Source organism: Sutcliffiella cohnii (assembly GCF_002250055.1).
Taxonomy (GTDB): Bacteria; Bacillota; Bacilli; order Bacillales; family Bacillaceae_I; genus Sutcliffiella; species Sutcliffiella cohnii.
On sequence record NZ_CP018866.1, the window covers coordinates 1,131,545 to 1,246,887 of the forward strand.

94 protein-coding genes and 2 riboswitches (1 of these 96 cut by a window edge) are annotated in these 115,343 nt (G+C 36.3%); of the genes, 73 read left to right on the forward strand and 21 right to left on the reverse strand.

All coding sequences use genetic code 11. The features are described from left to right. Nucleotides 1–25 precede the first annotated feature (25 nt). The gene (locus tag BC6307_RS05520) at nucleotides 26–400 is read left to right on the forward strand and encodes a VOC family protein (RefSeq protein WP_066411964.1); all 375 of its coding nucleotides are present in this window, start codon (nucleotides 26–28) and stop codon (nucleotides 398–400) included. Between the two features lie 93 nt (nucleotides 401–493). Here the strand turns inward: BC6307_RS05520 and BC6307_RS05525 are convergent, their stop codons facing one another. Beyond that, a complete protein-coding gene (locus BC6307_RS05525) occupies nucleotides 494–2,218 on the reverse strand; it encodes an ABC transporter ATP-binding protein (RefSeq protein ID WP_066412228.1) in 1,725 nt (574 codons plus the stop codon). A 164-nt stretch (nucleotides 2,219–2,382) separates the two neighbouring features. Between BC6307_RS05525 and BC6307_RS05530 the strand changes: the two genes are divergently transcribed. The 4 genes from BC6307_RS05530 to BC6307_RS05545 all read left to right on the forward strand — a co-directional run bounded on the left by BC6307_RS05530 (nucleotide 2,383) and on the right by BC6307_RS05545 (nucleotide 7,390). Next, on the forward strand, nucleotides 2,383–3,816 hold the full coding sequence (locus tag BC6307_RS05530) for a DDE-type integrase/transposase/recombinase (RefSeq protein ID WP_094366076.1): 1,434 nt from the start codon (nucleotides 2,383–2,385) through the stop codon (nucleotides 3,814–3,816). 399 nt (nucleotides 3,817–4,215) lie between these two features. Next, nucleotides 4,216–4,767, forward strand: a complete 552-nt coding sequence (locus BC6307_RS05535) for a DUF4358 domain-containing protein (RefSeq protein WP_066419759.1) — start codon at nucleotides 4,216–4,218, stop codon at nucleotides 4,765–4,767. A gap of 79 nt (nucleotides 4,768–4,846) precedes the next feature. Then, nucleotides 4,847–6,250 (forward strand): MBOAT family O-acyltransferase, encoded by a 1,404-nt coding sequence (locus BC6307_RS05540; protein WP_066419758.1) that lies wholly within the window; start codon nucleotides 4,847–4,849, stop codon nucleotides 6,248–6,250. Between the two features lie 15 nt (nucleotides 6,251–6,265). Continuing rightward, nucleotides 6,266–7,390, forward strand: coding sequence for a DHHW family protein (locus tag BC6307_RS05545; RefSeq protein ID WP_066419756.1), 1,125 nt, complete (start codon nucleotides 6,266–6,268; stop codon nucleotides 7,388–7,390). A gap of 32 nt (nucleotides 7,391–7,422) precedes the next feature. Here the strand turns inward: BC6307_RS05545 and map are convergent, their stop codons facing one another. After that, nucleotides 7,423–8,166, reverse strand: a complete 744-nt coding sequence (gene map / locus BC6307_RS05550) for a type I methionyl aminopeptidase (protein ID WP_066419755.1) — start codon at nucleotides 8,164–8,166, stop codon at nucleotides 7,423–7,425. A gap of 227 nt (nucleotides 8,167–8,393) precedes the next feature. Here map and BC6307_RS05555 point away from each other — a divergent pair, with 227 nt between their 5' ends. The 5 genes from BC6307_RS05555 (at nucleotide 8,394) to BC6307_RS05570 (ending at nucleotide 13,433) form a co-directional block, all read left to right on the forward strand. Then, on the forward strand, nucleotides 8,394–9,299 hold the full coding sequence (locus BC6307_RS05555) for a DMT family transporter (RefSeq protein ID WP_066419753.1): 906 nt from the start codon (nucleotides 8,394–8,396) through the stop codon (nucleotides 9,297–9,299). A gap of 162 nt (nucleotides 9,300–9,461) precedes the next feature. Continuing rightward, the gene (locus BC6307_RS05560; RefSeq protein ID WP_066419751.1) at nucleotides 9,462–10,556 is read left to right on the forward strand and encodes an AI-2E family transporter; all 1,095 of its coding nucleotides are present in this window, start codon (nucleotides 9,462–9,464) and stop codon (nucleotides 10,554–10,556) included. A gap of 217 nt (nucleotides 10,557–10,773) precedes the next feature. Beyond that, nucleotides 10,774–11,844 (forward strand): PQQ-dependent sugar dehydrogenase, encoded by a 1,071-nt coding sequence (locus tag BC6307_RS05565; protein ID WP_066419750.1) that lies wholly within the window; start codon nucleotides 10,774–10,776, stop codon nucleotides 11,842–11,844. Between the two features lie 143 nt (nucleotides 11,845–11,987). Next, nucleotides 11,988–12,155: a hypothetical protein gene (locus tag BC6307_RS24725; protein WP_157076696.1), complete on the forward strand. Its 168-nt coding sequence runs from the start codon at nucleotides 11,988–11,990 to the stop codon at nucleotides 12,153–12,155. A gap of 96 nt (nucleotides 12,156–12,251) precedes the next feature. Beyond that, nucleotides 12,252–13,433, forward strand: a complete 1,182-nt coding sequence (locus BC6307_RS05570) for an FAD-dependent monooxygenase (RefSeq protein WP_066419760.1) — start codon at nucleotides 12,252–12,254, stop codon at nucleotides 13,431–13,433. Nucleotides 13,434–13,637: 204 nt separating this feature from the next. Here BC6307_RS05570 and tenA read toward each other — a convergent pair whose 3' ends face one another. Then, nucleotides 13,638–14,330, reverse strand: coding sequence for a thiaminase II (tenA, locus tag BC6307_RS05575; RefSeq protein WP_066419749.1), 693 nt, complete (start codon nucleotides 14,328–14,330; stop codon nucleotides 13,638–13,640). Nucleotides 14,331–14,474: 144 nt separating this feature from the next. Further along, nucleotides 14,475–14,578, reverse strand: a riboswitch (TPP riboswitch). Between the two features lie 203 nt (nucleotides 14,579–14,781). On the opposite strand from tenA, the gene BC6307_RS05580 reads away from it, so the two are divergent. From BC6307_RS05580 to BC6307_RS05615, 8 genes are all read left to right on the forward strand, one after another. Continuing rightward, a complete protein-coding gene (locus BC6307_RS05580; RefSeq protein WP_066419747.1) occupies nucleotides 14,782–16,032 on the forward strand; it encodes a phytoene desaturase family protein in 1,251 nt (416 codons plus the stop codon). A 5-nt stretch (nucleotides 16,033–16,037) separates the two neighbouring features. Beyond that, nucleotides 16,038–16,925 carry an RNA polymerase sigma-70 factor gene (locus tag BC6307_RS05585; RefSeq protein ID WP_066419745.1) on the forward strand — a complete coding sequence of 296 codons (888 nt, stop codon included), beginning with the start codon at nucleotides 16,038–16,040 and terminating at the stop codon, nucleotides 16,923–16,925. Next, nucleotides 16,922–17,311 carry a hypothetical protein gene (locus BC6307_RS05590; protein WP_066419743.1) on the forward strand — a complete coding sequence of 130 codons (390 nt, stop codon included), beginning with the start codon at nucleotides 16,922–16,924 and terminating at the stop codon, nucleotides 17,309–17,311. Before BC6307_RS05585 ends, BC6307_RS05590 begins: the two co-directional genes overlap by 4 nt. Nucleotides 17,312–17,683: 372 nt before the next feature. Next, entirely contained in the window at nucleotides 17,684–20,263 is a 2,580-nt protein-coding gene (locus tag BC6307_RS05595) for an EAL domain-containing protein (RefSeq protein WP_066419741.1), read from the forward strand. A gap of 126 nt (nucleotides 20,264–20,389) precedes the next feature. Next, nucleotides 20,390–22,846: an EAL domain-containing protein gene (locus BC6307_RS05600; RefSeq protein ID WP_066419740.1), complete on the forward strand. Its 2,457-nt coding sequence runs from the start codon at nucleotides 20,390–20,392 to the stop codon at nucleotides 22,844–22,846. Between the two features lie 15 nt (nucleotides 22,847–22,861). Continuing rightward, nucleotides 22,862–26,083 (forward strand): response regulator, encoded by a 3,222-nt coding sequence (locus BC6307_RS05605; RefSeq protein WP_066419738.1) that lies wholly within the window; start codon nucleotides 22,862–22,864, stop codon nucleotides 26,081–26,083. A gap of 10 nt (nucleotides 26,084–26,093) precedes the next feature. Continuing rightward, on the forward strand, nucleotides 26,094–26,936 hold the full coding sequence (locus BC6307_RS05610; RefSeq protein WP_066419736.1) for a CheR family methyltransferase: 843 nt from the start codon (nucleotides 26,094–26,096) through the stop codon (nucleotides 26,934–26,936). A gap of 563 nt (nucleotides 26,937–27,499) precedes the next feature. Then, entirely contained in the window at nucleotides 27,500–29,029 is a 1,530-nt protein-coding gene (locus tag BC6307_RS05615) for a malate:quinone oxidoreductase (RefSeq protein ID WP_066421350.1), read from the forward strand. A gap of 407 nt (nucleotides 29,030–29,436) precedes the next feature. Here BC6307_RS05615 and BC6307_RS05620 read toward each other — a convergent pair whose 3' ends face one another. After that, nucleotides 29,437–30,291 (reverse strand): DsbA family protein, encoded by an 855-nt coding sequence (locus BC6307_RS05620; RefSeq protein ID WP_084380747.1) that lies wholly within the window; start codon nucleotides 30,289–30,291, stop codon nucleotides 29,437–29,439. A 204-nt stretch (nucleotides 30,292–30,495) separates the two neighbouring features. Here BC6307_RS05620 and BC6307_RS05625 point away from each other — a divergent pair, with 204 nt between their 5' ends. Beyond that, nucleotides 30,496–31,065: a TetR/AcrR family transcriptional regulator gene (locus tag BC6307_RS05625; RefSeq protein ID WP_066421343.1), complete on the forward strand. Its 570-nt coding sequence runs from the start codon at nucleotides 30,496–30,498 to the stop codon at nucleotides 31,063–31,065. Between the two features lie 39 nt (nucleotides 31,066–31,104). On the opposite strand, the gene BC6307_RS05630 is transcribed toward BC6307_RS05625, so the two are convergent. After that, nucleotides 31,105–32,670: a glycoside hydrolase family 10-like protein gene (locus BC6307_RS05630; protein ID WP_066421340.1), complete on the reverse strand. Its 1,566-nt coding sequence runs from the start codon at nucleotides 32,668–32,670 to the stop codon at nucleotides 31,105–31,107. 377 nt (nucleotides 32,671–33,047) lie between these two features. Here BC6307_RS05630 and BC6307_RS05635 point away from each other — a divergent pair, with 377 nt between their 5' ends. After that, entirely contained in the window at nucleotides 33,048–33,476 is a 429-nt protein-coding gene (locus BC6307_RS05635; protein ID WP_066421337.1) for a cell wall hydrolase, read from the forward strand. 66 nt (nucleotides 33,477–33,542) lie between these two features. Here BC6307_RS05635 and BC6307_RS05640 read toward each other — a convergent pair whose 3' ends face one another. The 6 genes from BC6307_RS05640 to BC6307_RS05665 form a co-directional block, all read right to left on the reverse strand. Then, a complete protein-coding gene (locus BC6307_RS05640) occupies nucleotides 33,543–34,586 on the reverse strand; it encodes a C45 family autoproteolytic acyltransferase/hydrolase (RefSeq protein WP_169714872.1) in 1,044 nt (347 codons plus the stop codon). Beyond that, entirely contained in the window at nucleotides 34,583–36,205 is a 1,623-nt protein-coding gene (locus tag BC6307_RS05645) for an amidohydrolase (RefSeq protein WP_066421334.1), read from the reverse strand. The genes BC6307_RS05640 and BC6307_RS05645 overlap by 4 nt, the downstream gene beginning before the upstream one ends. Before the next feature lie 420 nt (nucleotides 36,206–36,625). Next, nucleotides 36,626–38,137 carry a sodium:solute symporter family protein gene (locus tag BC6307_RS05650; protein ID WP_066418717.1) on the reverse strand — a complete coding sequence of 504 codons (1,512 nt, stop codon included), beginning with the start codon at nucleotides 38,135–38,137 and terminating at the stop codon, nucleotides 36,626–36,628. Beyond that, on the reverse strand, nucleotides 38,137–38,355 hold the full coding sequence (locus BC6307_RS05655) for a hypothetical protein (protein WP_066418720.1): 219 nt from the start codon (nucleotides 38,353–38,355) through the stop codon (nucleotides 38,137–38,139). Before BC6307_RS05655 ends, BC6307_RS05650 begins: the two co-directional genes overlap by 1 nt. A gap of 31 nt (nucleotides 38,356–38,386) precedes the next feature. After that, nucleotides 38,387–39,613 (reverse strand): M20 family metallo-hydrolase, encoded by a 1,227-nt coding sequence (locus BC6307_RS05660; protein ID WP_235858214.1) that lies wholly within the window; start codon nucleotides 39,611–39,613, stop codon nucleotides 38,387–38,389. Nucleotides 39,614–39,743: 130 nt separating this feature from the next. Further along, complete coding sequence (locus BC6307_RS05665; RefSeq protein ID WP_066418725.1) at nucleotides 39,744–41,372, reverse strand: PucR family transcriptional regulator; 1,629 nt, start codon at nucleotides 41,370–41,372, stop codon at nucleotides 39,744–39,746. A gap of 211 nt (nucleotides 41,373–41,583) precedes the next feature. On the opposite strand from BC6307_RS05665, the gene BC6307_RS05670 reads away from it, so the two are divergent. The 3 genes from BC6307_RS05670 to BC6307_RS05680 all read left to right on the forward strand — a co-directional run bounded on the left by BC6307_RS05670 (nucleotide 41,584) and on the right by BC6307_RS05680 (nucleotide 45,415). Further along, nucleotides 41,584–42,945 (forward strand): aspartate aminotransferase family protein, encoded by a 1,362-nt coding sequence (locus BC6307_RS05670; protein ID WP_066418729.1) that lies wholly within the window; start codon nucleotides 41,584–41,586, stop codon nucleotides 42,943–42,945. Nucleotides 42,946–42,966: 21 nt separating this feature from the next. After that, the gene (locus tag BC6307_RS05675; RefSeq protein ID WP_066418731.1) at nucleotides 42,967–44,424 is read left to right on the forward strand and encodes a CoA-acylating methylmalonate-semialdehyde dehydrogenase; all 1,458 of its coding nucleotides are present in this window, start codon (nucleotides 42,967–42,969) and stop codon (nucleotides 44,422–44,424) included. Nucleotides 44,425–44,566: 142 nt separating this feature from the next. Then, on the forward strand, nucleotides 44,567–45,415 hold the full coding sequence (locus BC6307_RS05680) for an SAM hydrolase/SAM-dependent halogenase family protein (RefSeq protein WP_066418733.1): 849 nt from the start codon (nucleotides 44,567–44,569) through the stop codon (nucleotides 45,413–45,415). Between the two features lie 599 nt (nucleotides 45,416–46,014). Here the strand turns inward: BC6307_RS05680 and BC6307_RS05685 are convergent. Further along, nucleotides 46,015–48,009 (reverse strand): S9 family peptidase, encoded by a 1,995-nt coding sequence (locus BC6307_RS05685; protein WP_066418735.1) that lies wholly within the window; start codon nucleotides 48,007–48,009, stop codon nucleotides 46,015–46,017. Nucleotides 48,010–48,262: 253 nt separating this feature from the next. Between BC6307_RS05685 and BC6307_RS05690 the strand changes: the two genes are divergently transcribed. The 12 genes from BC6307_RS05690 to BC6307_RS05745 all read left to right on the forward strand — a co-directional run bounded on the left by BC6307_RS05690 (nucleotide 48,263) and on the right by BC6307_RS05745 (nucleotide 62,416). After that, a complete protein-coding gene (locus BC6307_RS05690) occupies nucleotides 48,263–49,246 on the forward strand; it encodes a LacI family DNA-binding transcriptional regulator (protein WP_066418736.1) in 984 nt (327 codons plus the stop codon). 164 nt (nucleotides 49,247–49,410) lie between these two features. After that, on the forward strand, nucleotides 49,411–50,847 hold the full coding sequence (locus BC6307_RS05695) for a PTS transporter subunit EIIC (protein ID WP_066418750.1): 1,437 nt from the start codon (nucleotides 49,411–49,413) through the stop codon (nucleotides 50,845–50,847). Nucleotides 50,848–50,871: 24 nt separating this feature from the next. Further along, nucleotides 50,872–52,362, forward strand: coding sequence for a glycoside hydrolase family 32 protein (locus BC6307_RS05700; protein WP_066418753.1), 1,491 nt, complete (start codon nucleotides 50,872–50,874; stop codon nucleotides 52,360–52,362). A gap of 10 nt (nucleotides 52,363–52,372) precedes the next feature. Beyond that, complete coding sequence (locus BC6307_RS05705; protein WP_066418756.1) at nucleotides 52,373–53,356, forward strand: carbohydrate kinase family protein; 984 nt, start codon at nucleotides 52,373–52,375, stop codon at nucleotides 53,354–53,356. A 118-nt stretch (nucleotides 53,357–53,474) separates the two neighbouring features. After that, complete coding sequence (locus BC6307_RS05710; RefSeq protein ID WP_066418758.1) at nucleotides 53,475–54,125, forward strand: SDR family oxidoreductase; 651 nt, start codon at nucleotides 53,475–53,477, stop codon at nucleotides 54,123–54,125. A 120-nt stretch (nucleotides 54,126–54,245) separates the two neighbouring features. Then, nucleotides 54,246–55,055: an alpha/beta hydrolase gene (locus BC6307_RS05715; RefSeq protein ID WP_066418760.1), complete on the forward strand. Its 810-nt coding sequence runs from the start codon at nucleotides 54,246–54,248 to the stop codon at nucleotides 55,053–55,055. Between the two features lie 124 nt (nucleotides 55,056–55,179). Next, the gene (locus tag BC6307_RS05720) at nucleotides 55,180–57,222 is read left to right on the forward strand and encodes a catalase (RefSeq protein ID WP_066418764.1); all 2,043 of its coding nucleotides are present in this window, start codon (nucleotides 55,180–55,182) and stop codon (nucleotides 57,220–57,222) included. 108 nt (nucleotides 57,223–57,330) lie between these two features. Further along, entirely contained in the window at nucleotides 57,331–57,843 is a 513-nt protein-coding gene (locus BC6307_RS05725) for a CueP family metal-binding protein (protein ID WP_066418765.1), read from the forward strand. A 276-nt stretch (nucleotides 57,844–58,119) separates the two neighbouring features. After that, on the forward strand, nucleotides 58,120–58,914 hold the full coding sequence (locus BC6307_RS05730; RefSeq protein WP_066418766.1) for a helix-turn-helix domain-containing protein: 795 nt from the start codon (nucleotides 58,120–58,122) through the stop codon (nucleotides 58,912–58,914). Nucleotides 58,915–59,000: 86 nt separating this feature from the next. After that, nucleotides 59,001–60,203, forward strand: coding sequence for a DUF4085 family protein (locus BC6307_RS05735; RefSeq protein WP_066418768.1), 1,203 nt, complete (start codon nucleotides 59,001–59,003; stop codon nucleotides 60,201–60,203). A gap of 141 nt (nucleotides 60,204–60,344) precedes the next feature. Further along, entirely contained in the window at nucleotides 60,345–61,307 is a 963-nt protein-coding gene (locus BC6307_RS05740; protein WP_066418769.1) for an alpha/beta hydrolase, read from the forward strand. A gap of 326 nt (nucleotides 61,308–61,633) precedes the next feature. Then, the gene (locus BC6307_RS05745; RefSeq protein WP_066418772.1) at nucleotides 61,634–62,416 is read left to right on the forward strand and encodes a Cof-type HAD-IIB family hydrolase; all 783 of its coding nucleotides are present in this window, start codon (nucleotides 61,634–61,636) and stop codon (nucleotides 62,414–62,416) included. Nucleotides 62,417–62,460: 44 nt separating this feature from the next. On the opposite strand, the gene gdhA is transcribed toward BC6307_RS05745, so the two are convergent. Then, nucleotides 62,461–63,843, reverse strand: a complete 1,383-nt coding sequence (gdhA, locus tag BC6307_RS05750; RefSeq protein ID WP_066418775.1) for an NADP-specific glutamate dehydrogenase — start codon at nucleotides 63,841–63,843, stop codon at nucleotides 62,461–62,463. 180 nt (nucleotides 63,844–64,023) lie between these two features. Here gdhA and gltC point away from each other — a divergent pair, with 180 nt between their 5' ends. The 7 genes from gltC (at nucleotide 64,024) to BC6307_RS05785 (ending at nucleotide 69,791) form a co-directional block, all read left to right on the forward strand. Beyond that, nucleotides 64,024–64,929, forward strand: a complete 906-nt coding sequence (gltC, locus tag BC6307_RS05755) for a glutamate biosynthesis transcriptional regulator GltC (RefSeq protein WP_066418778.1) — start codon at nucleotides 64,024–64,026, stop codon at nucleotides 64,927–64,929. A 309-nt stretch (nucleotides 64,930–65,238) separates the two neighbouring features. Beyond that, nucleotides 65,239–66,702, forward strand: a complete 1,464-nt coding sequence (locus tag BC6307_RS05760; protein ID WP_244905124.1) for a transposase — start codon at nucleotides 65,239–65,241, stop codon at nucleotides 66,700–66,702. Between the two features lie 197 nt (nucleotides 66,703–66,899). After that, nucleotides 66,900–67,421 (forward strand): sigma-70 family RNA polymerase sigma factor, encoded by a 522-nt coding sequence (locus BC6307_RS05765; RefSeq protein WP_066410849.1) that lies wholly within the window; start codon nucleotides 66,900–66,902, stop codon nucleotides 67,419–67,421. Then, entirely contained in the window at nucleotides 67,414–68,298 is an 885-nt protein-coding gene (locus BC6307_RS05770; RefSeq protein WP_066410847.1) for an LCP family glycopolymer transferase, read from the forward strand. The genes BC6307_RS05765 and BC6307_RS05770 overlap by 8 nt, the downstream gene beginning before the upstream one ends. 249 nt (nucleotides 68,299–68,547) lie before the next feature. Continuing rightward, nucleotides 68,548–68,952 carry a GNAT family N-acetyltransferase gene (locus tag BC6307_RS05775; RefSeq protein WP_066410845.1) on the forward strand — a complete coding sequence of 135 codons (405 nt, stop codon included), beginning with the start codon at nucleotides 68,548–68,550 and terminating at the stop codon, nucleotides 68,950–68,952. 115 nt (nucleotides 68,953–69,067) lie between these two features. Next, complete coding sequence (locus BC6307_RS05780) at nucleotides 69,068–69,325, forward strand: hypothetical protein (protein ID WP_066410844.1); 258 nt, start codon at nucleotides 69,068–69,070, stop codon at nucleotides 69,323–69,325. Between the two features lie 25 nt (nucleotides 69,326–69,350). Further along, entirely contained in the window at nucleotides 69,351–69,791 is a 441-nt protein-coding gene (locus BC6307_RS05785) for a hypothetical protein (RefSeq protein WP_066410842.1), read from the forward strand. A 49-nt stretch (nucleotides 69,792–69,840) separates the two neighbouring features. Here BC6307_RS05785 and BC6307_RS05790 read toward each other — a convergent pair whose 3' ends face one another. Beyond that, the gene (locus BC6307_RS05790; RefSeq protein ID WP_066410840.1) at nucleotides 69,841–70,947 is read right to left on the reverse strand and encodes a 5-methyltetrahydropteroyltriglutamate--homocysteine S-methyltransferase; all 1,107 of its coding nucleotides are present in this window, start codon (nucleotides 70,945–70,947) and stop codon (nucleotides 69,841–69,843) included. A 130-nt stretch (nucleotides 70,948–71,077) separates the two neighbouring features. Continuing rightward, nucleotides 71,078–71,179: riboswitch (SAM riboswitch) on the reverse strand. 207 nt (nucleotides 71,180–71,386) lie between these two features. Here BC6307_RS05790 and BC6307_RS05795 point away from each other — a divergent pair. After that, complete coding sequence (locus BC6307_RS05795; protein WP_066410838.1) at nucleotides 71,387–72,295, forward strand: AEC family transporter; 909 nt, start codon at nucleotides 71,387–71,389, stop codon at nucleotides 72,293–72,295. Nucleotides 72,296–72,444: 149 nt separating this feature from the next. Here BC6307_RS05795 and BC6307_RS05800 read toward each other — a convergent pair whose 3' ends face one another. Continuing rightward, a complete protein-coding gene (locus BC6307_RS05800) occupies nucleotides 72,445–73,146 on the reverse strand; it encodes an endonuclease/exonuclease/phosphatase family protein (RefSeq protein ID WP_235858026.1) in 702 nt (233 codons plus the stop codon). A 212-nt stretch (nucleotides 73,147–73,358) separates the two neighbouring features. Here BC6307_RS05800 and BC6307_RS05805 point away from each other — a divergent pair, with 212 nt between their 5' ends. The 5 genes from BC6307_RS05805 (at nucleotide 73,359) to BC6307_RS05825 (ending at nucleotide 76,978) form a co-directional block, all read left to right on the forward strand. Then, nucleotides 73,359–74,855 (forward strand): DUF1538 domain-containing protein, encoded by a 1,497-nt coding sequence (locus BC6307_RS05805; RefSeq protein WP_066410835.1) that lies wholly within the window; start codon nucleotides 73,359–73,361, stop codon nucleotides 74,853–74,855. Further along, complete coding sequence (locus BC6307_RS05810) at nucleotides 74,845–75,510, forward strand: P-II family nitrogen regulator (RefSeq protein ID WP_066410833.1); 666 nt, start codon at nucleotides 74,845–74,847, stop codon at nucleotides 75,508–75,510. Before BC6307_RS05805 ends, BC6307_RS05810 begins: the two co-directional genes overlap by 11 nt. 16 nt (nucleotides 75,511–75,526) lie before the next feature. After that, nucleotides 75,527–76,177, forward strand: coding sequence for a YdeI/OmpD-associated family protein (locus BC6307_RS05815; protein ID WP_066410831.1), 651 nt, complete (start codon nucleotides 75,527–75,529; stop codon nucleotides 76,175–76,177). Between the two features lie 178 nt (nucleotides 76,178–76,355). Continuing rightward, complete coding sequence (locus tag BC6307_RS05820) at nucleotides 76,356–76,562, forward strand: helix-turn-helix transcriptional regulator (RefSeq protein ID WP_066410830.1); 207 nt, start codon at nucleotides 76,356–76,358, stop codon at nucleotides 76,560–76,562. A gap of 5 nt (nucleotides 76,563–76,567) precedes the next feature. Then, nucleotides 76,568–76,978: a hypothetical protein gene (locus tag BC6307_RS05825; RefSeq protein ID WP_066410828.1), complete on the forward strand. Its 411-nt coding sequence runs from the start codon at nucleotides 76,568–76,570 to the stop codon at nucleotides 76,976–76,978. Between the two features lie 29 nt (nucleotides 76,979–77,007). Here BC6307_RS05825 and BC6307_RS05830 read toward each other — a convergent pair whose 3' ends face one another. Beyond that, entirely contained in the window at nucleotides 77,008–77,871 is an 864-nt protein-coding gene (locus BC6307_RS05830; RefSeq protein WP_066410826.1) for an alpha/beta fold hydrolase, read from the reverse strand. Nucleotides 77,872–77,960: 89 nt separating this feature from the next. Next, a complete protein-coding gene (locus tag BC6307_RS05835; protein WP_066410824.1) occupies nucleotides 77,961–79,178 on the reverse strand; it encodes a helix-turn-helix domain-containing protein in 1,218 nt (405 codons plus the stop codon). 127 nt (nucleotides 79,179–79,305) lie between these two features. Here BC6307_RS05835 and BC6307_RS05840 point away from each other — a divergent pair, with 127 nt between their 5' ends. The 4 genes from BC6307_RS05840 (at nucleotide 79,306) to BC6307_RS05855 (ending at nucleotide 84,607) form a co-directional block, all read left to right on the forward strand. After that, complete coding sequence (locus BC6307_RS05840) at nucleotides 79,306–80,616, forward strand: MFS transporter (RefSeq protein ID WP_066410823.1); 1,311 nt, start codon at nucleotides 79,306–79,308, stop codon at nucleotides 80,614–80,616. 157 nt (nucleotides 80,617–80,773) lie between these two features. After that, a complete protein-coding gene (locus BC6307_RS05845; RefSeq protein WP_066410821.1) occupies nucleotides 80,774–82,198 on the forward strand; it encodes a serine hydrolase domain-containing protein in 1,425 nt (474 codons plus the stop codon). A 53-nt stretch (nucleotides 82,199–82,251) separates the two neighbouring features. Continuing rightward, nucleotides 82,252–82,956 carry a hypothetical protein gene (locus BC6307_RS05850; protein ID WP_066410819.1) on the forward strand — a complete coding sequence of 235 codons (705 nt, stop codon included), beginning with the start codon at nucleotides 82,252–82,254 and terminating at the stop codon, nucleotides 82,954–82,956. A 322-nt stretch (nucleotides 82,957–83,278) separates the two neighbouring features. Beyond that, a complete protein-coding gene (locus tag BC6307_RS05855; protein WP_066410817.1) occupies nucleotides 83,279–84,607 on the forward strand; it encodes a CitMHS family transporter in 1,329 nt (442 codons plus the stop codon). A gap of 63 nt (nucleotides 84,608–84,670) precedes the next feature. On the opposite strand, the gene BC6307_RS05860 is transcribed toward BC6307_RS05855, so the two are convergent. Beyond that, a complete protein-coding gene (locus tag BC6307_RS05860; protein WP_066410815.1) occupies nucleotides 84,671–85,375 on the reverse strand; it encodes a response regulator in 705 nt (234 codons plus the stop codon). After that, complete coding sequence (locus BC6307_RS05865) at nucleotides 85,368–87,026, reverse strand: ATP-binding protein (protein ID WP_084380067.1); 1,659 nt, start codon at nucleotides 87,024–87,026, stop codon at nucleotides 85,368–85,370. Before BC6307_RS05865 ends, BC6307_RS05860 begins: the two co-directional genes overlap by 8 nt. A gap of 249 nt (nucleotides 87,027–87,275) precedes the next feature. Here BC6307_RS05865 and BC6307_RS05870 point away from each other — a divergent pair, with 249 nt between their 5' ends. Together BC6307_RS05870 and BC6307_RS05875 are read left to right on the forward strand one after the other, a co-directional pair. Next, nucleotides 87,276–89,105: a putative bifunctional diguanylate cyclase/phosphodiesterase gene (locus tag BC6307_RS05870; protein ID WP_066410812.1), complete on the forward strand. Its 1,830-nt coding sequence runs from the start codon at nucleotides 87,276–87,278 to the stop codon at nucleotides 89,103–89,105. Nucleotides 89,106–89,271: 166 nt separating this feature from the next. After that, complete coding sequence (locus BC6307_RS05875; protein WP_174522351.1) at nucleotides 89,272–89,814, forward strand: hypothetical protein; 543 nt, start codon at nucleotides 89,272–89,274, stop codon at nucleotides 89,812–89,814. Nucleotides 89,815–89,873: 59 nt separating this feature from the next. Here the strand turns inward: BC6307_RS05875 and BC6307_RS05880 are convergent, their stop codons facing one another. After that, entirely contained in the window at nucleotides 89,874–93,071 is a 3,198-nt protein-coding gene (locus tag BC6307_RS05880; RefSeq protein WP_066410810.1) for a DEAD/DEAH box helicase, read from the reverse strand. A gap of 142 nt (nucleotides 93,072–93,213) precedes the next feature. On the opposite strand from BC6307_RS05880, the gene BC6307_RS05885 reads away from it, so the two are divergent. From BC6307_RS05885 to BC6307_RS05920, 8 genes are all read left to right on the forward strand, one after another. Beyond that, complete coding sequence (locus tag BC6307_RS05885) at nucleotides 93,214–93,690, forward strand: UPF0158 family protein (protein ID WP_066410808.1); 477 nt, start codon at nucleotides 93,214–93,216, stop codon at nucleotides 93,688–93,690. 18 nt (nucleotides 93,691–93,708) lie between these two features. Then, the gene (locus BC6307_RS05890; protein ID WP_066410805.1) at nucleotides 93,709–94,068 is read left to right on the forward strand and encodes a hypothetical protein; all 360 of its coding nucleotides are present in this window, start codon (nucleotides 93,709–93,711) and stop codon (nucleotides 94,066–94,068) included. A 641-nt stretch (nucleotides 94,069–94,709) separates the two neighbouring features. Next, nucleotides 94,710–95,273, forward strand: a complete 564-nt coding sequence (gene ahpC, locus BC6307_RS05895; RefSeq protein ID WP_066410804.1) for an alkyl hydroperoxide reductase subunit C — start codon at nucleotides 94,710–94,712, stop codon at nucleotides 95,271–95,273. Nucleotides 95,274–95,285: 12 nt separating this feature from the next. After that, nucleotides 95,286–96,815: an alkyl hydroperoxide reductase subunit F gene (ahpF, locus tag BC6307_RS05900; RefSeq protein WP_066410803.1), complete on the forward strand. Its 1,530-nt coding sequence runs from the start codon at nucleotides 95,286–95,288 to the stop codon at nucleotides 96,813–96,815. 232 nt (nucleotides 96,816–97,047) lie between these two features. Next, complete coding sequence (locus tag BC6307_RS05905) at nucleotides 97,048–97,944, forward strand: EamA family transporter (RefSeq protein WP_066410802.1); 897 nt, start codon at nucleotides 97,048–97,050, stop codon at nucleotides 97,942–97,944. Between the two features lie 133 nt (nucleotides 97,945–98,077). After that, nucleotides 98,078–98,455 carry a VOC family protein gene (locus tag BC6307_RS05910; protein ID WP_235858024.1) on the forward strand — a complete coding sequence of 126 codons (378 nt, stop codon included), beginning with the start codon at nucleotides 98,078–98,080 and terminating at the stop codon, nucleotides 98,453–98,455. 117 nt (nucleotides 98,456–98,572) lie between these two features. Next, entirely contained in the window at nucleotides 98,573–98,965 is a 393-nt protein-coding gene (locus tag BC6307_RS05915) for a VOC family protein (RefSeq protein WP_066410801.1), read from the forward strand. 88 nt (nucleotides 98,966–99,053) lie between these two features. Further along, nucleotides 99,054–99,515 carry a DinB family protein gene (locus tag BC6307_RS05920; protein ID WP_066410800.1) on the forward strand — a complete coding sequence of 154 codons (462 nt, stop codon included), beginning with the start codon at nucleotides 99,054–99,056 and terminating at the stop codon, nucleotides 99,513–99,515. 322 nt (nucleotides 99,516–99,837) lie between these two features. Here BC6307_RS05920 and BC6307_RS05925 read toward each other — a convergent pair whose 3' ends face one another. Beyond that, nucleotides 99,838–100,953 carry an SGNH/GDSL hydrolase family protein gene (locus BC6307_RS05925; protein ID WP_235858023.1) on the reverse strand — a complete coding sequence of 372 codons (1,116 nt, stop codon included), beginning with the start codon at nucleotides 100,951–100,953 and terminating at the stop codon, nucleotides 99,838–99,840. A 374-nt stretch (nucleotides 100,954–101,327) separates the two neighbouring features. On the opposite strand from BC6307_RS05925, the gene BC6307_RS05930 reads away from it, so the two are divergent. The 11 genes from BC6307_RS05930 to BC6307_RS05980 form a co-directional block, all read left to right on the forward strand. Beyond that, complete coding sequence (locus BC6307_RS05930; RefSeq protein WP_066410797.1) at nucleotides 101,328–104,207, forward strand: family 10 glycosylhydrolase; 2,880 nt, start codon at nucleotides 101,328–101,330, stop codon at nucleotides 104,205–104,207. A 289-nt stretch (nucleotides 104,208–104,496) separates the two neighbouring features. Further along, the gene (locus tag BC6307_RS05935) at nucleotides 104,497–105,153 is read left to right on the forward strand and encodes a YesL family protein (RefSeq protein WP_066410795.1); all 657 of its coding nucleotides are present in this window, start codon (nucleotides 104,497–104,499) and stop codon (nucleotides 105,151–105,153) included. Between the two features lie 32 nt (nucleotides 105,154–105,185). Next, nucleotides 105,186–105,902 (forward strand): N-acetylmannosamine-6-phosphate 2-epimerase, encoded by a 717-nt coding sequence (locus BC6307_RS05940; protein WP_066410793.1) that lies wholly within the window; start codon nucleotides 105,186–105,188, stop codon nucleotides 105,900–105,902. An 11-nt stretch (nucleotides 105,903–105,913) separates the two neighbouring features. Then, nucleotides 105,914–106,864 carry an acetylxylan esterase gene (locus tag BC6307_RS05945; RefSeq protein WP_066410791.1) on the forward strand — a complete coding sequence of 317 codons (951 nt, stop codon included), beginning with the start codon at nucleotides 105,914–105,916 and terminating at the stop codon, nucleotides 106,862–106,864. A 21-nt stretch (nucleotides 106,865–106,885) separates the two neighbouring features. Then, nucleotides 106,886–107,746 carry a MurR/RpiR family transcriptional regulator gene (locus BC6307_RS05950; RefSeq protein ID WP_066410789.1) on the forward strand — a complete coding sequence of 287 codons (861 nt, stop codon included), beginning with the start codon at nucleotides 106,886–106,888 and terminating at the stop codon, nucleotides 107,744–107,746. A 12-nt stretch (nucleotides 107,747–107,758) separates the two neighbouring features. Next, the gene (locus tag BC6307_RS05955) at nucleotides 107,759–109,327 is read left to right on the forward strand and encodes an FAD-dependent oxidoreductase (protein ID WP_174522350.1); all 1,569 of its coding nucleotides are present in this window, start codon (nucleotides 107,759–107,761) and stop codon (nucleotides 109,325–109,327) included. Nucleotides 109,328–109,435: 108 nt separating this feature from the next. Continuing rightward, entirely contained in the window at nucleotides 109,436–110,401 is a 966-nt protein-coding gene (locus BC6307_RS05960) for an ABC transporter permease (RefSeq protein ID WP_084380063.1), read from the forward strand. A 13-nt stretch (nucleotides 110,402–110,414) separates the two neighbouring features. Beyond that, entirely contained in the window at nucleotides 110,415–111,290 is an 876-nt protein-coding gene (locus BC6307_RS05965) for a carbohydrate ABC transporter permease (RefSeq protein ID WP_066410784.1), read from the forward strand. Between the two features lie 118 nt (nucleotides 111,291–111,408). Beyond that, entirely contained in the window at nucleotides 111,409–112,878 is a 1,470-nt protein-coding gene (locus tag BC6307_RS05970) for an extracellular solute-binding protein (RefSeq protein ID WP_066410782.1), read from the forward strand. 476 nt (nucleotides 112,879–113,354) lie between these two features. Beyond that, complete coding sequence (locus BC6307_RS05975; protein ID WP_066410781.1) at nucleotides 113,355–114,557, forward strand: alpha amylase family protein; 1,203 nt, start codon at nucleotides 113,355–113,357, stop codon at nucleotides 114,555–114,557. Next, a protein-coding gene (locus tag BC6307_RS05980) for a DUF4127 family protein (RefSeq protein WP_066410779.1) crosses the window boundary here: on the forward strand, nucleotides 114,554–115,343 show its 5' portion. Its footprint extends 782 nt past the window's final position; only the first 790 of its 1,572 coding nucleotides appear in the window; its start codon is at nucleotides 114,554–114,556; its stop codon lies off the right edge, out of view. The genes BC6307_RS05975 and BC6307_RS05980 overlap by 4 nt, the downstream gene beginning before the upstream one ends.

Below are 115,343 nucleotides of genomic sequence, written 5' to 3' on the forward strand. Positions count from 1 at the left end.
TGACGAAAAGAAAGGGGAGATACAAATGGCAAAGGAGCTACTATATGGAGTAGGAATTTTTATTCCTGTTAGTGATTTAGACAAATCAACAAAATGGTATGAGGAGATGCTCGATTTTGAACTAATTCATAGCGACGAACCTAATGCTAAAACATTTAGAACTTGTGATGGAAAAGTAATTTTTACTCTTGTAAAATGTGAAAATATTACTCAACCGAAATTTCCGAAAAATGATTACGATGTTGGGGTGTACTATAATTTTCTCACAACTGATATCGATACAATCCATCAAGAAATGCTTGCAAAAGACGGAAACGTTAGTCTGATACATGACTACGGTGATGTTAAAGGATTTAGTATTACAGACCTTGATGGCAATCGATTTGGTATCGTTACATGAGTATTCTGTACTTTTCGCTTGAAACGATAATCTAGTAACGAAAAAGACGAATGCTTATCTAGCCATTCGTCTTTTCTCGTTCTTTTTTTGTTATTAATATATAGATGCATGTTGATGTGCATGTAATTTCTTGAAAATTCCCTGCTCATTTGCAAGCAATTCTTCATGTGTTCCATCTTCCGCAATACCATCCTCGTTAACGACTAGAATTCGGTCTGCATTACGTATCGTTGCTAGTCGATGAGCAATAACTAACGTTGTTCGATCTTTCGATAACTCTGTTAACGCCTCTTGAATGATAGCTTCCGTTTCTGTATCAAGTGCAGATGTCGCTTCATCTAAAATTAGGATACGAGGATTTTTTAAGAACATTCGAGCAATAGAAAGTCGTTGTTTTTGCCCACCTGAAAGCTTTAAACCTCTTTCACCAATTTGTGTATCATAACCATCCGGTAAAGACTCAATCAAATCGGAAAGGTGAGCACGTCTTGTCGCCTCTTCTATTTCTTCTTGTGTAGCATCTAATTTTCCGTAAGCAATGTTTTCTTTCAATGTACCAGTAAATAAGAATACGTCCTGTTGAACTATACCTATGTTAGATCGGAGGGATTCTTTTGTCATGTTACGAATATCCATTCCATCTATTGTGATCGAACCTTCTTCCACATCGTAAAAGCGAGGGATAAGTGAACAGATTGTAGTTTTCCCAGCTCCAGACGGCCCAACAAAGGCAACCGTTTGACCTGCTTTAATAGAAAAGCTTAAATCATTTAAAATGCGTCTATTTTCTTCATAGCCAAAACTAACATTACGGAAAGCTATATTCCCGTTTAGTTCTGGAACATCAATCGCTCCAGGGTGGTTTTCAATGTCAGGCTGTTGATCCATAAGCTCTACAAATCGCTTAAACCCAGCCATTCCTTTCGGATACAATTCTAGTAACGCACTAATTTTATCTATCGGCTTAAATAACACGTTAACATAAAGGATAAAAGCAACTAATTCGCCGTAGGTCAACATTCCAGAAAAGCTTAACCATGCCCCGTATACTAAAATAACTAACGTCATCAAACGAGTCGTAATATAAATTCCGGATAAATTCCAACTCATCACTTTATAGCCTTTTAGTTTAGAAGCACGGAAAAAAGCATTGTTTTTGTCAAAACGCTTCTTTTCAAACTCTTCATTTGTAAAAGATTGAACAACGCGTACACCTGAAACGCTATCTTCTACTCTTGCATTTACGTCTGCAATATTCCCATACATTGCTGTCCAAGCCTTATTCATTTTGATGTTCGAATAGGAAATAAGCCAAACTAAAAACGGAACGATAATAATTGCGACAAGTGCTAGTTTCACATTAATCGTCAACATAATCCAAAATGCACCAATGAACGTCATAACGGCGATGAACAAATCTTCTGGTCCATGATGAGCTAATTCGCCAATATCCATTAAATCATTCGTAACGCGACTCATAATGTGACCAGTTTTCGTGTTATCAAAAAAGCGAAACGATTGGCGTTGAACGTGGTAAAACAATTCTCTTCTCATATCGGTTTCAATATTAATTCCTAGCTTATGTCCCCAATAGTTTACAATAAACTGCATGCTCGAGCTCATTATATAAAGTGTTAACAACCCAGCACTAACAGCCAAAATCGTACTCCAATTTCCTTCTGGAAGAAGACTGTCAATAAACCACGAAACAGCTAAAGGAAAGCCAAGCTCTAATAACCCAACTAATACCGCGCATGAAAAATCAATGATAAACAGTTTTCGATGCGGACGGTAATAACTAAAAAAACGTTTAATCATAAACGCACCCCCAATACCCCTACCGTATTGTCAAAACTTTATATAAAAATAGGTTATTAAATCCTATGTTAGAGGGCTTTATAAGCAAAAAAATTGCCACCCCCTGAATTCTGTAGATAATTGAGGTTACCACAACACCCAATTCCAGAAAAGGAAGTGACAATTTGTACCCTCAAATTATAACCTATTTATTAACTTTTATAAACTATCAAGAACAAATTATTCGAACTTTGCTTACTCTATTGATTGGAAAAAGCATGTTCGATAAACCAAAAGAAGCTCCTGTTAATCAGCCTTATCGAAAGCTTCAAATTGATGATTTACCTATCATTGAAAAACTAGAAAGGCTCGATTATCAGCTTTTATTAGCGGAACACCTTCAATCCAAAGGGAAACCGTTAAAACCAGTACAGCGACGAGCGAATTCTACGCCCGTACCGTCTACCTTATGTTGTCCTAAGTGTGGTGCTCCTTCTGCGTATTTGTACGCAAATAACGGAGGAAAAGGACAATATCAGTGTAAGGTGTGTGCGTGTGTTTTCAATAAAAAAAGTCGTTATCAGAAAGAGGCCATTCTTAAGTGTCCTCACTGCCTTAAACCGCTTGAAAAAATTAAAGAACGAAAAGATTTTCACGTGTTTAAGTGCAAAAATGATATGTGTACCTATTATCAAAAAAACTTGAGCGCCATGACTAAAAAAGAGAAAAAACAGTTTAAAGAAGATCCACAATCGCTGAAAGTTCGCTACATTTACCGGAAGTTCCACATCGACTATCAACCGTTATCCAAACAATCACCAAAGCAGCCAAAAGTCGATTTATCAAGATTGTATGTTTCACCGCATACACTTGGGCTCATCTTGACGTACCATGTCAATTATGGATTATCGGCCCGTAAAACGGCAGCGATCATGAAGGATATTCACGGCGTGTCTGTCTCCCATCAAAGTATCCTAAACTACGAAAACAGCGTCGCATTATGGCTCAAGCCTTATATTGACTACTTTCCGTATGAGCTGTCGGATCAATTCTGTGGGGATGAAACGTACATCCGGGTCAACGGTCGTTGGCATTACCTGTTCTTCTTTTTTGATGCGGTCAAGAAAGTCATTCTTTCGTATCCAGTATCACCAAATCGCGACACCGCAACAGCGATACGAGCGATTGATGAAGTACTAGTGAAACTGAAAGAAATACCAGAAAACCTACAATTTGTAGTAGATGGTAACCCTATTTACTTGTTGGCACAGCATTTCTTCGCAGAGAACCACATATCGTTTGACGTAAAACAGGTCATCGGGCTAACAAATGAAGACGATGTCTCTAGAGAGTATCGACCTCTCAAGCAAATCATCGAGAGACTAAATCGCACGTTTAAAGGGAATTATCGATCGACGCACGGCTTTGGTTCTGAACAAGGATCTGTTTCTTTTGTGACATTGTTTGTGGCTTACTTTAACTTCTTGCGCCCACATTCTTCACTTGAAGGTAAAGTGCCAGTAACACTTCCAGAATTAGAAAAGCTACCAACCATGCCAGCGAGATGGACAGCCCTTATTGGATTAGCTCAAGACTGGATTCAACAACAGTCAGCCTAACTTTTGTTTAGCTGAGCCCTATTCAGCTATCGGCGAAGCGAACTCTTGACAAACCGAACTTACCAATGGTTTAAAATGGAAAAAGTCAAGGGTTTATTTAGCATGCCTTCTTTTGTTCCCTTCGCCCTTGATTGACCTCTGAATAAACCATTGGTGTGTTTGTCAAGAGCGATAGCGTGGTATTTCCACCTAATAAATGGTAGGTAGTATGAACCGTGCTAGTTTTTCATAGAACTTTTGACACTACCACCCCTACGATTATTAAATTTTAGTTCACACGAGAAGGATTATCAATACAATTTTTAATTTCATATCACTTATTATTATTGTGTAACTTTTTTAAATAAAGCTCGTCCTATAGGTTGATGCTTAAACAGAAAAATATTTGGAGGACATCTTATGAAAAAACTGTTAATTATCTTAGTTAGTGTTATTATTTTTAGTCTATTAGTTGCTTGTAACAACAAAGGAGAACAAGCTGGAAAAAATGTAGAATTAGAGACAATTTGGATGGAAATTAAGGAACATATTGCTAAAGACCTAGAGGATAATGGAATTGAAAATGCACTTGAAAATGGTGTACTACAATTGTATGTAGAAGCAAATTTAACAGGTACAGCAGATGAAAACCCGACCAAACAAATGATTTTAGAACATACTCAAATCAATGAGGAATCTATCAATGCTGGATATTATTTAGCTGCGATGATGAACGTGAATTCTGACCAAATTATTCTCCTTCAAGCAAAAGATCGTGATCATGTGGAAGACCTACAAGCAAGTTTGGAAAGAGAGCTAGAAGCGCAAACCCAAACATGGGAGCAATACTTACCAGATCAGTACGAAAAAGTAAAAAACAATGTAATTCAAGTTAATGGTAATTACTTATTATACGTAACATATGAGAAGCCAGATTCTATTGTAGAAATTTTTAATAAGCATACGAAATAAATTTGTTACGGCCCTTAGCCAAAGATATTAGTTTTCTTTGGCTAAGGGCTAATCTTTTTCAAATGATGGAAGTGAATGTATGGTATTCAGTAGTCTTATCTTTATATTTTTTTTCTTACCTATTTCTTTACTACTTTATTATTTAATTCCTAAAAGATATAAAAACGTTATGTTACTTTTTGTTAGTTTATTCTTTTATGCATGGGGAGAACCCGTATATATTTTTTTAATGCTTTTTTCTGCCTTAGCAGATTATATACACGGTCGAATTATATACAAATATCGTAAAACGCAACAAAGTATAGCGAAACTTGCCTTATGGAGTTCGATATCTATAAATATTGCGATATTATCTTTTTTTAAATACGCAGATTTTTTGATTGATAATGTAAATGTTCTCTTAGGTACATCATTAAGTCCACTAGATTTACCTTTACCGATCGGTATATCGTTTTATACGTTTCAGACGATGTCCTATTGTATTGATATTTACCGAGGTCAAGCAAAGCCACAACGAAGTCCTGTTGCTGTTGCTACTTATGTTTGTTTATTTCCTCAATTAATTGCTGGTCCGATTGTTCGCTATCAGACGATTGAGAAGGAACTTATGAATCGAAAGTGGGATAGCGCTCAATTTGCAAATGGTATTTGCTTATTTATTATTGGGCTAGGAAAGAAAGTGTTATTAGCTAACAATATGGGTCAACTGTGGGTTAATGTTTCGCAACAACCATTGAATGATGTTTCAACATTAACAGCATGGATAGGTATAATTGCATTTGCCTTCCAAATTTATTTTGATTTTAGTGGTTACTCCGATATGGCTAAAGGGTTAGGGAAAATGTTTGGCTTTACCTTTCCGAAAAATTTCGATTATCCGTATACTTCCAGAAGTGTTACGGAGTTTTGGCGGAGATGGCATATAACTCTAGGAAGTTGGTTTCGCGATTATGTGTATATTCCATTAGGAGGTAGTAAAAAGGGCTTTTTTATTCTCGTACGAAATTTAATCATCGTCTGGGGATTAACTGGGGTTTGGCATGGAGCAAGTTGGAATTTTATAATATGGGGTTTATATTTTGGAATCATTATTTTTATGGAAAAAAGAGGCGTACTACGTATATTAAGTAAATTACCAACCTTTTTACAACGAATTTATTTAATTTTCCTTATCTTAATTGGATGGGTACTATTCGTATTTGAAGACATTGCTCTAGCATTTTCATATTTTAAGGTTATGTTTTATATACATGACGGGACATTTGTGGACAATGCTTTTTTCTTTAACCTATTTAACAATCTTATCTTACTAGTAAGTTGCTTTTTAGCTTCCATGCCAGTATGGAATTTTTTCTTTAACAAATTTTTAGGTGAGAGGTTCAGATTTATAGCTTTATTTATATGTTATGTTTGTCTACTAATTTCATCTATCGCGTATTTAGTAGATGATTCGTTTAATCCTTTTTTATATTTTCGTTTTTAATAAGGAGATTTTCCTATGAAATGGTTTCAGAATAGTATCATTATATTTTTCCTCGTTTTTATTTCTAGTCTAGGTTTCATAACCGTCTGGAAAGAAGATGAGTCGTTTTCACAATTGGAAAACAGGTTTTTAACAGAGCGTCCAATATTTTCGTGGGGTAGCTTTTTTTCTGGTGAATTTACTGCTAACTTCGAAGAATATATAAAAGATCAATTCGTTTGGAAAGAAGAATGGATTTTATTGAAATCTGATATCGAAAGGATCTTTTTGAAGCAAGAGAACAATGGAATATACTTTGGAAAAGAGAGTTATTTATTCGAACCGCTAAAAGAACCTGGTGAACAGTTAAGTGACAATATTAGTTATATTAATGAGTTTGTTAGAAAAACAGAAAATGTGACCTCGTATATTATGTTAGTTCCAACTTCAGTTAGTATTTATGAGGAAAAGTTACCGCCATTTGTAGAATCGTATAATCAAAATGAATTGTTGGATTCTATCCAGAAAAAACTAAATAAAGATATTGAAGTGATAGATATAAATAACGAATTGATAGATAGAAAGACGGAGTATATTTATTTTCGTACGGACCATCATTGGACGATGAGAGGTGCCTATTATGCTTACGTAAAAGCTGCAGAATACTTACAAGTGGAGCCATTAAAATTGAATGATTTTTCAATAGAGGTTATGTCGGAAAATTTCTTTGGCTCGTTTTATACGAAGGCAGCATCGCGTCGAATTCTTCCAGATAAAATGGAAGTATTTACGCCCAACCTAAATATTGATTACACCGTAACGTATTATGATCAGAATAAAGTAACTTCTTCGTTATATGAACTGGACTTTTTAAAAGGGAAAGATAAGTATGGTATGTTTTTAAACGGTAACCACTCTCTTGTAACGATAACTAGTTCTTTAAAGAATGGACGGAAATTAGCAGTAATTAAAGATTCCTATGCACATACCTTTCTGCCGTTTTTAGCAAATCATTTTGAAGAAATTCACGTTTTGGACTTACGATATTATCATATGAATTTAAATGACTACTTACAAGAGGAAAGTATTGAAGAGGTTTTATTTTTATATAACCTTTCTAACTTCGCTACAGATAGAAATATGTTTTGGCTAATGCAGTAAAGAAGGCACACCAAAATGGATGTGCCTTTCCGTTATTTCGTAATAATAACTGGACCGTCTTTCGTTACGATAATCGTGTGTTCCATTTGGGCAACAAAGCTTTTATCTTCAGTTGCAAACGTCCAACCGTCATTTTTTTGGTATATTTCTTCCGCACCGGTTGAAATAAATGGTTCAAAGGCTATCACCATACCTTCTTGTAACACCTCTTTATCCATTGGGTAATAGTAATTTAAAATGTGGTTAGGAGCTTCATGTAAAGCACGTCCAACTCCATGACCAGTTAGGTTTTTAATAACAGTAAAGCCATTAGCTCGAGCAGTTTGGTAAACAGCTTTACCGATCGTATTGAGGCGAGCACCTACTTTAATTTTTGCTAATCCAGCCTCAAAAGCTTTTTCTGCTACTTCGCATATACGGTATAATACAGGTTCGCCTTCACCTACAACGAAAGACAACCCGGTATCAGCAAAATAACCATTCTTCGAACCAGATACATCAATATTGACTAAATCACCTTCTTGAATAACGCGGTTTGATGGGATTCCATGCGCCACTTCGTCATTTACGCTTATACAAGTAAACCCCGGGAAATCATATTCTCCCTTTGGACCAGAAATTGCTCCGTAATCTTCAAATAGCTTTCCAGCTAATTCATCCAACTCTTTCGTAGTAACTCCAGGTTTTGTCACTTTTATCATTTCATCACGAATGGTTCCACATATCTTTCCGATTTCTTTTAAAGCTTCAAGCTCTTCGTTCGTTTTGACAATCATTGATTTCCTCTTTCCTACGAAATAAATTTCATTCCGCTTATTAATATATACCATTATTATTTTACTTATTTTTTTCCTTATAGACAAAGAAATGTACTTGGTGAAGAAAAAATGGGCGGGAATGAAGACTTGTCCACATTTTCATTCATTTGTGGCAAAAACTTCAATCATTTTTGTAAGGGACAAGCATACGATTATAGTATACTTATAGAAGGTAGGAAAAACGGATGAACGTTTCGAAATCAGTAGTGGCAGCATCCTTGTTTGCAACAGTAGCAATTAGTTTTTGGGGAATATCCTTTGTTTCTGCAAAAGCAGTCATAGACAAATTGGATCCCTTCACGTTGCTAGTTAGTCGGTTTGGGATTGGGGCAACGTTTTTACTCATATTAATACTTATAAAAAGAGAATATTCTTTGAGGCTACCAATCCGCTATATTCCTCATGTTATCGTACTTTCCATCATTGGGGTATTTGTCCATCAACTTCTGCAAGCAAGTGCTCTATTAACGATTGATGCTTCTTCTGCCGGGTGGCTAATTACATTTTCTCCAGTGTTTACTGTATTTCTTTCCATGATATTTCTACATGAGAAAATGACATTCTCTAAAGGTTTTGGCATTATTATTGCTATATGCGGTGTGTTCTTAATTACAGCAACAGGAACGGGTAAATCTTTTAGTTTTTCATTCCATATTGGTTATATGCTTATGATATTAAGCACATTAAATTGGGCAGTTTATTCGGTGCTCTTAAAAAAATTAAATGTTCCTTTACCGGCGCTAGTATTAACTTTTTACATAAGTTTTATCGGATTTATCCTTACACTACCCTTTCTCATGAAACAAAGAGGTTGGGAGAAATTCGAGTCTCTAGCGTATGCGGAGTGGGGACATCTCATTTTTTTAGGGATTTTCGTTTCTGGTGTAGGATATTGGTACTGGGGAAAGGCATTAGAAGTACTAGAGGCATCAAAAGTTTCTGTTTTTATTTACTTAGAGCCAATTTTTACAGTCATTGCTGCTGTCATCCTACTACATGAAAAAATAAAGATAACAAGTGTTACAGGCGGCCTCATTATTATTATCGGAGTCATTTTAGTAAATGGCCATTTTAGGAGACGTTTAGTTTAAAAATATTTCTTAAAAAAGAAACCTTAATACAAGTCTAAACGTATAACATAAAAGGCTTGTACAATAAGAAGTGTCGTTGTCGAAATTTTACAGAAATTTAACTAGACAAAGGAGCTTATATTCTGTCACAATATAATTATTTTAACTAAGGAGAATAATTCAATGTATTACAAAATTATGCAAGTAGGGTCAGTTATACTTTTACTTTTTGCAATTATTTATTTAGGGTCCCTTGTTGACTGGATATTTAGACCAGTAATAGTGTTTGGACAAACCTTGTTTGTACCGATTCTTCTAGCTGGAGTGCTTTTCTACTTATTAAGACCACTCGTACATATTTTAAGTAAAAAGATGCCTAGAGGAATTGCGATTTTATTAGTTTATATCGGTTTAGTTGGATTAGGCGTCGGGCTTTTTTCTTTTATTGGCCCGGAATTACAACGACAGTTTACTAACTTAATTAATAGCATGCCGGTCATTGTGAAGGAATTACAAGTGTTACTACTCACTATTCAAGAGAATGATTTAATTCAGCGATTTGGATTAGAAGATGCATTCGAATGGAAGGATCGTATCGAACAAATTGTTGTCATCGCAAGTGGGCTAGTAGGTGACCTTGTTACTAACACGATTTCTGTTATTGGTACTATTTTTAATACGTTACTATTATTCATTATCGTTCCCTTTATTCTTTTTTACTTGTTAAAAGAAGGGGAAAGACTTCCGCATTTTGTTCTGAACTTTATTAGTAAAGATAAACAACAAAAGGTAAGGCCGATTTTAACGAATATGGATGAGACGTTAAGTAATTACATTCAAGGTGTCTTAATTGTTTGTTCCTTTGTTGGTATTTTGTATTATGTAGGATTTAGTATTATTGGACTTGAGTACGCTTTAGTGCTTGCGATATTTGGTATGGTAACGAATGTGATTCCGTATGTAGGTCCGTGGATCGGCGCAATACCTTCGTTTATCGTTGCCTTACTACACTCTCCTATGCAAGCAATTCTTGTCCTAATTATTGTAGTCGTAATTCAGCAAATCGAGAGTATTTTTGTTCAACCACAAATAATTGGAAAAAGAATGTCGATCCATCCAGTTACGGTTATGATCCTTGTCCTTGTTGCAGGCCGTTTCATCGGAGTAGTTGGAATGATATTAGTAATCCCGACATACGCTGTTGCTAAAGTAATTGCAACACACTTATATAGTCTATGGAAAGTTAGAAAAGAAGAACAAGAAAACTTAATTAAGTAAACAAATAGGATCTATTTCTCATCAAGATGAAAAATGAGAGTAGGTCCTTTTTTATGATGAGAAAAAATAAAGTAATAGAATAGTAAGAATAAGGTGAGGCAATAATAGTTATATCGATTTAATATACTTTTCCAAAGATTAAACGAAAACGAGATAGATAGAAAAGGAATAGAGCTTTAAGAATTAGTTTCTGAATTTTTAAGAAAGGAAGGAAAAGATGAAAAAACTGTTAGCTATACCTATTTTGATTATGGTACTTATTACTGGGTGTTCAACCGAAGAACAACAAATCGATAACGAACATCAGGCTTTTGCAATGAATGATGTGCCGGAAGTACTGGCTGAAAATCTAGCAATTCCATGGTCGATTGCAAAATATGATGAAACATTTTATTTAACTGAAAGAGAAGGTAGTATTGTAAAAGTCGAAAATGGAGAAATAGAACGTCAAACCGTCCATTTTAAAAAAGAGCTTGCAACTGCCTCTGAAGCCGGGCTATTAGGTTTGGTGCTCGCTCCAGACTTTTCAAAATCGAATACAGCTTATGCATATTACACATACGAGGACAGTTCGGGGCAGTTCAATCGTATTGTGACACTACGCTTAGAGAAAAATGCTTGGACAGAAGATAAGTTGCTTCTTGATAAAATTCCAAGTGGTCCACGCCATCATGGAGGGAGATTAAAAATAGGTCCTGACGAAAAGCTATACGCTACAACAGGTGATGCGTCTGTAGAAGAAATAGCCCAAGATTTAACTTCTTTAGGTGGAAAAATTTTAAGAATGAATTTGGATGGATCACTTCCATCTGATAACCCATTTCCGAACTCCTACGTTTATAGTTACGGGCTTAGAAATCCTCAAGGGATTACATGGTCACCTGATGGGACACTTTACTCAACAGATCACGGCAACAATAGAAACGATGAGGTAAATAAGATCGAAGCTGGTCTCAACTATGGTTGGCCAATCATTGAAGGAAATGAACAAAAAGAAGGATTAGTTCCGCCGTTATTTACTTCAGGAGTTGAGGAAACTTGGGCACCTTCTGGAATGGATTATGAAGATGGAAATTTATACGTTGGTGCTCTTAGAGGTACTGCCTTATTGCAATTTAACCTCGAAACAGGGGAAAAACAGGAAATAATAACAAGTCTCGGGAGAATCCGTGATGTATTGATTGAAGGTAATTATCTTTATTTTATTAGTAACAATACGGACGGCCGAGGAGCTCCTCAACCAAATGATGATAAACTTTACAGAATCGAACTATCAGTTTCCAATTAATATTCGTAAAGCCAGTCCTATACTTAGTATAGGGTCTGGTTTTTTTTTGATAATTAACTATTCAATGGACAAATAATAACATGTTAAAATAAAGTAAATCCCCATGTAAATGTTGTAGAAACTAAGACGTTGGGAGAGGGAAAATGTTTACGTTTGAAGAAAAGAAATACATGTTGTCCGTTTTAAAAAAGCAAAAGACAAAAGCATTTTTTAGAAAAACGCCTGAAGTAAACGATAGATTAATTGAAAAACTAGAACAAATGATTCGTAACGAAGAAGTGAACGAACGTGAATTGAGAAACAAATTTTAATTCGAAGAGAATCATCAAAAAGGTGCGCAAATAGAACATTTCGCACCTTTTTAACTTAAAGGAAACTTAGTGAAGTTATGGGAAAGAAGCAAAGAGGTGGTCAGTTTGGAGAAATCACATAATGAAAAGTCTGCGACTGTAATTGGTGCTGGTATAGGTGGCCTTTGTACGGCTATTGCTTTACAACAGAAAGGATGGAACGTTTCTGTTTACGATAAAGCTACAGAACTCAAGGATGTTGGTGCAGGGATTGTATTGTCTGCGAATGCCTTAAAAGTGTTGGGAAAATTAGGACTAGCACTTGAGATCAGAAAAAAGGGTGCCCCGGTTAAAAAGGCCGAAATTAGAACATGGGACGGAAAACCACTAGTGAATGTACCTGTTCATGAACAGGCACAGAGATATGGGAGTTATAGCTATTTAATATACCGTCCCAGCTTACAAAAAGTATTACATGCGGCATTATATGAGAATACAGTGAATCTTAAAAAAAGATTAGTACATATAGAACAGCGTGATTCAAAAGTAAGTGTAGGCTTTGAAGATGGCGAAGTAGTTAAAGATAATTTAGTCATTGGTGCTGATGGGATACACTCCGAAGTTAGAAAAAGGGTAATTGGTCCAAGCCCTTTACGTTATTCTGGTTTTACAGCTATTAGAGGAATTTCTGTCTATGAGGATGCACGTTTCCCTATGGAACTAGGTGGAGGTTTCGAAGCATGGGGCCATGGAAAAAGGTTCGGGTTCTCCCATTTAGGAAAAGGAAGAATCTTTTGGTTTGCAGCTATAAATAGTGAAAGTGGCACTATTATTAATTCCCCTCATCCAAAGAAAATCGCTTTAGATCATTTTAGCGGCTGGTGGGAGCCAGTTACTAACATGATCGAAGCAACAGAAGAATCGAATATAATTGTTCATGAAATTTTTGATAGAAAACCGATGAACACGTGGAGTAACGGAAAGATTACACTGCTCGGTGATGCTGCCCATCCGATGCTACCAAATTTAGGACAAGGTGGGGCGCAAGCGATGGAAGATGCATTAGTGCTCTCTCGCTGTCTTGACGATTACCCGAATGAAGTTGAGAAAGCATTAAAACAGTATGAAGAAATAAGATACGGCCGAACTGCTAAAGTCGTAAAAGGTTCTAGAGCAATGGGAAGAATGATGCAACTCGAAAATCCAATTGCAATTTTTATTAGAAATCAACTGTTACGGAACAGTCCAGACTCTCTTAAAATGAAACGGTTAGAATGGCTTCTAGGACACGAAGTATAGGAGCTAGTAATTTGTGATAGAAGTAATAAAGTATGCCCATAATATGAAACCGTCAGAGCATCATCTTCATATAAAGAAGAAGCTGAGTTAATGAGATATAAAGATATGGGTTAGGTATATAGTTACATAAGCTTCTTAAATCAATTTTAAAAAAGCGTTGTGGATATTAATCCAAAACGCTTTTTTAATATCTACAAAGATGATCTATATAACTTGAATAGATTTAATTGGCACAGGCCATGTTTCTTGTGTATATGCCATTGTCCAAAATTGATGCTCTAACTGTGTGCTCGTAATAAAGTGGTCACGCATGCGTTTTTTTTCGTATTCACTAGCTTTGGCCGCACAAGCATCTATTTTATCCATAAATGTTTGTGTGATGGTGCTAACTTCCTTGTCACCATAAAATGTAATCCATTCGTAGAAAGGGTGAGTTGGTGTCGGTTTTACTTCCTTTATCAGCTTTCTACCAATTTCCCAATACGTCCAGGGACAAGGTGCTAGTGCAGCAAGTGTTTCGCCAAGTGTACCGTTTGTAGCAGCCTCCATCATATGGCGTGTGTAATGATGGGCGGTTGGAGCAAGTGGAGCTTTTTGTAAATCCTCGTACCGAACACCTGCAACCTTACAAAAGTTATTGTGCGGATGTATTTCTGCATTTAAGACAAACCCTATTTGCTCCTGGAAAAACGTCATATCTTCTCTGTCTGTACATTTAGAAACCGCAAGACCATAAATACGGCAAAATGTCGTTAAGTATTCATAATCTTGTTGTACGTAATGAATGAGTGCTTCTTTCGGTACATTTCCTTCTCCAATTCCTTTTACAAAAGGATGTTCAAAAATTGCTTCAAAGATTGGGTCTGCTTCCTGTCTTAACTGTTTTGAAAATGTCATGTAGTATTCCTCCTCCAAATTAATATAAGAAGAACACCCACATTCACCCATGGAAGACAATGCGAAAGGGGGTACGCATGAGCTCTTTTTACAACATAAAAAAGCTCCTCTTCCATGGAAAAGAGAAGCATGAGCATACGAAACGTACTCGATGCACCACTTTCCTCCGCTGGTATAAACCAGATCAGGTTCAAAGGGTCCGACGCGTAAAGCGACGTCTCAGCCTATTGGCTCCCCTAGTGGATATCCTATTCCATATACTACATGAATTTAGACATTATTCAATATACAATTGGAAAAATAGTTAATTTTTACTAAAATGTATCGTGATGCTATGTTTTTAATTGTTACTATAGAAATAAGTAGTAAACAAAAAAAGAAAATTAATCTCAAATCTGTCACAAAATAAATCAGTTAATCGTCTTGTTTGTAAAATAGGAGGATGATAACAATGAAGAATACAGAAAGAAATTGTGTTGTAATTGGTGGAGGGATTGCTGGACTTACTGCTTCTATTTATTTAGCACGTGCAGGATTATCCGTTACATTAATCGAAAAAACTAAAACAATAGGTGGTCGGGCAAAAACAGAAGTGATGGATGGTAGTTATGTCAATCTCGGACCACATGCCTTATATTCAAAAGGAAAAAGTTTAGAAATATTAGCGGAATTAGGCATCTCTCCAAAAGGAAATAGCCCTGCCATCGGGGGAAAGGTGTTTTACAATGATTCACCGTATAACCTTCCCGCCAACCCTTTCTCTGTATTAACTAGTGATTTATTTAGTTGGAGAGGGAAAATGGAATTACTCCGCTTTTTTATACTTTTACAAACAAAAAAATTAAAGAGCAACCGAGAGATCTCCGTTGACCAATGGCTTCATGAAAATATAAAGGATGAACGTGTTCAGAAATTTATTCTCATGCTTATACGTTTATCTTCTTACTGTAACGACCCTGATAGGCTTCGTGCCGAAGTTGCATTTAAGCAGCTGCAATTAGGAAAAGCCATTTATGTTCATAACGGTTGGCAGTCAATTATAGAGGAGTTAAAAGAGAAAGCGGAAAAATTAGGTGTCATTATTCAAGCGGGAGCCTCCGTTCAACAAATAAAAGGGAAATTTCCACAGTTTGAAGTGAAATTAAGTAACAATAAATCAATCTTCACACCATATATTTTATCAACAGCAAGCCCAAATGAGTTGAGGAAATTCCTTCAGGGCTATGAAATAGATGCAATCAATGAACTTATACCAGTCCGGGCAGCATGTCTGGATATAGTGCTAAACAAAACACCGAATCCTACAGTATCATTCGCCTTGAGCATGGACCAACCACTCTATTTTTCTAATCATTCCAACGTCGCAACATTAAGTGACAATCAAAGCCACTCCGTCATACACGTAATGAAATATTTGAGCATTAATGAACCTAGAACGGATTTAAAACAGGAGCTCGAACAGTTTCTTAGTCGAGTTCAACCAGGCTGGGAAAAACATGTTATATCAAAACGTTACCTACCGAACATAACAGTAACTAATAGCATGATGAAAAAACAAAAAAATGAAATGGAGCAGATTCCAGGGTTATTTATTGCCGGAGATTGGGTTGGCGCAGAGGGAATGTTAGTTGACAGTTCTTTTTTTAGTGCAAAGCAAGCGGCCATGAGCATTATTGAATTAAATGAAAAAATGGGAGTGTAGCGAGGATGGAAATGGAGGAAGCATATACGCAGTATAAACCGCTACTTTTATCCATATCTTATCAGATGGCAGGAAGTATGACGGAAGCGGAAGATATCGTTCATGATATTTTTATAGATTTTCATAAGATTGATAAGAACAATATTAAAGATTATAAATCGTATTTGTGTAAAATGGCCACTAATCGAACGATTGACCATCTAAAATCCGCGAGTAAAAGAAGAGAACATTATATCGGACCGTGGCTCCCTGAACCGTTAAATACAGATCAAGATCCGCTGCATTCTATCGAACAACATGACCAACTCTCCTACGCGCTCCTAACACTACTAGAAAAACTTAACCCGGTTGAACGTGCAGTATTTGTATTAAGAGAGGTATTTTCTTTTTCCTATGATGAGATGGAGAGTTTCATAGGAAAAGAGGCGGCAAACTGTCGGAAAATATTGAGTAGAGCGAAGAAAAAGCTGCATTTTCATGAATCTAAAAAAAAGAATAATGTAGGTAGGGATGAAGAAGAAAAACTAATTAATCAATTCGTTTCTGCCGTAACGACTGGAAATACAGACGAACTATTTCAACTACTGAAAGAGGACGCAATTTTATACAGCGATGGTGGCGGCAAAGTTACCGCAGCAATATTTCCGATTGTTTCAAGTAAACGAATCGCTCGATTTATATTTGGCTTATTACAAAAATACAGTGATGATACGTCGTTATCCATACAAATGACACTAATCAATGGCCAGCCAGGACTTTTTATCAGTAGTGACCGAGAACCGAGCAGTGCCGTCTGTTTTGAGATTACAGATCAAAAGGTAACGCAAATATTTGTAATTCGCAATCCAGAAAAATTAACGTATATGTTGGAAAGTGGGAGGGGAAAAAAATGAACCTATTTATTCGTATCATAGAAATATTGTTAGGCACTATTTTTCTCGGAGCAGGACTTAACGGATATGTGGTTTTATTCGGATATGAGCCGTTTGCTCCTACAAGTCCAGCCGCCATGGAGTTTTTAGGAGAGGGATACTTTTTAGCGCTTGAAAAGGGTGTAGAAATAGTTGCAGGGATTTTACTTATAGTTCGTAAATATGTTCCATTAGCATTAACTGCATTAGCAAGCATAATCATTAATATAGTCGCATTTCATATTTTTGTAGATTCTGATTTGTTATTACTTGCTTTATTCATCACATTATTGGAAGGGATATTAGTATGGTACTATCGTGATAATTTTAAAGGGCTTTTGGAAAGTACCGTTAAACAAAAGAATTAAACTTATTGAGCATGAACAAATGAAAAAGAGGCTGAGACAAAACTAAAATGATCATGATAAAAAACGAACAATCGCAGAATTAGCGAAGTATATTTCCGGAGCGGATTATTTCCACTCTACTATCTTTTGTTCGTTTTTTACTTTGATAAAAATAGTTATGTCCCAACCTTTTTTTTGTTCTTTTTATCCAATTGTCTAAGTACCATATTACCTGGTCCTATATAGGAATATAAAAATAGGAAGCTACTCCTATACTAAAACACTCGATTAAGAATAGTGGGTGATACAATTTCTTTTTAAAAAATTGGAAAATAGTAACTAACAACATTAGATTACTTAAAAGGTAGCATTCAAAAAAGGGGACGATAATGCATGTTAGATACAATACCATTTATTAATCGAAAAAAGAACAGGAATAATAACTCTGAAACGATAAATATAGAAATCTATCATAACGATAACAATTTAACATCACTCTTTGATAATCATCCAGATCCAATTGTTGTGATAAATAAGGATGGATATCCTATTTATGCAAATGATGCGTTAACCGCTGTTTCAGGCTATACAATGTCTGATCTAAAATACAAATATATAGAGTACGTACACAAAGATTATGTTGAAGAGGCAAAAAAGTGTTTTAAAAAGGGGACTAAAGGAAAGGTTCAGCATTTTGTTTCGTGTATTTATGATAAAAACGGTAATGTTATGACAGCTAATATAACGTATGTTCCGTACACAGATTCGATGAAAAACATTATCGGTGTTTATTGCATCATAAAAGATATGACTAAAATGATAGAAATAGAAAATACGTATCACGAACAGCAAGAAAGAATACAGAAAGTGTATGCTCATTTAGAGGTAGGAGTTTGGTCTTATGATGTTCTAACAAATACTTTTTTACTCACGTCACCAGGTGTAGAAAAGATAACTGGATATACGGTAAAAGAACTAAATGAGTCGATAAAATGGCAAGACATTATTTATGAGAATGATAAAGAAAAATATACAGATGAACAGTTTAAGCTTTGGAACGGAAATAATATAAATCACGAATACCGAATCGTTCGTAAAGATGGGAAAGTTGTATGGCTTCAAGATCAAACATTACCTGTTAAAGATGAGCATGGTGAAATTATTCGCATAGATGGTATCGTAACAGAAATTACAAAACATAAAGAAAATGAAGAAAAACTATATAAATTAGCTTATTTTGATTCCATAACTGGTCTTTTTAATAAAGAAAAATTTGATACAGTACTAGCTAAGAAAATAGCAACTACTAGCAGAAGTAATGGAAGCTTTTCTGTTTTATATTTAGATATTGATCGCTTTAAAAAAATTGTCGCAACGCTTGGATATAGAATAGCGAATAAGCTATTAAAAGCATTTGCTACGAGATTAGAAGAGTTAGCAGGAGATGTGTCTTGTATTGGAAGAATTACTTCGGATGAATTTGGAATTATTACGAATGAACGTATTAGTCGTGAAGAGGTTATGCTATTAATTAATAATCTGTTTGATGATTTAAAAGTACCATTTATAGTGGACGATTATGAATTATTTCTAACGGTTAGTATCGGGATTTGTTCCTATCCGGAAGATGGACAAGACGTTGTTAGCATCGAAAAAAGTGGGGAAATCGCTTTAAGTAGAGCAAAAGAACGTGGGAAAAATACGTATTATTTTCTAAATAAAATTACGGATTTGACTCATTTACGTCATATTGAAATAGAAAGTGATTTAGCGAAATCGATTGAGTTGAATCAATTACTCCTCTATTTTCAGCCACGGGTAGACACAAAGAGCGGAAAAGTTTTGTCTGCTGAAGCGCTAATACGTTGGCAACATCCGAATTGGGGATTAGTTTCACCATCAGAGTTCATTCCATTAGCTGAGGAAACAGGCTTTATTAATGAGATTGGTGATTGGGTAATAAGTCAAGTTTGTCAGTACTTACATGATTGGAAAAAAGAAGGGAAAGAAGTTATTCCAATTTCCATAAATATTTCTGCGCAACGATTCCTAAGGCACGATTGGAAAGCGTTTATATGTGACATCATAAGCAAAACAAAGATAGATCCAGCTTTTATCGAATTTGAAATAACAGAGACATATTTAATACGTCACGAGGAAGAAATAATAGAAGCGATAAAATATTTAAAGCAATTAGGGATAAAAGTTGCGCTAGATGATTTTGGTACTGGCTTTTCTTCAATATCGCAATTAGCCAAGTTCCCAGTCGATACAATAAAAATTGATCGCTCTTTTATTAAAAAAGTAACAGAACAAAACGGAGACGAGATATTAGCAAAAGGAATCATTTATATTGCAAATAGCTTAAATAAAAATGTGGTTGCGGAAGGAGTAGAAACTGTAGAGCAATTAAATGTATTGCAACAACTAGAGTGTAAAGAAATTCAAGGGTTTCTTTTTAGTAAACCAGTTCCGGTCATTGAGTTTGTTCGAATTTTAGAAAAGAAATTTCTTAAGCCAAAAAGTGCGGAAAGCTCGCGTCCAATTATAAATAAAAGAAAATATTATCGTATCGATTTACCGTATTCGATAGAAGGGAAAATGACCTTAACATCCATTCAAGGGAAAGAGGTTGATTTAGGAAAAACGGATATATTGATACAAAATATTGGTCCGGGAGGGTTAAAGTTTTTATCCACCATCAACCTTCCTGTACGGCCAGATGTTATTTATCAATTTGAAACGACTATATTAAATGAGCCGATAACGGTACTCGGCCATGTTGTCTGGAAGGTAGAAGATGTAGGCACTTTCCAATACGGAATACAATTTGTTATCGATGAAAAAGATAGAGATAGATTAATAAATTTATTTAACCATTTAACACTGCATTTAAGAAAACCTTCTAGAGCCACTTACGGAGAGGTAGTGGAAAATAGTCATAATTATTTTAGACAAAAGAAATTAGTTTAAATTAATTCAATATAAAGTCCATATATAACGCATGTAAAGATTTCCTATCCCTAACAGTATATTAGTATGGTAAACTAATAAAGCGAAATACTGTAAAAAAATAGTAACAAGAGGGTATGAGAAAAAATGAGCGATAATAAAATTAATATACTATTAGTAGATGACCGTACAGAAAATTTATTAGCATTAGAAGCAATTCTAGATAATGAAGACTATCAATTAATAAAGGCAACGTCAGGTGAGGAAGCTTTAAAATTTCTCTTAAAGTATGATTTTGCAGCAATCTTATTAGACGTTCAAATGCCTGGAATGGATGGTTTTAAAACAGCAAGTATAATAAAAGCGAGAGAAAAAACACGTCACATTCCTATTCTATTTATTACCGCTAATCATTTAGACCAAGAACATGTTTTTACGGGCTATTCTGTTGGTGCTATCGATTATATTTTGAAACCTGTCGATGCACTCGTATTAAAAGTAAAAGTAGAGGGGTTCGTTCATCTTTATAAACTTAATGACCAATTAAAACAACAAAAGAAGGAATTAGAAGAGAAAAATAGATTGCTGGAAGAATCATACTTAGAGCTATCAGAAAAGTCTAATAGGCTAAAAGAGTCAGAAGCCTTATCTAATGTCATTTTCAATACTTCTATAGACACGATGCTAGTTTTAGATGAAGATGGCACGTTATTGAAGGTGAATCCAGCTTTTGCATCGATGTTTTTATATAAAGTAGAAGAAGTCGTTGGTACAAATATTAGAGATTATTTTTCTAACCAATCACAGTTAGAGCAGTTAGCGAACAATTACGAGCAGTTCATAAATATACCCCCGACTATAGAAAAGAAATTAGTTATAAATGCGGTAAAAAAAGATGGAAGTGTTTTTCCTGTAGAAGCTCAACTTGGAAGAAAACTTGTTAACGGAAAAAATATAATTGCCGTTACAATCCGAGATGTAACAATCCAAAAGGAATACGAAGAAAAAATTACACATATGGCTTACCATGACTACTTAACAGGATTACCAAATCGCCGTTTTTTTGAAAGAAACCTACAAGAGCAAATGGAAGCTTCTATCGAACAAAATGAATCATTTGCTCTTATGTATATAGACATTGATCGTTTTCAATCTGTTAACAATTCATTAGGTCAACGAATCGGTGATGAGTTGTTACAGCTAATTGTACAACGAATAAAAAATAGTGTGCCAAATGAATATACTATTTATAGAGTTGGTGGCGATAAGTTTGCTGTCTTTTTATCAAATCGAGAAACAGCAATAGAAATTGCAGAAGAATTGCTTACAACGTTCAATAGTCCATTTTTAGTCCACTATTACGAAATCTATGTAACGGCAAGTATCGGTATTAGCATTTTTCCATACGATGCAACTAATGCACAAGATTTAGTTAAAAATGCAAATGCTGCATTATATCAAGCTAAACGAGAAGGTATGGACAACTATCAACTTTATCATTCTGGCTTAAATCTACAAACATATCGAAAGTTTATGTTGCAAAATGATTTGCGAAAAGCTTTAGAACGCAATGAATTAATTGTTCATTACCAACCACGCTATGTCGTACAAGAAAAACAAATGATGAGCGTAGAAGCGTTAGTTCGTTGGAATCACCCTGATTGGGGCTTAATTTATCCTGGAGAATTTATTCCGATTGCAGAGGAAACGGGTATGATTGGACAAATTGGCAAATGGGTTGTAGAAGCAGTATGTAAACAATGGAACGAGTGGAAGGGAAAAGGGTTACCACCAGTTAGAATCTCGGTAAACTTTTCTGGACAACAATTTCTCCATAAAAATATGGAGGAAGAAATGAAAAGTATTATTAAGAAACAAGAAGTAGATCCAACATACTTAGAGTTTGAAATAACAGAGTCTACTTTAATGTCCAACCAATCCGCGGTTCTAAAAATGATAAATAGTTTTAGAAATATGGGAATTAAAATTAGTATTGATGACTTTGGAACGGGCTACTCTTCCTTAAGTTATTTACGGAAGTACCCTGTCGATATAATTAAAATAGATAAATCATTTGTACAAGATCATTCCGATGAGAGTAGAGCGTTAATCACCGCAATTATAACACTAGCTTCCCAATTAAAGATGAAAGTTGTAGTGGAAGGCGTCGAAACGAACGAGCAGTGGGAAGCAATGAAAGCTATGAAATGCGATGAAATTCAAGGTTATTACTTTAGCCGACCTCTTCCATCATTAGAACTAGAGCAATTTTACGCAAGGCAGCTTGAAGGGGAAAATATTCGAAAAGCGGAAATGCAAAAAGAGGTCACTGTAATCCCACAATTGGAAACAGATAATGAACTGTTAGTTAATGCTTTGGCGAAAAATAAACTAACGTTCTCTTTGTCAGCAAGAGAACTAGAGGTGTTAACCCTTGTCGTAAAAGGATTTACTAATAAAGAAATTTCGGAAGAATTATTTATAAGTGAACATACGGTTAAAAACCATATAACGAAGATTTTCCAAAAACTAAATGTAAATGATCGGTTACAAGCGATGGCGAAAATTTACCAAAGTTTTTTAGAATTAGAAAAAACGAGATAGATCTGAGGGAACAAAATGAAAATAAAAACGAGGTTATTGCTAGCTATAAGCGCAATTCCAGTTCTTATAGTATTAATTGCACTTATTACTTTATTCCAGTTAAACAATTTACAAAATATGAATCAAAAACAGTTGGAATACTTTGATACAATTATGCTGGCTCAGTCTATTCAAAGAGATATGAAAGATGAAGCGGTCAGTTTACGTGACATCGTTATCTTTCAAAATGCTCAATTAATAGAAGAAGAGAAAGAACAATTAAATCACCTAAATACTTCAATAGAAATGAATCTTCTGAAATTAGAAAAACTATTGGATGAAAGCGAATTATACGATAGTTTTATTGAGTTGAGAATGGTCCGGGAAGAGTTTAGTACTTATAAGGAAGAAGTTCTTGAATTACTCTCCACCGGTCAAAATGAGGAAGCAATACAGCTCATTAACAATGATAGTAAGAAAATACATGAAAACTTTTTCAATTCTATTACTAAAATTGTCGAAGGACTCGAAGTATCTGTCAAACATTCTATAACAGATAGTTCTACTCAATTTGAAGATCAACTTTACACTAGTAATATTTTTGCCATTATCGGTATTTTATTAATTGCTGGTTTTATAGTGAAGAATGTGTGGGACATTTCTAACAGACTTAATAAAGTTTCCAAAATTATGTCTGATGTGGCAAGCGGAAAAGGAGATTTAAGAACAGAATTAGAAGTTACATCCACTGATGAGATTGGTGATGTAGCAACGTCCTTTAATAAAATGACCTTTACTTTAGCGGAACAATTGGATAAAGAACAAACGTTAACATGGACGAAAACGAATATAGCCAAAATTACAACAAACTTAAGTGAAAAACAAGATTTAGAATCTTTATCTAAGACGTTACTTTCTGACCTTGCACCGTTATTAGAAATTGTCCATGGTGTACTTTACGTTCAGGATACGCAGAACAAAGAGGAAGGTTCAGCATATCGTCTTTTAGGAACGTATGCGCTAAAAGAGAGAAAACATAATAACAATGTAATTCGTAAAGGCGAAGGACTCATCGGTCAGGCGGTATTAGAAAAAGAATCGATAATTATAACGGAACTTCCTAATGACTATGTACGTGTACATTCTGGAATAGGCGCAGGAAAACCATTGAATCTTTATGTACTGCCAATTTTGTTTGAAGGAGAAGTAAAAGCTGTTTTAGAAGTAGCTACTTTTAAAAGCTTTACTGTTGATCAACAAAACTTTGTTGAGGAGTTACTAGATGGTATTGGTATTATCATTGACAATATTCAAGGTAGATTACGACTAGCATATTTATTAGAAGAAGCTCAAACATTAACGGAAGAGGTTCAAGCACAAAGTGAGGAACTTCAGTCTCAACAAGAAGAATTAAGACAAACAAATGAAGAACTAGAAGAGCAAACACAATCACTTCGTGCATCCGAAGAAAAATTACAACTTCAACAAGAAGAACTAGAGCAAGCAAATGCTGATTTACAAGAGAAAGCTCTATTTTTAGAAGAACAAAACAAAAAGTTTGAAACAAAGAATCGGGAAGTAGAGGAAGCAAGGGTTCAATTAGAAGAAAAAGCAAGTCAGTTAGCGAAAACATCAAAATATAAATCGGAGTTTTTAGCTAATATGTCTCATGAATTAAGAACGCCTTTAAATAGTTTGCTAATTTTATCAAAGCTATTATCGGATAATACGGATGGGAACTTATCAGGAAAACAGAGAGAGTATGCCAAAACGATACACACTGCTGGTAGGGATTTACTCATGTTAATAAATGATATATTAGACCTTTCTAAAATTGAAGCAGGAAAAATGGAAGTAAACTACCTTCAAAAAGATATGAAGGAAATGATAGAGACGATCGAACAGCAATTTTTACCTGTAGCGTTTGAAAAGAACCTTAAGTTTTCTATTAAGATAAATGAAACAGTCCCTCCTATTATTCAAACGGATGATAAGCTATTACAACAAATTCTTAAAAACTTATTGTCTAACGCATTTAAGTTTACAGAAGAAGGGTCTGTTACGTTGCAAATTGACTATGATAAAAACAAAGAGTTATTTTATTTCCATGTTAAAGACACTGGTATAGGAATAAGTCCTGAAAAACAGGCGATCATTTTTGAAGCGTTCCACCAAGGGGATGGTACTACAAGTAGGAAATACGGTGGTACTGGTCTCGGCCTCTCCATTAGTAGAGAATTAGCTAGTTTACTAGTAGGAGAAATTTCCGTTTCAAGTATGGAGAATGTCGGAAGCACCTTTACGTTAACTATTGGAAAGCCAACTGAAATACCCAAATGGTTGGATGTAAAACAAGGGTATGAGGAAGTAGCTGTTACAAACGAAGTAATTCATCCTTATAAAGATACAAAACAAGTTGATTGTGTAAAAATGGACTCGGTGAAAACGGAAAAGGATGAGGAAATCAAACGAGTCCTTATTATTGATGACGATCCGATGCAAAGAAATAGTTTAATGGAATTAATAGGGGAGCACAATATTATAATGAAGGCTGTTGCATCAGGGAAAGAAGCGATGGAACAAATTAAGAAAGATCATTACGATATACTAATTTTAGACTTAGGTTTACCTGATACATCGGGCTTTAAATTGCTAGAAAGTTTAGCAAATGAATCGAATAATGAGCACCAAAAGATCTTTATTTATACAGGGCGTGATTTAACATCAAAAGAAGAACTTCAATTACAACGATATGCTGATTCGATTATTATTAAGGATGGTTATTCCCCAGAGCGCTTAAAAGAGGAACTAACATTATTTTTACAAACAGAGCAAACGGAAGACGAACCGATTGTACAAGAAACTGTCAATGCTCAATTAGATGATATACATGTATTAATTGTTGACGATGATGTTCGAAATGTATTCGCCCTGTCTAATGCTCTTGAGTTATATGGAATGAAAGTATCGTTCGCAGAAAATGGAAGAGAAGGAATTGAACTGTTAAAAACCTCCGATAATATTGATATCGTATTAATGGACATCATGATGCCGGAAATGGATGGTTATGAGGCAATTCAGCGTATAAGAACAGACCTAAGTTTAGATACACCTATTATAGCCTTAACTGCCAAAGCGATGAAGGAAGACCGTGATAAGTGTATCGAGGTAGGAGCTTCTGACTACATTGTGAAGCCTGTACTACCTGATCAATTAATCTCCTTAATGAAAGTATGGTTATATCGTGAGGACAGTTAGGGGCTTTCAAATGGATATCGAAAAATATTCTAACGAAGAAACATTAGAAAAAATTGAAATTGAACTACTTTTAGATGGCATATATAAACTATTTGGCTATGATTATCGTAACTATGCCTATCAGTCCATTAGAAGGAGAGTTTGGCATCGTGTGTACGCCGAGAACTTATCAACCATCACATCATTAACAAACAAAGTACTTCATGAGTATGACTGTTTAAACCGTTTAGTAGCGGACTTTTCGATAAATGTGACGGAAATGTTTAGAGATCCATCTTTCTTCTTAACTATTCGAGAAGAAATAATTCCAATCTTGCGCACATACCCTTCCATTCGAATATGGCATGCAGGTTGTTCGAGTGGTGAAGAAGTATATTCCATGGCCATTTTACTCGAGGAAGAAGGCCTATATGAGAAAACAAAAATTTACGCAACGGATATTAATGCAGACATATTAAAAGTAGCAAAAAAAGGTTTGTTTTCGTTAAATAATATGAAAAGATATACAAGTAATTACATTGCTGCTGGTGGAAAAAATGCCTTTTCTTCTTATTATGAAGTAACTGAAAAAGGTGTAAAGTTTCACTCGTATTTGTCAAAAAACATTGTATTTGCACAGCACAACTTAGTGACGGACGGCTCTTTCAATGAATTTCACGTCATTATTTGTAGGAATGTATTAATATATTTCAATAAAACGTTACAAAAGAAAGTGCATGATTTATTTTACAATAGCTTAAATATGTTTGGATTTTTAGGAGTCGGAGATAAAGAAACAATCGCCTACACTCCACAAAGTGAAAAATATATACAAGTAAACAAATCAGAAAAACTATATAAAAAAATAAAATAGAACAAAAGTTAATGAGGTTGAGACAAAACTTTAACAGACTAAAAAACGAACAATTGAAGGGTTTAGCGGAGGAAATATACGTAGACTCCTCGGAAAATGCGTCCGCCTTTTTCTTCGTGCGATGTTTCGCTGTCGAAGCCTTCCTTGTCCTGCGGGAGGAAAGGCATAGGTGAGACCCCGCAGTGCGAAGCACGAGGAGGCTCACCAGCCGCCCGCGGAAAGCGAAGTATATTTCCGGAGCGAGTTTTCCCCGAATATTCTTTGTTCGCTTTTTAATTGGTTATAATAGCTATGTCCCAACCTCTTTATATATATTTATGTCTTTTAGACTACTAAATTAAGCTTTTAAACCATTTTTTTCTGAATTAAACAAACAGGTGACTTTCTATCTGTGTATCTTATATAATAGTAAATAAATATTTTAATTTTTTAATAATTAATGATACACTAATAATAGAATAATATTGATAAACGGAAAAGAAATGGTCGTACGTTAGTCTTTAAGAGTTAATGTAAGCGCGACCAAATCTTTCTACAAAACTTAGGGGATAAGGGCGATAAATATGAGCAACAAACAAACGAAAACAGACGTTATTTTAATTGGTGCTGGTATTATGAGTGCAACGTTGGGGACACTGCTAAAAGAATTAGTGCCAGACTGGAACATCTCAGTGTTTGAAAGACTGGAAAGTGCAGGAGAGGAAAGCTCTAACGAATGGAATAATGCCGGAACAGGGCATGCAGCATTGTGTGAACTTAACTATACTACTGAAAAACCTGACGGCTCAATTGATATTAGCAAGGCAATAAAAATTAATGAACAGTTTCAAGTTTCGATGCAGTTTTGGTCCTATCTTGTAAACAGAAAACTTATCAATAAACCAGAAGAATTTATTAAACAATTACCTCATATGAGCTTAGTGCATGGGGTACAAAATGTACACTTTTTGAAAAAACGCTTTAAGGCGCTTTCAAACAATCCGTTGTTCCACGGGATGGAATATACGGAAGATCCAGAAAAGCTAATGGATTGGATTCCGCTTATTATGGAAGATCGCAATGTAAACGAGCCAATTGCAGCAACAAAAATTGACTCTGGAACAGATGTTAACTTTGGGGATTTAACTCGCAAATTGTTTACCCATTTAGAAAGCAAAAATGTCAATATCAACTTTAACCATAATGTAGATGGTATGAAACGTACGAACGATGGATCGTGGGAATTAAAAGTTCGTAACATAGCAACAGGTAGAGTAGAGCGTCATACAGCTAAATTCGTCTTTATTGGTGGCGGTGGCGGAAGTCTACATTTACTACAAAAATCAGGCATTCCTGAAGGTAGAGGTATCGGCGGATTCCCTGTAAGCGGCATTTTTATGGTTTGTAATAATCCAGAAATCGTTGAACAGCACCATGCGAAAGTATACGGGAAAGCAAAAGTTGGTGCTCCACCAATGTCTGTACCCCATTTAGATACTAGATTTATAGATAATAAGAAATCATTACTATTTGGCCCGTTTGCTGGTTTCTCACCGAAATTTTTAAAAACAGGATCCATGTTTGATTTAGTAACTTCTGTAAAACCGTACAATGTACTAACGATGCTAGCAGCTGGCGCAAAAGAAATGGCGCTTACGAAATATTTAATTCAGCAAGTCATGCTCTCAAAAGAACAACGGATGGAAGAGTTACGTGAGTTCATCCCGAACGCTAAAGCGGAAGACTGGGATCTAATTGTAGCAGGACAACGTGTGCAAGTGATTAAAGATACAGACGCTGGAAAAGGAACACTTCAGTTTGGTACAGAAGTAATTACTGCAGCGGATGGATCCATCGCAGCATTGCTAGGCGCTTCGCCAGGTGCTTCGACAGCAGTATCTGTTATGTTAGAATTAATGGAAAAATGTTTCCCTCAACATATCGATGAATGGAAGCCAAAAATAAAAGAAATGGTACCTTCATATGGGGTTTCACTATTGAAGAAGCCAGATCTAATTAAAGAGATACACCAAACAACAGCAGAAACATTAGGTTTTATTGAAAAAAAACAAGGTAGTCCCAAAATTAAAACGCGTATTTTGCAGGAAGCATAATTTGCCTTAATGGCGAATTATGCTTCTTTACTTTTCAACGCTAGTATAAACCGGTAGGTAAAAGCGATTCAGTTAGCACAAAAGGTAGCTCGGTTGGCACAAAAGGTAGCTCGGTTGGCACAAAAGGTATCTCGGTTGGCGCAAAAGGTATCTCGGTTGGCGCAAAAGGTATCCCGGTTGGCGCAAAAGTAAGTTCGGTTGGCGCAAAAGTGAGCTCGGTTGGCGCAAAAGCGATCCCGGTTGGCCCAAAAGTAGCTCCGACTGGCTCCAAAGAGGCTCAAATGGCTGAAGAAATTATCGCGAAAAATGGAATTAGCGAGAAACCGTAGCACAACATTCACCCTAAAAAAGAAGTGGGGAAAAACATCTAGGTTTTCCCCACCCAAATGCACTACCTATCCCGATATTTAGAGGAAACGGTAATATTTCTCTCCAAGTAACTCCTTTTCTTCAAAACTACCGACAGCTAACTGGGCCTTAATGAAAGCTTGTAAATCAGACTGTTCTACATCATACATTACTTCTATTTCTTTAGCGAATAACAGCTTTTCTTTTTCCAGTAAGCTAGACAGAGACGGTTGTTCGTTTCGTTTCGGTTCTTCCTTTAAAACTTGTTCTAACCCAGAAACATAATATTCTAAAGCACGACTTCCGACCATTTTAACACCTTTATCTTCCTCATTGACCATAATAATGGTTGGGAAACCTCTCACCCCTAATTTTGCTGTAAGGGCAAAATCTTCGTTCAATAATTGCTGTCCAATAGGACCTCCTGCTTCCTTAACAATTTCTTCACCATCAAGACCTAAGTTATTTACATTTTCAATCATCACAGATACTTCCGCAATATTTGCATTGAACGCAAATAGCTCTTCTCGCGCACGGCGTAAATATTCGTTTGCTTTTTCATCGCCATGCTTTTTTTGAATGACTTTGTAGACACGAGATGGGGGGAATGAAGACTGAACAGGGTTTGTAATCATCAATGACCCGTCAATCGGCATACGTGAATATTCACCAACTTCTCTCCAATGACCTGCAACATCAGCTGGCCCAGAAATGCCATTAGCAGGATCTACTGGCCCATCGCCCCATTTTTCTAATAATCCACCCATAACAGTATGGAAATTAAAGTAATGCCCGTACTCTTCTTTTAAACGACGAAGGGTAGGTTCAAGCGCCCAACAATGCGAGCAAATAGGGTCAGTTACATAATATAAATTTATCTTTTTCTCCGGTTTGTTTAAATCAATTACTTCCATATCGTTATCGTCCACGACACCACATACACCTGTTTCTACATCACATATCAAATTATTATTGTTCGCCACAACTGATTCTCCTTTTCTTTTAGGCTATAATTGAATAATAGTATAGTTTGGAAATTTTCCATACCAATAAGTTGAAGGATTTGTTGTTTATCCAACACACGCAAGGAATTGTTGAAAAAAGGAGGGGGTATTTTCATGAAAGAATCAAAAACAGATCCTCGAGTTATCCGTACACGGAAATTAATTATGGACTCTTTTATTGAGCTTTCGGGTAAAAAAGAATTTAAAGACATAACGGTGAAAGATATTACAACAGAAGCAATGATAAATCGGGCAACGTTTTATTATCATTTCGAAGATATATATGACTTACTAGAAAAGGCGTTATCTGAAGTGCTTTTAATAAATTTAGACAGTAAGCTGTATGAAAAAAGTGAATTAATCGAAGAGACGTTCGTGAACATTTTTGAAGCAATAACAAATTTCCAAATCTCCTTATCTAACCGCTGCCATAGAGGGTATGAGGATACGATTGCTCGCATCATAAGAGAACAATTGGAAGTGCTTTTTTATAAAATGTTAGTAAAAGAAAATAAGGAAGAAAGAAAAGAGTTAAAAATAACCGCAATCATGCTTAGTTGGGGTATGTATGGAGCTTCTGTAGAGTGGAGAAGAACTGATAAAACCGTAGGAGCAGATGAGTTTATAAAAGAAGCGATTCCTTTTATTACGAATGGAGTTCAATTTCTTAATAGAAAAACGTAGCAGTCTAACCCGAATAGGGTGCTGCTACGTTTATTTTATTTATTGGTTTAACACTCTTACTGCCCTTGCATGTTTACTTTCTACCCCAGTGTTAGACAGGGAAGTTACACCGTACGTATAAGATTTTCCATCTTCAATTGTTGTGTCAGTAAATGTTGTAACGCCATCCTTTGTATAAATAACGTCTACTATATTCGCAGGGTTGTTGTAGTCTCCTTCTTTATTTCCTTCAAATCGATAAATAACATAGCGTCTAGCGTCGGAATGTTTCTTATCGTCAATTGTAAGTGTTATCTGTCCATCTTCTTTATGTGCATGAACAGTATTTGGTTTTTGCGGTAGTGAATCGTTGTTCCAAGGTGTTGCAGGAGTTATTGCTTTCGTTGTGTAAATTTCATTTTCTAAAATATTTGCGTAGCCAATGTTATTTTTAATAATTTGTCTTAGTGAAAAATGCATTTGCCCTAATGCTGTTCCATTTGCTCTGTTGTCTAAAATTTGCCCTGCTAATTCATAAGGGTTATACCAGTTTTGGTCAAAATTATCTGCTACTTTATAATCTGCAGTACCGATATATAGGTTAACTGGGGTGTTGTAAGCGTATGTGTTCACCTCATTGCTCCACCAGTCTAATAGAATGGTATAGTCTGCGGCAGCAAATCCACGGCTCCAGTAGATTTGTGGTGTTATATAGTCAATAGAACCGTCCTTAATCCACTGTCTCGTATCTGCGTAAAGGTCGTCATAGTTTGTTTGACCAGCCGTTGTTCTACTTCCTGTCGGATCGTTTGCAATATTACGCCATACGCCAAATGGTGAAATACCAAATTGTACCCATTCTTTTTTGTTTTTGATCGCATTATTTAAATCGGCAACTAATCGGTTAACGTTATCTCTTCTCCAATCGTCAATATGATCGAATCCTTCACCGTATAGCTCATATTGCTCCTGATCAGGGAACTCTTGGCCTGCAATACGATATGGATAGAAGTAGTCATCCATATGTACTGCTTCGATATCGTAGTTTTCTACTAATTCCTCGACTACGCTAATGAGGTAATCTCTTACTTCTGGAATACCTGGATTTAAATAGTACTGACGCCCGTGATATACAACCCACTCTGGATTCTTTTTCGCTACATTTTTGTCCGCTAAGCTTTCTAATGTTTCTCCTGGCATTGTAATACGATAAGGGTTTACCCAAGCGTGCACTTCGATGCCACGATTATGTGCCTCTTCAATCATAATCGCCAACGGATCATATCCAGGGTCCGTATCTTGCGATTTTCCAGTAATGTACTTAGACCACGGATCGATATTGGAAGGATAAAACGTATCTGATGTTGGTTTCACTTGATAAATAATAGCATTAAAGTTTTTTCCTTTTAAAAAATCTAACGTTTCTACAACCCAAGCTGTATAAGCTGTTTCATTCATACCAGATCGAATGTCAATATTTTGTACAGTTGCGATCCACGCTGCACGCATTTCGTGTTTCGGATTCATTTGCTCTGCCGCCTTTGCTTGACTGTTGAACATAGGAACGATCAAGCTGAACAATAAGATCGTAATCCATATGTACTTCAGTCCTTTTTTCATTTTCATCGATAAACTCCCCACCTTCTTTAATTTGTAAACGGTTACATTATTAGAAATAATATTTCAATTTAAATATAAAAATATGAAATATCATTTCTATCATTATTATAAAGGCAATTGCTGATTATCGGTATAGTTCAAAATGCGCAAAAATTGTAATGTTCTGAATATTTAATTAGGAAAACATACCTATCTTTGTTGCTTTATGTTGTTTTCTGTATTGTGTTATTTCTATATCTTGATAAGAATAGGCTTAGCTGTCGGAAAATATAATGAAGGGAAGCTTAAATCAATTGGGGTGTTAGTGTCTTCCATGACTGACAGTGGGAGTCTTACGGACGATGAACCGCTGCAATTATTATTAGACTTGGTGGTGATTAATAGTGGCGGTCGTAAAAGCTACGAGTGCAGATAAAGCTCTTTTAGCACGGTTACTACGGGCGGAAGCAGAAGGGGAAGGAGTTAATGGTATGTTACTCGTTGGAGCGGTAGGAATTAATAGAATTCGTGCAAACTGCTCCGATTTTATAGGGTTACGAACGATTCCTGAAATGATTTATCAACAACATGCTTTTGAAGCGGTACAACATGGGTATTTTTATCAACGTGCACGAGAAAGCGAAATACGCTTGGCGGAACGCGCTGTAAAAGGAGAAAGGCCTTGGCCAGCAAAATATAGTTTATGGTATTTTAGACCTCCAGGTGATTGTCCTCCAACTTGGTACAATCAACCACTAGTAGGGCGTTACAAGCTCCATTGCTTCTATGAACCGACAGGGGCTGAATGTGAAAATGTTTATAATACGTTTTAACGTTTGCCCAATATTTTAAAATAAAAAGTCTGTGCCCAGCTTAAGTTACTGGAGCACAGACTTCTTTTATTTTACTAAAACTTCACAAGGCTTTCCTTTGATCCATGTTAATTCATTATTTGTTAAGTTCATTACGATACTAAATACCGTTTCCATTCTTTTGTTGTAAGGTACATTATCATCGTTACATTCATGGCGGCATATAGAATACGGATGATTATGATGATTAGATAGTAAGGAAAATAAGTCTGCCTCATTAGTTATTTTCGTATTTTGTAATAAGCTGTCCATCGTACTTAATCGTTCGAGAGAATCAGGAAGAATATCTTCATTTACTTTTCTTTTTAATGATTCGTCACATATATGATTTGTATGAGTTAAGATCCCACTATTAGTTGTGCGACTGACCGTATGGTGTGGTGAAACCTCTACACTAGCTAGTTGAGTTGATTTTGACCCAATTAAAAAGTGGGCACAGGATGCGAGTTGGTTTTCCTCCACCTTAGAAAGTGCTTCTTCAAAGGTAGCAGACTGTAATACTGCTCTTAATCCTAAATGTATTGGTACTTTCGGTTCCCACGTATCGGTAACAAGCGCATTTAAGCAAACACCAATTCCCTCTGAATTACTGCCAATCTTACCGATAATACCAGCTTCTGTCACCATATTAATCGTTGGGTAGTCTTTTTGTTCTATAGAAAGGTGGACTAAAGATTGGGCTTGAGCACTTTTCCAATCCCAGTTTTGAGCAAGCCATGTGTCAGAAGTTTTTGGATCGGTTAATGCAAAAGAAGTACACCCATCTAGCATTACTAACGCGATCTCACTTCTAGCATTAAGTGCTAGTATATCTTCGAATGAAACATCTGCACCGTCAGCAACACCTTGAATTTCTTCTATAAACTTATCATTATATTTTTCAATGGCATTTACATGTAACAAAGCACGATTTGTTGCGTCTTTCCATGTAAGAGCAGCGTTCTCAAAGAACATTTTTTCATACGTGGCTAGACTAACATGTATTTTTTCCTTTGCCAGTTTGCCATGATCAAATCCTATGTTATACGCAGTGCCAGATAACCGAATGGCGGTTTCGCTTTTGTTTATCATTTGTAAGCAACCTCATTTTTTTTACTATAGACGAATTCACCATCTATCATCGTCCATTCAATGGCTGAGTCCAATAATTCATCGGTTTCACAATTTAATAAGGAGCGATCAAAAAGAATCAAATCTGCTAGTTTACCAGGTTCAATACTACCCTTAATATTTTCTTCGAATGAAGCATATGCACCATTAATCGTATACATCCGAATAGCATCTAACAGCGATACTCTTTGCGTTCCACCAATTATTTCACCTGATGGAGACTTTCTAGTTATCGCGGAATGAATTCCTTGAATAGGAGTAAAATCAGTAACAGGACAATCAGATGAAATGGCTGCCGGAACACCTTCTTTAAGATAATCATTTAACGGAAACATCTGATACGCGCGTTCGCCATAATTTTTCACATAGCCATCGCCATATTCATGGAGAAAAGCTGGATTAGGTGTAGGAACTACATTTTGTTCTTTCATTCTCTTCACTAAATCTGGTGTTGCAATTCCAGCATGTTCAATTCTATGCCTTGTATTTTTACGTGGGTAAAGCTCATTAGCCTTTTCGATAGTGTTAAGTAACATATCAATAGCAGCATCGCCTTGAGCATGTGCAGTAAATTGCCAACCGTTTTTATGAGCAGGAATAAATAAATCATCGACTTCCTCTTGTGTATAGTAATGAATTCCATAGTTATTCGGATCACTTGTATACGGTTCTCTAGTCCAAACAGTGGGACCACTGCTACTGCCATCAAGGAATAATTTGACTGGACCAAGACGATATTTTTCGTTACCTAGACCGGTAGATATACCAGACTCATTTATATGTTTTACAATTTCGTGTGCATCACTTAGCGACCCAACCATTGCATAAACTCTTTGTTTAATCGTTCCGCTTAAGGTAGATTGTTGTAATAATCGCAAATTATTTAATCCGTAGCCAGTTGCATCATGAATGGATGTAATCCCTTTTTCTGCAAAATGGTTCGAAGCGATTTCATGTGCTTTTTCTATTTCTTCGTCAGAAAAGGCAGCGATGCTAAACATGTTCATATGTGCATTTTCAAGTAAAAGTCCTGTCAATTCACCATTTGCATGTTTGTCAATTTTTCCACCTTCCGGATTTGGGGTATGTTTATCAATACCAGCTAAACGGAGAGCATAACTATTTACAGCGGATATATGTCCACAAGCACGAATGACCATAATTGGGTGGTCAGAAGAAACGTTATCTAGCTCTTCAAGAGTAGGGAATCTTTTGTCTGCAATCGTTGTGTCATTAAACCCCCAAGCTCTAACCCATTTCCCTTTTTCTGTATGTAACGCACTATTTTTTAACTCGGTCAGTAAGTCGTCTATCGTTTGAACGGATTCACTTTTACAAGATACGGATAGTTGATTCGTACCATACATAGTAATATGTATATGTGAATCTATGAAACCGGGCATTAATGTTTTTCCTTCTAAATCTATTAATTCTGTTTGGTCATCTTTTAATGCTAGCACTTCTTCATTTGTACCAGTAGCGATAATTTTATTGTCTTTAACGAAAACAGCTTGCTTTATAGCGTTATTGTTGTCCACTGTAATTACTTCACCGTTAAAAAATAAATAGTTGTTATTCATTTAGTCATACCTCCTAGTAATTTTATAATAGAAAGGGAAGGAGGGGACATAACTATATGTATCAAAAGTAAAAACGAACAAAATAGTAGAGTGGAAAAACCCGCTCCGGAAATATACTTCGCTTTCCGCGGGCGTGTCTAGTTACGGCGGCTTGGCCCTCGAGACATAAGCCAGTCACTTCCGTTGGGCAAAGAACGCCCAACTGCAGCGTCTGTCTTATGCTTGTCGGGCCAGAGCGAGCCACCTTCACTTTTCGTACTGGTGAGCCTCCTCGTGCTAAAGCACTGCGGGGTCTCACCTATGCCTTTCCTCCCGCTGGAGTCTCCGTATATTTCCTCCGCTAATACTGCGATAGTTCGTTTTTTTATGATAATTTCTGTTATGTCTTAGCCTCTTAATATAGTAATTGTTACTAGTGATTTAATTTAGCTTCGTTTGAATAGAAGGGTCGGTTGGTATGTTATTGTCGTATAGTTCATCCACCATGTCTGGGAAGAATTTTTCGACTGTGTTTCTTGTTACTGGTTGAGTCATTAACGATACAACGATGAAAATAGTGAAGTTAGCTAATAGTCCCCAAATACCTGCATGAACCCCTAGTGGGTGAGCGATAACGAAGGAGAATAATACTGTAATGACGAATCCAGCAAATATCCCCCAGAAAGCACCATGTTTAGTCGCTCTTGGCCAGAAGAACATACCAACGATAGACGGAAATGCTTGGGCAATAAAACCGTAACCGATTAACAAAATGTAGACTAAACTAGCTGGTTGCATTATAGAAATTGGCGCAATGATAAAAAACATGATAGGGAATATAAGTCTTCTCGTCCATATTCCAGCCTTGTCATCACTCCACTTAAATGCTGGTTGTAAAATGTCCTTACTATAACTTAATGCTGTTGCGTGAACACATGGCTCACTAGATGACATAGAGGCAGCTAACGTTCCTGCTCCAAGTAAACCTGCCACGATAATAGGCATATTTTCTAATGCATACGTAATGGCAACTTGATCCGGATTTGCGATATTCGGATAAGCAAAAATACCGATAAAACCAACTACAATCATTGGTATTAATACAATATAATAAGTCGGAAGTAAAGTAGCTGCTCTTCGAATGGAGCTTCTAGATTTTGCTCCCATCCATTGAATCCAGTGAGTTTGCCAAATCGAAAATACAGAAACTAAAATAGAAGTAGTCCAGAAAGTGACACTCATATCACCTAACCCACCTGGTAGCGTTAAAAATTGTGGAATATCTTCCTTCACTCGTTCAAAGATAGGACGGAAAGAATAACCCCCTGTAAATTGATTTGTAGCCCAAAGGCCGATAAAAAAGGAAACAAATAACATTAGTCCACCTTGGAAAGCATTTGTAATACTAATAGCTCGTAATCCGCTTCGGTACAAATAAATAGAAATGACTCCTAAAGAAAGGAAAACACCAACCCATGTAGGGATTTTTCCGTAACTCATAACATTTAAAATATAGGCAGAACCAGTAGTTTGAATGACGGCATAAGCAAGAATTCCGATAGAAGTAACAAACGAAGCTAATGCACCGAGAGATTTACTTTCATATCGATCGGAAATAGCTGCTGATTGTGTTACATGTTTGAACTTTTTACCCAACTCCCAAACTTTTGGGCCAAAATACCAAGCGATTATTCCCATATACGTTAAATACACGACAACGTAAAGAGCGGGTATACCTTTTGAATAGGCCCAACCTGGAGAACCCATGAACGTATAAGCACTTACTCCACCAGCTCCAATTAGTAAGTACATAATAATTGGTCCGAGGCTTCGGCTCCCAACACCCCATTCCTCGACGCTGTTCATATTACGGCCTTTACCGGAAGAATACCCTAATATAACGGCTATCACCATGTATGATAATGTAATTGCTAGAGGGATAAACATTTCCATCAATCTGCACCTCCAATTTTATCGATAAACACCATCATTAACGTGGTGAAAAAGATAATAAAAATAGACCATGCCATTATAATGGGCATTCCAAGGACAAGCGTTTCAGTATTTAGGAAAGGAACAACGGGCCATCCACCTAGGGCGATTGTAAATAAAATTAAAGCAAAACAAGCCCAGCCTTTTCCTGTTTTAGGCATTTTAAACGTAGCTTTCATACACATTTCCTCCTTTGTTGAAACTTGGATTTTACAGTATTTTAAGAACTGCTTTATAGAGAAGGTTGGTCCCTGTTGTAATATCGTCTATGGAAGCGTATTCATTTGGATGGTGACTTAAACCGTCCTTACATCGTACAAAAATCATCCCGAAAGGACTTATCTCTGCCATCATTAATGCATCGTGGAATGGGCCGCTCATCAATTCATAAGGTACCTGATCCATTTGTTGCAGCTCATCTTTTAAAATATCTTTTATCCAATCAGCACAATATTTAGGCTCACTATTTGTATCTACTGAAATTGAATAATCAAGCTGATATTCTTCTACCGTTTCAGCAATTATTTCGTAAAGCTTTTGTTCAAATAAATCCCGACGTTCTGGTAATATATCCCGTAAATCAACTGTAAACGTAACACGATCAGAAATACTATTTCGAGAGTTCGGGAAATTCTCTATGTAGCCGACCGTACCTACAGTAGGAATAGTTTCATCCTGTTTTAATAATTCATCAAATAAATAGATAACTCTTGCAGCTCCAACTAATGCATCTTTTCTTAAATTCATCGGTACACTTCCTGCATGCCCAGAGTGACCTCTAAATTCTACCGTTAACCAAAGGGGTCCAGAAATTCCTTGAACGATTCCAACTGGCAACTCCTTGCTTTCTAATAAAGGTCCTTGTTCAATATGCATTTCAAGAAAAGCAAACACATTATCACTCGTATAACGAACTGGGAATGCTTCATTTGTTGTAATTCCAATGTTTTCTAATGCTTGTTTTCTAGAGATGCCGTCACTATCTTTTCGTAAAAGATCTTCTACAGTTAGATTACCTGTTAATCCTCTTACACCGAATAAACCTTTGTTAAATCTAGCTCCTTCTTCATCTGAAAACGCTACTACTTCGATGGATCTTTCAAAAGTTAAGTTAGATTCATTCAGTATTTGAACTACTTCGATCGCACCGATGACACCAATCGTTCCATCAAACCTACCACCCCGTGGTTGTGAATCAATGTGAGATCCTAAAACTAATCGTGGTAGAGAAGGGGAAGTACCTTCATACACACCGATAACATTTCCGTAACAATCTATTTCTGTTTTCATCCCCGCCTCGACCATCCAAGAGGCTACAAGGTCCATTGCTCTTTTGTCTTCTATTGAATGAGCAAGGCGAGAAACTCCCGTTTCACCAACTTTCCCAATGTTGGCGAGTTTCGTGATTCTATCTTCTAGACGTTTTGAATTGATCAATGAAATCCCCTCTTTTTATTTATTTTCTTAATATACAGAAATGTTTAATAATAAATATAATTGAAAAATACCTTTTTACTCACCTACCAAACTGTCAAATAGGAGGGGAAACAATTTTACACTTTGTACATTATGAAGACTTACTTAATTGAAAGTAGTAAGCTTTTATTGCGACCTCAATAGCAGATCGATTCGTTGGTTGTAAAAGATCCTTACCTAGTAATTGATGAATTTTTTCTAATCTATGATAAAGAGTTTGGCGTACAATAAACAATTGTTCTGCGGCTTCTTTCTTAGAACCGAGACAATCTAAATACGTCGAAAGAGTAAGAAGTAACTCACTCCCATTTTCTTTATCGTATTGAATTAATGGTCCAATGTATTGTTCAACAAATGCATCTAATTCTTTCCTATTTTCTAGCTGAAAGAAAAGATGATGAATACCGATGTCTTCATAAAAAGGTGAGGTGATGATGTTAGTCTCCTGGAGCTTTATACTTTTCTTTGCATCAGAATACGAGTCTTTTAGTTTAGAAACATCGGTAATTAAACTACTAATCCCAAATTGTGCGTTATGTAATTTATTGGAAATGCTAGAAAAGATTTTTTTTGTTACTTGTAATAGTTTGTTTTTGTTGTCAGTTACAGACTCTTTTATTTGAGAAAAACAAATAATAACAATTTGATTTTTTCTTACCGAAATTATTGGTAAAAAATTGTGTTGAGAATAAAGGGTCCGGATCGAAAGGGATAATTGTAATTTCAGTTCCTCCCATTCATTGTCCGAGGAAATCGTCGTTTCGAAGTCTGTTTGAATAACGATTGTCCGGAATTGATACTCATGTTTAAACTGATTTGGTAAAGAGAGAAGCGTCATTAATTCTTCAATTGGATAATTTTTACCTTGGATGCAACTTTGGACGACTTCATCTTCTTGATTTAGTTTTCTTTCCTCGATTGTTCGATTTCGTAATAAAATTTGTGCGATGGCAGATGCGCAACGATCTAAAACGGAAACGATAAATTCATTATCATCATCACAATTTACTTCCACGCATATATGGCCCCATACTTGCCCTAACCCGATAGAAGGATAAATTAATATTTCCTCTTTTTCAATTGTTAATATCTCGGATTTTTTCATCTGATGTAATTTATGATAGTTGGAACGTACCATCACTTCGAATGATTTAGACTCAGGTGGATAATGGAAGGATTGTTCCTCTTTTGTAATAAACATCACCTTTTTTTGTAAGTAGTTTGATAACTTTTGCAATATTTTCAACGTACCATTATGAGTTAAAGATAAGTCAGTGAACTCTTTTGCAATCTCATTTAATTGGCTTAACATTTGGTAGTGTTGATTAATGATTAATGTATGTAAATCTAATGTAATATCAACAAATTTAACGACCTTTTCAAAAACGATAATTGGGAAGTTATGTTTATCTGCTAGCTTTTTTATCTCTGGGGAAAGGCTATGAAAATATGCGCCTTTTTCAATACAAAGACAACTTACATTCTTTTTTATGAGTTGTTCATACGTTTTTTTGTTTGGGGAATCTAGTTGAAGTCCAACACCAGTAGTGAGGATTAATTCGCTACCATTTAATAAGGATTCAAAGTCTTTCGATTCAAGTATATGGGCCCATTTTATTTGTTTATCTAAACCTCCTTCACCAGCAAGTAGCTTCGCAAAACGAAATGTATCTCTGTTTAACACATCTCGAACGGTAAGTATATAATCTTTTTTCAACATGCATCCCTCCTGTTTGTAAAAGGAAAATGGAAATCATTTTACAAAGTGTAAAATGAAAAAAGTTAAAATAGTCTGTAAATTAATTATTAAATAGACATCACTATGTGTCAATGAAAAGTATTAGTGTGTTAATAGGAGGGTGTAAAAATAGGTAGTATGTAGGAGCAAACTTTACAATACGTAAAATTATGTGATTGGAGAGGAAATCATTATGAGTAACGATGTAAAAGAAAATAAACAATTACTTGTAGAAAAAGACAAGGAAAATATTTGGCACCATATTACTCCTTATTCGCAAAACCATACACCTTTAATTGCTGATGAGGGAAAAGGATCGTGGATTACAGACCATAACGGGAACAAATTTTTAGACGGTATGTCAGGGTTATGGTGCGTAAATGTAGGGTATGGAAGAGAAGAATTAGCAAACGCTGCTTATGAGCAGTTAAAAAAGTTGGCATATTTTCCGATGACACAAAGTCATGTGCCAGCAATCCAGTTAGGTGAAAAATTAAATGAGTACTTAAATAATGAATACGTTTTCTTTTATAGTAATAGTGGGTCAGACGCGAATGAAGTAGCGTTCAAACTAATTCGCCAATACCATGAGCAAAAGGGGTCACCATCGAAGTATAAGTTTATTTCTCGCTACCGAGCGTATCATGGTAGTTCCATGGGTGCGCTATCAGCTACTGGTCAAGCGTTGAGAAAATATAAATACGAACCATTATCGTCAGGGTTTCTTCATGTAGCGCCACCTGATAATTATAGAAGACCAAAAGGGCAGTCTGTGGAGGAATACAATATCCGCTGTGCAGAAGAATTAGAGCAAAAAATCATTTGGGAACAAAAAGAAACGATTGCTGGTGTCATTATGGAGCCGCTAATTACTGGTGGAGGTATTTTAATTCCACATAAATCTTACGTACAAAAAGTAGCTGAAATTTGTAAAAAACATGAAGTGCTTCTCATCATTGATGAAGTAATTTGTGGATTTGGTAGAACTGGAAAAATGTTTGGCTTCATGCATTACGACATAAAACCAGATATTATTACGATGGCAAAAGGTCTTACTAGTGCATATCTTCCTTTATCTGTTACCGCAGTAAGAAAGGAAATTTATGAAGCATTTAAGTCTAGTAATGAAAATAGTCACTTCAGACATATTAATACATTTGGAGGGAACCCGGCTGCTTGTGCACTAGCAATAAAAAATATCGAAATTATCGAACAAGAGAATTTAGTGGCAAGATCAGCGTTGCTAGGGGATCGACTATACGAAGAGTTAAAAGAGTTAGAAAATCATCCGTATGTAGGGGACATTCGTCATAAAGGATTTTTAATGGGAATTGAATTAGTAGAAAACAAAGATACGAAAGAACCAGCTAGTGCCGAAAGAATAGGAAAAATAATAAAAGAGTGTAAAGACCTAGGGTTAATTGTAGGTAAAAACGGGGATACGGTAGCAGGCTTTAACAATATTTTAACACTCAGTCCACCACTTTCTAGTACAGATGAAGATTTACAATTTATTGTAGATGTTTTAAAGAAAGTATTTCAAGAAAATCAATAAACAAAAGAGGAGAGAGATTATATGACGACAACTACAGTTGGTAAATTAAACAATTTTATTAATGGAGAATGGAAAGAAAGTAATGCAACACAATATCTAACTGTTCCTAATCCGGCAACAGGAGAAGAATTAGCACAAGTACCTATTTCTACAAAAGAAGATGTTTATCAAGCAGTTTCCTCTGCAAAAGAAGCGTTCAAAACGTGGAGTAAAACACCGGTTCCAAAGCGAGCAAGAGTACTATTTAAGTATCAACAATTGCTTATTGATAATTGGGATGAGCTAGCAAAACTGATTACATTAGAAAACGGGAAAACATATAAGGATGCATACGGTGAAGTACAAAGAGGAATTGAATGTGTAGAGTTTGCAGCTGGTGCACCGAGTCTTATGATGGGGAAACAGTTGCCTGACATCGCAACAAATATGGAGTCTGGAATGTACCGATATCCAGTTGGAGTAGTCGGAGGTATTACACCATTTAACTTCCCAATGATGGTACCATGTTGGATGTTCCCACTAGCAATTGCTGTCGGAAATACATTTGTATTAAAGCCGAGTGAGCGTACACCGTTACTAGCTAATAGATTAGCAGAATTGTTTAAAGAAGCAGGTTTACCAGATGGCGTACTTAATGTTGTTCATGGTGCTCATGATGTAGTGAATAGTTTATTAGAACATAAAGACGTGCCTGCGATTTCCTTTGTAGGTTCCCAACCGGTAGCAGAGTATGTTTATAAGGAAGCAAGTGCACATGGAAAAAGAGTGCAAGCATTAGCGGGAGCGAAAAACCACTCTATCGTCATGCCAGATGCTGATTTAGACGCAGCTGTAAAGGAAATTATCGGTGCAGCATACGGTTCAGCAGGTGAAAGATGTATGGCATGTTCTGTCGTCGTTGCGGTTGGTGACGTTGTAGATCCATTATTGCAAAAGTTAAAGGATAGTGCAGACTCTATTAAAATTGGAGACGGTCAAAACGATGATGTGTTTTTAGGACCAGTTATTCGTCCCGAGCATAAACAACGCACAGAAAACTATATCCGTTTAGGTGTTCAGGAAGGTGCACAGTTAGTCCGCGATGGAAGTAAAGATGAAGCGTATCATCAAGATGGATACTTTATTGGTCCAACTATTTTTGATCACGTTACAACAGATATGACAATTTGGAAGGAAGAAATTTTTGCACCTGTCTTATCCATTGTAAGAGTTGATAGTTTAGAAGAGGCTATCGAACTAACGAACAAGTCTGATTTCGGAAACGGGGCTTGTTTATTCACTCAAAACGGAAGTAGTGTCCGCTACTTTAGAGAAAATATTGAGGTAGGTATGCTTGGAGTAAATATCGGAGTGCCAGCTCCAATGGCATTTTTCCCATTCTCAGGTTGGAAAAACTCCTTCTACGGTGATTTACATGCAAATGGATCCGATGGAGTAGAGTTTTATACGAGAAGAAAAATGTTAACGGCTAGATGGTAATATTATTTTTAAAAAACACGTCCTTTTCCAATATGGAAGGGACGTGTTTTTTTGTGTGGAAAGGATATTAAAACTCGTAGGAATGCCTTTAATATTATGCGAATAAAATGTTCAAAAGCAATTATAAATTGAAAGGAGAAGTATGATGAGTCGAGCGTTAGTTTTACAAACAGATTTTGGTTTAAGTGATGGGGCAGTGAACGCGATGTATGGGGTTGCTTTTTCAGTAGATGCAACTCTTTCTATTTTTAATTTAACTCATGACATTCCTCCCTTCAATATATGGGAAGCGTCGTACCGCTTGTTTCAAACAGTGAGTTATTGGCCAGAAGAAACAGTATTCGTATCTGTCGTCGACCCTGGTGTTGGGTCTGACAGAAAAAGTGTGGTAGCAAAAACAATGGCAGGTCAATATATCGTTACACCAGACAATGGCACTTTATCTCATGTTGAACGCAACGTAGGGATTCAAGAAGTGCGAGAAATAGATGAAAACGTGAACCGACTCCCTAAATCTGGTGCATCCCATACGTTCCATGGAAGAGATGTGTATGCTTACACCGCTGCAAGGCTAGCGTCTGGAAAAATATCTTTTGAAGAGGTGGGCCCATTACAGCCTGTCGACTCTATTGTTACACTATGCTGCAATGACGCCGTAGTGAAGGACGGTGAGATTACTGGAATTATTGATATTTTAGACATTCAATTCGGAAACCTTTGGAGCAACATCAGTCGTGAACTTTTCGAAACGCAAGGAATTTCATATGGAGAAATGGTAGAAGTGGAAATAAAACACGGGAAGCGAAAAGTATATTTGAATCAAATGGCATACGGTCGTTCGTTTGCAGATACAAGAATTGGTCAACCGCTCGTATATGTCAATTCCTTAGATAATATGGCCATTGCTATTAATCAAGGGTCTTTCGCGAAGGCATACAATATAGGAACCGGATCTAATTGGACGATTAAAATTAGAAAATATAATCCGTGAGTGGGATGTGGTTGAGAATACGCATTTGCTACGTGTGGTTTAGAAATATTAGTTTGTTGAACAGAAATTCAAAAATGTTGAACAGAAACTTTGCGAAGTGGAACAGAAACCGCGGTGAGTTGAACAAAACTTGTGATATCGAACAGAAATCCAAACATGTTGAACAGAAACTGTGATAAGTGGAACAGAATCTTCAATATGTTGTTCAGAACAAACGTGATGTTGTACGGAAGCCAAGCCAACTTAATCAGTATCAAAATTAATTGTGCGCGGTGATAAATAAATCGAGGTCGTTGATAAATAAATTGGAGTCAGTGATAAATAAATGGTGAGCGTTGATAAATAAATTGGAGTCAGTGATAAATAAATGGTGAGCGTTGATAAATAAACCGGAGTCGTTGATAAATAAAGTGGCCGCGCTGATAAAAAAATCGAAGTTGTTGATAAAAAAAGGCCCGTGGGTGATAAATAAAACGCTGTCCGGTGATAAAAAACTCGTGCATTTAGTTGAACAACAAAATAAAACGGCTCTCCTACTTCCAACGAAGAAGTAGAAAAGCCGTATTTCCATCGAAAATGTACACCCAATCAGTCAATTTTTATTTTCTTCTATCCTCAAACCAACCAATTAAATGTTCAAGGCGTTCTAATCGGTGTTTCGGTTTACCGGAGCGGGATAAATCATGGTTCTCGTCTGGGAAGCGGACAAGCTTTGTGTCTACGCCTAGACGTTTAAGCGCCACATACCATTGCTCTGCTTGTTCCATTGGACAGCGTAAGTCTTGTTCACTGTGTAGGATAAGCGTTGGTGTTTTAACGTTACGAGCATAATGTAAAGGTGATAGTTTAATAAGTTTTTCATAATCGTCCCAAAGGTCGGCGTGACCGTGCTGCCATTCTGTGAAGAAGAAGCCGATATCACTAGTTCCGTAGAAGCTATGCCAGTTACAAATACTGCGTTGTGTAACAGCTGCTTTAAAGCGGTCTGTACGAGTAACGATAACGTTTGTCATATAGCCACCGTAACTTCCACCCGTCACGAACAGTTCTTCTTGATCAATATAATCAAAGTTTGCTAGCGCGTAATCAACACCAGCCATAATATCTGTATAGTCCATACCACCGTAATCCCCGATAACAGCATTTACGAAGTCGTGTCCATAGCCGTGGCTGCCACGTGGGTTTGTATAAAGAACCACATAGCCTTTCGCCGCCATTAGCTGCATTTCGTGATGTAAACCATTCCCATAAGCAGTTGCTGGTCCACCATGAATTTGAAGGATCATCGGATATTTTTTACCTTCATCATATCCGTAAGGCTTCATCACCCAACCTTCAATATCCCAGCCGTCTGTGCTTTTGTATTGAAAGTTTTCTGGAGTGCTTAAATGAACCTCATTGTAAAGCTCGCTATTCCAATCTGTTACTTGTACAAAATTTTTCACGTTATTCAAATCTTGAACTACGACATCTCCAGTTGAATGTGGAGTTGCAAGTACAACAACAGCTTGATCGTCACTAACGATATCAAAAGATGTAACCGACGCTACCCCAGGAGTTAATGCAGCTGAAACTTTCCCATCCAAACTTACTTTAAACAATTGACAGTCGCCACCGACAGTTGCGATGAAGTAAATATTAGAACTTGTTTCATCCCAAATCAAACGCCCTTCAGCCGTATCATATTTCGCATCTACGCCTACAAGGTTACCTACTGTGTAATCAAAATGCTCCGTTACATTTTTTAATTCACCCGTTTCAACAGATAGTAAAAGAACATTCGCATTCCCTTGACTTCTTTCTCCGCGTGTATGACCCGCAACTGCTAACCATTTACCATCTGGAGAAAAAGAAGGAGCCATAACGTACCCATTTCCTTGATAGAAAAGTGATTCTTCTTTTGAAGCAATATCATATTTCCAAATCGCCGGCAAGTAACCCCACTCTTTATCTTCTGCTTTTGTCCCAACATAAAATAAGCTTTTTCCATCTGGAGAAAAACGCGCTTGACCAAAATCATGATCTCCAGCTGTTACTTTTGTGAAAACTTTTGTTTCTACATCAAATAAATAAACATGCTTGCGATCTTCGTTATAAATTCCAACTCCGTCACCTTTGTAACGAAGTCTTGTGATCACCTTTACATCACTTTTATCCTTCTTCTCTTCGTCTTTTTCAGTAGACAATTTTAACTCACCATGAACCGTAACAGCTAACTGCTTACCGTCAGGTGACCATGTGAATTCACCAACACCTTGCACTACGTCTGTTAGTTGAACTGCTTCCCCACCGTCTGTATGTAGAAGCCAAACTTGATTTTTTCCTGTGCGGTTGGAACGGAACGCAATGGAACTACCGTCTGGAGACCATTTAGGAGCAACGTCCTTCACTAAATGATCTTTCGAATAATGAGATGTAAACTTTCTGCCTTCTCCATTAAGATCTGTTACGTAAATATAAGAATAGTAGCCATCTTTTTCTTGATCTACATGTGTTAGTACGTATGCTACTTTGTCTTTGTTAGGGGATACTTGAGGATCTCCTACAAACTTAAACTGGCATAAATCGTCTGCAGTAATTGGTCGTTTTGTCATTATGTATTCCTCCTTGTTGGGACAGATTACCGTCCGCTTGTCTATGTAATAAAAAATATAAATCTATTTTAACATTTCGAAAGGCGAAACAAAATATAATTTTTCGTAAAATCTAAATATTCTGTTGAGAGTTCTTCTTTTATACAAATCTTTTCTGTTTCATATTCCAACTTGTTCATACGATCTTTAGTAGGTATATTTATAGTAATAAAATGTTTATGAACGTAAAGGTTTGTAGTGTGGGGGTACAAAAATGAAAGTCACAATTAATGATATCGCGAAAATAGCAGGTGTAGCGAAAAGTACGGTATCACGTTATTTAAACGGTGGACAAGTTAGCCCGGAAACAAAAGATAAAATAAAAAAAGTCATTGAGGAAACAAACTATGAGCCTAATTCCTTTGCAAGAAGTTTAAAGTCAAAGAGAACAAACTTTATTGGTGTTATTGCACCTGCTCTTGATTCCTATGTAACATCTAGAGTCCTAATGGCAATAGATGAGAAACTTAGAGAAAATCAATTTACATCATTAATCATTAATACGAGTAAAAGTATTGAATTAGAAATAGAAAGTTTGCTGAATTTAGAAAGACAAAAAGTTGATGGCATCATCCTTTTTGGAACAGAAATGACGGATGAACATATAAATGTCATTCAGTCTATGAACACACCGGTTTTAATCGTCGGTCAGGAAACTCCCGCAGTACATTGTATCGTCTTTGATGATTACAATGCAGGGTACGAAATCGGAAAGTACGTGGCAGGTCATGGTCATGAGAAGGTAGTGTATTTAGGAGTTTATGAGCGTGATGTTGCCGTAGGAAAAGTACGGAAACAAGGTGTTTTAGATGGACTGCTCCATGAAGGAAAAAATGTTGCGACCGTTTATGAAACCGAGTTTGATATAGACAAAGCAGCCAAAATGACGAAGCAAATAATGAAGGAGCAACAATTTACGGCACTAATTTGCGCAACAGACAACATCGCGTTAGGTGCAATGAAAGCAATTAGAGAGACAGGAAAAAATGTACCTGAAGATATTTCTTTAACTGGTTTTGGTGGGTATGTTTATTCCACATTTACGGAGCCTCGTTTAACGACCATTAAATTTAAGCATAAAGAAACAGGCCATCTTGCGGCAACAACAATGATAAGCATCATTAATGAAGAACAAGTCCCGAGTGTCCAAAAAGCAGACTTTACACTGCTAGAAGGGAACAGTGTCAAAAAAGTATAGCGTTTTCAAAATAATGATTGCAATACAAATAAAATCGTAATACAATTAATCCGTGGAACCGGTTCCTGTATCGAAGCTATAGAGCCGGTTCAAACAATATATTTTTTTGCAAACAAATGGAACCGGTTCCGGTTCACTAGTAGAATGCAAGAGGAGGATATACCGTGAGTAAAAATAATACATCTAAGTACAACGAAGCAGCAAAAGATGTTGTGCATTTAATCGGTGGAAAAGAAAATATACAAGGGGCGGCTCACTGTGCTACTCGTTTAAGAATTGTTTTAAAAGACAATGACAAAATGGATTTAAAAGCAATCGAACAAGTGGAGCACGTTAAAGGGGCGTTCGTCGCTGGTGACCAACTACAAATCATATTTGGTGCTGGTATTGTAAATAACGTGTTTGAAGTATTTAAAGTAGAAGCAGGAATAGCAGATATGTCTTTAAGTGATGTAAAAGAACAATCTACTAAAAAACAAAACCCGTTTCAACGTGGTATAAAAGCGCTATCAGATGTGTTCGTACAAATCATTCCAGGCTTATTGGCAGCTGCCTTATTAATGGGGATTACTGGATTATTAGGTCAGCCAGGAGTTTTTGGGGAAAGATCTGTTGTGGAAATGTATCCGTCTATTACAGGGATTAATCGATTCTTTCAAATTATGTCCACTGGTATTTTCACGATTCTACCTTTACTAGTTGTTTATTCCGCTACGAAAAGGTTTGGTGGAAATCCAGTATTAGGTTTAGTAATTGGAGCGATTATGCTACATCCGGATTTAGGAAATGCATTTGCTGTTGCTAGTGGGGATGCTAATGCAGAGCAGATTAATATATTAGGATTAAATATCGAATTAGTAGGGTTCCAAGGTGGTATTATCGTAGCACTAATGATGGGACTTGTCGTAGCGAAACTAGATCAGTTTTTTAATAAAAAAGTTCCTGATATGATTAAGCTTTTCTTAGCACCACTATTAACTGTAACACTTTCTGGGTTATTATTATTCGTTATTATCGGTCCATTAGGACGTACGTTAGCAGACTACTTAACGTACAGTTTAATGTGGGGAACGGAAAATCTAGGGGTTATCGGATTTATTTTATTTGCAGGTGTTCAACAGATTGTCGTTATCACAGGATTACATCACGTCATTGGAGCTGTGGAAGCCCAACTGTTAGCAGATACAGGTTTTAACTTTATTATGCCTTTAATGTCAGTAGCTTTAATGGGACAAGGTGGAGCGGTACTTGGGTACTTGTTTTTACGTTGGAAAGACGATAAAGCACGTCAAATTGGTGTGTCGTCCTTCGGTTCATTACTATTTGGAATATCGGAGCCAGCATTATTCGGAATCAATTTAAAGTATAAGTTCCCACTTATCGCAGGTTGTTTAGGTGCTACATTCGGTGGAGCATACGTGTATTTTCTAAATGTTACAGCTTTAGGGTTTGGAGCAACCGCAATTCCTGGTTTTGCAATTGTTGCGACACAAGGTGGAGGTCATCTTCATTATTTAATTGCAAACATTTTAGCAATCGTTATGGGCTTCATTTTTACAGTAGCATACGCAAAAATTAAAAAACCAAGTTACGAAGTTTAATAGATGTGTGAGAGAGGTGTCAATATGGAAAGATATACGGAACCAAAATATAGAACAATTTATGAAGCAACAGAAGAAGAATTAGAGCAACTAAGATTAAAGTCTATACATTCCAAATGGAAGCCTAACTTTCATATTCATCCTCAGTATGGATTAATTAATGATCCGAATGGTCTTGCGTATTTTAACGGGGAATATCATGTGTTTTATCAATGGTATCCGTTCGGGGCTATGCACGGTATGAAGCATTGGGCACATGCAAAGTCAAAAGATCTAGTAAACTGGGAAAGACTTCCTGTAGCAATAGTTCCAGTTGAAGACTATGAATCTCATGGTGCCTATTCTGGAGCATCTCTCGAAATAGATGGTAAGCTTTATTTGTACTATACAGGTAATATCAAATATAGTGCGGAAGAGAGATCTGCGAATCAAAACCTTGCGATTATGGACAGGGATGGCAACATTACGAAATACGAAAACAACCCGTTGATAGAAGGTGTTCCATCCGGGTTTACTGGTCACGTTCGTGATCCGAAAGTTTTTCAAAAAGGTGACACTTATTACATGATGCTCGGTGCGCAAAGAACCGATTTAACTGGAGCTATCATAGTCTATGAATCTAGTAACGGAATAGATTGGAGTTTCAAAGGTGAATTGAACATAAACTTAGAGCTCCCAGACTCTGTTTACATGCTAGAGTGTCCCGATTATTTCGAGTTGGATGGCAAAGATGTGATTGTCGTATCTCCACAAGGGTTGAAGCCAGATGGACACGATTACCACAATCTTTACAACGTAATTTACGTCATTGGTAAGCTAAATCTTGAAACTCTTACATTCGATGTAGAAACTTATCAAGAGTTAGACAAAGGGTTCGATTTCTACGCTCCTCAAACATTTACTGGTCCTAATAACGAGCGTTTTTTATACGCGTGGGCAGGTATGGGGGAAATTGACTATCCAACAGATAAGGAAGATTGGGCACATTGCTTGTCATTACCGAGAGAACTTAATCTAGTAAATGGGAAGGTTCTTCAAAAGCCAGCGGACTCATTGAAGCTTCTAAGAAAAGGTCAAAAGGTGAAAGAACTAATGACCGTAGAAGGCGTGAAAGAAATTGATCATGAATCTAGCCAGTACGAACTGGAACTAGATTTTCAAAATAAAACCTCTTCTACATTCGGTGTGGAACTGTTCGCATCAGATACAGAAGGATTAGTCCTACAATTTAATAAAGAAAAGCAAGTAGTAAGCTTAAATCGTGAAAAATTTGATGCTGTTTTTGGAGAAGAGTTCGGTATAATTAGAAGTGCGGAACTTGAAATTGGAGACATTACGAAAGTACAAGTAATAGTAGACCGTAGTATTGCTGAAATTTTCATTAACGACGGAGAAGTTGTATTCACGACTAGAGTTTTTCCAAAGAGTGAATCGAACGGAATAAAAATTTACAGCGATGGGAAGCTAGAATGTAGTTTTACAAAATATGAACTTTCTGAAGGTATTTCTAAATAAGGGTGAGAGTATGACAAAATTATACGCAATCGGTGAAGTGTTAATCGATTTTATCCCACAACAAAAAGGTGTGTCGCTTAAAGATGTCGTATCTTTCGAGCGCGCACCTGGTGGGGCACCTGCGAATGTTGCGGCCGCAGTTGCGAAATATGGTCATAACGCTTCTATCATTACAAAACTGGGACAAGATTCATTTGGTGATTTTTTATTGGAAGTGTTAAACGATGTTGGGGTAGAGACAGATAAAGTGCTCCGAACAGCGGAAGCCAATACAGCACTAGCATTTGTTTCGTTAACAGAAGATGGTGAAAGAGAATTTTCTTTTTATCGTAAACCGTCAGCAGACTTACTTTTTCAAGAAGATGAGCTGGAAGCAGACTGGTTCCAAAAAGGAGATATTCTACATTTCTGTTCTGTAGACTTAGTAGAAAGTCCAATGAAACATGCGCATAAAAAGGCGATTTCCTTAATGAAAAATAGTGGTGGACTTATTAGCTTTGACCCAAATGTGAGACTTCCTCTTTGGGATAACCCATCGGATTGCCGCGAAGCAATTTTGGAATTTATCCCGCATGCGCACGTTGTTAAAATCTCGGATGAAGAATTAGAATTTATTACAGGGTTAACTGATACGGAACAAGCGATTCACTCCTTGTTTACCGGTGATGTCCAAGCTGTTATTTTTACGAAAGGTGCAAAAGGAGCAGACCTTTACGTGAAAGGGCAAAAGTGGGAGTCAAAAGGATACAAGGTCGGAGTACAAGATACAACTGGTGCAGGCGATGCCTTTATAGGTGGTTTCTTATATCAACTACTCGTATCTGGCACGACATCGGAAAATTTAACGAATGTACTTGCCGAGAACTATGAACAATTTTTACAGTTTGCCAATGCTAGTGGTGCTTTAACTGCCACTGCAAAAGGCGCCATCTCAGCACTTCCGACAAAGGAACAAATTTTACAACTAATAGAAGAGCAATCGGACCCGTCGTAATGCGGGTCTTTTCTTGTTCATTGTTAAATGAGCGTATAAGCAGACTGTTTGCATTTGTCATTTTATCCCTCTAAGATGAATGGAAAGAGTTAAAACATTTGTAGAAAGGATGTTTACGATGAAAATACTTGTAGTTGGAGCAAATGGCCAAATCGGAAAACAGTTAGTAACCTTTATACAAGAACAGGATCATTTACATGCGAGGGCGATGATCCGTAATAAGGAGCAAGCATCTTTTTTTGAAGAGTTAGGTGCCGAAACGGTAGTAGTAGATTTAGAGGGAGATATTGATTCAATTGCAAAAGCTGCGGAAGGCGTCGATGCGATAGTATTTACAGCTGGTTCAGGGCCACATACGGGAAAAGATAAAACGATAATGGTCGACTTGGATGGTGCGATAAAAACAGTAGAAGCTGCTAAATTAGCTGGTATAAAACGTTTTATTATGATTAGTTCCTTTGATACGAGACGACAAGCTATTCTCGATGCCCCACCTTCTTTCGCACCATATGTGGCAGCGAAATATTATGCGGATGAATGGTTAAGAAAGACGGAATTAGATTATACGATCATCCATCCTGGTGCATTAGTAAATGAAAAAGGAACAGGAAAGATAAAAGCGGGATTTGATTTGGAAATTGGAGAAGTTGCTAGAGAAGATGTAGCGAGGGTAATTATTGCAACATTACAAAATGATAGCACCATTGGGAAAGAGTTTCAGGTAATTGGTGGGACAGAGTCAATTAAAGAGGTGATACAATCTGTTTAATGGAAAGGCGGTTTATTCCGTCTTTTTTTGTGCAAACATTTAGACAAGTTTTTAATGGTACTGAAGAAATGTCATTTGGGTGGTACACTTTATCTATGTTGGGAGAAGGGGGAAAAGAATATGCTGCATGAGAAAATAGAAGTGAAACATAAACAAGATGTCGCCATGTTACATACTTACATATTGGATAATTCATCTGAAATCGATCCTAATCGAAAAAGGCCAATGGTTGTCGTCTGCCCTGGGGGAGGGTATGAGTTCACTTCCGATCGGGAAGCGGAACCTATCGCGATTCAATTAAACGCAATGGGGTTTCATGCGTCTGTTTTAAGGTATAGTGTAAAGCCAACAGAATTTCCATCAGCATTATGTCAGTTAGCGAAAACAGTAAAGTTAATTAGAAAGAATGTAGATAAGTGGAATGTAGATGCAAACAAAATCATTATAATGGGTTTCTCTGCTGGTGGACACCTTGCAGCGAGTTTAGGAGTTTTCTGGAATAGAGACCCGTTACCCAAAATATTAGACGTACAGCCGGAACAAATAAAACCGAATGGACTAATACTATCGTATCCAGTCATCACATCAGGGGAACATGCACATAAAGGTAGTTTTCGAGCGTTGTTAGGGAAAAAGTTAGCTGATAAAGCGTTGCTTAACCTAATGTCATTAGAAAATCAAGTAACGTCACATACACCGCCTACTTTTCTATGGCATACGTTTACCGATACCGCGGTCCCAGTAGAAAATAGTTTGTTGTTTGCAAACGCACTTGCAAAGCACGACGTATCATTAGAAATGCATATTTATCCTAGAGGTGCTCACGGTTTATCACTTGGAACAGAAGAAACGATGGTTAGTGCAAAAAACCTTCAGAGTGAGGTTGTAAATTGGATTGAAATGGCTGGTAGGTGGATAAAAGGGCTTTAAATAGGAACAGGGTCAGTGGATACACTGGTCCTGTTCTTTTCGAGTTTAGATTAGATGGTGTTCTTATTCCTACGAAATTTCATATATATTAGTTGGTTTAACTTTTAGTAGGGTAGGTGAATAAATGGATCAGTCATCAAGAAACAACAAGAAAATAGATGGTAGCAGTAAAGATAAACAACTAGAGAAGTTCCGTATTCAAAATACCGGTAAAAAGATAACAACAAATGAAGGGTTAAAAGTTGCTAACAATGATGCTACATTAAAAGCCGGGCCGCGTGGTCCAATTTTAATGGAAGATTTTCATTTTATCCAAAAACAGATGCATTTTGATAAAGAACGAATCCCGGAAAGGGTCGTACATGCTAGAGGCTTTGGTGCTCATGGAGAGTTTCAAGTGTATAAATCGATGAGAAAGGTTACAAAGGCCGGCTTTCTACAAGACCCAACTACTACCACTCCTGTTTTTGTACGATTTTCTACTGTTCAAGGCGGAAAAGGTTCAAAGGATACAGCGAGGGATGTGCGAGGATTTGCCACTAAATTCTATACCGAGGAAGGGAATTATGATCTACTATCACTTCCGTTCCCAGTGTTTTTTGTACACGATCCATTTAAATTCGTAGATTCGCAACACGCACTGAAACCGAATCCACATGATGATATGCCGACAGCTTCGGCTGCTCACGATAATTTTTGGGATTTTGTTGCGAACAATCAAGAGTCCGCGCATTTTGTTATGTGGGCAATGTCGGATCGAACTATCCCTAGAAGCTGGCGTATGATGGAATGGTTTCCGATTAATACGTTTCGATTTGTCAATGATCAAGGTAAAGCAACATTTGTAAAGTTTCATTGGAAGCCAATACTCGGTGTTCATTCGCTGTTAATGGAAGAAGCACAAATAATTGGTGGAATTGACCCTGATTATCATAGACGAGATTTAAAAGAAGCGATTGACCGTGGTGCATATCCAGTTTTTGAACTAGGTGTACAGATGATTGCGGAAGAAGATGAATTTAAATACGAATTTGATATTATCGACCCAACGAAATTATGGCCGGAAGAATTAATCCCTGTCGAAAAAATCGGAAAGTTAACATTGAATCGTAATGTAGATAATTTTTTCGCTGAAACAGAACAATCAGCGTTTGATATAACAAACCTTGTTCCTGGCATTGATTTCTCGAATGATCCAATATTACAAGGAAGAACATTTACTTACAAAGTGACACAAATGCACCGACTAGGAAGTATTAATTATACAGAACTTCCAATCAATCGTTCACTCTGTCCTTTTCATAATAATCAGCGAGATGGTCATATGAGACATCGAATAGATGTAGACCAAGTAAACTATTATAAAAACTCGATTGCAAACAATACACCAGGTCCTAGCCCTGAAGGATTTGCTCATTATCCAGAAAAAGTAGCAGGTCGTAAGCAAAAGGACAATAGTTTCAAAGATTGCTTTTCTCATGCAAGAATGTTCTGGAATAGTATGTCGACTATTGAGAAACAGCATATTATTGAATCTTTTAGTTTTTCAGTAGGGAAAGTGGAGAGTGAATCTGTTCGTCAACAAGTTGTAAATATGTTTGTGAATGTAGATAAAGAAATGGCAACTACAATAGCGGAAAATGTAGGAGTAAAACCTCCAGCCGGAAATCATGTACCTGTAACAGTGACCTCCCCTGCAGTTAGCCAAGCGAACACCCCGAAATTTGCCTTTTCATTAAAAGTAGGAGTACTAATTGGAGAAGGATTTAATGGGCGAGAAGTGATGAAGGTAATGGATGAGCTCAAGCAAAATGGTATATTTATAGATGTCATTAGTGATAAGCTTGGTACTATAACAGGGACAGATGGTGCGAAGTTAAAAGTGAATAAAACATTTCTTACAACACATCACGTGCTATTAGATGCACTATATGTTGTAGGTGGTCGCTCTAAAAACCAAACAGTTTTTGATCAACGTGTGGACGAATTTATGAAAGGTGCGTACAAAAGTTTTAAGCCAATTGGAGTGGCAACGACCGGGAAACTTTATATTCAAAATGATAAACATAATAATTTGGAAGGTGTCGTTTTCGCGGACCCTTATACGAACATAGAAAAAGAGTTTGTCTCTGCTATAGCTCATCATCGATTTTGGAATCGTAAGTAAATGAAGAAGTAATGCTCTAAACTCCTATTGATTGTAACAATTTTAACATAAAAGCTAATTACTTATATGTTAAAATACGTACAAATAGATTATAGGAGTTGAGCTTTCTTGAGAAAAATAGGACTATCTATTATTGGAATATGCTTTCTTTTAATCTTAGGGGCATGTAGCAATAACGAAACAAAAACAGTAGACATTAAGCAATTAGTGAATGAATATAGTGTTGGTAGTTTCGAAGAGGTTTCCGCTTCTATCACATCACATGAACTAATCGTAACGGAAGAGGATGAAGAAGTTACAACATATGAGCTTCCTAAGGAAGAGTTTTTCGTTTCGATTGCGCCTTATGTGGAAAAAACACACCCATGTGCAATCCATAGCTTAACAGGATGCCAAGGAGAACTAGTAGAACAAGAGTTTGATGTATATATAGAAGATGAAAACGGAAATGTCGTAGTCGATGAAACAATTACTTCTTTGGAGAATGGATTTATCGACTTATGGCTACCGAGAGACCAAACATTTCAAGTGACAATTGAATACGATGGAAAAGAAACGAAATCCGAAATATCTACTTTTGAAGGTGACAATACGTGTATAACGACAATGCAGTTGTTATAACAATGTCAAGAATGAAGCGAACAGTCTATGTGCTGTTCGCTTTTTTTTGATGGGGAAAATTACCTTTTAAAGTGGTATTGTATGGTAAAATATATTTTAAGAAAAATTTGTCATTTCATTTTTCGGGAAATAGTTGAAAAAGCCCTAACAAATCGCCTGTGCAACTGGAAAATATAATAACGCAACTTTCTGTTAACAAAGTGCAACGATAGAATGATAGAGTTAGCAGTGATGTTTTCGTACAATTTAGTTAAGATTAAGGAGGGAGTTAAAAATATGTCATTTGGAGAAAAATTATTAGCGTTAAGAAAAGAGAATGGACTTTCACAAGAGGCATTAGCAGAGAAGCTAAATACATCACGCCAAGCAATAAGTAAGTGGGAAAATGGTCAAGGATATCCTGAAACAGAAAAAATAATAATGATTTCTACTATCTTTGAAGTGTCAACAGATTTCTTGTTAAAGGATAACGTGTCAGAAAATGATCATTCAAATGATGGATATTACGTAAGCAAGGAGAAAGTAGAAGGGTATTTAGATTACTATACGAAAGTAGGTAAATCTTTATCTTTAGGTTTTAGTTTACTTATATTGTCTGTAATTCCATATTTAGTTTTTAAAGACAAACCAGAAATTTATGTTATCCCTATTATTTTACTTGCTACACTAGGATTAGTTACTATTGTATCAGTGATAGTAAAAGCGAACACAGACTATGAAAAGCTTGATAAAAAAATGCTGTTGCTTGACTCAACAACTCTCCAAAACTTAATGGAGCGTTACGAAAACGTGAAGCGGAAGAATGGTGCTTTTGTAATCGGGCTTGGTGTCGCATTACTAATAATTAGTTTTCTCGGATTCTTACTAGAGAGGCAAGACATCGCTTTAGGTGTGTTAGTACCTTACTATCCATTATTTGTTGCCTTTATTGCTATAGGTGTTTTTATATTAGTTCGAAAAATAACGATTATTTCTGCTTACAGTATTTTTGTGAAAAATAAGGAGCATATGGAAAGACTAGAAGCACAATCAAATAAAAAATGGAGAAAAAAGCTGAATGAATGGTTTTGAGATTAATAGAGATTACATAGAAGTGTAGTCTCTTTTTTACTATAGAAAGAAACGAAAATGTTTACTAAAAACTGGGGGATAAACGTATGTGGCATATATCAAAAGAAGCGAAGGAAAAGTTTTTAATGTGTAATTTGTTGCCTATTCAAGAGGAAGATGAGCATTGGGAGATCGCGCTGCGGGAAGCGGAGGAAGAAGGCGAGGACATTTTCACTCGATTAAAAGAAGAACTTGATGAAGTAAAGGAGCAATTGTTACAGACCTTGCCAAGCAGATTTATTCCGTATGTGAAGGACGGTACACTAAACAAGCCAACATTACCAAAACATGTACGTGATGATTACGTTCAATGGATGCGAGAAGCTGATAAAGAATTCGAACAAGTTCTTGATGCGGCTTACGAACAAACAAAAATGGCGATTACGTATTTACCCCAAGCTGTTCAAGAGGTGTTTCAAGAAAGTTTGCACGATGCGGTAATTCAGCAAATCATTCGTGACGATAAATCATTGCTGCTTATTATTAATACAGATGGTGGTTTTTCAACAAAATCACTAATTCAATTGCATTTTAAAAACGTCACATCGGAAGATACTAATCATCCTATAGAAGTTGGCCAATGGTTTATATATGACGAACTACAGAAAAGAGACAATAGTTTTGCGTTTCGTGTATTGTTCGAATGTCCTGAAAGTGAATGGACAATTACGATGGAAAGTTTAGATGCTAATTATTTTTATCGACCTAGCCTCTATACGAAATTACGAGATGAAGAAAAGTTAGCGGAGACAACATTTGAAAGTTATGTATCCGAGTTAAATAGCGAATATCGATATTGGTTCATTACACCCGATGTTTCATGTGCTATTCAATCACTAACACCTAATATCGAATTCGAAAATGGAGAGATTGAATTTTTTGGAAAAGAGTATGTTGTTACTGTAGGCAACGAAAAGTTCAGCTATCATCTTGATGAACATAATCCAATTGCTTTTATTTATACAGATATTTACGAAGATCCGTATGCACACTTATCCGAACCAGTACTTGTGGAAGACCTAGAAGAAGCAGCATTAAGTGATAATATAGAATTGCAAGTACGCGCCTGGAATACAATGTATGGGAATGCCAAAGAGCTTTCATCAATTATTAATAACGTGTTACTAAAAATACAAATGAAAGAAGAGAACGAAATGTTGTTGAGTGTATATACAAACCACTTTTATAAAGAAGGAATTTTGGCTGAAAACGTAATAGAAAAATTCCGAGACTTAATTGAATTTGAATAATAAAAGGCTATTACATCCAAAGACTACTTTTGGATGTTTTTTTATAAAGTTTAGAATATTAGAACGACTATAAGTAATATAGTATATAAGACATGCACCTCAAGAAATAGGAACGAATGGATAATTAAAGGAGGGCTTTGAATGAAAAATAGAATTGATCCTGAGTTACGTGCAATGCTTGACATTTTTCCCCCGTTAAACTTAGACGATGTACAAGCTACGAGAAAGGCAATGGAGGATGCGGCGCAGTTAACAGAACTACCGGTTGATGAAGAGGTCGTTGTTTCAAATAGAATGGTACCTGGACCTGAAGATAATCCATACGTAAGAGTACGTATTTATGAGCCGAAAGAAAAAACAGAGAAACTTCCAGGACTATTGTGGATTCATGGTGGTGGATATGTGTTAGGTGCCCCAGAGGGTGATGATTTATTATGTCAACGATTTGTTAAGGAGGCCAATTGTGTGGTCGTTTCCGTTGATTATCGTCTTGCACCGGAACATCCGTATCCAGCACCGTTAGAGGATTGCTATGCAGCTCTACAGTGGTTTGCTAAAAAGGTGGATGAACTAGGGGTAGATGCTTCAAGAATTGGAGTTGGCGGACAAAGTGCAGGAGGCGGCTTAACCGCAGCGCTAGCTTTACTTGCTCGCGATAGAAATGGCCCAGAACTTTGCTTCCAAATGCCACTATATCCGATGATTGATGATAAAAACAATTCACCGTCCAGTTTAGAGATTACAGGCAATCTAATCTGGAATCATGATTTAAACGAAAAAGGTTGGTCTATGTATTTAAATGGGAAAAATGGTAAAGACGACGTCCCAGCTCATGCGGCTCCATCGCGTGCAACAGACCTGACAAATCTTCCTTACACGTATACATGTGTTGGGCAATTAGATCCATTTCGTGATGAAACACTCGATTACGTTAAACGACTATGCCAAGCAGGAGTCGACGTTGAATTTCACCTGTACCCAGGCGCCTATCACGGATTTGAAACGCTAAATCCAGCAGCTGCAGTAAGTCAACGAGCCCTCGCAGAATATGTTGGAGCAGTGAAGCATGTTTTGAACCGGGAGAAGGTAGTGGAGAGGAAATAAGATGAAAAAATAAATATCAAATTTGAACCATTTAGAACTATGTCTCTAAATGGTTTTTTATTGTTGCTCAAAAAAATAATAATTAGGACTTTTTATGTATTCTGCTATGAAAGAGATTTTATCGGAGGGATTCCTTTTACGTCTCCCGATTGATTTATGCCAATTGAATTCTCCTTTGCTCCATTATCCATACTAATATAAAACATATAGGTTGACATGAAAGCCGTTTCATAACTTACACTAAGACTAATAATAATGAAGTGATCTATTCTTACATTATTTTGGCTAACTAGATCACGAAATACATATAGAAAGTAGGAGAGAGCATGACAAACAAAAGCGTTATCTTCTTTGATATAGATGGAACGTTATTAAATCATGAAAAAGAACTACCTGCCTCTACGAAAGAATCGATTATGAAACTAAAAGAAGCGGGACATATCGTTGCGATTGCGACAGGTCGGGCACCTTTTATGTATGAAGAATTACGGAAAGAATTAGGTATTAATACGTTCGTTAGTTATAACGGGCAATACGTTGTGTTAAATGGGGAAGTATTATATGCGAATCCATTAAATATTACCTCCCTAATTAAGTTAACGGAAGATGCGTTACAAAATGAGCATCCGATTGTATATATGGATCATGAAGATATGAAGGCGAATGTACCAGAGCATCCTTTCATAAAGGAAAGTATTGATACATTAAAAATAAAACAGTTCCCAACACACGACCCTCACTATTATAAAGAGCGTGAATTGTACCAATCGCTTCTATTCTGTCCAGTAGGGGAGGAAAAGCAATATGAAGAGAAGTATGATGACTTTGATTTCGTAAGATGGCATCCTGTTTCGGTTGATATTCTTCCAAAGGGTGGTTCGAAAGCAAAAGGTATCGATAAAATTGTCGAAAAGCTTGGCGTTTCAAAGGAAAACGTTTATGCTTTTGGGGACGGATTGAATGATATTGAAATGTTAACAGAAGTTCACAACAGTGTAGCAATGGGGAATGCAGAAGATGTAGTAAAATCCGTTGCAAAACATGTGACAGATTCAGTAGAAGACGACGGCATTTATCACGGACTTCAAATGGTTGGATTGTTAAAATAAGAAACAAAAAGTGCACCTTGGAAATACGAAGGTGCACTTTTATTTTAAATAATTCCTTGAGCAATCATCGCATCCGCAACTTTTACGAAACCAGCAATGTTTGCGCCAACCACTAAGTTTCCAGGTGCTCCATATTCTTCTGCTGCTTTTTTACTATTGCGGTAAATATTTTTCATAATTTCTTGTAGCTTACAATCGACTTCTTCAAAGCTCCAGGAAAGTCTCATGCTATTTTGTGCCATTTCTAATGCTGATACAGAAACACCACCAGCATTAGCCGCTTTTGCAGGAGCGAATAATACCCCATTTTGTAAGAAAACTTCAATAGCTTCTAACGAAGATGGCATATTTGCCCCTTCACCTACCGCCTTTACCCCATTAGATACTAACAGTTTTGCAGACTCTTCATCTATTTCGTTTTGCGTCGCACAAGGAAGAGCGATATCACATGGAACCGACCAGATGCCACTGCATTGATCACTGTAAATTGCATTAGAGTGATCTTTTACATACTCGCTAATTCGTTTATTCTCTACTTCTTTAAGACGTTTTACAGTATCTAAGTTAATGCCGTTCGGATCATAAATGTAACCATTTGAATCACTACATGCTACTACTTTTGCACCTAGCTCGATCGCTTTTTCCATTGCATAAATCGAAACATTTCCCGATCCTGATACAACGACAGTGCTTCCTTTGAAGTGTTGGTTACTATCTTTTAACATTTCCTCTACAAAATAAACAGTCCCATATCCTGTAGCTTCTTTACGTGCTAAACTTCCCCCATAACCAATTCCTTTGCCAGTTAAAACTCCAGCTTCAAATCCGCCACGCATTTTCTTATATTGTCCAAATAAGTAACCAATTTCTTTTGCACCAACACCTATATCGCCAGCTGGTACGTCGATATCTGGTCCGATATACTTGCTAAGCTCTGTCATGAAGCTTTGACAAAAACGCATAATTTCTCCGTCTGATTTGCCTTTCGGATCAAAATCAGCTCCGCCTTTGCCTCCACCAATTGGTTGACCAGTTAATGAATTTTTAAAAATTTGTTCAAAACCTAAAAACTTGATGATGCTTGCATTTACAGAAGGGTGAAATCTTATTCCACCTTTATAAGGTCCAATGGCACTGTTATATTGAACACGGAATCCGCGATTAACTTTAACATTTCCGTTGTCATCAACCCATGGTACGCGGAAAGAGATGACTCTTTCAGGCTCAACGATTCTTTCGAGGATTGCTTGACGCATATATTGAGGGTTTTTCACGAGGACTGGCACTAATGAATCGAAGACCTCTTTTACAGCTTGGTGGAATTCACTTTCATTTGCGTTTCGTACTTTTACCGTTTCATACACTTCTTGAACATACTTGCTTGCATTTTTTGTATGTGAATGTTGAACTTTTTCTAATGTTTTCATACGCATCAGTCCTTTTTCAGTTAATGTTTTATGTTAATAGTAATTTTTTTTATAAATATGAGGTTATTATTTATCAGATATTATAAAATATTTTATAATTATTTAAATAATCGAATCAATATCAAGAAACGATAATATTAATGCGTTTTTTGCATAAGTGGATATTTAGGGGGAGAAAAGGTGGACTTTAGACAGATACGGTACTTTATGGAAGTAGCAGTAAGAGAACATATGACAGAAGCAGCAGACGCTTTACATGTCGCACAATCTTCCGTCAGTAGGCAAATTGTAAACTTAGAAAGTGAATTAGGAGTAGACTTGTTTATACGCGAAGGAAGAAGGGTTCGATTAACACCGATAGGGAAAATATTTTTTGAACGAATGAAACATGCAATGAATGTAATGGATGATGCGAAAAGGGAAGTAGAAGAATATTTAGATCCGGAAAAAGGTACAATCCGCATTGCATTCCCAGTCAGCTTAGCTGCGAATACATTACCAACCGTTATATATGCCTTCCGTCAACGATACCCAGAAGCGAAATTCCAATTAAAACAAGGGTTATATCGTGAACTAATCGATGGTGTAGTGAAAGGCGATTTTAACCTTGCGCTACTTGGCCCTGTCCCACAAGAAGAGAAAAAGATAAATAGAAAAATATTATTTACAGAAAACGTTGTTGCACTTTTGCCGATTAACCACCCATTAGCTAAAAAGAAGTCGATTACATTATGGGAGTTGGCAGAAGAACCGTTCGTCCTTTTACCAGAAGGCTTCGTATTTCGTGATATCGTCGTTAACGCCTGTCAAAACCTTGGCTTTACACCAAAAGTTGCGTTCGAAGGAGATGACATCGATGCTCTAAAAGGATTAGTCTCAGCTGGCCTCGGGGTTACCCTAATGCCAGAAGAAACGCTAGTCGATAGTTTACCCCGCTCAGCGGTGAAAATTCCATTAGTCGAACCAAATGTCACACGAACTGTCGGAGTCATCACCCCAAAAGACCGCGTCCTCCTTCCGACTGAGAAGCTATTCTACAACTTTCTTCAAGAATTCTTTATGCGACTAGGGGATTTTAGAAATTAGGGAGTTTTAGACTTTTCAATAAAATGCGGAAGTGCGTCAATAAATTTTCCAACTGCGTCAAAAAGTCGTGTAAGTGCCGCCATACACTTCCCATTTAAAAACAATTGAAACATTTTTAACGTCACATTCGTCGAACAAATACTTAAACAAAAAGAAGGGGGGATTACAGAACTTCCAGAACGGGAAAGCCCACTCCTTTAGGTGTGGGATGAAAGTGATGTCGAACAAGGTATGTATTCAGACATATTAATTGTTCGATTTTTTTATTGAGAACATACGTTCTTGTATGGTAAAATATATCTATAGGAGGTGAGTGCGTTGGCTAAATCTAAAACTCCAAGCTATGTTCTAACGTTAAGAATAAGAACTGAAATCCATCAAGAGCATAAATTATCTAAGCGATTCGAGTTATCCAGGGGCATGTATAATGCGTGCTTACGAGAACTGCTTAAAAGATATACAGCTTTAAAACAATCAAAAAAATATAGAGTTGTTTGTAAGATGGGGAAGGGCAAAAAGCGAAATAAGCTATTTTCCAATTTGAATAAGGAGTTTGGATTAGTCGAGTATTCGCTTCATGAGTTTGTGAAACCGATGCAACATGAATTTAAAAAGAATATAGATGCATTTACCAGTCAAAAAATTGCCACAAGAGCTTTCAGAGCTTTTGAAAAATTAATGTACAAACAAGGTAAGAAAGTACATTTCAAGAAGTACGGTGAAATGAATTCCATCGAAGGGAAGTCTAATTCAACAGGTATTAGATACAAGAATGGCAATATATTTTGGAACGGTCTAGTTCTTAGAACAATCGTTAAAAAGAAAGACGTCTATGCCCACCTTGCTCTAAAAGACAAAATTAAATTTGTTAGAATTAAAAGAGAGTGGATTAAGAATAAATATGTATACTATGCTCAATTAGTGCTCGAAGGCACGCCGCCGAAAAAGTACAATTCCAATGGGATGAAAGATAATAGTTCTACTCAGAAAAGAGTAGGTATTGATATAGGGACTTCTACTGTGGCAGTCTGTTCTGAAACAAAAGTTATGCTGACGGAGCTTGCGCCTAGTGTTATAGACTTAGATAAACAGATAAGGATTATCCAAAGAAGTATGGACAGAAGTAAAAGAGCGAACAATCCATTAAAATATAAAAAAGACGGCACGATTGATACTAGCAATAAAGACAAATGGCTGTTTTCAAAACGATATATGAGAAAAAAGAGCCAATTAAAAGAGTTGCAGAGGCTAAATAGAGCCAAAAGAAAACAGGATCACGAGATGCTAGCTAACTCCATCCTTGCTTTGGGTGACGTAATATTTGTCGAAAACATGAGTTTTAAGGGACTTCAAAGAAGAGCGAAAGAAACAACGGTGAATGAGAAAGGCAAATTCAATAAAAAGAAAAGATTCGGGAGAACGATCAGCAATCGAGCACCTGCGATGTTGTTAAGGATTATAGAACGAAAACTTAAATACAAAGGCATAAGATTAAATAAAGTAAACACAACGCTTATAAAAGCAAGTCAATATAATCATTTCACTAATACATATGAAAAGAAAAAATTGCACGAAAGATGGAATAACTTTGGGTTCTGTAAAATACAGCGAGATTTATATTCAGCTTTTCTATTAATGAACTGCAAGGAAAGCTTGGATGAAATAGATAGAGATCTGTGTGAACAACACTTCCATAAATTTAGAAAAATGCACGACTTAGAAATAACAAGGTTAAAAAAGAAAGAAAAAAACCCCACTAGCATGGGTGTATAATATTTTAATTTCGGTTTAGATACGAGCCGAAACGACCGCTAATAGGAACAGAGGTTTCTTTGGTTGTAAAAGTCTAATTGAACATATATGAGTTCCTTTGTGTTGTAACTAGAAGACTTAATATTCTTTCGGTGAGAGCATTGGAGAAGTATATAAGTAAATTAGAACCCCACTCTTTTAGGTGTGGGAGTATCAGGTTGGATAATAGTGAAAAGGATTCTTTATTGGAAACAATGATGATTACATATGGTGACCAGTTAACTAGACTAGCTTATTCCTATGTGAGAGATAAAGAGATTGCTAAAGATTTAGTTCAAGATGTTTTTATTAAAAGCTACATTAATTGGGAAAAGTTTAGACATGAGTCTAGTGTCAAAACATGGTTGTATCGGATAACGATAAATACTGCGAAAGATTATTTAAAAAGTTGGAGCTATAGAAAATTAAAAGTTTCGGAACTTTATCAATTCAATACTAAAAGTAACGCATCATCGGAAGACGAAGCACTACACAATTGGGAAAAGAATAACGTAAAACATACTGTTTTTGACCTATCCACTAAATATAGAGAAGTTATCTTTTTGTATTATTATGAGGAGTTTACGATAAAAGAAATATCGGAATTAATGAACATACCAATGAGTACAGTCAAAACAAGATTGGGAAGAGGGAAGTCGAAACTTAAAGAAAAATTAGAAAGGGCTGAGATCGTTGGATAATAAAGAAAAAGAGTATTTGTTTCCCGAATTCGATGATTTGACCTTTGATGCTACCGATAGGGAAAAAGTGTTTCGTAGAATTAAAAACGAAACATCCAAAAATAAGGTGAAAAAGCTCTTTAAATCGTTTAGTGCTTTATTTATCACCTCGATCACCGGGATTGTAGCAGTGTTAATATTTATTCTATTTTCCTCGTCAACTATTTTCAATAATAATGAAGAAATACATAATGTTGCACAGATAGGGGAGCATGAAAACCCAAGAACGGAATTATTAATAATTAGGCGAGAAGAACATGAGCGGGCGGATTTACAATTGTTATTTTCGTATATTCCTAGTGAAAATAACTTGAAAATTTTATCCATTCATCGAGATTTGTACGTACCAATTATAGATGAAACTGGTCAGGAAAGAATGAAAGGAAAGGCTCTCGATACTACTATTTTCGAGTCGAAAGCGGCAGAGAAGTCTTTTTCTAAGTTCTTCGGAATGCAAATCGATTCTTATCATGAACTAACAGAAGAAAGATTTGTACAACTTTTAAATAGTTTGGGCGGCATTTCTCTAACGACTACGACCGAAACGTTAAGCGGAGAAGAAGTTTTGAGTCAATTATTAGCTAGGTATGATTCTGCCCGACATACTTTTGAACATAGAGAAAAACAGCATAATGAATTATTAGTAGCTATAATAGAAGATTTAATAAATAAAAACATTACTCAAATTTTCCCTGAAATCGATACAAGCAAAGATTTGAAGATAGATGCAATAGAGATGGGAGAGTTAGTGGAGTTTTCTACTGTTAAAGGGATTGTATATTATATGGTAGACGAAGAAGGTATCGAAAAAGTTAGAACAGAGCTAGGTGTAAAATAGATGCCAACTGAGAAATAGAATAAAAAATGCCACTTCAGTGATAGCAAGTGGCTTTTGTTATTTTAATTATTTTCTATATATAATAGAAGGAACTAGTAACGTAAAAAATCCCAGGTAACAAGGAAGGGTTTTTACCAAACTAATAGAATAAGTTATATAGTCTTTTCTGTTTGGAGGTTTTCTTTTGTTACTTTACAATTGATCTTTATCTTTTATTATTACCAAAATAAAAGATAAGGGGACTATATGATGGAATTTAAAACGACGATAGATGGTATTACAATCGAGATGCTTGAAGGCTTTTTTGTAGGTTGGCCTCAGCCGCCGAGCCAACAAACACACTTAACTTTACAAAAAAATAGTGATAAAGTTGTCCTAGCTCTTGATGAAGAAACTAATAAAGTAGTAGGTTTCATTACAGCTATTAGTGATGGAATCCTTTCCGCCTATATACCGTTCCTTGAAGTATTACCAGCTTACCAAAACCGAGGAATCGGTGGGGAGTTAGTTCAACGGATGTTAACAGAATTAGACGACATTTATATGATTGACTTAATGTGTGATGAGGAGCTCCAACCGTACTATGAAAAATTAGGCTTGATGAAGTCAGTCGGGATGATTAGGCGGAATTATTCTAAGCAATCTGGAATATAGTTTAAGCGGACAGAGGAGGTAAAACTTCTCTGTTTTTCTTTCATGTGTATAGGGTGGGGAGCAATGATATTGCAAGTAAGAGATATCAAAATGAGAGTATAGAGAGGTATTTAATATGAAACTATCAAAGTTACTTTATTTAATCGTTTTTCTAATTTATATATATATAATTCTCGGAGTTGTTGAACCGTTAGTAGGAAATAAGTGGATTACATATTCAATTTTTGCAGTTGGACTTTTTCTGCTTAGTTTTATAATAGATAAAGCAGAAGTACATGTGAAAGCACTTCAAAAACGTATCGACCCGCAATTAAGTGTACTTATTGTGTTTGGAATTTTTGGTACGCTATTTGTTATTCAATTATTAAGCTAATGTTAGAGTAGGAGCTGGATTTAGTTTGATTAAATTAGAGTTTAATGGTTGGAAAATAGAAGTGGATATTGCTCAAACGAAAAGTTTTTATGAAAAATACCATCTTATAACAGAAGATTGTAGTTGTCATTATTGTGCTAATTATTTACTTGCATGTGATACTTTCTCTTTGAATATAATGGGGCTTTTTCAATCATTAGGGATAGATCCTAAAAAAGAAGGCGAAGTGTTTCAACATTTTCAACAGGAGGATGGCTTACATTTTTATGGTGGCTTTTATCATATAGTAGGCAACATATTGGAACGGTCAATTGGAGAAGGACAAGTTATCGACGCAATTGATGGCATTTTATTCAGCTTTACGGAAGATTGTTCACTTGTACCAAATAAGTTTACGACACCAACTATACAAATGGAATTTGAAATGAAAATCCCTTGGTTATTAAAAGAAGATTATCGTAAATAAAAAGCTCTAACCCACTACTAGTCGGTCAGAGCTTTTCCAAATGGAATTATTAACCCCAGATTTCTTTTGAAATATCTACAATGTACTTCAGTTTAGCCCATTGTTCTTCTTCTGTTAAAATATTACCGTGATGAGTAGAAGCAAAACCACATTGTGGGCTAATGCAAAGTTGCTCTAGTGGTACAAATTTCGTTGCTTCTTCCACGCGTGCTTTAATATTTTCTTTATCTTCTAATGTACCGTGTTTAGAAGTGAATACCCCTAAAACTACTTGAGGGCCGCCATTCGGAATGTGCTCTAAAGGTTGGAAATCTCCAGAACGGTCATCGTCATATTCTAAGAAAAAGCCGTTTACTTTTTCTTTTGCGAATAATGTTGGTGCAATTTTTGCGTAGCTACCTTCAAATGCCCAAGTAGAGCGGTAGTTACCACGACATAGGTGAGTAGTAACAATAAGGTCCTCTGGTTTGTCTTCTAAGACGCCGTTAGCTACACGCAAAGCTAACGCAATTAATTCTTCGCGGGAATAGCCACTATCATTAAATGGAATTTCTGGTGCGTTTAGTCCAGCAATGTAAACATCATCTAATTGTAAATAACGACAACCTGCATCGTAAAAGGCTTTAATTGCATCGCGGTATGCTTGGATGATATCATTTGCATACTCCTCAATGTCCGGATAAATGTCCAAGTTACGGATACCAGCGTTGAATAATTGATTTGGACTCGGTATTGTTTGTTTTGCAACCGCACGATCTCCAACAATTTCTTTAAACTCAATAAAATCTTTCACATGTGGATGATCTGGATTAAAAGAAATTTTTCCAACGACACGTACATCGTATCTTTCTGTTTCCACATCTTTAAATTTAAATCCATGGTCTGGCACATAGCCTTCTACACCGTTCAAATGCTCTAGAAAATCAGTATGCCAAAATCTACGACGAAACTCTCCATCTGTTACAGCTTGAAGACCAACTTCGATTTGCTTATCTACAACCTTTTTTATTTCTTCTGTTTCAATTTCACGAAGTTGTTGGGAAGTAATAGTCCCTTCTTGAAAATCCTTTCTTGCTTTATGAATGCTCTCTGGACGTAATAAACTACCTACGTGATCTGCACGAAATGGCGCACTAATTAATGTTTTTGTTGTCATAAGTTAACTCTCCCTTTAAAAGTTTTATAGTTTCTCTAATCAATAGTGAGGTTTAATAGAGCTTAAAATAAAAACCCCTCTTCTCAAAAATAAGAAGAGGGGTGAAAGAACAATATTAAACCGCCGGCTCTTCTTATCTTCTAGCATTACGCTACTGGAATTGGCACAGTACTATTTAAAGTCCGCTGCCGAGGTATCATAGGGCCAGTCCCTCCACCTCTCTAGATAAGAGAAAATTGAAAATATTAAGTTTATGGAATTCACTATACATGGAAATAAAAAGGTTGTCAACATTTTACTGTAAAAATATATTGCGGAATTTTCGACAAACATCCGTCATTTGGAAAAAAGGTTGACATGAAAGCCGTTTCATAACTTACAATGGAACGAGTGTCAAAATACTTTTCTACAATAAAGATATAGAGGAGCTTATGTAGTAATGAATCAGGAGTTTTTTTACATTATTGCAATCATCGCGCTCGGTTACGTATTAAAGCGCTTAAAAGTGATAGAAGAAAAAGAAGGACAAGTTATTGCAAAAATTATTTTTAGAATAACACTTCCTGCCTTAGTTATCGTTACGTTCAACTCGGTTAAAATAGAACCAACGTTAATGATACTGCCAGTTATCGTCCTATTATATGGGTTACTATTAACACCACTAGGATTACTCGTTTTCAAAAATGAAGAGCGAGAATTAAAAGGATCATTTATGATGATGGCTTCCGGGTTAAATGTTGGTTTGTTTGCCTTTCCCCTTGTTTTTGCCATTTGGGGAATGAATGGACTAACGTATTTTAGTATGTTTGATGTCGGAACGTCGTTAATGGTCTTTGGAATTGCTTTTATTTTAGGTAGCTATTTTTCAAAAGAAGGATTAAGCTTAAACCCAATTGAAATTTTAAAACGACTAGGCACCTCAATACCGTTAATGACGTATATTATTGCTAGTACGTTAAACTTTATTAACATCCAACTACCGACAATGGTTATTGATGTGGCAAGTACCATATCAGCAGCTAATGTGCCGTTGTCATTATTGTTGCTAGGAATCTATTTGAATTTTAAAATCGAAAAACAATTCATAAAGCCATTGATAAAATTTCTATCCTTCAAATATGGGACAGGCCTACTTGTAGGACTATCGCTATTTTACTTACTTCCATATGATGACATGTTTCGTTACACGTTATTGATTGGATTTTTGCTACCGGTTGCGACATCTTCGCTTGCGTTTGCAGTAGAATTCAAATACAGCACGGAAGCTACTAGATTAATAGCAACAACAGCAAACATAACGATTATTATAAGTATCGTCATGCTTTATTTTTTTGCTAATTATATATAATAAAATGTTAGACTCGATGGACATGTATCGGGTCTATTTTTATTTGTGTGTTATATTAGAAATAAATTGATATTCACCAATAAACACAAATTAATGCTAACAATCTTTATTTTTACAACCTTCAAAAAGTCTTCCCACTCTAGTACCCTTCACAAAACATCCATTTCCGCAACAAAAGGTAAATGATCCGAAGCTAGCACATTAAATGTATAAGCTGCTGCATGAATTACTTTAATTCCATCACTAACAAATATGTAATCTAGTTTCACTTTCGGCCTTTTAGAAGGAAACGTATAATCTAAACCATCGCTACTTTTAGCGTCTACTAAATGCTGTGTCACTTCGGAATAACTTTTGGAAGACGGTCTCATATTCCAATCGCCCATAAGGATAGTAGGTTGATCAGTTTCCCTTACTTTACTCAACACAAATCTTGCTTGTTGCTGGTGCAAAAAAGGGGCGAAGCTTAAGTGGGTAACAAAGCATGATATCACTTTTCCGTTTATATTTACATGAACCTCTAATAAACCTCTATTTTCCATAAAACTTGGTAAAAAGTCGAATGGATGGTTACAGCTACTTTCAATTGGAAATCGGGTTAAAAGTGCATTTCCGTATTGTCGAGTTCGATTTTTAGTTTTGATATGTATCGTTGGACCGAATACATAGTTCATCTGTAAATTTTCTGCCAGCCATAGTGCTTGGTCTACATATTTACTACGAAAGGAAAACTCTTTATCCACCTCGTTGAGTGCAATTATTTCTGCCCTAGAACTTTTTATAACATCTTTTATTCTACGTAAATCTAATTTTCCGTCGATTCCTCTACCGTGGTGTATGTTAAATGTCATAACGTTCACTTGTAAGTTTCACCTACTCACCTTAACTTTCTTATCCAAAGTATTTAATAAAATAAGGAGGGACATACGTGTTTTCCAAAAAACTATTATTTTTTTAAAAATTCACATAACGATAATAATGTTTTATGAGATAATAAAAAAAATAAAAGAACGGGCTCTTCCATAAATAAGAGGAACTTATTTCAGAAAGGAATGACTGCTATTTGAATGTAATTGTCCATAAATTTAAAGAAGTATTATATGCAGTTTTACCTATTACGTTTATCGTCTTACTATTAAACTTCACGCTAGCTCCACTTGACAACATTTCCATGTTTATTCGATTTATAATCGGTTCTATTTTCATCATCGTTGGATTATCTATCTTTTTGTTTGGGGTAGACATCGGCATTACACCTATTGGGCAATTAATGGGAAAAACGATTGCTAAATCTAATAAAGTATGGATTGTCCTAATAGCTGGGTTGTTGTTAGGCTTCTTCATTTCCATTGCGGAGCCAGACTTACATATTCTTGCTGGGCAAGTAGATTTTGTTACATCAGGTGTAATCTCCAAATCATTAATTGTCGTAGTAGTTTCGATTGGGATTGGCGCTCTCATTGCGTTGGGATTAGTTAGGATTGTATTTAACATCCCGCTATACAAAATATTAACAGTTTTATATTTTATTATTTTAGTTCTCGCTATATATACTTCACCAGAATTTTTAGCAATCTCGTTTGATGCGTCGGGAGCAACTACAGGTGCATTGACTGTTCCATTTATTTTAGCACTTGCTCTAGGGATATCCTCGATGAAAAAAGATAGTAAAGCGTCCGAGAAAGATAGCTTCGGTCTTGTTGCAATTGCTTCTACAGGAGCGATAATTGCTGTTTTACTTATGAATATCATATCAAAAACAGAAGAAATAACTGGAGGAATTGAAGCGCAAGCGGAAGGTACACTGTCCGTCATTGGTCCTTTTTTGCACGAATTTCCTAAGATTACGAAAGAAATAATTATAGCCCTTTTACCTATTTTAATTATTTTCCTTGTATTCCAGAAAATATCCTTTAAAATGTCAAGGAAAGCAGTTCGAAAAATTGTCGTAGGACTTGTATTTACGTTTATCGGACTTGTATTATTTTTAGTTGGTGTCAATGCAGGCTTCATGGATGTTGGTAGGGAAATTGGATATTCTATCGCATCGTTAGACAGGAAAGCATACCTTATTATCGTAGCGTTCGTTCTCGGTCTTGTAACAATACTTGCCGAACCAGCAGTACATGTTTTGACTCATCAAATTGAAGATGTTACGAGTGGATACGTAAGAAGAAACGTTGTGATGTTTTCCCTTTGTATCGGTGTAGGTCTTGCGGTTGCTTTGTCTATACTAAGAATACTTATTCCAGAACTACAATTATGGCATTACTTATTGCCAGGCTACATTATTGCGATCGCCTTAACCTATATTGTTCCTAAACTGTTTGTAGGGATTGCGTTTGATTCTGGTGGGGTTGCCTCTGGACCGATGACAGCTACATTTATACTAGCATTCGTACAAGGTGCAGCAGAAGCAATTGAAGGTGCTAATGTTTTAGTAGATGCATTTGGAATGATTGCGATGGTAGCTTTGACCCCTCTCATTACACTGCAAATTGTAGGACTCATATTTAAAATGAAATCAAAGAAAGTAGGTTTGGAAAAAGATGTCCAGTAACTCTGAAATGATCGCATACGAACAAGTTTGTATTATTGTTGACTTCGGAAAAGGAAGTAAAATTATGCAAACTGCAAAAAAACACGGTATTTCAGGAGGAACTATTCTTGTAGGGAAAGGGACAGTAAAAAACCGCCTCTTGGAAATGTTAGGGATAAATGATATCCGAAAAGAAATTATTATACTAGTTTCCGATAAAAGTACTGTTCATCATGCGATTGAACAACTCGATAAACAATTTAAATTTTCAAAGCCAAACCACGGGATCGTTTTTACAACATCGATTTACCGAGTATTAGGAGCAAAATGTATGAAAGAAACAATAAATGAAGAAAGTGGTGTGAATAATACGATGTATCACGCTATTACGGTTATTGTAGAAAAAGGAAATGCGGAGCTTGTTATCGACGCTGCCAATGAAGCAGGATCAAAAGGTGGTACCATTATTAACGCAAGAGGCTCCGGTATCCATGAAACAAGTAAACTCTTTTCCATGACGATTGAGCCAGAAAAAGAGTTAGTATTAATCTTATCTGAAAAAGAGAGCACGGAAAATATTATATCGTCCATTAGATCAAAGCTGAAAATAGATGAACCTGGAAACGGAATTATTTTCATTCAAGATGTAAATAAAACATACGGTTTGTACCAATGATGAAAAGGAGAGTGCGATGACAATTATTAATAAACTAAAACTAGACAAGTACGAAAACTTAGCAGTCGTTAATGAACCAAGTGATTATCATATTTTTGATGGTTACGATACGGCATTAATCGGAAATCATGATGCCATTTTTATTTTTATCGAAACAATCAATGACATGGTGGAACATACAGAGCGGGTTATTAATGAGCAGCAATTACGTGAAAAAGGATATTTATTTTTTGCTTATCCGAAAAAAGGAAACAAACGTTACGAAACGTTCGTTCATAGAGATGAAATTTTCCCTACATTAAAAGTAGGTGAAGATGGATATGTGGGAGATAGCGATGTGAAGTTCTCACGTATGGTAGCGATGGATGACGTATATACAGTTGTAGGATTAAAGAGAGAAAAGAAGAAAGCACAAAAATCGTCAGTTGCCAGTCAATGTGTAGCTGACTATGAGGATAATGTAAAGGACGTCGAAGCAATGCTTGCAGAGCATCCGAATGAACGAACTTTCTTCCTAGAGTTAACCCCCGGCTACAAACGAGATTGGGCTCGATACATATTTTCTGCAAAACAACAAAAAACACGCGAAAAACGCCAAGCACAAATGGTAGACATTTTATCACAAGGATATAAAACGGTTGATTTATACCGTATGAAAAAGAAATAGAAGTAAAAGTAAGGGACAGGTCTTATTTAGGACCTGTTCTTTTTTTTAGGTGAAGTTTTCTGATAAACCAATTGGACTATAAAATCAAAAAAGTGTAAAGATATCTTTACATCAAAAACTACATCATTTATACTGAGTGTAAAGATATCTTTACACTCGCCTAGATTGGAGGTTGCTTGTGAAAGTTATAAATCACATTAAAGAAATTCGAACAAGTAAGGAGATTACGCAAGTTCAAATGGCGGAAGATTTACAAATTACTCGACAAACAATTAATGCGATTGAAAAAAATAAATATAATCCGAGCTTGGAGCTGGCGTTAAAATTAGCAAAGTATTTTAATGTTCCGTTTGAGCAGCTATTTTATTTAGAAGAAGAGGAGTGAATCTGGTGGGCAAAAAGAAGCTATTATATATTACTTGGGCTGTTATTATCATTTGTATGTTAATCGGAGGGGGACTGGCAATTTATTTAATTGGAAAAGAAACTGGTGAATACCCATTGAACCTATTTCTACCAATGATTATCGGAGTTCTGGGTGGCTGTTTAGTATTTTTCGCTGGTCTTAAAATAAAGGAAAAACGAAACGGAAACGTACCAGACGTAGATGAGCGGACATTAAGAAACCTTCAAAAGTATTTTATGGTTGTTTTATATGTCGTACTGTTTGGAAGTGGAGCAGCATTAATTATCGCTTTTGCAAGTGGGGTCCAATATATCGAAACGGGTCTACTAATTGTATGTTTAATGGGTGTTTATTTAGTTGTAGGAGTAGGGGCGCTAGTTGCCAAAAAAATTTAAAACGGCTAATGACGATATAAAAAGGCACGCTAACGTGCCTTTTCCTCGATATTACTACCTAAAAACTGTCGGATTTCCTCCGTGACTAGTCTGTACTCTGAAAAAATAATACTAAAATGATTACTTCCTGGAACTTCTATGAACTTACTATTCTTCCACTTCGTTGCTAAATGCTGACCTGTTTCTTTTGATAATAAATAAGCGGTTGGATGATATAAACAATGCGGTGCGTAAAATAGAAGTGCAGGCACATGAATGTTATCATGATACTGATTAACGTTCGTACTGTATAAAGCTTCTATTTCTTTATCGATAATATCCTTTGTCGTTTTCGTGGACACAGTTCCATCTGGATGGTGATGTACATCCGCATAGAAATATTCATGAACGTACGAATTCCAAGGTTGGAAAAAAGGTTTCGAACGAAGCTCCTCCGTATACTCATTGAAATTGAGGTAAACACGGCCAAGTCTTTCAATAGAAGGTTGTAAGACTTCCGCTACTTCACGCTCTAAATCTTCTCCGCCATCAACTAATATTAATCTTTTTACTCGTTCAGGATATGTCGCTGTAAAACAGAGTGAAATGATTGCTCCGAGAGAATGTCCCATAACGATTGCATTTTCAATATCGAAGTGAGTTAAAACGTGCCGTATATCTTGCGCATGCTGTTGGATGTGGTATCCATCACTCGGCTTTTCGCTATCACCACGTCCACGCAAATCAACCGCTAAAACACGGTAAGTAGGAGACAGTTGTTCTGCAATTGCATCCCAAAACCGTGCATTAGCAGTAAGACCATGCACGCAAACAATCGGTTCCCCAATTCCACCGTAATCAACAACGTGAATTTGAACTCCTCCTGCATTTACTTTATGATTGGTAATTTTCATCTATACTCCTCCTTTAATAGTAGTTTATTAAAAGGAGGTAACAAAAGAGTTACAATGGCGGTAGCAAATCTTCTGGACTATTATTCAATTCAAAATTCTTTCTTAATCTTCTCTAAGGTCACTATGCTAAACCTCTTATACGCTGATTCAGGGAGTGTTTCAAATAGTTGAACACCTTTTTTGGCATAGGAGAGAGCAGCTTCGTTATTCCCCAATACGAGTTGTATTAAACCCTTAAATGATTCTAAAATATAAAACATAGCTAAATCATAAGGATGGTGGAGATACTCTGGTACCTTTACTTGTTCCAAAACTGCAAAAGCCTCATCGTACCGACCTAGGTAATATAGTGCTTTTCCTTTTTCGGCAGAGAGCCAAGTTTCATAATGTACCATTTTTTCTTCTAAATATTCCTCAATTAGCTCCAAAGCTTTCGTATATTGCTTTTCTTCTGAAATAAGCATCATCAAGTTGATTAGATGATAAAAGTGGATAGAAGGTTCATGGTCAGCGAATTCTCCGTACTTTTTTAACTTCATTAAATAATAGTTTTGTTTTTCTTTATTCCCGTCATCCATCGCATGGACAGCGGCAAGTCGATATAAATCATCAATTAAATAAAAAATCCTCTTTTCCTTTGATAAAGTAATGGCCCGTTCCATTACATTTAGTGCTGGTTCTGAATTGCCTACCGCAAAGTATAAAACGGATTCATGATAATCAAGCTCAAGTAGTGACAAAGGATCGATATAAAAATGTTGTTCTTCCACAGCTTTTCTTTCCTTTAAAAAAACGTCTAACGCTTCCTCGTAGCGGTGTTCAACAAACTTTATGGAAGAACGAAACACAGCAATTTTTGTTCGGCTGGAGGATACGTTTAGTTCATCAAAAATATCGGCAGCACGCTGGAGTAATGTTTGCCAACCGTCTATTTTTTCATAGTAAAGTGCATAGCTATACAGTTCTAACAATCGAGCAGACTCGTAACTCTTCGTAACTTTATCAATAAAAGGTTCGATGAGTTTTATTATTTTTTTATATTTATTTGGATCTTCCTCGTGATCAATGTTAATAAGTTGCTCGGCCTGGACCATGACATTTCTCAATTCGCTAGCGTTAGCATTTCCAAGTAACTCCGCAACTTCTACGTTCAACCGTTCTGCAATATACGCAAGACTTTCCATGGAAGGCTGGGCTTTATCATTTTCAATGAGACTTAACATTCCTTTTGTCAATTTTTCTCCAGCAAGTGCTTCAAGTGTCAATTTTTTTTGTTTTCGTAGCTTTCGAATGCGTTCACCTAGCATGTATTAAAGCACTCCTTTCGTAAATCGCCTATTTGTTTAATTATATTAAACTTTTGCTTGTAATGGAAGAACTATCCGTGTTATGATTTGTTTAATTAAATTAAACTTTTAAATGCGGGGTGCTATGATGGATGATAGCTTAAAGTTAAAAAAGGCAACTTACCATTTGTATACGTTTATGATTAGTAAAATGGTTTCGACGTTTGGAGCCCAAGTTTATACATTTGCCATTAGTTTTTATATATTACAACTAACGGGCTCGGCTACTAGTTTTGCAACTAATTTAATTTGTAACATTTTACCTCGAACGATTTTAAGCCCGTTTGCCGGAGCGATTACTGATCGATACTCAAAGAAAAAAATAGTCATCCTGTCACAGATTGCAACAACACTCACCATTATTATTCTTCTTGGAATTACACTAACATCTGGTCTTTCCTTAATTACCATTTATATAACAACAGCTATATTATCTTTAACTTCGATGTTTTCGGGAATTGCATTCACATCATCGATTACTAGTTTGATTGATCAAAATAGAATTCAAAAGGCGATGTCATTAAATCAAATGGCCATCTCATTTGCGGCTATTGGTAGTCCAGCAGTAGGTGGGATACTATACGGAACAGTTTCCATTCCTGTTTTTCTATTAATCTACATTGGGGCTTCGATTATTGCCGTTATTCTCGAGTCGACAATGAACTTTAAACTGTTCGCAACAGAAAAACAGCCAGTAGAGGGCGAGCAAAAAGAGTCAATGTGGCAAAGCATGAAAGCTGGAATAAGCTATTTAAAATTGCAACGAGTCATTATGATTATGATATGGATAGGGTTACTAGTGAACTTTTTATTCGGAGCATTCGAGGTAGGTTACTCGTATATTTTAATTGAAAAATTAAAAATGGAGTCGCAACATTTTGGGTTAACACAAGGAGCATTTTCGTTAGGGATGCTAGTAATGTCGATTTATTTTTCGATGAGAAAAGAAGTGCGCTTCCCTCTATTAGTTTCAAAACGAGGAATTATTGGTCTAGGATTAATTTTAGCTAGCATTACGGTACCACTTCTAATACCAATGAGTTACTTTGTTCAAGTCGGATTTTATATGCTAATCATGCTTGCTTTTGGTGGGATGATCATCGTCGTTAATACACCATTACAGGTGATGCTCCAAAAAACAATTGCAGACGAATATAAAGGGAGAGTATTTTCTATTCTGGAAACGATGTCTATGGCACTTATGCCTCTAGGGATGGTACTTTACGGCTTCCTTTATGACATTCTCCCAGCACATTGGGTTCTAATAGTTTCTGCAGCAATGCTCATTATTGTTATTCTTAGTATGGCAAGACCAACTGTCGTAAAGAAAGCACATCCAGAGTGGGAAGGGAAAGGCTTTTCTTTTGTAAAAAGCAAAGTGAAAAGTGTTTCGAGTTGAATTTATTTTGTATCGATTAGTTGTGAACCGAAGGACTAATATAGTGTTCTTCGTTTTTTTATATTAAATGTTCTCCGTTGATTGAAAATGGTAAAATAAATCATAATAGTCAAATTATTTGGTGAGAGTTTGCATCAATATTAAGGAGCTGGTCTGAATGAAAAGTCAAGTTGTAATGAATGAGTTTGAAACATTTGCAGAAAGGTTAGCGAAGAAGTATCAAATACCTGGAATAGCGATTGGATTAGCGCATAATGGAAAAGTCGTATATGAAAAAGGGTTCGGGCATCGTAATGTCGAAAAGGAGCTCCCTGTTACGATGGATACTGTATTTGGGATTGCGTCTGTTACAAAATCATTTACATGTATGGCAGTTATGATATTGCAGGAACAAGGAAAGCTTTCTGTTCATGACCCAGTTGTTAAATACTTACCAGAATTCTCAACAAAAACGGATGCAACGGACAAAATGACTATTCACCACTTTATGACCCATTCAGCAGGATTACCACCACTACCATCCCTTTTTTATGCGAAAAAAAGAAGCTTTGATCAAGATCCGTCTGTTAAAGATTACCCTGGGCTTTCATTCCCGGAGGATGACAACCAAGGTCCGATTGATACATATGAACAGTTAATGGACTTCATTGGTAGATTAGATATGGAACTAATAGGTGAACCAGGAACACAGTTCAGTTATTCCAACGACAGCTACGCATTGTTAGGCACCATTGTTCAACGAGTTAGTGGAAGCACGTTTGAGCAGTTTGTAAAAGAATATATTTTAGACCCATGTGGAATGGAACATACTTGTTTCGAAATTGATGAACTAGAAGACTATGACAATATCACCTCTCTTTATGCCGCTAGAAAAGTGGAAAACGGTTATGAAGTATACGAAGCTCCAGTTTGGTGGGAGTCACCTTCCATGAGAGGAGCTGGGGCATTAAAGTCTACAGTAAATGACATGCTAAAGTACGCTGAACTCATTCGCACGAAGGGGAAAGTTGGAAATAAACGAATCTTATCAGAAAAAAGCGTCGAACAAATGATTACACCTTATATTGAATGTTCTCCTGGTAGATATTACGGGTATGGTTTTATGATTACCCCTAATTATCATGGGTCGACGCTAGTCGAACATGGTGGGAACTTAAAAGCAGTGGCCTCCCAACTTTGTATCATCCCGGAAAAAGAAATAACTGGCATGATTTTAACGAACTTAGCTGGCGTTCCTGCAGTAACTATCATGGGAGGAGCATTAAACAGTTTAGAAGGAAGAGCGGTAGAAGCAACACCCTTTTCCACAACAAAATACGAGGTGGTACAGGAAGAATTAAGAGATTACCAGGGGACGTATACTTCAAACGAGGGAATGAGTATATCAATTAACGTAAAGAATGAAGGACTAGATTTCTCTACTCAAGGAACCTCTTTTCCAATCCAATGCGTAGGGAAAGACTTATTTTTAGCTATCGTAAAAGATCAAGTGGAGTTAATTCGCTTTGTTCGCGATGAAAGTGGAAACATTGAACGAGTTGCCTATCATATGCGTCAATTCCCGAAAAATGAAATTGGGTAAGGTAGAGTATCAAAATAAGGGTGCTATTTATAGAGAATGGGAGGGGGTACCGAATGAAAGTCTTACGTACAAATCTTATATACAACGAGCAAGTGCCGTGTTCAGACGGTACTTACGTAAATTTATACGAGCTAAATGTCACAGTTCAACTTCAGAAAGAAGAATTTTATTTCTTTTTTACCATAGATGAAGGAAGCACTAGTTGGGGACATTCATTATTAATAGACTCTCTTGGGAATGAGAGACCTGGACTTCTATCACCGCAACAATTTCAAACCATCTTCTCCGGCCCAAAAGTTACGAACCTTGTGAAACAGGTGGAGGAAAAGATGGGGATAAAAAGTACGCTAGTTTCCTTTCCTGAAGAACAATTTACTGGGTACGATTATGTTGCTTTTTACAACCTTTGCAAAAGTATTGCAAGAGATTTACGCGTAAAATCTCATATCATCACTTATGAAGAACTAGGTATATGTAGTTATCAGGCAGTTAAGCTTTCTCTCAGGGACGGGCCGATTTATATACTTTGTAACAACTATGACGTTGCGTTCACGAGAGAGCTAGAAGGCTATCCAATCAAATTCGTTGATGTTTCAATGCTAGCTCACTATTTTTCCTTACCATACAAAGTTTGTTCGGTAGAGGAGTTAAATCGTCCATTCGAGATAACTCGTCCACTGTCAGACTGGGAGCGATACAGTATCAATTATTGGAAGCCACAAACTCAAGGGGATTTTCTGTTTAATTATTGGGATTAAAGTTACTTGTAGCAACGACCATTGCATTCATAAATATTAAACATAAACTTTATTTTGACTGATTGTAAAAAATACAATCGGTCTTTTTTAGTTTGCAAAAGAAGAGAATAATAGAAAATTAGTTTAACTCGTTGTGAACAAAATGAACAAAATTACCAAAATGATTATTATACGCAGTATTTTCATAAACTCTTATTCAATTTTGTTATATGTTAACTTATTTATATAATTTTCAGAAACTTATGGTGAAGATTTTTGAAAGCGTTTCCTTTTAACTTATTAAAAAATCGGTATATTACTATTTTATGAGGGGAGAGTTTACATGCTAAGTATTATCGGATTTGCTACGATATTAACAATTGTGATCTTGCTACTGAAAGGGAGAATTTCACCAATTATTGGACTTGTATTAGTACCGATTATTGGAGCACTAATTGCAGGCTTTGGCATAGCTGAAATTGGTGGATTTTTTAGTGAGGGAATCGATAAGGTTATAAATGTTGTCATTATGTTTATCTTTGCGATACTCTTTTTTGGAATAATGCAAGATGCAGGACTTTTTGATCCAATTATCAATAAAATGATTGCGATTACAAGAGGTAATGTTGTCGCTGTTGCAGTAGGTACAGTTTTTATCGCTGCGATTGCTCATTTAGATGGTTCTGGTGCGTCAACTTTTCTAATAACGATCCCGGCATTACTACCTTTATATAAAAGATTAAAAATGAGTCCGTATTTATTATTACTATTAGTTGGAACGAGTGCTAGTATATTAAATATGCTTCCATGGGCAGGACCACTGGGGAGAACAGCTGCTGTGCTTGGTTTGGATCCTACAGAATTATGGAGACCGTTAATACCATTACAGATAATTGGACTCTTTCTTTTAACTTGTATGGCGTTAATATTGGGGATTAGAGAAAAACGACGTATCGCCTTACTCCGTGAAACTGAAAGTTCTCAAGATGAGGTAGCGGCAGCTCAAGAGTATGCAGAAAGTTCTTATCAGAAAGAAAAAGATATTTCCTTAGCTAGACCTAAGCTACTTTGGGTGAATTTATTATTAACATTAGGGATGATTGGTATGTTAGTGTGGGGAATTATTCCTGCCGGTTTCATCTTTATGATATTCTTAAGTATCGCCTTGCTTCTTAATTATCCAAAGGTAGACGATCAAATGGCACGAATAAAAGCACATGCACCTAATGCATTATTAATGGCGAGTATTATATTAGCTGCTGGATCTTTTTTAGGCATCTTAGGCGGTACGGGAATGCTTAATTCCATTGCAGTTGATATGGTGAGAATCTTGCCAGCCTTTATTGTCCCGTATTTGCACCTCATTATTGGGGCATTCGGTGTACCGTTTGAACTAATATTAAATACAGATGCTTATTATTTCGCCTTACTACCTGTAGTGGAACAAATAGTCGTCACTTATGGTGTTGAATCCGTTACAGCTGCCTACTCCATGATCATCGGTAACATTATTGGTACCTTTGTCAGTCCATTTTCACCAGCGCTTTGGTTAGCTCTTGGTCTAGCAGGTTGTGAAATGGGAAAACATATTCGCTACTCTATTTTTTGGGTATGGGGATTTAGTTTAGTATTAATGGTAGTAGCGATTGTACTTGGAATAATTGCTTTATAAAATCAAAAGGAAACCAAGTGATTAAATTACTCACTTGGTTTTTCTACTTCATAGACAAACTATTTAATTAATCCTGTACCTTCGTTCTGGTCTTCCTACATCCCCATAAATTAACTCGGCACTCACTTGCTTCAAAGAAACTAAATACTCCAAATATCTCCTTGCGGTAGAGCGACTTGCTCCGATACACGCACCAACCTCTGCGGCTGTATATCCATTGGTGTTATCGTCCTTTTCTATTAAAACTGCCAAAATCTTTTCTAAAGTGATAGGATCAATTCCTTTTGGAGGGCCGATTATTTTTTCCTTATCTTGACTAGAAATTGCTAATCCCCTTAAGAGATCTAGCTCTTCTTGAGAAATTTCTCTTTTACTTGAGAAAGTCAATTGTTTTTCTTTGTAGCGCTCCAATGTTTGTCTCAAACGTTCAGCATCTAGTGGCTTAATGATGTAGTCTAGTACACCGCTTCTAATGGTTTGTTGTATCGTATCCACTTCCTTGGCGGCAGTAATCATAATGATATCGATGCTTGGGTAATTTTGTTTAAGTTCCCACATTAAATCTAGTCCGTCAACATCAGGAATATAAACATCTAGTAAAATTAAATTAGGTATAATAATAGAGTTGTTTAGAAATGAAAGTGCATCTTTCTTTGTATTAGCTATGCCAGTTACATGAAAACCTTCAACTTTTTCTACAAGTTCCTTATTAATATTTGCGACACGAAAATCATCCTCAATGATGAGCACACCAAATGCGTTAGTCAAGATTATCTCCCCCAAACATATTTCCCCTTTGAGCTTTAGGAATGGCGATGATAAAGCAAGCACCACCTAAATCACTAGTTTCTAAAGATATGTTTCCATTTAATTCTTGTAAAATTTTGTGAATAAGAGCTAAACCAATTCCACGATGTAATCCGGATTTTGTGGAAAAACCTCTTTGGAATATATTTTGTGTGATTTCATGTGGAATCCCAGCACCACTATCTTCAATTTCGAAGATGATTTCGTTTCCGATGTCGGTGAAAAATATGCCAACTTCTTTTTTAGTATTATGTTCTAACACGGCATCGTAAGCATTATTTAACAAATTACCAATAGCGGTAATAACTCCTTCCCTCAATTTAAGGGAAAGTGTTGAGGTAAGTTGGCTGTTAGGATCAATGGAAAGTGTAATACCAAGTTCATGGGCTTGGTTTAATTTACCTAAAAGAATGGCACTTATATAAGGGTCCTCTACGTTATTGATAAAGAAATGAATCCATTCTTGCTGTTGTTTTGTTTCTTTGTTTATAAATGCTATTGCCTCGTCCTTTTTATCTAATTGCAATAAGCCTGAAATAGTATTTAATTTGTTCGAAAACTCATGTGTTTGAACCCGCAGAGCCTCGGAATATTGTTTAACTTTGGATAACTCCTCTGAAAGCTTTTCTATTTCGGTTTGATTTCGAAAAGTGTACACTGCTCCGATAACTTTTTTATCATAAAAAAGAGGGACGCTATTAATAATAAACCTATCATCCTTTATCCAAATTTCTTGATGATATTGACTTTTCCCTGTTTTTAATACTAGGTTAAGAGATTTGTTGGCTAATAAGTTAGTGATGCTTTTGCCAACGATGTACTCCGATTCACTCTGGAGTATTTTTCCCGCTTTTTGGTTATACATCGTAACCATTCCATCCTTGTCTACTGCAATAAGCGCTTCATGAATAGATTGAAAAATTGCCTCCCTTTCCCCATAAAGCTGTCCGATTTCTTCCGGTTCAAGACCTAAAATTGATTTTTTTACATGTAAGGAAATGAGGATTGCACCAATTATCCCAATTACTATACTTAAAATAAGCCAATACCAAATATCTGCTATATACATGCTGATTGACATATTAATATCTTCTATTAAGTAACCAACTGAAACAACACCAATAATATCACCTGTGCTTGATATAATTGGTGCTTTGCCACGTATGGACGGTCCGAGAGACCCAGTAGCCTTTGAAATATAGGATTCACCATCTAGTATTGCCCTTTCATTATCTTCACCGACCATAGTTTCCCCAATTCGATCTGGTAGGGGATGGGAATACCGTTCGCCTTCTATATTACCAACGACGATAAATTGCGAGTCAGTAGTTTTACGTATTCTCTCAACAATTGGCTGAATAACTTCTGAAGGATTCTCCTTGTTAAAAGCCGCTTTAACTTCTTGATTTTCAGAAATAATTTGAGCGATATGAAGGGCACGTATTCCAATTTGCTCTTCCATCGTTTGCGTATATTTATTGTTCGTATAAATGCCAAATAACATCAACACTAATATATTCAACAAGCAGATCAAAACAATTATTTTCACTAATAATGTTGGCCGTAGAGTTGGAAGTTTAAAGAAAGGAAACTCTCTGTTAATTTGTTTCATACAGTCGCTCACTTTCTTAATACTAATAATATAATCTACTATACACTAATTTTATTAATCAAAAAATAAGGCAATTATAAAAGAAGTAGTCGATAGAAAAGATGCCACCAGAAAAAAATTCACTGTACATAGAGCTTAAACCATCTGTTAACAATACAAAATATATGAAATTTAACTTTGTGCAAAATATTTTATTATACAAGCTTGTTTTAAATGGTACACTTTTAGCCTGCAAAAAGAGGTGAAAGATTGAACAGTGAATATTGGAAGCCTTCAGTTCGAATTATAGCTATTTATTTTATTATTAGTCTTATTTGGATTTTTGTTAGTGAGTTATTGTTGGACCAATATATCCACAAAAATGCCCATTTCCAAGCTCACTTTTTTTCAATATTGAAAGGATGCTTGTTTATTGTTGTTACGAGTTGGATTTTTTATAAATTGATCGACAGGGATTTTCGTTATATAAGGGAAAGTGAAGAGCGATACCGAAAATTAGTGGAAAATTCCGCTGAGGTAATTTTCGTTCACTTAGATGGAGTGATTGTTTACGTAAATCAAGCGGGAATTAATTTCATCGGGGCAAAAAATGCATCAGATATAATTGGAAAGCACCTATTAGATTTTGTTCCTTTAGAGGATTATGACTACACGATTAGTAGGATGAAAAAAGTGAAGGAGCTAGCAGAGCAAAGAATTCTTACCCCAAGTGGTCAAAAAATCCCAATAGAAACAATAGCTTTTAAAACTACTTTTCACGGCAAAGAGGCAATACAAGTTATTATGAGAGATATTACTGAACGAAAAATAGCTGCAGAACAAATTAATTATCTTGCCTATTATGACTCGATTACGACATTGCCAAACCGTAATGCACTAAATAAGTTTTTGCAAGAGGCTATTGAGAAAAGTGAAAGCTTTGCACTTATGCTCTTAGACTTAGATAGATTTAAATATATTAATGATAACTTAGGTCATGATGCGGGTGATATTTTATTAAAGCAGGTTTCAAAGCGATTAAAGGGATTTTTAGGAAATAAAGCATTTCTTTCTCGTTATGGAGGGGACGAGTTTGTTCTATTGCTAAAGGACATTGACGAGGAAAAAGTGAAAAGAGTAGCAAGTGGAATTATTGAAAAATTATCCTATCCGTTTATACTCGAAAAAAACGAATACTATATTACCTCTAGTATTGGTATCTGTATGTATCCTAGAGATGGTGAACATGCGGATGTATTATTAAAAAATACTGATACAGCAATGTATGCAGCAAAAGAAAGAGGAAGAAATGCCTATCGCTTCTTTGATGATAATATGGATGTTCAGTACAAAAAGAAATTGGAATTCGAACAAGGAATAAGAAGGGGATTAAAAAATGGTGAATTTCAACTATTTTATCAACCTCAGGTTAATTTAAGTACGGATAAAATAATTGGCTTAGAAGCTCTTATACGTTGGCAACATCCAACAAAAGGACTGATCCCCCCTAATGAATTCATCCCAATAGCGGAAGAAACAGGGCTAATTGTTGAACTTGGTGATTGGGTGTTAGAAACAGCGTGTAAGCAGCTGGAATTTTGGCAATTAAAGGGGTTACCTTCTATTCGTATAGCAGTTAACGTTTCAATACATCAATTCTTGAATGAAAACTTCGTAAATAGAGTTGATCACATATTGTATGAAACAGGTTTGCCCTCGAATTTGTTAGAATTGGAAATTACAGAAAATGTAATGCGCAATCACGAAAAAAGTATTGAAATAATGAAACGTTTAGGAATAGAAATTGCCCTTGATGATTTTGGAACTGGATATTCCTCCTTGAGTGTGTTGAAAAGTTTACCTATTGATAACCTTAAAATTGATAAATCTTTTATAGATGATATTTGTACAGAAGATGACCAAATTGTAAAATCTATTATTCAGATGGGGAAAAATTTGAATTTCACATTAGTTGCAGAAGGCATTGAAAATAAAGAGCAGCTACAATTGTTAAAGAAGTATAAATGTCATATTGGTCAAGGTTTTTGTTTTTGTAAACCATTACCTGCTGATGAAATAGAGAAATTTCTTAAAAAGTAAGAGATAATTTGGAATGAAGTTGATTATTAAGCTCTTTCTTAAAGTATGAGGAAAGGGATGGTTATTTCATTAGAGAGGAAAGCCCAAGGGCAATAATTTAACGTTAACAAACTGAAAAAAATTGCATAGGCTATTATGGAATTTTTAAGAAATGAGGTGAACGGTTTTGTATAATTATGATCGATATCGTCAAAGCTGGGCTCCAGTAGTGGAGAGACTAAGTTACAGCTTGAATGCAGAACAAATGGTATGCTCGATGACAACGCAGTTATTTCACTTTCCAGGTACACAAAATTTAAAAGGAAATGCCGAACTACATCACCACCTTGTTCCAGCATCCTATCACCGAATAACAGCCCTAGGTTGTGCGAAAAGGGTACACCGTGGGGAAACTCATCAGTCCATCATAAAAGCACTAATAGACTGTGTGAATAACGGATTGAAAGAAGATAAAGAAGTTAACAGATGGTTACAAGTGATGAAGAAAAATGCACCTGCTGGTTTAGAAAACTTCATGAACTCAATATCAACTTGGCAGGAGCAAGCGGAGCATAGTTTAGCCTACACACGAGAACTACTTCAAGAGATGGGATATGAGATTGGAGTGGATGACGGGAACCGACATATTAATAGAAACCTGCTAGCCAAATTGGTTGGCTATTTTTTTAAAAAAATAACCTACCCTAGAGTAATGTACTCAATAAGGTAGGGATTTCAAATAGTAAAAGCTGCGTAGTCGAGCTAGGATAATAATCGCTTTACAGAAAGTTAGCTTAACAATTCTAAAATCTCTTTCTCTGATAAAGATGAGAAGTTTGCCTCTCCTGGTTGAATGATGGCATCAACTAATTCTTTTTTCTTTTGTTGTAGCTTGTAGATTTTTTCTTCGATCGTTCCTTCTGTAATTAGACGGAAAACTTGCACTACTTTCTTTTGACCCATACGATGGGCGCGAGCGGCAGCTTGTTCTTCTACTGCTGGATTCCACCACAGGTCATATAATATCACCGTATCGGCACCGGTTAAATTTAATCCAGTCCCGCCAGCTTTTAAAGAAATGAGAAAAACATTTCGTTCGCCGTTATTAAAAGCATTCGCCATCTCCACTCTATCCTTTGATGGAGTTGATCCATCTAAGTAGAAAGAGTCTATTTCATTACGATCTAGCTCAGTCTTAATAATTTGTAGCATACTAGAAAATTGAGAGAATAAAAGAATTCTTTGTCCGTTTTCAATCGAATTCTGGACCATCTCCATTAACTGAGATAATTTACTAGAGTCTCCTTCATAGTTTTCTAAAAATAATGAAGGGTGACAGCAAATTTGGCGTAGTCTTGTTAACCCAGCAAGTATTTTCATCCTGCTTTTTTGAAATCCTTCATTAGAAAGGGCGTCTTTCGTTTCGCCACGAATTTTTTCTAAATAAGCTAGGTATAGCTGTTTTTGTTCCTTCGTTAACTCAGAAAGCTGAACAGATTCTATTTTCTCTGGAAGCTCATGTAATACGTCTGTTTTTAATCGACGTAAAATAAATGGCTTTGTCAACATGGCAATTTTTTCGTGATCTAACGATTGGAACTTTTTCTTTGTTGGGAAAAAGCCAGGTAAAATACAGTCAAAAATAGACCATAGCTCGTTCAATGAGTTTTCAATAGGTGTTCCACTTAAAGCAAACTTCTTAGCAGCTTGTAGCGATTTAATTGTTTTAGCTATTTTCGTCGTATCGTTTTTTATCGCTTGCGCTTCATCTAATAATAGAATGGAAAATTCTCTTGCATTCCATTCATTGCTATCTTGTCTAATTAAAGGATAGCTTGTAATATATACGTCGATATCTTTGTCGGAAGTGAATGTTTCCTTTCTTTCTGCCTTTGTGCCAGAGACGACTGCTATTTTTAAAGACGGAGCAAATCTTTCTAATTCATACTTCCAGTTATACACTAATGAGCTAGGTGTAACGACTAATGCAGGTTGACTGTCTGGGTTTTCTAATCGTTCTGCGAGTAAGTATGTAATACTTTGCAGTGTTTTACCAAGTCCCATATCATCAGCTAAAATGCCTCCAAATCCAAATGTACTTAATGTTTTCAACCATTTGTAACCAACCAGCTGATAATCCCTTAACTCCGCTTGTAAAGAGTGGGGAACAGTGATGGTGAGGCTTTCTGGATTCTTCAATTGTTGAACAAGTTGTTGAAAAGCCTCATTGTACGTTTTCTGATCCACTGTTTTTTCTGTTAATAAGCTTTCCACTTGCATTGCTCGGTAGGATGGGACCGAAAGTTTGTTATCGGATATTTTTCCAAGGTCACCTAACTTCTCATATATTTCTTCTAGTTCCGATAGACCTTCATTTAATTGGATAAAAGAGCCATTAGACAAACGGTGGTAACGTTTCTTTTCTTTAATGGATGCCATCACATGTTTTACATCATTTGGCTCAATTCCTGATAACTCAAATTCAATATCTAGCAAACTTTCATTCTCTTTAAATTGAACATCAAAAGAGAAATCAATTTTTGGCTGATAAATGATTGATTTCACTCTGTCCGTTAAATACACAGTCGCAAACTGTTCATATTTAGGTAGTGTGGAGAAAAGAAAATGGTATATGTGATCATCTTTAGAAATGAAAATGTCCTCTCCATCTGTAGCTAGCTTTGATTGATTTAAAGCTTCAATTAGTAACCTTTCTTTTTCCAAGTCTCGAACAATTTTTTGCCCATTCACTTCAATAGAATTATCTTTTATTTCAAACGGGTCAAAAATGTGTTCTCCGTAGTGTAATTCACACTTAAACAATAAATAGTCTTCTTCATAATCGAGAAAAATTTTAATTTCTAATGGGGTTTGTAATAATTGATTCGTAATAGAGTCCTCAACAACTACTTCACCAATTTTTTTTAAGCTTGGTACAACGTGTGCAAAAAATTTATCCAAGTTAGCTTTGTTTATCGGAACGAAATCATTATTATGACGATTCAACAATTGAAATAACTGATTAACAATTTGCTCCGTTTCCTTATTTAATGGGTAAAATTCGTTATCTATTACAATAAGCTTATATTCAGAAAGATAGTCATATATAGAAATTGGACGGATATCTAATGATACTTCGTCATTTACTATTTTTATAGGAAAATAAAAAGGCTTTTTCTCTTCCTCCAAAACGGTGTTCGTATATTTTTTGCCGTTATTTAGAAATTGGAAATCACAATTTTGAAGTAAGATTAATAACCGTTGTAAAAAGCTAGGTGGTATTTTTATTTCTTTATTATTAGAAGTAGAAACATAGTGGTTATTATTTTCCCTAATAAATTCTTCGCTTTTCCATATATCACATAACAAATCCATTACAGGCTGATCTTCGTTAGAAAATACATGTTTACTCGGATCATACGTAAAGAAATTTGTGAAAGAAAGCTCTTCGTTATCGTTAATGGATTGTAAAAATTCTGTTATGTCTTTTACGACATATAACCGGTCTTCCCCAACTTTAATAGATATAGAGAAATACTCACGACTCCATCGGGAAGGATGCAGTTTTAAATGAAATTGTATTTTTAAAGGAGTACTGTTCTCCTCGTTTAGTATGTTTTCATTAAATAGGGCAAGTGGTGATAACGCAGAAATCATATTTTCACTTATATTAAAATTAGTTGAAGCGTTTATTTCTTTTTGGTTAATGTGGTTCTCTTCTACTAAGTCCTCAATTTCAAATAAAGTAGCGGCAATATGTTTGCACTCTTCATATTTCTCAAAGGCTTTACAAGTGCAAGAAAAGTCACCATAAGTTGTGATGGTAACGTGATAATTTGAGCTACCAGCCACACTAGCCACCCATGAGTTTATTTCTCCTACAAATTCAAGTTTGTACACATTATTGTTATAATAATACCCGAGTCCACGGTCATAAGTAGAAGGGGAAAAAGAATCTAACAAATCATCGATAAGATTTATATTCATAACGATATTCCTTTCCAATTTTATCACTTTTACTATTGTACAATTTTGGCGATAATGGGACAAGGGGAAAGCTTTCATGCTCATACTTTTTATGTAACTAAAGGGATTTAGAGAAAATTTTTAAAAAATGGTGGTGTTTTAAATGAAAAATGCAATAAGTCTAAGAGAACTAGTAGAGGAAATGGATACTCAATCAGAGGATGATAAATCTTTTATTAATAGAGAAACTGGTAAAATTATAATAATTGAAACTAGTATTTTGAGGAGGATAGAAGAGGAAGAAATAGAAGCTGAAACGAACGTAGGTGGGGAAAGCCTCTATATAGAAGCATTAGATATAATAGAAAACGATGAAAAATACGAAGTAATCCCTTCACAATGGGACATAAATGAATACGAGATGATGGAGGATTTTATTTCGAGTATGGAAAGTCCTAAAGTTCGTGATAGGCTCTACGGTGTCATAAAAGGCAAGGGCGCTTTTAGAAGATTTAAAGATATGATAATAAAATTAGACGTGGAGCAACAATGGTATCTATATAAAGACCAAAGGCTAAAGGAAATCGCGATCAAGTTTTGTGAGATGTACGATATTAACTATATAGACGATATGAAATAAAGATGGGATGAGGGGATAATGAATCGACAACAATTGTTAACAAAAATGAAAAAAGTAATAAATACACAATGTCATAAAAATAATTATGTTTCTTTTACTGAAGTGTTATTAGGGATGGGAAAATTAGCAAACGAAGATTATGAAAGTTGGTGTACGGGAAAAGTTTATTACTTGGAAAGGCTAGTAAAGGGGAATTTAGGACAGTTAAATTATTTGCTTAAAGAATACCATAAGCATTGCTTACAATTAGGTTGGAATCCATCCATTACGATTTATAAAAAATGGGGTAAAGGCCACAAACCGACACTTCGATTTAGTAAATCAGGGTTAGACCATATAGAGAAAGCATATTCAACGCATTACGTTAAAAAAGAATGATGAACGAAAGCTTCTTGCTGATTTTAGTTATGAGTTAAAAGAAGTAGGATGGTGCATTCATTTCCAGTTTAATACATAATTCTTTGATCTTTAAATACTAACCATTGCAGTATGGAAGATTAATACTGATAAAAAGGTAAATAATAAGAATAAGGAAGAGAAAAAAACGGAAGAATGTAAAGGGTGGTATTGAATTAAAAGAATATGTTCCTGCATAATGCATGTATATGTAGGTTATACAAGAGTAGGCGTCCTTTTTAGTATAACGTATTAAGAATTGGATGAGTTTTGATGAAAAATAAATGCGCAATATCCATTTATTGGTAGGACGCGGGACCTGTCCCTCTGTCCACAATTGATAAAAGAGAAAAGTAATTGATAAAGTTTATTAGTTGAGCTGTCTTATTTTATGAAGGAAATGGAAAAAAGGAGCTATACGGGTACGAAGAAATTTAATTATGACGAATTTTAAACAATTGAAAACATTTAGGTTTAACGGTTGACAAGAAGTTATCTTTATATAACAATAGATGTTGTATTAGAATTATTATTATTAACGTCTGTTTATTATATACTAACGTTGATTAATAATTCTACAGTATATACTTAAATATTTAAAAGTATTAGGAGGAAGATTTATTATGTCATTAATAGGAAAAGAAGTACTACCATTTACAGCACAAGCGTACCACAACGGTGATTTTGTAACAGTTTCAGATGAAAACTTAAAAGGTCAATGGAGCATTTTCTGCTTCTACCCAGCTGACTTTACTTTCGTATGCCCAACTGAGCTAGAAGATCTTCAAAATCAATATGCAGAGTTAAAATCTCTTGGAGTTGAAGTATATTCTGTATCTACTGACACTCACTTTACACATAAAGCATGGCATGATCATTCAGAAACAATTAACAAAATTGAGTATGTTATGATTGGTGACCCATCTCAAAAAATCTCTCGTAACTTCGAAGTTTTAAACGAAGAAGAAGGTCTTGCAGATCGTGGAACTTTCATCATCGATCCAGACGGTGTTATTCAAACTGTTGAAATCAATGCTGGCGGTATTGGTCGTGACGCAAGTACTCTAGTTAACAAAGTTAAGGCTGCACAATATGTTCGTAACAACCCAGGTGAAGTTTGCCCAGCTAAATGGCAAGAAGGATCTGAAACTCTAACTCCAAGCCTTGATCTTGTTGGAAAGATTTAAGGAGTGTAATCCATGATGCTTGATGCAAATATAAAAGCACAATTAGCTCAATATCTACCGTTGATGGAGGGCGATGTGCTACTAAAAGTTAGCGCAGGAGATGATGAAGTTTCCCGCAACATGCTAGCTCTAGTGGATGAATTAGCTACAATGTCATCCCGCATTAAAGTGGAGAGAGCAGAACTTGAGAGAACACCAAGCTTTAGCGTAAATCGTGTAGGCGAAAACACAGGTATAACTTTTGCAGGAGTACCACTAGGACATGAATTTACTTCATTAGTTTTAGCTCTACTTCAAGTGAGTGGACGAGCTCCGAAAGTAGACCAAAAAGTGATTGATCAAGTGAAAAACATTAAGGGTGAATATCGCTTTGAATCTTACGTTAGTTTAAGTTGTCATAACTGTCCTGATGTTGTTCAAGCCCTGAACGTAATGAGCGTTTTGAACCCTAACATTTCACATACAATGATTGATGGTGCAGCTTTTAAAGCGGAAGTAGAAAGCAAAAACATTTTGGCCGTGCCAACAGTTTTCCTTAATGGAGAAGAGTTCGGTGGCGGTCGTATGTCATTAGAAGAAATTCTTGCTAAAATGGGGAACACTCCAGACGCTTCTGAGTTTGAAAATAAAGAACCATTCGATGTACTTGTTGTTGGTGGTGGACCTGCTGGAGCAAGTGCGGCTATCTATTCAGCACGTAAAGGTATTCGAACTGGTATCGTTGCAGAACGTTTTGGTGGTCAAATTATGGACACGCTAAGCATCGAAAACTTTATTAGTGTAAAAGCTACAGAAGGACCTAAACTTGCGGCTAGTCTTGAAGAACATGTAAAAGAGTACGACATAGATGTAATGAATTTACAACGTGCAAAACGTTTAGAGAAGAAAGACTTAATTGAAGTTGAACTCGAAAACGGCGCGGTTCTAAAGAGTAAAAGTGTTATCATTTCAACAGGTGCTCGCTGGCGTAATGTCGGAGTACCAGGTGAGGCTGAATTCAAGAATAAAGGTGTAGCGTATTGTCCTCACTGTGATGGTCCTTTATTTGCTGGTAAAGACGTAGCGGTTATCGGTGGTGGTAACTCTGGTGTTGAGGCAGCAATCGACCTTGCAGGAATTACGAATCACGTTACCGTTCTTGAATTTAATTCCGAGCTAAAGGCAGACTCTGTATTACAAGATCGTCTTCATTCTCTACCAAATGTTACGGTTATCACAAATGCTCAAACACAAGAAATTACGGGAACAGATAAAGTTAACGGAATTACTTACGTTGAGCGTGAAACAGGCGACGTTAAACATATTGAATTAGCAGGCGTTTTCGTTCAAATCGGTCTCGTACCTAATACAGACTGGTTAGCGGAAACGGTTGAACGCACTAGAATTGGTGAAATCGTTGTAGACAATCATGGTGCAACGAACATCCCAGGCGTATTTGCTGCAGGAGACTGTACAAATACCCCGTATAAACAAATCATTATCTCAATGGGGTCAGGAGCAAGTGCGGCACTAGGTGCATTTGACTACTTAATCCGAAACTAATGATACCTGTTTAAAGTTTTTTGAAAGTCACTTTGCTGCTATATGCGTAGCAAAGTGATTTTCTTTTTGTGGACATAGGGACAGGTTCCGTGTCCACACAGTTTTTGGAAAATGACTATTGTTTTACCAGTGTAGAAAAGTAAAACGACGTGAAGTATATAATTTTATAAATGTTATAAATGGTGGAGGAAGAATCTATCCCCCTATATTTTCATCAAGGAAGTGTTCGTAAATGAAAATCAATAAAGGTGTTTTGTTTGTTTTAATTGGTGCCGCATGTTTCGGTTTTACACCGGTTTTTGCTAAATTGGGATTCAGCTACGGCTACTCACTTGGACAAATCAATATAGTTCAAATGGTAAGTTCCTTTATTTTATTATGGTCTTTTACTCTATTAAAAGGTTCTAGTTTTAAAGGGCTTAGTATAAAGAACATACCGCAAATTATGATGACAGGGTGTTTTATCGGCTTAACTAGTATTTTTTACTATGGTTCTATGCAATATTTACCGGCCTCGTTATCTATCATTCTAATGTTTCAATTTGTTTGGATCGGTTTCCTATTAGAATGGATTTTTAGCAAAGTTAAACCTGCTCCTATTACCATTGTATCCATTATATTTATTTTAATTGGGGTATTTTTTGCTTCAAATATATTAAATGGAGAAATACAAGGACTACCTATAAAAGGATTCTTATTCGGTATTCTATCTGCATTCACTTATGCGGGATTTATTTATTTCAGTGGAAAAGTTGCTGTACAGGTTGATGCGTGGACAAGGACATCTTTAATGGCTACCGGTTCAGCGATACTAGTACTCATTGTATTTTTTAAGGACATTCCATCCATATTTCCACTTGAGGGTCACTTATTATTGACTGGAGCTGGTGTCTCGTTTTTTGGCTCCGTATTACCACCACTATTTTTTGCAGTAGGCGCACCATTAGTTGCGGGTGGAATTGCCAATATATTAACGTCTATTGAACTACCAATCGCCATCCTCTCAGCAAGCATTATCTTATCTGAAGCAATAACCCCACTCCAGTGGTTAGGCACCGCTATCATCTTAGCAGCAATCGCTTTAAACGAACTTGGCACAAACTTTTTCAAACTTCGAAGGCATTATTAAGGTGTGGACGGGGGATTGATCAGATCAATCCCGCTTCCACACTTTTTTAATATTTTTCTATTTAAATGAAGGTCTCGCCGTTTTGGTAGCTAATATAATAGAGAAGAGCATTATAGAAAGGATGGAGAAACTCATGGATAATGTAAAAAATGCTAGTCCAATTCAAAGCAAGGTAGGCGCTATATTCATACCAGTGCGCGATGTGAAAAAGGCAAAAACGTGGTATTGTAAAATGCTTGGCATACCGGAAACAGATAAAGAAGAATTAGGGCACTTATTCGTATTACCTTTAGAAGGGGTAGATGTAATTCTGGATGAAATGCCAATGTGGAGCAATAAAGAAACATTATCAGTGTACAAAGCACCAGCGTTTATGTTTAAAACGGAGAATATTAATACCTCCTATGAATATATGAAAAAAATGGGTGCAGACCTAGTTACAGAAGTGCAAAACTCCCAATGGTTTGTATGTAAAGACCTTGACGGAAATCATATAATGATATGTCAATAACAACACTTTATCAAAGTTAAGATTCTACTCCATATTATAGGTTATCGTCCTAACTGGAAATGCTATGGATTAAGTCAGTTAAAGAGAAAATTTTCGTTAAAGTAGGTGGAAATTGATATGATAACAGATAGCCCAGTCAGTCTTAATATAGGTGGAGTTTTTGTAATAGTGAAAAATATGCCTCGAGCTGTACAGTGGTATAGAGAAATTTTAGGTCTCCCGGAAGATGAAGAATTTATGAAAACGGCAACTCCTGATATGAAAACTATCTATTCTATCCCGTTAGGAAAAACTAACCTTATTTTAGACAGTATTCATCGTGACACATTAACGCCAAGTACCAATCACCTTTTTATGTTTGACACTAAAAATATTGAAGAAACGTATGAGTATATGAAACAGAAAGATGTTAGCATCCAATCAAAAGTACAAGGGGCAGAGGATGTTAAGTTTTTTGAAGTTCTGGATAGCGAAGGAAATAAAATTATGCTCTGCGAAGAAAAGAGATAGATTGATAGTTTTTAAAAAAATATCAAATTAGCCTATTTAATACCGGTCTACGGATTTCCATGCGTATCATTTAAGGAGGGACAATAAAATGAAAGACAGACAAGTAGCGCTATTCCAGTCATTAGAAACGTATCGACAATACTTGCTAGACGACCTCGAGGACGTAACCGAAGAGATGGCAGAAATTATCCCAAAAGGCTTTAGGAATAACATTCGGTGGAACATGGGGCATACATATCTAGATCAATACTTATGGGTTTTAGCGGTTACGAGAGAAAAAGATGAAAAGATGAAAACATTCAATAAATGGTTCGGGTTTGGAACCACCCCAGCAAATTTTACGGAAGAAACCCCTACGTTTTCACAGTTGAAAAAAATGCTAGAAAATCAAATAGAAGACATAAAAAAGCGCTACGCACATCGACTAGAAGAAGAGTATCCGCCGACTAGTATGGAACATTATACAACGATAGAGCAAGTGCTAGTTCGAACTGCTTTTCATGAAGGAATGCATATACAAGCGATTAATGATATAAAAAGATGTATATAAAAATGTTGATGCGGATAACTGATGAAGCTTTTAATTATGTATATGGATGGCGAACTTCAAACGTGTGCTGTTGAATAAAAGATTAAGGAATCTATAGCAGTGCAATATAAAAAACATCATGAAACAACGAAAGAAGAAGGTAGATAGAAAATTCTTAATATAAAAAAGAAAAATTTTTATATAACATAGGGAGCAGGTATTATGTTTTGCTCCCTGTATTTTAGAATAAAATAATTTATTGAAAAAAGGAAAATACAAACTCTTGTTTAATTGTATTTCGGAAATATAGAAAATAATAAATATCATGTGTTCGTGTTAACTCTTATCCTTTCGCATTGGTACTGTAATTCAAAATTTCCTTTATAATAGGCTCCATCTTATTCGCTATCAACATAAAACCATAATCATTAGGGTGTACACCATCTGCTGTGCAATCGTCCCAATACTCCCCAAGTATATCGGTTCCTTCTAAAAAAAATATATTCCCATCACCTTGTTTTTGCAGAATAGCAATGAGCTCCTTTTGGAAAGCAAGACGTTCTAGTCTGTCTACTTGTAGTTGGTTATTCAACCTTTCTTTTCCATAAGGAAACTTGGAGACTACAAGAATAGGAACATATGGGTGAACCATACGATATGTAGTAATAAACTTAGGTAATGTTTGCTTATATAGTTCTGTACTAACACAGTTCGGTTCATAATCTAACACTAAGCAAGCAGGGTTTTCTATTTCACTAATAAGCTCAGCCATTTCCGCTTCACCTTTTCCATTACCGGAAAAACCAAGGTTCATAAACTCCAGATTGATGCGCCGGCTTAATATATTTGTATAGGCAAGACCTGGTCTAGATGCACATCCTCCTTGTGTAATAGAAGTTCCGTAAAAAATAACTTTTTTCGAACTATTATATGGGAGTGGTTTTATTATACTAGCAGAATGATTGATGCCGATTTCTACTAATTCAACTCCTTGATAAAGTGGGAAGTTTAAAGTGATAGAGATAATATTATTTTCTTCCCTCTCAAAAATAGTAACCTCATATTCGTCTTGTAATAGTTCAAAAATTCCTCCATTTACAAACTGTTGATTTCCAGGTGTACCGAAATAGCAATCGAATCCACATTGACCAACAGCAGCCATATGACTCATATAAGCTCTGCCTTTCATCTTTACTCTCAGTAATAATTTCGTTGCATCTGTCTGGAAACGGATTTGGCCACCAGCTGTACAATTTGCTAAGTGATCGACTGCTTCCGGAATTTTAACGTTCGGCTGTATTGGAAGTCTTCGATAAGTTTTATCCGTTGAAAACCAAGGAAAGCCATTAATTTCATAGGGTGAGTACAATGGAGAAGTCCACATAATTCCGTCTGTCATAACATTTTCTATTTGTAAATTTTTGTCTAGTTTAGTTAAGCTACCGTTTTGTTCTTTCAAAATCAACCCTCCAAAAAATATTATCGCTCTTTAAGTTACATTCTATATTTCGGTGAAAAACCCTTTTAAAGAGTCGAATTCTTATATGGCAATTTCGTTTCCAATTGAAAGGGTAGTAGTACTTTGGTCACTAGTAGGCAAGTCTTTTTACCTATAATTTTCGTAATTTTCGTAATTTTATTTACAAATAAAGAATAGGCTGTATAAAATGAAAGTGTATTCCAGTATTTTGTACAAAAATGGAGGATGATTCCACCTAAAGTTTCCTGTTCAGTGAATACATAACTAAAAGGATGAAGGGGGGATATAGAGCAAGTACTTTGAACAAATTTGAAAGCGCTTTATTTTAAAATGATATGAGGGTGGGAAATTAAATGAAATTTCGTCAGTTGATTAGTTTACTAGTTTCTGTATTTCTAGTTTTATCTTTACTCCCTGTTACTACGATGTCTAACTTTGAAGACGATTTAATTGAAGTGGAGGCAGCTCCAGAAGATGTCAGTATAGGAACAAAAGGTCCAACAAAAGAAATTAATTATATAGATTCGAGCATTGAAGGAAAAGCAGATTTTATTTCACTGTTTACGACAGAGTTTGCACCTGAAGTTTTAGTAAAACGTCTTTGGGTGGCTGTGCAAGTAAATAGTAGAAATGAAGTCGTTCGAGTAGTTAGTCCATCAATAAATGGTGGCGTGCCAGTTTGGGAAGAGGAGCAAATGTTATCTATCCCTGACGGAGGATATGTTTTACTAGCTCACGACGATTCATGGGCATCGAAAGATTTTCGTAAGTTTCTAGCAACGAATTTTAAAGTTGGAGACGTAATTAAGTTAAGAAAAAATGGCGAAGTAATTCCAGTAACTGCTTTAATGAAAGGTGATGGATTGCAAGCGGGTGTTATTTTAGCGAATGAGCTTATGTACACAGTAACGGAGCAAACAACACAGTTAGTAGGTTCCATTCGTAACTTCGAGGAAGGAGAACAATATCGTCTGGAGGTAAATGGAGAAGAAATTTCGATATCAGAAGATGGTTCCTTCCGCTACGATTATTCCTTATCGAAAGGAACGAACTATATTGATGTTGCGATTTTTAAAAATGGCAACGAACATGACGTACAATCCTTAATCGTTTATTACAAAGAAGAGACAATGGAAGAGAAGGAAGTGTTCCTTTGGGTAGAGCAAGGACCAAATGCGAGGAGATTCCAAACGTCAGAGAGCATTTATAACATGCTAGTGGAAGCAAAAGATGCTGGAGTTACAGCGATTGCATTGGATGTTAAAGGAGTAGAAGGATTCGCTTCTTATAAGAAAAGTGATTTAACTAACCGTCCGTATGTTAGTGAAATGACGGCAGAATCTCGTGCTGGTTCAAACCCTGACTTAGACTTATTAGCAGAATTTATTAAACATAGTCACAGTTTAGGATTAACTGTTCATGCAGCTATGAACGTATTCGCAGAAGGGTCTATCGCTCATAACGAGTTTGGTGTATTAAATGAACATCTCGATTGGGAAGAACAAATTTATCGTCATGAAGATGGAGGAGAAATAAAAAGATTACGAGATAGTCATTACGGGAAAAACGGAGCGCTCGTTGCTTTCGTAAACCCAGCGAATCCAGAAGTTCGAGACTATCAATTGAAATCTTTTGAAGAAGTGATAAAGAACTATGACGTGGATGGTGTTTTACTAGACCGCGGAAGATATGATAATTATTTCGCTGATTTCAGTGATATTTCACGCCAACAGTTTGAACAGTTTTTAGCGGAGCGAGGAAAGCAGTTAAACAACTGGCCACAAGATATTTTCACGTATGAAGGTAATACGAGAGTGGATGGTCCGTTAATTAACGAATGGTATACGTACCGTTCTAGTGTGATCAAAAGTTTTACAGAAGAAGTGCGCGACTTAGTAGATGAATATAATGTGCGAGAAAATAGAGATGTTCAGCTTTCAGCCTATGTTGGTTCTTGGTATGAGTCTTACTATTTAAACGGAGTGAACTGGGCTAGTCCAAACTTCGTCTATAATGAAAGATTAGAGTTCCCGCAAGACAGTATTTATACAGATGAGTATTACGAAACAGGTTATACAGATAATTTAGACTTCTTAATGATTGGTACGTACCAACGTACAGCGAATGAAGTGAAAAAATACATTACACTTGGAAACATTATGACGAATGGGGAGATTCCTCTTTATGCGGGTATGGCGTTAGTGAATGTTCAAGACCCACCCGTTCAACGTGAAGTGTTCCAGGCTGGCTTGCAAAATACGAATGGGCTCATGCTTTTTGATTACTCACAAGCAAATTTCCCTGTGATCAAAGCATCGATTAACGATGTCGAGTATGTGAAAGATTACTATCTTGGGATAAGTGATCCACGCAATAGCGAGGCTGTTATTGAAGGAGATTTCTTTAACGTTAACCGTAATGACAACAATTTGAACATTTATTCGGAAGCATTTGGTCCTTCCACAGGTACGAATATTTGGGGTGTTGAAGCGGTTGTCGATGCGACAGGTAAAGTGGTGAAAATGGTGAACCAACAACAGGCGAAAAATTGGAGTTGGGTAAATGTACAAGATAATAACAGTATCATTCCAGAAGGTGGATTTGTCATTTCCGCACTTGATGGATCAGGTATTAGAACGAAAAGACAGTTAGTAGCCAATGCTTATCATGTTGGTGACGAGGTTAGAGCAGCTATATTAAATGGCTTGTTAAACTATGACGGTAAAGAAGTGAGAAGTAAACAACTAGATTTCAATGGAAAAGTTCAAATCGTTGGTCCAGGTAATGCAGAAGTATGGATCAATGGAGAAAAGGCAGTGCTTGCATCGAATGGCGACTTTACAGCAACCATCTCACTAGAGGATGGAGCGAATGAGGTAGAAATAATCGTTCTTGTTGATGGTTGGAAAACACATCATAAATCCGTAACCGTTACTCGTGTTAATGTAACTGAAGTGATAGAGACAGCGAAAGAATTAGTGGAACAATATGTTGTTCATCCAAAAGGAATCCAAACAGCATTAGTGCAACATTTATCGAGAGCCCAAAAACATTTCGAACAGAGCGAACGGTTCTATGCAGAAGGTAAAGTGAGGCAGGCCGAAAAAGCGAATGACAACGCTATAAAAGCATTGGAACAGTTTGTAAAAATGTTAGAGCAACATGCAGGTAAACATATTAATGAAGAGCATGTGGAAGAAATTCTTCAATTGTTTGAAGGTTACTTTAGCTAAAGATTTAGTTCAACTAGCAACTGTAAATATATACATGGAATAGTGCATCCGTCTAAGGATTGTCATGTCCTTCCGTTATTTTAAATAAAAGGTCGAGGTTTTTTCTAATCCCCTCGACCTTTTAAAAATTCTGAATTTTTATTTAAGAAAGCCTTTACAAAAGTGAAAGGCGCCTATATTATGGAGATATACTCCAAAAAAAATTCCATCTAAGGAGGAATTATCCACCATAATTTGCTGGTGAATTGGAGCGAGTCCGAAACACAACGAGGAGGCAGTCATAACTACAATGGATAATCAATATATGGATGGCTTTTATAAGTTTTCACTCATGTTTGTGAGATTAGCATATTTAAATATTTTATGGCTATTTTTTATTCTTTTAGGTTTAGGAATATTGGGTCTTTTCCCATCTACGGTTGCTATGTTCACTGTCACGAGGCAATGGGTGAAAGGGAATAGAGACATTCCTGTTTTCCAAACGTTTTGGTTAACGTATAAGAAAGAATTTATGAAATCTAATTTACTAGGTATTAGTTATGGTTTTATAGGCTTGATCTTATATGTAGACATATTGTATTTTTCATCCCCATCAAGTGCAGTCATGTTAGTGCTTTATTACTTCTTCTGGGTTGTCACATTTATTTATCTTCTATTAGGTGTATTTTTATTTCCAGTTTATGTACATTATCAAACGAAATGGTGGAACTACTTTAAAAGTACGATTCTCCTCATGTTTATGAATCCACTAGTAGTGGTGGCATTTATTCTCATCATCGCAAGTTCTGTCATCATTTTACGAGCGTTACCAGGGTTGATTCCTGTTTTTGCAGGTAGTGTAACGGCTTACGCTTTAATGATGATTAGCTATAAAGCGTTCAATAGAGTGGAAGCGTTTACTAAGGTAAGGAACGACGAAGATAAAAAGGATACGTTAACGGTTTAAGTCATTGTGCAAAAGGGAGTTGGGAGACAAATATGAGAAAAAGAGAAATATTAGAGAGAATATATGGGCAACTCATCGTATCTTGCCAAGCCTTACCGGATGAGCCCTTATTCGGTTCGGAGCATATGGCAAAAATGGCTTTAGCCGCTAAAGTTGGAGGAGCTGCAGCAATCCGAGCTAATAGTGTAGTAGATATTGTCGCCATTAAAGAAGCGACAGGTTTACCGATCATTGGCTTAATTAAGCAAGATTATAGTAATAGTCCGGTGTACATTACCCCAACGAAAACAGAAATTAGCGCGTTAATCGATGCAAACGTGGATGTAATTGCATTAGATGCAACGATACAAGAACGACCTAACAAGGAAAGTTTAGAAGAGTTAGTAGCTTACATACGCAACAAAAGTGATTGTCTCATTATGGGAGATATATCTACTTTTGAGGAGGGGATAGCGGCAGAGAAAGCGGGCGTAGATATGTTATCTACGACTCTATCAAGCTATACTCCATATACGAAAGATAGAATGATTCCGGATCTTCCGTTATTAGAGGAATTAGCTAAAAAAGCAACCATTCCAGTAATAGCAGAAGGTAATATTAGTACACCGGAAGAAGCCGCGAAGGCGTTAGAGCTAGGTGCTTTTGCTGTCGTGGTAGGGTCAGCAATTACTCGCCCGCAAATTATTACGAAGCAGTTTTATGTGGCGGTGAGAGATACAGCTGAAAAATTACTTCAAGCAAAGCAATAGGGGGACCTTTTATGTTGAGACATATTCAAGATACGATTCAACAGTTACAGGCTTATCGTCCAGAGTTAACAAAAATGCCGGATCACGATGCATTTTGGAGTCAAACGTTACAGGAAGCAAAAGAAAGGCCATTAAATGAGCAACTTATAGAAATGGATTACCCAATTAAGCAAATTACAGCCTATGAATTAACGTATCACGGATTTGATGAGACACCGATTCAAGCCTATTACATTTTGCCGAAAAAAATAGAAGGGAAATTACCTTGCTTAATTTTTTTCCACGGATATGCAGGTCATAAAAATTCTGTTTCTCATTATATGAAGTGGTTAATTCAAGGATATGCAGTCATTGCTGTTGATGTGAGAGGCCAAGGGAAAACAGGAGACTATTCGAAGTACAGCTCAGATGAAATGGGAACTTGGGTAACGAAAGGCATTTTAATTAAAGAAGAATATTACTACCGAAAAGTTTATGTAGACGGTGTTCGCGCCATTGATTTTGCTTGTTCTAGAGAAGAAATAGATAAAGATAGAATTGCCATCATCGGTGCTAGTATGGGTGGGGGCATCGCTCTAGCTGTTTCTAGTTTAGATAATCGTCCTAAATTAACCGTTGCTGATGTGCCGAACATGTGTGATGTTGGACTCGCAATGAAGCAAAAGTTTGAAGGCAGTTTGACAGTAGTAGAGAAGTTTTTACACCGTCATCCAGAATATATAGAGCCAGTTTATACGACGTTAACGTACTTTGATAACTTAAATAACTGCGAAAACATTACTAGTAAGACAAGAATCTCAGTTGGGTTAAAAGACCTTGTATGTCCGCCGATGCCTATTTACGGAGTATATAACAGAATAAAAGCAGAGAAATCAATTGAAGTATTTCCGTTTTCTGGTCATGATATGGCAATTATTGACCATATGGACAAAACGATTCAATTTGTAAACGACAACTTATAAATTTCGAAGGATGATTACGACATGAGTAGAGTGAATTACCAAGTAAGCCCAGATGTGATGATTACAAGTATTTATCAATCATTAACAAAATCAGAACAAAAAGTAGCAGATGTTGTCCAAAATCAATTAAAAGAAGCTGTCTACTGGTCTGTTTCCGATTTGGCAGAACATGCAGAAGTTGGGGAAACGACCGTCATAAGATTTTGTAGGAAGTTGGGCTATAAAGGCTACCAAGATTTTAAACTAGCCGTTGCGCAACATGGGACAGAAACGAATAAACAAGAGTATGGAGAAGTTCATGAGTCTGATAGTGTTTTCGTTCTTTCTCAAAAAGTAACAGCAGAGAACAGTCAAACGTTACAAAATACGTTAAGTCTAGTAAATCCACTTGTGATGGAAGAGGCCGCTCAACAAATTATTCGAGCAAATAAGTTATATACGTTTGGGGTTGGGGCTTCTGGTGTCATTGCGCAATTAACTCAGTATAGCTTTATGCGATTAGGTTTTCATGCAGAAACTGCCTCCGATTCGCATGTTATTGCAATGAATTGTGCATTAGCGAAACCGGGAGATGTTGTTATCGGAATATCTACATCCGGAAGCACGAAAGATCTTGTTGATGCAATAGAAATAGCGAAAGCAAATGGTGCTTACATTATATGTATTACGAATCATATTAAATCACCAATTACTAAGTTCGGTGATGTCGTGTTGTTAACGTCAGCGAAAGAGAGTCCACTACACGGTGGGGCGTTCTCCTCTCTTATTTCTCAAATGCACGTATTAGATATGATAACGAGATATATTGAGCTACAAAGAAAAGAAAAGTCGAGGGAAGCATTACAAAAAACAGCGCAAGCCGTTTCCGACAAATTATATTAGGGGGCTTAGCAAATGATAAAAGAAATGGTTGCAGATGTTGTCATTGTTGGAGGAAGCACGGGTGGGTGTGCTGCAGCCCTAGCTGCTGCAAAAACTGGTTACAAAGTAATTATGACGGAAGAAACGAAATGGATTGGTGGTCAATTAACGAACCAAGCAGTACCGCCTGATGAGCATCGTTGGATCGAACAATTCGGTTGTACGAGAAGCTATCGCAAGTTTAGAAATGATGTTAGGTCATATTATGGTAAACACTTCCCACTAAGTGAGCTAGGAAAAGAGAAGCCATTTTTTAATCCTGGTAGTGCGAACGTTAGTAGAATATCTCACGAACCTCGTGCAGCACTTGCTGTATTGAATGATATGTTAGCTCCTTACGTGCATAGTGGAAAAGTAATTATTTTAACGGAAACGAAAATTAAAGCTGCCGAAACAGATAAAGATGATGTTACAGCGGTAGAAGTTGAACAAGTATATACGAAACAAAGTTATGTATTAAGAGCACCATACTTTTTAGATGGCACCGATTGTGGAGATGTTCTACCACTAGCTGGTGTAGAGTATGTAACAGGTGCAGAGTCCCAAAAGGATACAGGTGAACCGCATGCGCTAGTTGGGGATGCGAATCCGATGGAAATGCAGGCAATTACTCATTGCTTTGCGATTGATTACATCGAAGGAGAAAATCATACGATTGAGAAACCTCGAGACTATCAATTTTGGAAAGACTACCAAGCTCCATTTTGGCCAAATACACAGCTAGACTGGACGGGGGTAAACCCAGTAACGTTACAGCCAATTACATACAGTTTATTTAGAGAAAAAGATAAGTTCTCTTTATGGGAATATCGTAGATTAATAGATAAAGCAAATTTCAAAGAAGGTTTATATGACAGTGATATATCCCTTATAAATTGGCCACAAAATGACTATTGGTTAGGGCCTGTAATTGATGTTAGTAAAGAAGAGAAGCAAAAGCATTTAGAAGGTGCAAAACAACTAAGTCTTTCCTTATTATATTGGATGCAAACAGAGGCACCGAGATTAGATGGTAAACAAGGATATCCTGGTTTACGGTTACGCCCAGATGTAGTTGGAACAGATGACGGTTTAGCGATGTTCCCGTATATTCGCGAGTCTAGAAGAATTAAAGCAGAGTTTACGGTTGTGGAACAGCATATAAGTGCAGCGTTAAGAGAAACAGCGGAAGTATTTCATGATTCCGTTGGTATTGGATCATACCGAATTGACTTGCATCCAAGTACGGGAGGAAATTCATTTATCGATATTTCTAGCTTGCCATTCCAAATTCCGTTAGGAAGCCTGATCCCGGTAAGAGTCAATAACTTACTACCAGCTTCTAAAAACTTAGGAGTTACTCATATAACAAATGGATGTTATCGCTTACATCCAGTCGAATGGAACATCGGAGAAGTAAGTGGTTACTTAGTTGCCTATTGCTTAAAACATAAGTTAACTCCACGTCAAGTTAGAAACGACCAAACAATACTAGAGGATTTCCAAAGACACCTTGTAAAAGAAGGTATAGAACTAGCTTGGCCAACCGTCCACGCAGTATAAAATCAGGTGGGGATGAAAATAGTGGATTGAGTTAGGAACGAGTCACTATTGCTTAGAACAATGAGTGAAACGTACTGATGGAGACAAATAGAGGAGGTGGAATTCATAATGCAAAATGGAACTACAATCGAAGCAAACAAACCAAAACTAGACATAAAAACAGACATCAAACCAAAGAAAAAAAGCGCACTCCTAAAATACTGGGACCTATATTTACTAATGATTCCAGGAATCCTATTCTTCCTCATCTACAAATACGTACCAATGTGGGGAATCGTCATCGCATTCCAAGATTACAGTGTATTTGCCGGAGTAGCAGGCAGCGAATGGGTAGGATTTAAACACTTTGCTCGAATGTTTCAAGCAGATGAATTTTACAGTATCTTTAGCAACACATTGCTAATCAGTTTATATAAGTTATTCTGGGGATTCCCTGCCCCAATTATCGTTGCGTTGATGTTGAACGAGATTCGCCACATGTTATATAAACGATCCGTTCAAACAATCATTTATATGCCACACTTTCTTTCCTGGGTAATTGTTGGTGGGATTATGATTAACTTACTTAACCCTTCGACAGGGATCGTAAACACGTTCATACAGTTTCTAGGGTTTGAACCAATTTACTTCATTGCAGATGATAGTTGGTTCCGAACAGTACTAGTAGCTAGTGATTTATGGAAAAGTGTTGGTTGGGGAACAATTCTTTATTTAGCAGCTCTAGCAGGAATTGATCCACAGTTATATGAAGCAGCCAAAGTAGACGGAGCGAATAAATGGCAACAAACGTGGCATATTACGTTGCCAAGCTTATTACCTACGATTGTTATTTTATTCATTCTTCAAATGGGTAATATTTTAGAAGTTGGATTTGAACAAGTCTTTATTTTATTAAATCCACTCGTATATAACGTTGGTGATGTCTTTGAAACGTATGTCTATCGTGTCGGTGTTACACAAGGACAGTTCAGTTATACGACTGCTGTTGGATTATTCAAATCAGTCATCGCGCTAATTATGGTTGTCCTTGCGAATAAAATTGCCAAAAAATTAGGACAAAACGGACTATGGTAAGGGGGTGTTGCCAATGGCGATAAAGCAAAGTAAAGGAGAAAGAGCTTTTACTATATTTAACTATTTGTTTCTTGGTGCCTTTGCACTCATTTGTTTGTTTCCTTTTGTCCATGTTATTGCTCAATCATTAAGTAGTCAACGTGCAATTGTCTCAGGTGAAGTGTTATTTTTACCAATAGAAACAACCTTTCTTGCGTATAAAGAAGTGCTAATGGATCAACACTTTCTAAAAGCGTTTTCCATTAGTGTATTGAGAACAGTCGTTGGAACGTTCGTGAATGTTTTCTTTACATGTTTAATGGCTTATCCGTTATCAAAAACATACATTAAAGGCCGTGGGCTCATTCTATTTATGGTCGTGTTTACGATGTTATTTAGTGGAGGAATGATTCCTACGTATTTAGTAGTTAGAGAGACAGGTTTGTTAAACTCATTTTGGGCTTACATTATCCCAACAATGATTTCCGCCTTTAACTTAATTATTGTGAAAAACTTCTTCCAAAGCATTCCGGCAGAATTAGAGGAATCTGCCAAAATGGATGGGGCGTCAAACATAGGGATATTGTTTAAAATCGTTATTCCGTTATCGATGCCAGTTATTGCGACAATCGGATTATTCCACGCCGTATTCCATTGGAATTCATTCTTTGACGCAGTGCTCTACATTAATGACCGTAGCTTGTATCCGTTACAAGTTTATTTAAGAGAATTAATTCAATTTGACCAGTCTGAAATTAATTTAAGGGATAACTTTGAACAACAGCTTTTAGCGAATGAATCATTAAAAGCAGCAGCGCTTATCTCTAGTACGCTACCAATCTTAATCGTTTATCCATTTCTGCAAAAATACTTTGTTAAAGGTGTTATGTTGGGATCGGTTAAAGGTTAACTTTCACCAAAATGTAGAAAAATTAAGGGGGTGGATGGGATGGTGCCAACCTGACTATTTATTCACATTTTAAACGTATCATCTAAAAAATGAGAATCATGAAGGGGGATTTATAAAGATGAAAGCATTCATGTCAAGAAAAATGTTATTACTCGTAAGTTTAATTGCCATCATGTTAATTACTACTGTTGCTTGTTCAAAAGATTCTAGTAGTACGAGTGAAAATGCTTCAATCGAGATTGTCGTAAATAACTACGGACGCGCATTCCCAAATGGAATGGATGAAAGCAACAATCCATATTTAGATTTTATTGAAGAAAACACAGGACTTGATATTAAAGTTCAAGTGCCTCCAGCAGAAGGGTATATGGAGCGTCTAAATGTATTAATGGCAAGTAATGAGTTACCAGATATGATTTATAGTCCTGATGCTACTTGGTTCGTAAACTATGTAAATCAAAAAGCATTAACACCTTTAACGGATATCGTTAAAGAGCATGGAAAAAACTTAACGAAATTAATCCCTGAAGAAGCTTGGGAAGCTGTAACAATTGATGGTGAAATCTATGCAATCCCACATATTCTTCAAGAAGCGGGATCTGAAATTGTTTACGCTCGTCAAGATTGGTTAGATGAACTTGGTCTTGAGAAGCCAGTAACTTTAGATGAGTATGTAGAAGTTTTAAAAGCATTCAAAGAGCAAAAAAGTAACGTTGGTTTCGTAATGACGGATCAACTAGGTCGGATTTCGCCAATTCTTGGTGCGTTTGGTATTCAACGGAATCAGTGGGTAGAAAGAGATGGAAAGTTAGTATTCTCTAGTACTACTCCTGAAATGAAAGAAGCGTTAGCGTTTTTAGCAGATTTATATCAACAAGGTTTACTAGATAGAGAGTTCCCGTCCAACAACTTAACAGTATTAGGGGAAAAAGTTGCAAACGACCGTGCTGGTCTATTTACAGCAGCATGGTGGGATACTCGTGGTCCTATTTTAACGAATACACAGAACAATCCAGATGCTGAGTGGGTTTCTATTGATTACCCTGTTGGTCCAAATGGAAAATCTGGAACAGCCGGAAGCGCGTTAGTTCGTGGTTATAATGCTGTACCAGTAACTAGTGAAAATGCAGAAGCAGTTGTTAAAATGTTAGACTTTATCGTTTCTGATGGATTTAGAGATATCTTCTTAGGATTCGAAGGAGATGTTTGGGAAATTAAAGACGGTGTAGCACAAACAAACTTTGAAAAGCATAATGAGCATCTATATCGCCAAATGTATACAACTGTTGAACCGTTAGATCCTGAAACAACTAAAATTCGTTTAGATTCTTTAGGTTTAGAATTTAATTTATTTGATAACGTAACGAAAATTGCAGAAAATGCAATGTTCTCTGAGTATACTGGACCTCCAACACCTGCTAGTGGAACTTACGGTGGGCAATTAAGAGCGTTAGAAGATGAGTTCTTCGCGACAATTATTGCTGGTAACCGTCCAATTAGCGACTTTGATGTCTTTGTTGAAAGATGGTACAAAGATGGTGGCCAAGAGTGGACAGATCAAGTAAATGAGTGGTTTTTAAATAAGTAAGAAAAATAAAGTGAAACTTCAATCAGTGGGGGCTTCAACCCCACTGATTGATAGTTGAACAAATCGGGGTGTTAGCGACCGTTAGCTCCCAGCTCAACCTCATTAGTTTTTTGAGGTGGGAGTTTACGGGCGCTTACACCGGGATCAAGTGAAACTCTAACCCCACTGATTGTTAGTGAAAATTATCGGGTGTCCTATTTTTTGTGCATGGCCCTCCGACACCACATAAGATGTAAGTCGAAATGTAGTGTTGGAGTTGCTTTGCCTTTAAAAGGGCACCCTCTTCTACATAAAATAAGGCTCTTTTCTAAAAGAGTGTGGCATTTTAAATAATATGAGTTTTATAAATGAAGCATTTAGTGGTTGGTTAGCAGTTAGTTCGTTAGGAACCCCCTAAAAGCTAACCAACTAACCAACCAACTTCCAATAACAACAAAGTTTAAGAACACAGCCTAAAATAAAAAGAGGTGAACGTGATGAATCAAACATATGTAGGCGCTAAAGTGCTATGGGTAGACTTTTTAGCGAATGGCCGTTATTTAATTAAAGAGGAAAAAAGGCAAAGCTACATTCAACAAGCAAAAGAAGCTGGTTTTTCTCACGTTGTCGTTGATGCGAAAATTCCATACGGGTATGTTACCTATCATAGCTCCCTTGCCCCACACGTTAGTTCATGGGAAAGATTCCGAGAGTGGGAAGGGAAAGACTATGTGCAATTAATGATTGATGTCATTAATGAACATGGCTTACATGCTATTGTAAAGTTTGATGTTTTTGCAGAAGGAAATATAAACGACACTAGTTCTAAAGCACATGCAAATAAAGAATGGCAAGTTACTTATTATCATTTAGACGCTTCAACTTCCACTCCGACCTTTACAAAAGCGGAGGAATTTCATGAACCTTCTATTTTTGTCAATCCAATTCATCCAGAAGTACAAAAATATGAGCTCTCTTTAATAGAAGAAGTTGTACAAAAGTACGACTTTCATGCTGTTGTGTTAGACCGTTGTCGCTATCCTAACATCAACGGAGACTTTAGTGAGTTTAGTAGAAATACTTTTGAACGATATATCGGAAAAAAAATAGAATGTTGGCCAGAAGATATACTGATCCCAAAGAAAAATGGTGTTCAGCCAGGCTCTTTATATAAAAAGTGGTTAACGTGGAGAGCGACGAATATTACGAACTTTGTTCATCAAGCAAAAGGGTTAGTAAAAGAAAAGAACGAGCAAGTCGGTTTTGGAATATATGTAGGTTCTTGGTACCCTGAGTTTTATGAAGAAGGTGTGAACTGGGCTAGTGTACATAATGAAGTAACTTTTCCGTGGATGGAAGAGGGTTATATGAAATCAGGGTACGCGGATTGTTTAGACTTTTTAATAACAGGTTGCTATTATCCCGACGTTTTTGAAGGGGAAGCTATACAGCAAGGAAAAGAGAAGTGGCGCAGTGTAGAAGGTGCTATTGAGTTAAGTAAAAAAGTAACTGCTCAAAATGTACCAGTGATCGCAGGTTTGTTTTTACAAGAGTACGAGGGTGACGCTTTTCAATTTAAAAAAGCAGTGGAAGAGTGTGTAAATAGTGGTGACGGTCTCATGATTTTCGATGCCATTTATTTAGAATTATACGATTGGTGGCAAGTTTTAATTGAAGAACAGAAGGAGGGCCAAAAATGAAAAAAGTTGTGTACGTACCATTAGATGAAAGACCTTGTAATTATTTATATCCGAAAGCATTAGCTGACATGACGGACATGGATATGATCGTTCCGAACAAAAATATGCTAGGTAACATGAAAACTCCTGCAAATGTACCTCAACTGTTAGAGTGGGTGAAAGAGGAAACGATAGATGCAGATTATTTAATCGTTTCTATTGATATGCTCTTATACGGTGGAATCGTGCCATCTCGTTTACATTCATTAACGATCGAAGAATGTTTGGAAAGGTTACATGTTCTAAAAGAAATAAAAGACAAAAATCCAAATTTGCAAATTTATGCTTATAACTTAATTATGCGTGTACCGGCCTACAATAGTGATGAAGAAGAGCCTAGTTACTATGAGCAATATGGACAAAGAATTTACCGTTTAGGATGGTTATCGGATAAGAAGGAACTAAACCAATTAAGTGAAGAGGAAACAGCGGAGTTTTCGAAAATAGAAGCGGAAATACCGCAAGAAATATTGACAGACTATTTTAATAGAAGGAAGACGAACTTCGCCGTTACAAAGAATGTTGTACAACTAGTAGACAGCAATTTGATAGATTACTTAATTATTCCGTTAGACGATAATTCTGAGTTTGGGTTTACAGCGAGGGAACAGCGTCATTTAATGTATCAAGTTGAAAAAGGTAATTTAATGGATTGTGTCAATATCTATCCTGGCGCAGATGAAATTGCATGTACTTTATTTACGAGAGTTTTCTGTCAGGAGCATGACTATACACCGGAAATAGCGA

What these genes read in the sequence shown, in the direction of transcription:
- BC6307_RS05800 (WP_235858026.1), bottom strand. Translation starts at nt 73,146, where the DNA reads ATGACATTTAACATACACCACGGTAGAGGAATCGACGGAAAATTAGAT.
- BC6307_RS05910 (WP_235858024.1), top strand. Translation starts at nt 98,078, where the DNA reads ATGGATAATGTAAAAAATGCTAGTCCAATTCAAAGCAAGGTAGGCGCT.
- BC6307_RS05650 (WP_066418717.1), bottom strand. Translation starts at nt 38,137, where the DNA reads ATGGAAATGTTTATCCCTCTAGCAATTACATTATCATACATGGTGATA.
- BC6307_RS05790 (WP_066410840.1), bottom strand. Translation starts at nt 70,947, where the DNA reads ATGACAACAAAAACATTAATTAGTGCGCCATTTCGTGCAGATCACGTA.
- BC6307_RS05605 (WP_066419738.1), top strand. Translation starts at nt 22,862, where the DNA reads ATGAAAATAAAAACGAGGTTATTGCTAGCTATAAGCGCAATTCCAGTT.
- ahpF (WP_066410803.1), top strand. Translation starts at nt 95,286, where the DNA reads ATGATGCTTGATGCAAATATAAAAGCACAATTAGCTCAATATCTACCG.
- BC6307_RS05590 (WP_066419743.1), top strand. Translation starts at nt 16,922, where the DNA reads ATGAACCTATTTATTCGTATCATAGAAATATTGTTAGGCACTATTTTT.
- BC6307_RS05715 (WP_066418760.1), top strand. Translation starts at nt 54,246, where the DNA reads ATGCTGCATGAGAAAATAGAAGTGAAACATAAACAAGATGTCGCCATG.
- BC6307_RS05560 (WP_066419751.1), top strand. Translation starts at nt 9,462, where the DNA reads ATGTATTACAAAATTATGCAAGTAGGGTCAGTTATACTTTTACTTTTT.
- BC6307_RS05795 (WP_066410838.1), top strand. Translation starts at nt 71,387, where the DNA reads ATGAATCAGGAGTTTTTTTACATTATTGCAATCATCGCGCTCGGTTAC.
- BC6307_RS24725 (WP_157076696.1), top strand. Translation starts at nt 11,988, where the DNA reads ATGTTTACGTTTGAAGAAAAGAAATACATGTTGTCCGTTTTAAAAAAG.
- BC6307_RS05915 (WP_066410801.1), top strand. Translation starts at nt 98,573, where the DNA reads ATGATAACAGATAGCCCAGTCAGTCTTAATATAGGTGGAGTTTTTGTA.
- BC6307_RS05745 (WP_066418772.1), top strand. Translation starts at nt 61,634, where the DNA reads ATGACAAACAAAAGCGTTATCTTCTTTGATATAGATGGAACGTTATTA.
- BC6307_RS05620 (WP_084380747.1), bottom strand. Translation starts at nt 30,291, where the DNA reads ATGGAAGTAATTGATTTAAACAAACCGGAGAAAAAGATAAATTTATAT.
- BC6307_RS05885 (WP_066410808.1), top strand. Translation starts at nt 93,214, where the DNA reads ATGAAAAATGCAATAAGTCTAAGAGAACTAGTAGAGGAAATGGATACT.
- BC6307_RS05640 (WP_169714872.1), bottom strand. Translation starts at nt 34,586, where the DNA reads ATGATAAACAAAAGCGAAACCGCCATTCGGTTATCTGGCACTGCGTAT.
- BC6307_RS05525 (WP_066412228.1), bottom strand. Translation starts at nt 2,218, where the DNA reads ATGATTAAACGTTTTTTTAGTTATTACCGTCCGCATCGAAAACTGTTT.
- BC6307_RS05945 (WP_066410791.1), top strand. Translation starts at nt 105,914, where the DNA reads ATGTTGAGACATATTCAAGATACGATTCAACAGTTACAGGCTTATCGT.
- BC6307_RS05960 (WP_084380063.1), top strand. Translation starts at nt 109,436, where the DNA reads ATGCAAAATGGAACTACAATCGAAGCAAACAAACCAAAACTAGACATA.
- BC6307_RS05535 (WP_066419759.1), top strand. Translation starts at nt 4,216, where the DNA reads ATGAAAAAACTGTTAATTATCTTAGTTAGTGTTATTATTTTTAGTCTA.
- map (WP_066419755.1), bottom strand. Translation starts at nt 8,166, where the DNA reads ATGATTGTCAAAACGAACGAAGAGCTTGAAGCTTTAAAAGAAATCGGA.
- BC6307_RS05930 (WP_066410797.1), top strand. Translation starts at nt 101,328, where the DNA reads ATGAAATTTCGTCAGTTGATTAGTTTACTAGTTTCTGTATTTCTAGTT.
- BC6307_RS05830 (WP_066410826.1), bottom strand. Translation starts at nt 77,871, where the DNA reads ATGAAAATTACCAATCATAAAGTAAATGCAGGAGGAGTTCAAATTCAC.
- BC6307_RS05645 (WP_066421334.1), bottom strand. Translation starts at nt 36,205, where the DNA reads ATGAATAACAACTATTTATTTTTTAACGGTGAAGTAATTACAGTGGAC.
- BC6307_RS05975 (WP_066410781.1), top strand. Translation starts at nt 113,355, where the DNA reads ATGAATCAAACATATGTAGGCGCTAAAGTGCTATGGGTAGACTTTTTA.
- BC6307_RS05815 (WP_066410831.1), top strand. Translation starts at nt 75,527, where the DNA reads ATGACAATTATTAATAAACTAAAACTAGACAAGTACGAAAACTTAGCA.
- BC6307_RS05585 (WP_066419745.1), top strand. Translation starts at nt 16,038, where the DNA reads ATGGAAATGGAGGAAGCATATACGCAGTATAAACCGCTACTTTTATCC.
- BC6307_RS05690 (WP_066418736.1), top strand. Translation starts at nt 48,263, where the DNA reads ATGAAAGTCACAATTAATGATATCGCGAAAATAGCAGGTGTAGCGAAA.
- BC6307_RS05595 (WP_066419741.1), top strand. Translation starts at nt 17,684, where the DNA reads ATGTTAGATACAATACCATTTATTAATCGAAAAAAGAACAGGAATAAT.
- BC6307_RS05600 (WP_066419740.1), top strand. Translation starts at nt 20,390, where the DNA reads ATGAGCGATAATAAAATTAATATACTATTAGTAGATGACCGTACAGAA.
- tenA (WP_066419749.1), bottom strand. Translation starts at nt 14,330, where the DNA reads ATGACATTTTCAAAACAGTTAAGACAGGAAGCAGACCCAATCTTTGAA.
- BC6307_RS05625 (WP_066421343.1), top strand. Translation starts at nt 30,496, where the DNA reads ATGAAAGAATCAAAAACAGATCCTCGAGTTATCCGTACACGGAAATTA.
- BC6307_RS05905 (WP_066410802.1), top strand. Translation starts at nt 97,048, where the DNA reads ATGAAAATCAATAAAGGTGTTTTGTTTGTTTTAATTGGTGCCGCATGT.
- BC6307_RS05845 (WP_066410821.1), top strand. Translation starts at nt 80,774, where the DNA reads ATGAAAAGTCAAGTTGTAATGAATGAGTTTGAAACATTTGCAGAAAGG.
- BC6307_RS05855 (WP_066410817.1), top strand. Translation starts at nt 83,279, where the DNA reads ATGCTAAGTATTATCGGATTTGCTACGATATTAACAATTGTGATCTTG.
- BC6307_RS05970 (WP_066410782.1), top strand. Translation starts at nt 111,409, where the DNA reads ATGAAAGCATTCATGTCAAGAAAAATGTTATTACTCGTAAGTTTAATT.
- BC6307_RS05675 (WP_066418731.1), top strand. Translation starts at nt 42,967, where the DNA reads ATGACGACAACTACAGTTGGTAAATTAAACAATTTTATTAATGGAGAA.
- BC6307_RS05920 (WP_066410800.1), top strand. Translation starts at nt 99,054, where the DNA reads ATGAAAGACAGACAAGTAGCGCTATTCCAGTCATTAGAAACGTATCGA.
- BC6307_RS05615 (WP_066421350.1), top strand. Translation starts at nt 27,500, where the DNA reads ATGAGCAACAAACAAACGAAAACAGACGTTATTTTAATTGGTGCTGGT.
- BC6307_RS05835 (WP_066410824.1), bottom strand. Translation starts at nt 79,178, where the DNA reads ATGCTAGGTGAACGCATTCGAAAGCTACGAAAACAAAAAAAATTGACA.
- BC6307_RS05850 (WP_066410819.1), top strand. Translation starts at nt 82,252, where the DNA reads ATGAAAGTCTTACGTACAAATCTTATATACAACGAGCAAGTGCCGTGT.
- BC6307_RS05685 (WP_066418735.1), bottom strand. Translation starts at nt 48,009, where the DNA reads ATGACAAAACGACCAATTACTGCAGACGATTTATGCCAGTTTAAGTTT.
- BC6307_RS05655 (WP_066418720.1), bottom strand. Translation starts at nt 38,355, where the DNA reads ATGAAAGCTACGTTTAAAATGCCTAAAACAGGAAAAGGCTGGGCTTGT.
- BC6307_RS05580 (WP_066419747.1), top strand. Translation starts at nt 14,782, where the DNA reads ATGAAGAATACAGAAAGAAATTGTGTTGTAATTGGTGGAGGGATTGCT.
- gdhA (WP_066418775.1), bottom strand. Translation starts at nt 63,843, where the DNA reads ATGAAAACATTAGAAAAAGTTCAACATTCACATACAAAAAATGCAAGC.
- BC6307_RS05840 (WP_066410823.1), top strand. Translation starts at nt 79,306, where the DNA reads ATGGATGATAGCTTAAAGTTAAAAAAGGCAACTTACCATTTGTATACG.
- BC6307_RS05735 (WP_066418768.1), top strand. Translation starts at nt 59,001, where the DNA reads ATGTGGCATATATCAAAAGAAGCGAAGGAAAAGTTTTTAATGTGTAAT.
- BC6307_RS05630 (WP_066421340.1), bottom strand. Translation starts at nt 32,670, where the DNA reads ATGAAAATGAAAAAAGGACTGAAGTACATATGGATTACGATCTTATTG.
- BC6307_RS05950 (WP_066410789.1), top strand. Translation starts at nt 106,886, where the DNA reads ATGAGTAGAGTGAATTACCAAGTAAGCCCAGATGTGATGATTACAAGT.
- ahpC (WP_066410804.1), top strand. Translation starts at nt 94,710, where the DNA reads ATGTCATTAATAGGAAAAGAAGTACTACCATTTACAGCACAAGCGTAC.
- BC6307_RS05865 (WP_084380067.1), bottom strand. Translation starts at nt 87,026, where the DNA reads ATGAAACAAATTAACAGAGAGTTTCCTTTCTTTAAACTTCCAACTCTA.
- BC6307_RS05965 (WP_066410784.1), top strand. Translation starts at nt 110,415, where the DNA reads ATGGCGATAAAGCAAAGTAAAGGAGAAAGAGCTTTTACTATATTTAAC.
- BC6307_RS05940 (WP_066410793.1), top strand. Translation starts at nt 105,186, where the DNA reads ATGAGAAAAAGAGAAATATTAGAGAGAATATATGGGCAACTCATCGTA.
- BC6307_RS05955 (WP_174522350.1), top strand. Translation starts at nt 107,759, where the DNA reads ATGATAAAAGAAATGGTTGCAGATGTTGTCATTGTTGGAGGAAGCACG.
- BC6307_RS05610 (WP_066419736.1), top strand. Translation starts at nt 26,094, where the DNA reads ATGGATATCGAAAAATATTCTAACGAAGAAACATTAGAAAAAATTGAA.
- BC6307_RS05710 (WP_066418758.1), top strand. Translation starts at nt 53,475, where the DNA reads ATGAAAATACTTGTAGTTGGAGCAAATGGCCAAATCGGAAAACAGTTA.
- BC6307_RS05935 (WP_066410795.1), top strand. Translation starts at nt 104,497, where the DNA reads ATGGATAATCAATATATGGATGGCTTTTATAAGTTTTCACTCATGTTT.
- BC6307_RS05740 (WP_066418769.1), top strand. Translation starts at nt 60,345, where the DNA reads ATGAAAAATAGAATTGATCCTGAGTTACGTGCAATGCTTGACATTTTT.
- BC6307_RS05705 (WP_066418756.1), top strand. Translation starts at nt 52,373, where the DNA reads ATGACAAAATTATACGCAATCGGTGAAGTGTTAATCGATTTTATCCCA.
- BC6307_RS05565 (WP_066419750.1), top strand. Translation starts at nt 10,774, where the DNA reads ATGAAAAAACTGTTAGCTATACCTATTTTGATTATGGTACTTATTACT.
- BC6307_RS05555 (WP_066419753.1), top strand. Translation starts at nt 8,394, where the DNA reads ATGAACGTTTCGAAATCAGTAGTGGCAGCATCCTTGTTTGCAACAGTA.
- BC6307_RS05890 (WP_066410805.1), top strand. Translation starts at nt 93,709, where the DNA reads ATGAATCGACAACAATTGTTAACAAAAATGAAAAAAGTAATAAATACA.
- BC6307_RS05680 (WP_066418733.1), top strand. Translation starts at nt 44,567, where the DNA reads ATGATGAGTCGAGCGTTAGTTTTACAAACAGATTTTGGTTTAAGTGAT.
- BC6307_RS05670 (WP_066418729.1), top strand. Translation starts at nt 41,584, where the DNA reads ATGAGTAACGATGTAAAAGAAAATAAACAATTACTTGTAGAAAAAGAC.
- BC6307_RS05520 (WP_066411964.1), top strand. Translation starts at nt 26, where the DNA reads ATGGCAAAGGAGCTACTATATGGAGTAGGAATTTTTATTCCTGTTAGT.
- BC6307_RS05540 (WP_066419758.1), top strand. Translation starts at nt 4,847, where the DNA reads ATGGTATTCAGTAGTCTTATCTTTATATTTTTTTTCTTACCTATTTCT.
- BC6307_RS05775 (WP_066410845.1), top strand. Translation starts at nt 68,548, where the DNA reads ATGGAATTTAAAACGACGATAGATGGTATTACAATCGAGATGCTTGAA.
- BC6307_RS05730 (WP_066418766.1), top strand. Translation starts at nt 58,120, where the DNA reads ATGTCATTTGGAGAAAAATTATTAGCGTTAAGAAAAGAGAATGGACTT.
- BC6307_RS05780 (WP_066410844.1), top strand. Translation starts at nt 69,068, where the DNA reads ATGAAACTATCAAAGTTACTTTATTTAATCGTTTTTCTAATTTATATA.
- BC6307_RS05880 (WP_066410810.1), bottom strand. Translation starts at nt 93,071, where the DNA reads ATGAATATAAATCTTATCGATGATTTGTTAGATTCTTTTTCCCCTTCT.
- BC6307_RS05720 (WP_066418764.1), top strand. Translation starts at nt 55,180, where the DNA reads ATGGATCAGTCATCAAGAAACAACAAGAAAATAGATGGTAGCAGTAAA.
- BC6307_RS05810 (WP_066410833.1), top strand. Translation starts at nt 74,845, where the DNA reads ATGTCCAGTAACTCTGAAATGATCGCATACGAACAAGTTTGTATTATT.
- BC6307_RS05545 (WP_066419756.1), top strand. Translation starts at nt 6,266, where the DNA reads ATGAAATGGTTTCAGAATAGTATCATTATATTTTTCCTCGTTTTTATT.
- BC6307_RS05700 (WP_066418753.1), top strand. Translation starts at nt 50,872, where the DNA reads ATGGAAAGATATACGGAACCAAAATATAGAACAATTTATGAAGCAACA.
- BC6307_RS05665 (WP_066418725.1), bottom strand. Translation starts at nt 41,372, where the DNA reads ATGTTGAAAAAAGATTATATACTTACCGTTCGAGATGTGTTAAACAGA.